Below are 115,343 nucleotides of genomic sequence, written 5' to 3'. Positions count from 1 at the left end.
GACATTTTTTGAAGCTTCAAGCATCTGCGGATAAGTCCACTTTGGAGGGAACACACCTAGCTTAGCCCGCAAACGCATTTGTTCAACGACTTGATCAAATAAAACACCGACCTTCTGAACACGAGCAATGTAATCTTTAAGCTCTTGTTCTGAATTCACCCGATGAATATTGATTAGCATACTTGGCACAACAGTATGCCAAGCCCGAAACTGCTGCATTATGTAGTTATTATGGCGAAATTTATCTCCCTTTATTGCTCGGGAAGTATTTAACTGTGCTATTTTTAGACTCAGGGCATCATTACTTGCAAGAGTATTTGCATCAAACTGTTTGAGTTCCTCCAAACGCCGTAGCCAGACCGCTAGCGTCTCATTAGCATAAGCTTCACTGATATTATCCCACTTGTCATAGCCTATTTTCTCACCTCTGTATGAGGCAAACAAAGGCGAACGCTGCATATCTTCCAAGTCCATCGCTTGTAAGTAGTCTTTCAGCTCTTGAGACTGGGCTTTTATCGATGAGGCCTCAGCCTGTTGCTGTGCAGGTACTTGTGTACTTGGTTGGGAGGCTTGATCAGACTTAGTGCAAGCAGTGAGAAGTATACAAGAGCTGAAGGCCATCACCAGTAAGCGACGGCTATAATTTAATGGGATCATATGGATAGTGTCCTCTGAATCGTCGAAATCAAAGCGTTTTGCGCTTTTACATTACAGAGGATAATGAAACCTGCCACTAAAACCAACATTTATTGGTCAAATGGTTTACTTACATCCTCGAACTCGCAACCGATTAAATAAAAATTAAGAATGACTTGTCGAATCTTTTCGCCTATTGTTGTCCTACAAGCCCCGGAGCTCTCCTTAGCATTTCAACATGTGGGATACCGTCTTCATCATAAGGCTCAGATACACTAACAAAACTAAAAGCTGCGTAAAATTGATGTAAATGAGATTGAGCAGAAATTCGTACATGCTGATGGGGATACTTTTGATCAATATATAGCAGCGCTCTTTCAAGTAGCTGTTTGCCAAGGCCTGTGCCTCTAGCCTCCTGCGTGGTGAGAACTCGTCCAATTGATGGCTCAGCATATTTGTGCCCAGGGAAAACTACACGCAGATATGCCATCAGGGTCTTCTCAGCTTTCTCCAATTCACTTTCTCGACTTTTTTTTTGCCAAGCACAAAGATGCCAAGCATATTGATCTATGCTATCCATATCTTGATAGACACAGTTTTGCTCCACAACAAAAACATCTTGTCGTGCTTTCAATATGCGATACATATCAAAAGTAGAAATTTCATCTAAATAGCTTCCGCTCCAGTCAATCATCCCATCACTCACTTTTTACATTTTCTTATCTATTAGTCTGGCAGGAATCAACTAATATTGAATTCTTAGTAATTACTTATGTGGTTAACACCTACAAAATCGACAGAATCGCTAGCACGCTCTTATTTTTAGATTTAAATAAATGGGGTTTAAAAATCACAAAGTAGCAATTCGGAAAAATTTAGTTATTTACCATAATTAATATATGCAAAAAAGGCTATGCATATAAAGTAATACGCAAACTTATCCAAACACGTATTTTTTACACTCCCACAACAGTAGAGAAGTTTGGGCTGTACATTGTTGAGCAAAAGCTTTCCGCATCAGCACCTTTATTTCGCAGAAAAACTCCAGGGTGTCTTTTTGCTAAGTCAGCAGTGTGTGCAGCAAACTTATAAGCGATTAAATCTTCTTTGATGGTAGCTTTATCACTAGAAACTAATCGTTTTTGCGGTATCGTGTAGCACAATACAGAGCAGCCATACCATGCAATCATAGCTGCTCCCATATTGTCATTAGGTTGATAGTCAGATGGAACAATGTTGGCGGCCATCGGACCATATGAATAAAAAGGGCTTTGCTGATAAAACTTTAAGTACTTATCTATATTTTGTTTTAATTTAATCATTTCTATATGATCGGGACCTTCTACCATTACTTGAACATCTTGAGCCCAAGCATTTTTTGTTAAAGCACCCAAATTTATCAGCTCATCAGTAAGCAAGTCATCGGTGCCACTGGATGTCGGGTCAAGGCGAGTACAACATCCAAGAGAAATGCTAACGTCGTACGCTTTAGCAATATTACAAATTTCGTCAAAGTGCGTATAAAGAAAATTCTCTTGTTGATGTTCAACGCACCACTTGGCGAGAATAGAGCCTCCGCGAGGTGTATCTGCAGTTTCCCTCTCTAACACAGCATGAGCCTTGGCTAAACGCATACCGGCATTAATAGAGAAATAGTCTATACCTTGTTCAGCTTGTTCAATAAGTGTCTCTTGGAAAATATCCCATGTTAAGTCTTTAATAACGCCGTTAACTTTCTCTAGCGCTTGATAGATGGGCGTCGTCCCCACAGGCACCGAAGAATTACGAATAACATAATCACGAATCGCATCAGCATCTGGCCCTACCGAAAAATCCATTACCATATCAGCCCCCCAGCGGGTTGACCAAATTAACTTTTCCAAAGTCTCTTCAATATTGCCAGATTCACATGAGCCAACGATATCTGCATTTATTTTAACTAAAAAGTTTCGACCTACTATCATTGGCTCAAGTTCGGAGTGATTAATATTTGCGGGGATAATTGCACGCCCTTGCGCAACTTCTCGACGCACAAAATCAGGGGTAATAAGTTTTAAAGGTTTAGAGACTTGCTTTTTTTCTATCCGCTCAGATGTGTCATTATCCTCTTTAGCATACTTAGCTATTTCATGGTTGAGCTTGTTACGAAGCTGATTTTCGCGAATGGCAATATACTCCATCTCAGGAGTAATTATCCCTCGCCTGGCATAGTGTAATTGAGTGATATTTCGCCCTGGCCTTGCACGCATGGGGCATCTTTGCAATCGGGAGTTGTAAAACTTCGATCTCTCACCGTGTGCATCGACTTTACTAGCAGTGTTACGATTTTTGCAAGTACGATATTGCTCAGCATCGTCACGGGTTAAAATCCAACTAGAACGAACATCATTGAGGCCTCGATGAATGTCAATCTCGACTTTGGCATCAGTATATGGCCCTGAGGCATCGTAAACAGTTAGAGAGGCGCCATCTTTTACGCTAATTTCACGCATGGGAACCTGTAGGATAAGCCCATCATGAAGGACTTCTGGGACATAGATCTTTTTACTATTTGAAAGAGGCCCAGAGGATATAACATCACAGGCTACACTTTGCAACTGGTCAGACATAAGAACTTCACCCATACCCACTACCGCAAAAGAAATAAGAATCATCGGACGCAGATAGCCAAAACCACATTTGGATTATCAACATCTCATAAGCAAAACATATTAAGGTCAACTAGCGGAATTAGCCTGCCGTGCTAATTGCACTATAATCCCGACGATCTTCGTATTGACAATAACCAAAGCCTGTTAACAGGAACATAGAGATGCTGATATCGCATCAAAAGACTCTAAAAACACGCTGGCGATCATACGACTACTTCATTAATTTCGGGGCACATCCAGGTAAGTAACCGATTATAAAAGAGGGATCTGATTAGTGTAAAGAGGGGTGAAACCAAAACATTCTATGCCGCACATATAACACCACTTGATTGATCTTTATCATCATAAACAGCGGAAGAGAAATTTTACCAACATCACTTTTAGTGCGCCAAAGAAGAGCATTTAAACGAAATTTTCAAAAAATAATATGTACATTATTTTTCTTTAATAATTAATTTTTACAATACGCTATATCTCTGTATTTCCGCGAACTTTACAGATTTTATATGTAGAAAAATAAATGTAAAAACGTGAACTACAAAAATAACTTAGCTATAACTCTGAGAATTCAATCTTAGAAGCTCAAAGCAAAACTCAAAATCAAAGCTGATCCGTTTTTACTATTAATTATCACAGCCTAATTATCACAGCCGGTAACTATCACAACCAGCGCAATAAAATCATACATAATGGCATTTACTAAAAAGTAAAGGAACAACAGCACAGTGCCGGGGCATGTTAAATTTGGCGATGTAAAAGCATACCTTATATAACAATATTGCATGTTCTTTATTACTATTAGCAATTACCAATATCTAATCAACATCTTACTTATCAGCTAGCGTCACCTATTTATTTTATCCCGTTTAAAAGTCTACAGTTTCACAATACATCCGCCCCTCTCTCATCATAAGACTCCCTCGCTCAAAACTACGAAGACTTTGCCTGTACTGAGAATAGATATTTACTCCAATGAGTTTTACATCAAACTTTCGCTAAAGTTGTGCAACTGTTCATCAAATTTGAATACATCTAACTTTTCATCAAAACCTGATAAGAAGTTAAAGCCTCTATTTAAATATAATAACGCTTCGACATTACTTTTTTGCTCTCGCTCGTTTATTTACTCCCGTTATCAATAGCATTCTCCCCAAAGAAAGCTACCCAAAAAATCGCTTTTATCGTTTACCATCTAAGGCATAAGGCAGCCAAAGCTTGAAACTCGCCTCAGCCACAATGGAGGCTTTACTCTCTTTAAACCCTTTGATTGTTATTCACAAAGTCATGCTCTTTACTTTTATAAAAATTATCACCAGAGGCTGTTGCTACTAATTCCTCCTATACTCTTGGCAATCGTTTATGTAGAATGCGACCTCCTTTCGATGTGCCACAAAACAGCACTAATAATGTACAAGTGCTGCTCTTCCTGATTTCTAGATAACGATGGGTTTCATCAAATTTAAAACAACTGAGACAAGACTATCTCAATGTCTGTATTAATGGGTTAATTATGCTCCTACATTCCACAAAACAAGACTGGCTAGGTAATATTAAAGGTGACGTACTAGCAGGACTAGTCGTCGCTCTGGCTCTTATACCAGAGGCTATAGCCTTCTCCATCATTGCTGGTGTCGATCCCAAAGTGGGCTTGTATGCCTCTTTTTGTATTGCGGTAGTCACTGCCTTCGTCGGTGGCCGCCCAGGCATGATATCTGCTGCTACTGGAGCGATGGCCCTACTAATGGTGACCCTGGTAAAAGAACATGGCCTGCAATACTTACTGGCGGCAAGCTTGCTAACAGGAATCTTGCAGATTGCGATGGGGTATTTAAAGCTGGGAAGCCTTATGAGTTTTGTTTCTCGCTCTGTGGTTACCGGCTTTGTTAATGCTCTAGCTATTTTGATCTTTATGGCACAGTTGCCAGAACTGACTAATGTTAGCTGGCAAGTCTACGCTATGACAGCAGCGGGCTTGGGCATCATCTACTTGTTCCCATATATACCTATGGTGGGAAAACTAGTGCCTTCACCACTGGTATGCATACTACTACTCACTGCAGTTGCAATTTCTCTAGGAATGGACATACGCACTGTTGGTGATATGGGAGAATTACCTGACACACTGCCAATATTTTTGTGGCCAGATGTCCCTTTAAACTTGAACACGCTGGAAATTATATTTCCCTATGCAGCTGCGATGGCTGTGGTAGGCTTATTAGAATCGTTGATGACAGCTACCATTGTCGACGATTTAACAGATACTCCCAGTGATAAAAACCGTGAATGTAAAGGTCAAGGTATCGCCAATATTGGCGCCGGACTCTTAGGTGGAATGGCTGGCTGCGCCATGATCGGTCAATCCGTCATCAATGTAAAATCCGGTGGACGCGGACGCCTCTCTACCTTTATTGCTGGCAGCGTGCTACTGATACTGGTGGTATTTCTCAACGACTGGGTAGCCCAAATACCCATGGCAGCATTAGTCGCAGTTATGATTATGGTGTCAATTGGAACCTTTGATTGGAGCTCGATACAAAACCTCAAAAAATACCCACTGTCCACTAATATTGTGATGCTATCTACTGTCGTAGTGGTGGTATGGAGCCATAACCTAGCTTACGGCGTTTTTGTCGGGGTTCTGCTGGCTTCTCTTTTCTTTGCGAACAAAATCAGTCACTTTATGTATGTAGAGAGCGATTTAGATGAAGAGAAAAGTATTCGTAGCTATCGCGTTCATGGCCAGATATTTTTCAATTCTTCAGATCGTTTCTTGCAAATGTTCGATTTCAAAGAAGCAGTCTCAAAAGTTGTTATCGATCTTCATTTGGCGCACTTTTGGGATATTTCAGCAGTACACGCTTTGGACACAGCTGTGATAAAGTTCCGTCGGGAAGGAGCCGAAGTAGCCATTATTGGACTCAATGACGCCAGTGAAACCATTGTTGACCGCTTTGGTGTACACGATAAACCAGAAGAAATAGAAAAAGTACTCGGAGGCCACTAGTGAGTAGTGACAATGTAGTTTTATCATGTATCGAGGGTTCTAAAGTTAGCGAAGCTGTATGTGATTATTCCAGTTGGATAGCGACAAGTGTTAAGGCTCCGCTCAAGCTATTACATACTATTCAACACCATACGACTCCTTCGGTTACGGATTACTCTGGCGCCATAGGCTTGGGGAGTCGAGAGGGACTTCTCAATGAATTGACTGAGGCCGAGCAAAATCGCAGCCGACTCATGGTAGAGAAAGGGCAACTGATGCTCAATAACGCGAAAGCTAGAGCAATAGAGGACGGAGTAGAAGCGCCAGAGACCTGCCAACGCCATGGTAGTCTGGTCGAAGCACTTATTGACTTAGAAGATAAAATCAGAGTGCTGGTGCTCGGTGTTCCGGCGGAACCACGGGAACAACATAGTGAAATAGGTACTCAGCTTGAGTCTGTTATTCGTGCCTTGCACAAGCCAATTCTTGTGGTCAAAGGCGAATATACGCAGCCCAAGAAAGTGATGTTAGCATACGACGGCAGCCCAGCATGTAAAAAAGCTCTGGAGATGGTTGCATCCAGTCCTTTATTCAAAGGTTTACCCTGTCATATCGTACATGTTGGCGACAACAATCAAGATCTTCTAAATGATGCCGCCGAAACACTGAAACAAGCAGGGATTGAAACTCAGACAGCGCAGCTCAACGGTAAAATAGAAGAAGTTCTAGTTAGCTACCAGAAAGATAATGATATTGACCTTATGCTAATGGGTGCATTTAGTCATAACCGTATTCGTGATTTTTTACTAGGCAGCTTTACCGCCAAAATGCTTCATCAAACAAATAAGCCGCTACTTTTGTTGCGTTAACTATTCTCGTAACGCTGGATTATTGAAGGCCAAATTAGCATTAGAAAATACTGCTCGACATTAGATTAATAGAGCTGTCCTAATGTTAAAAAGGCCTTAATTATAACAAAATGTCACAAATTTAATTTGACAAACATAATTACAGCGCATATATTTTGTATATACATTGCATTTACATCAATGTAGAGGGCTGTTGGTTTAGCCTTCAAAACGCCGTGAACATATCACAGTAAACTTGAAGATAATTCGTATGGCTGGGAAAAAACAGCGAAAAAAAGCGCCAAAAAAGGATAGTCAATTGATTATTCGTATTAATGGTGAGGAGAGAGATCAGTTCATTACATTATGCGAAGAACTGGACACAAGCGCTGCTCGGGAAATACGAAAGTTTGTTCGTGATTTCTTAGAGCAACATCAAAACGATGATTGAAGGCGGCGTGAACCGCGTAACGCGTAATTTATATCGAACGTAATTTATATCAAAATAGTTTGGAGATAACACATGTCTAAAGCATCAAAAAAAGTAGCATCCATTAAAAAAGAAATCAAAGCACGTAAAACTAAAATTGCTAAGCAAGAAGGCAAGCTAAAAAAACTGAAAAAAGCACTGAAGAAAGCAGCTTAATTTCAATAGCACTTATTTGAGCTATAGATAAAAGGGGCGTAACTTTTGAGTGTGCTAGCATTCAACGGTTACGCCTCTTTTGTTAAGTGTAGTAACCCCGATGAGATCCATCAAAGCCTATCATTGGTACTCCCCCTTATCAAAAGTACATTAGTTCCCTTCTCCACCCGAAATCTCTCTATCTAAAACCTCTCTACCTAAAAAGTATAACCGAGTTTCTGCATCGAACACACGCAAAGGCAAATATAATGTCTACTTTAGTGATAATAAAGCTTGTCCAATTTATCTAACCTGGGTTACTTTTCACTACCAAACGACTGTTTAAAAAAATATCGCTTTAACGGATATTCCTATGCATACACTTTCCTTTTATCTGATCATTGCCTTGGCATTTTTACCTCTAACTACAAAAGCGCAAAGCATCCGAGCCACCGATTCAAAATATATAAAGATTGGCAAAATGCTCGATGTACAGTCGGGGAAATGGATGCATAACCAAATCCTTGAAGTTAACAACGAAAGAATAGTATCTATCTCTGATAAGGGCTTTGTTCCACCAAAAGCTGAAGCGATAGATCTTTCTAACTACTATGTATTACCTGGTCTTATAGACCTCCATGTTCACCTCACAAGTAGCTCACAATTACACGGCTACAAGCGGCTATCACGCTCTATACCGCGAGCAGCAATTTTCGGTGTTAATAGTGCACAGCGAACACTCAAAGCCGGCTTTACAACAGTAAGGAATCTCGGTGCTGCAGGCTTTGCCGATGTAGCACTGCGCGATGCCATCAATGAAGGAGAAGTTTCCGGTCCGCGTATGCGCGTCGCTGGCAGAATGGTATGTATAACAGGCGGTCATTGCGACGGAGGGCTCTTGGCCCCTCACTATCAAAACCGCTCACCCAGCAGCGCAAACGGCCCTTGGGAAGCAAGGAAAGCCGTGCGTGAGAACATTAAATACGGTGCGGATGTTATCAAATTTGCAGCTTCAGGCGGAGTGCTTTCAAAAGGAACGAGCATCAACTCTAGCCAGTTTAGTATCGAGGAAATGAAAGCTATTGTTGAAGAAGCTCACGATCGAGGCAGGATTGTCGCAGCCCATGCACATAGCAGAAACGGCATTAAGCGAGCGATCAAAGCTGGTGTAAATTCTATTGAGCATGCGAGTTTGATTGATGACGAAGGGATTCGTTTGGCAAAAAAACACGGCACGACATTAGTCATGGATATCTATGTTAGCGACTATATCCTTTCAGAAGGCAGGAAAGCTGGGATTCTGGAAGCATCATTAGCAAAAGAACGTCAGGTAGGTAAGACCCAGCGTTTAAATTTTAACAAGGCTGTTAAAGCGGGGGTAAAACTAGCATTTGGTTCAGACGCTGGAGTTTATCCTCACGGTCTTAACGCAAGACAGTTTAAATATATGGTGGATTGGGGTATGTCAGAGCTAGAGGCGATTCAAGCTGCAACCATACATGCAGCAGAACTCTTGGCTTGGAAAAATTCAAATAATGAGTTAAATGTAGGTGAAATCCGTGTAGGGCGTTTTGCAGACCTTATTGCTGTGAAATCTGACCCTCTCAAAGAGATTCAAGTATTAGAAAGCATCGATATTGTTGTTAAAGGCGGTAAGCTGGTTGAATGAAACGAGGTTTCTATTCAAAAGATAATACATAAGAGATGATGAGTAGGAGATGATAATGATAAGAGATGATAAGGCTTTAACATCTTATCATCTCTTTCTTATCATTTTTGTGGCACGTTCTATACGGCCACTTTTATGATGATATAAGTAATTTTAGTCAGGTAAAAGTTTTAGTTAAAAACCAATTAACTTTTAACTTAAATTATATAGCAACGATATTTTCAGCTTGAGGGCCCTTCTGGCCATCAACGATAGTAAATTCAACTTGCTGACCTTCAGCCAAAGTTTTGAAACCTGTGCTTACAATCGCACTAAAGTGCGCAAAAACATCTGGGCCAGACTTTTGCTCGATAAAACCAAACCCTTTAGATTCATTGAACCACTTTACGGTTCCAGTAACTTTTTCAGACATGAGTAGATCCTATATTTTTTTATAAAAGTAAATTAGCCAATAAAGGCAAAAGTAGCAGAAAAACAGACTGGAACTTACAAACTACAAGACGAGATCAAAAACAACATTTCGAAACGGGAGAACATAAATAATAGACTTTCTTTCTTGCCGGGCCTCAGTTTATAGATATCAATAAGAATGTCAATAATACTCAAACCCTCGGATAATTGGCGATATCACCATAAAAAACCAATAAATGCGCCAAATGTCAATAAAAGACGCTATGAGCTGCAGAGGCAATAGGTTAGATCTTTATTCATTAATAAGACGCCCTATTTTAGCGCGCATGGGTATACGAATTCATAAATATTTAACATCAAGATGCCTGAATATAAGCCTCTATGGAGCATCGCTTCATAGATGTACTTAAGAGTTAAAGTAGTGCATTGTACTTGAAGAGTATGACAAACAAATATCCAGCCATAACTTTTCCCATTAATACATAATCACAAATAACTTGTGTAATGTGAGAGCTCACAGCCACGCACGAACAATACATACTTTATAAGGGTTCTCTATATTAGAGCTAATAGAATCTAGCTTTCCTAATACTAAAGTATTAGATAGAAAACATGCCAGCGGCTTTTTTGAAAAATCTAATGCGGCCTAATCGTTAACATGATAAACAAGCCGTATGTTGAAAAACCAGAAGTAATAATAAGTTACCAAAGACTTATCTATATAAGAGTACCTAGAAAATTAAATATACAAAATAGAAATATAAAAAATTATTTTTTATTTCATTTGAAAAATTAAAAGCGACTGTAGGCACTTTTCTACCTATATTCTCTATGATACTTCCTAACGAAAAAGAACTTTAGGTGCCACCCGCTTGTTCTTAGTGAGGTTCTACCGATCTTCATCGTCACAGATAAAGTGGCAGGGAATATTCAATTTTCCTTTTGATATTGAAGGTCTAACCACGCCTCTGTGCATGATGGTTACAGTAATATTACCAATATCAAAAATGCACTCAAAATAACCGACGGTATTACAGGTGTTAATGGTGATCCAACCTGTGTATCTATTAACTTGTTTGGTGGATTCGACACACTTACTCCAGAGCAAGCCGCTTACGTCAGAGTTATTGCTTTACAATAACAAAAATATGAACAAGCGATAGGAACTGTCTGAGTTACACCCCCATCGAAGCCAAAAAACTTCCAACAGTCAGTAACTCTTTATCACTCATCGCTAGTCTTCAAGTTTGAAACTCGCTCCCGGCAGCTGTAAAGGTGGGGCTGGTGGCAACCTATTACCGATATCAGGTAGCTATAACGTAGATGATTTTTTCTTCGAAGCTAATCTACCCCTTATTGAAGACGTTCCATTGGCAGAGTCCTTGATTGTGGGCTTTGCATACAGGAAAGCTGATTACAATATTCCAGGCTCGAACGATACTTGGAACGTCCCCCTGAATTGGCACCCTATTGATGATCGTTTGCGAGAACCATGTATTTCTAATGGGATGACAGACGCTCGATTAGGTGCAGTTCGAAACGGTATATCCCGCCAGGTGAATGTATTTAACGGTGCAAATGCTAGCGCACTGCCAACACTAGAAGGAGCCGATACTTTTACTGCTGGTTTTGTATGGACATCAGAATTTGGCTCAACACCACCACATTTAAATGTTGATTACTATGATATCGAAATTACTGATGTGATTAGCGAGTTCTCGGTACAAAAAATTCTTGATCGCTGTTACTAGTCAGGCATTATCTTGATTGTACCTAAATACGTTTCTACGGCATACCTTGCACATCCGATCTCAGATCTGCGCTGGGTGCAACATATAACATAGAGGAACAACACGCATAATACTCATACCTAAATTTTTTTCGTCGGCAAGTATTATAATAGACGCCAGCAGACTCACAACGAAGGATGGAATATCGCTATTTAAGATATTTTGTCTCAAAAAATATAGAAGAGAAACTACTTATAAGATGGGGCCATAGAATCTAAATTAGCGTTTTTCAATCCTGAAAATAAACGGATACTTAAATTCACTAATCTCTTAGTTACATCCGGCAAAAGCTTTCAAAGTTCTATTTTAAAAACGAAAAAAAAAAAGAAAACGATTAAACCTTGAGATTATTTTTTTAATTTTCTCACAAAAAATAATGTTGGCAGAATTAGTTCCTTTACTCTAAAGAACCGTCCAGCTAGCATCAAGCTGTTTATATAGTCACTTCACGATTAAAATTTACTTTTTATTTTAAAATTACTTACTTTCATTCGCACACTAAATGCTAGAAATACCTTAATAAAGAGGGGTAAAAATGCCCAAACTAACAAAGTTCTTTAAAAAAAAACCACTAGTTAGAAAATTAAGTCCTTATCTTATAGCTTCATGTTTTCTTGGTTATTCCTTTTTAACAGCCGCAGTGGAAATTCCAGGAAAGATACAGGCAGAAAATTATAATCGTTTTTTTGATACTACACCCGGCAATGCAGGCGGGAAATTTAAAAACCAAGATGTAGATATACAGAACACTTCAGACTCTAGTGGCGGCTATAATGTTGGCTGGACAGATTCTGGAGAGTGGCTGGAGTATGATATAACTGTACGTAAAACGACAGAATATACAGTAGATTTTCGAGTTGCATCGGCTCCAGGTGGTGGGCTGTTAACACTAGAAATAGATGGTCTCGATATTGGTAAAAACTTAACAATTGATAGAACCGGCGGCTGGCAAAAATGGAAAAATTCAAGTCTAGATCTAGGTCGACTAACCCGGGGAAATCATAAGCTTCGCATCAATATTCAAAGTGGTGATTTTAATTTAAACTGGTTTGATATACGTGAAAAAGGCAGCAATAGTACTAGTTGCAACGGCACACCTAAAATAGGAGACCCTGGATGGATTTACGATGATAGCCGTGGGGACTCTCGACACTCTCAAATAAAAAAATGGACTGAAGCCGGTGTTAGAGGTGGCATTCCATGTGAAGGAGAATTAAGAGTAGTAGAAACAATAGCTCCAGGACAGAATATTGAAAGTGCTATTAATCGAGCATCACAAAAAGGTGGCGGTGTAGTATTACTAAAAAGAGGTACGTATAAAGTCGAATCGACTATTAGAATGAAAAGTAATGTTGTGCTGCGAGGGGAAAGTAGAAAAGACACTCGACTAGAAGTTAATATGCGTAACTCCTGGAATACAAATCCTAGGAAAACATTTGCGATATCAATGGATGATGTGAAAAGTGCTGGAGTTGAAAACCTAACATTGTTTTATTCTGTCCCCGGCTATGAACCGTTAGACCATAACAATTTTGGAGAAAAAAATACTTCATCTCCTTGGCCCTGGATAAACGACGTTAAGATTAGACGAGGTGATCGAAATAAAAAAACCATTTCAGATAAAAATTTGTATGTAGGCTTTATAAAGTTTAGTGATAGTCATGATTCGTGGATTCAAAATACGGATCTGCTAGAAGCCGGAACCGATCCCATTCATGTCGATAACAAATCCAGCCACCTTACATTGCGAGGTAACAATGTTTATCGTTGTTATAACAAAGGTGGTGGTGGCAATTGTTACTACCGCATTGATGGCGATTATGTTCTAGTAAGTAACGAAAATGTTCGAAAGATACGCCATCTTTCAATACAACTGGGTGGCGAATACAATGTAGTCTTCCAGAACAAGCTTGAAGTCGATATTAACTTCCACAACGGTGATGACGGCAATAACTTGGTCGAAAAAAATAGCATACAGCTCCCTTTTGTACATCACTGGCATGTTATCGAAACGGGTGGAGCATCATATGGCCATCGTCCTCCGGGAAAAAATAATGTCATTTTTAATAATCAGGCGAAGCACGATCGCAATGAGAAACAAAATATTAGCAATAGTAATGCAGTGTATACACTAAGAGGCTATCAAGATATTAGAAGAACAGGACCGAGGCCAGCAAACGGAACATTTTATCCATTAAAGAGGAAGTAAACGCGTAATTCGTATTTAGGGCCTACCAACAGGCCCTAATATATGAAAATAATGGATTAATTAGTCAAGCCCTAACTCATTCATCATTTGCAACAGCACACCATTTGTCCAACCAAAACCGTGTTGGACAACATATTCGCCGCCTTCTGCTGAAACGCCAATTTCTTCAACGTTGTATTTTTCTGCTAGCTGTCCTGTTTTGTTATATACATACAAATTGTTATCGACCCAACGCTTCGCACCCTCTTGCGCCTGTTTATCAAAGCCGTAGTTACAAAGGCCTCGATATACTATCCACTGTAGGGGGGCCCAACCATTGGGCGCGTCCCACTGCTGGCCAGTATAATTCAAAGTGGTGACCCAACCGCCAGATTTTAAAAAGAATTTCTCAAGTTTTTCTGAGCATAGTGCCGCTTGTTCAGATGATGCAATACGGAAGAACAGAGGGAAAATAGAAGCTAATGAAAGTGCAGAACTATGTTTAAAATCCGGCAACACTATATCGCAAAAAAAGTTTATGCTGCTATCAAAAAATAGTTCCTGAATATTTTTCCTGCGAATAGTTGCTCTTTTACTTAACTTCTGACTAAGTATAAGATCCCCAGACATTTTATATGCTTGTGCCAAGGTATCTTCAACAAAATAAAGAAGAGAGTTTAAATCAACCGGCACGATATCCGAGGTTCGAATACTCTCAATATTTTTATAGTTAGAAAACCAACGAGAAGTAAAATCCCAGCCAGACTCACAAGCTGCGCGAATATCCCGATACATTTTGTCTGGATTACGAGCTGAGATATTAACAAGTTCCAAGTCTTCAAAATAACTTTCCTGTCTGGGTTTATCAGAATCATCCCAATAACGGTTTAAAAAGCCTTCGCCTACTTTTATTACACGCCGACAACTATCGCCATCTTTTTCTAAGGAATCACAACCATCCATCCAAAATGCATATTCTTTCTCTAACTGAGTAAGATACTTAATATAAACAGACGGATCATCTTTTTTGTCTGCCAGCAACTTTATCATCAAAGCAAAGAATGGTGGTTGCGAACGGCTGCAAAAATAGCTGCGATTTCCATTGGGGATAAAGCCTAACTTATCAATTAAATAGGCAAAATTTTCAACCATAGATTCAAGCATGTCAATTCGCCCAGAAGCGGCTTGGCCAAGCATGGTAAAATAACTATCCCAGTAATAAATTTCCCTAAATCGTCCACCCGGCACAATATAAGGCTTAGGTAACGGAATTAAAGATATGTCACTACTTACACTATCTGCTTGTCTAGACAAGACGTCCCAAAGGGATTCGATATGTTCCCTCACAGGCTTTTTTGCATCTTCGGAATATGAAGAACCTTCTTGTTCAGGAAAATCGAAATGTGTGACGACAAAGTTTTTTAGATCAAAATCATCACGTTGACAGCTAGCTTCATAAGAAGCCAAGATTGTCGCCGGTTCACTTTTAGGTATAGCATCAACAAATTGCTTAGAGTCTTTAAATAAGCGTTTGCCTTGCACCTCTTCAAACAGGCGGCCATATATTTTGTCAGGTGTTTCAATCTTATACATTGTTGTCCTCTGCCACAGCTATAGACAGTAGAGTGAATTTTATAACTTCTACAATTGCAAGCTATAGGGTGGCGTCTAGTAATTTATATTGTAATTTTTTTAAACATCGAGTGCTTGGAGCGCTCGATTCGACTCTAATTTATCAGTTTGCTTTTTAAATAAATGCAGAGCCACTAAAATTATCGTAATTGGAATGAGGGAGCAATAAAAAGCAACCGTGCCTCCAAAATGTTCAAACAAAGTACCGGTAATGATAGACCCTGTAGTCCCCCCTAGTGCAGAAGAGACAACAATAAGGCCAGCCATCGAAGCATGATCATGCTTCGGCAAAGCAGATAAAATAACTGAATTTATAGCCGGGTATATTGGCGCAATAAAAAATCCAATTAAAGGAAAAACGAATGCGACCAAGGGCGCACTGAACCAGCTATCTATTTGCGTGGCACCGGCTTGTGTTGCGTCAATGTTTTTTGCTAAAGGTAATGCCATCAATACTAAGCAAGTGGCAAAAATTAAACTAACAACTATTATTCGATACCAGTCAACTTTCTTAAATATAAAACCAGCCACAAAGCGACCAAGCGCAGTAGAGGCAGCAAGTATACTTGCCATTTGGATACTAAGTGTCGTAGATAAATTTAGGATTTTGCTATTAAATGTCGGTAACCATGACATAATACTTTGTTCGATTAACACATATAGAAAAGCGCAAACGATAAAAATTAACACCAACGGGCGATATGCCAGGCGCAACATACTAATAAAATCACTACTTGCAGAAATGCTATCTTCGTTTGCAACATTTTTTGTAACACTGGATTCATCCAAAGGGGCAAAAAATAGTAGTACAAATGCCAGAAAAGCAAAACCAGCTAAAACATAGTAAACATTCAGCCATACTAGCGAACCAGGATTGGCATCATCGATAAAACGACTGAAAATATAATTACCAGAGAGAACTCCTATCATAAAAAATGACTCAATGAAATTCATTAAGCTGACATGTTCTCGACTACTATTCGTTACCAGACCTATAGTGGCAAAGATAGAAACTTTAACAAGAGCAAAGCTAAAACCTATGGCTGCGAACATCAACTTGTTCATCCAAAATGCAGGCACTTGAGGCGCAAGTAAACACATAATACACACCAAGCCCAAGGCGATGAGCATAGCCCTTTTATAACCAATACGGGTAATAAATGAAGCCACTAGAAAGCATGTGCCTGCGATGCTCAAGTCTTTAAATGCTTCTAGAATACCAGCTGCAGACTCACTAATCGCAAAACTATTCTGCACCTGTAAAATAACAGTACCAACACTATTTAGTAATATTGCGAAAATCCAATAGTTGATAAATAGTGAAAGTCTGATACTCCAGAATTTCATACACACACCCCATCAATTAATATACTTATTATTGTTTTACTTTAGGTTCTCACTGCGTAATCAGCGTTAGAGTCCACTCTCTAATGACTCTCTAGAATAACTAACTTTCTTTGCCGGTGCTCGCTCAAGTACTAACCGTCGTTGTGCAAGAGGCTTAGGATATCGCGTTAGCCACACTTCAGACTTAATATTAGAGACTTCATCGTTGGCCAGTAAAATCACATCCATAGGTTTTCCCTTCCAGCTAGAGTGTAGTGGAACATAATACGTATAATTACCATCCACAGGCTTTACCTGCAACTCCCAAGTGTTTGCGGGGTAGGATGGCGCTCTATCTGATGCACCAATTAACTCAATCTTTGCCTTTCCATCTTGTTCACCATGAACACGCATAGCGGCATATACTGACTCGTTGCCGACTTTACCTGGAACAGTAATCGCTAAATAGGCTCCCTCAGTAACCTCGTCAATTACTAGACGTTTTTGCCAAGCTTTGGAAAACTTCATGTTTTTATAGTGACCAAATAAATTAGATGCTCGCCATTTTTTCCTATCGATCATTTTATTTTGATAAGCAGCACGAACTTCACTCAGCCAAGCAGGGGCCTCTAAAATTCGTAGATAGCGTACCGGAAACCCTTGATAAGGCATGCTAATGCGCATCGAGGGTTGAGCAATAAAAGTAACGCTTGTCCATGTTTTTAAGTCTGCAGAAACTTCAGCAACGATACCTTCTCCCGTTTTTAGCGGCTGTATAGATTCCTCGTCTCGGCTTTCTAATGTTATAAAATCAACTTTATTAACTTTTCCCATATCAAGCCTAAATGCTCCGCCATTAACTGTTGCATCCGGGTCTGTATTCCATTGATATTGCCAGCGCTGCATTCTAAAAAAAGCTGTCTCAGGATTATCGTCAAATAAGTTACGATCCCAGATCCCTCTATCGGTAAAAAGTGCTTGAGTAAAAAAAGCATCTCTCGCTTTATTAACCACATTGATCTTGCTATCACCGGAGCGAGCCAACGCTCTTACTTCAAGAGCATTATTATCACTGGAGAAAACAGTAGTTTCGTATAAAGCTTCGGCATCTTTGGGATAGTCACTGCGCTGTAAACGCCCTAAATAGCGGTAAGTATCATTATGTAAGGCTTTTCCAGGAAAGCTTAGAGGCAGAGTCTGGTCTTTCTTTAATAGATCGTCAGCTGAATGATTATCCAGTTTGGCAGACACAAAACCTTCGGTACCCGTCAAAAATATATCTGTTGTTTCGCCGGGTCTGCCTGTCAGTAATACTTCCACTGGTTTTCCAGGTATATCACGCAACACTTGATAAGTTATTCCATTTACCCCGATATCACTTTTGGCCAAATTACTTATATTGGCCACACGGATTAAAGCACTGCGAAAAGGCTCGACGGTAATATCTACTTTGGAACCGTAGGAAAAATTACCGTGGATGTATTCCTCTGGATGAAATCGTCTGACTTCATAAAGAGCCTTTCTATTTGATAACTTAAGACCAATTTCATCAGACAAACGAAGAGTATAAGTTACCGGCTGCCAGGATAAATTACGTAGAGTTAATAATCGAGTATTGTCGTCACCACGAGCAACAGCATGCTTACCATAGCGACGCTCAGGCAAAACCATTCCATCTACAAGAATATCTCGATATTTCCTAGCCAAATTGAAAATACGTGCAAGCTTAGGGTATTCGTCATCTCGCAGTAACCAGGGATTACAATAAATTTGCGGAGATAAAATCAACGCCCTATTGAATGCTTGTAAAACAAGTTCATCGTCCCAATAATCCAAAGGCGCTGCAAAGCATACACCATGGTCTTCGGTTAAACGAGAAAGCTTAGGCGGTAAACCTCGAGCGAGAGCGCCAGCTCGATGATGAGGTGCCGGCTTATTGTTGGCTAAGTGCACATCAATATATGTCTCTTGCCCTTCCCAGAGGAAGGTAGTGGCGTGCGGGGTTCCCACGTCACCAAGATTTAGACGATGATTTAACAAAATTAAATCGGGAACAAACTTACGGCACGCAGTCATCATCTTTGCAAACGCGTCTTGCTTTTCATCGCGCAATTGACCGGCGACCGAATCAAATTTAAATAAAGCAAAACGATAACGGTCACATAGTTCAAGCATCATATCAATGCGCGCTTGCTCTTCTGCTAAACTGTTGCCAAAACCATCCGGGCCTCCCCATACCCCCAACCTAATCCCCATCTCACTGGCACGCTGATAAATGGGATCTAAGCCGGCAGGAAACTGCTGACGGAAGCGTTCTGATTTAGTCGAGCCATACCAGCGCTTACCATCAATTGCTCCCGCATCAAATGCGTAAATATCTAACTGTAAACCATACTCTTTTTGTAACCAGTCAAAGAAATCTAAGTTAGTTAACGTTTGTTCAGCAGTTGGGCCTTCATTAGTATTATTGATCCAAGAAAAATACTCTGCACGCGCAGGCGTTCGTTGCTCGGCTCCTGGCAAAGCCTGAGCAACACCTGACACGGCAAAGTAAAGACCCAAGAGAATGGAAACAGTAAATCCAGTATTTACATTATTAAGTAACATTTTTAGCTTGCATTGAAATCATAACCAATACTAAAGCGCACTGATCGACCAAGAATCGGACGTCCGTTAGGAGAATTAGCATTACGCGGATCACCTTCTGTAATACCATCGGAGTCACTGATATTATCAGCATGCACTTGGAAAAAGATGCCGGACTGTCCGTGCAGTTGCACTCCCACGTCATATTTTTCATAAGAAGGTAAATCAACAGTATTCGCTAAGTCACCGAAGCGATCGTCAACAAAGGTGGCAGCGGCATAAAGGCTGCCACTAAAATCCCCAAGCTGGAAATCATAACTGGGCTCAAAACGGAACTGGAAATCTGGCTGCCGTAATACCGCGTTACCAACATTGGTAGCGATGGTAGATTCTGTAATTTCAGTATCCTGCACCACACCACTTAAAGATAAACGCAAAGCACCAAAAGTTGCAACGGCATCGATTTCTAACCCCGAGGCTTCGGTTTTAAAAGAGGAAGATGCCACATTGCCACCCACTACACTATCGAATGAGTCATTTGTATTAAAGAAAGCCGTGGCAAATAAATCGAGAACACCAGCACCATATTTGAAGCCCAATTCGTACTGGTCAATATCATTCACTTCTAGTTGGTTTTCACGAACATTGTCGAAGTGTGGGAATAAAAAGCCTTTAGAATAGCGAGCAAAAATTCCTGCACTATCGCTGACATCCCAATTAACACCAGCAGTATAGGCTACTTGGTCGTCGTCCAAATCCGTTGCTAAGTCACGGCTGCCATCAGGAAAACCTGGCCCAGAATCGAGCACATAACTTATATCGATACTTTCTTGACGCACACCAAGATCAATGCGCCAGTCATTATTGACCTGCCAAGAATCAGCAAGATAAAACGCCGTAGTGCGTGCATCACCGGCAGAAGCCAAACCAAAATTGAAGCCAGCGTCACCGCCTGCTGCTGCGATATTATCAGGCGTGACGCCATCGAGAATATCGCCATTAGCGGTATTGTGCACCGCGATTGGGTTACCAATGGACCAGAAGTCGTTAGCAGAAAAACTGGATTGGTAAATACCAAAAGTTACGTCATGCTGATCAGCAAAAGTTTTATTTAAACTCAAATCATTAACAAAAGAGCGCAAATCTTTGAGCACAACCCAATGACCATAAGTTTGAACAAAATCGTCTCCTGCTAAGGTTTGCCCACCCAGTGTGGTAACTGGGCCACCGATAACAGCACTCAAAGCTGAGGCCTGAACAGCGCCACCAGAAGGAACAAAGCCGAAAGTATTAGCGTCTCCAGAGGTCAAGCCAACCTTATCGCGCAGAGTCCAGCCTCCTCCCAAGTCGAATTCGATATTAGCGCCGGATACTGAACCGTCCCAACCTCGACCACGACCAAAGTCAAAGACTTCTGTATCACCATTAGCATTGATTTGAATTTCACGTAAACGTGTGGCATTGCCGAGTTGAGAAAATTCACCAGCATCATGCCCAGCGTTTAAGGCAAACGGCAGGTACCACTGTCCGTGGTCATCTGTTACCCTCGTGAAAACACTGATCTCGCCATTATCAAATTCATGAGTCAAATTGATGGTAAACTGCTCACCTTTTTCCGAAGTAAACTGCGCATCTCTAATACCAGGTGATTGTTGGAAATAGCCGCCAATCATGTAGTAGGTATTATCTGCAAGCTTACCGCTTAGAACACCATCAAAACGCTGCAAGTCATAATCAGAAGTGGTGTATTTAATTCTGCCCTCGGTTTCTTCTTTGCCGCGCTTCAAATTGAAGTTGACTGTCAGTCCAGGCTCCCCCTTGCCGAAGACCGCACCAGGACCACCTCGTAACCCTTCTACTGAACTGATGGTTTCATCGACACGGAAAATAGATGATTGCTCAAAAAACGATAGCGACTCTGTACCATATAAAGGCGCTCCATTAAGTGTAAGCGTAACAAAAGGCGCATCGCCCCCACCAGGTAAACCACGCACATCAATGTTTGCACCTGCAACACCACCAGAACTCTCTGCCCAGACACCAGGGATAGCTTTGAATAAATCTGCGGTGCTCTTAGGAGCAAAGCGCTCGATTTGGTCAGCATTTAAGGCACTGACGGCAAATGAAACATCCTGCTTATTAATTCCCGCTCCCCCTGCAGTACCGACAACAATTAGCTCCTCCTCTAATTGATCGTCATCTTGCGCTGCAGCAGAGAATGCCGTGTTTATGGTAGCGAAAAGCAATACAGATTTTAGTACTTGACGCTTATTAGCAATGACAAAGCGATTCATGAGTGTTTCCCCTTTTACCTGGATAAGGTTCATTATTTTTATGGCGTGAAAAGCATTTTTACACTTAAGGAAGAGTGTAATTCCTTATGAAATGCATTTCAATAAATTTTTGAAATGCATTTCATAAATTCTCATAATAAGTTCTCATATAAATCATATAAAATGTTAATATCCTCAATTACATGTGTCTTGCTTGGCGGCAAAGAATATATAGCCAAAGGCCTCCTGTACCGACAACACCATCGCCGGATAGTAAGAAGAAAAACCATACTCAAGACCTAAATTGGTTAAACAAGATCCGTCAATGAAATCGGAGTTACAAAGCAAGCAATAATCGTTACACTGAAAAAACATTAACTACCTAGACTTATATATAAGAAGAATTAGCCCTTGTCATTATTGAGGAGTAAAGAGTGTCACCGAAACAACCAATAACCATGGATGATATTGCGGCTTTAGCTAAAGTATCAAAACCTACCGTTTCCCGCGCTCTTAGTGATAGCCCTCTAGTTAACGCCCAAACTAAAAAACATGTCCTGTCCGTCGCTCGTAAATATGGCTATGCAGTTAATCGTAACGCGCAAAAGCTGCGCCATAAAAATACTAATACAATTGGAGTCTCGATAGATTTTAGTTCACATAGACAAAATCATATTTCTGACCCTTTTATTTTTGAATTACTGGCTGGAGTATCAGAGGCACTTGGTGATTTAAATAAAGATTTATTATTATGTGCGCCTAATCATAATGATACAGATTCCCTACACCATATTTACTCATCACGAGGTGCAGACGGGTTTATTTTTCTAGGGCAAGGTCACAGAATGGATGTGCTAGACGAATTTGCATCCACTGGCGCGCCATTTGTAGTCTGGGGCGCCCCTACTGAAAATACATCCTATTGTGTAGTCGGCAGCGATAATGTGTTAGGTGGGCAAATGGCGGGTAAATATTTTTTACAACGTCGGCGCCGAAACTTCCTTTTTTTAGGAAACTTATCCCATAGCGAAATCTATGCTCGCTACAAAGGCTTACAGCAGGTATTGGAAGAAAGTGGTGAAGATATTAAGTTAAATAATATTGAATTAGATTACTTCACTTATGAGGCGGCTTTTGAGGCGGCGAGTGAGTATCTAGACTCGATTAGTGGCCCACCAGATGCCGTACTCGCCTACAATGACACTGCTGCAATGGCATTTATTCGCCTGATGATTGACCGAGGTTTACGTGTGCCAGAAGACGTATCTGTGGTGGGCTATAACGACATCCCGGCTGCCGCTTTTTTCAGTCCTCCAATAACGACCATCCGTCAAGATACTTATCAAGCAGGAAAGTTGCTTGTTAAAAAATTAATGCAGATTTTGGACAATAAAGAAGTTACATCTGGAAAAATAAAAACAGAACTAATTGTACGCGACACATAACATAAATAATTATCATAAGATAATTATTTATGTTATGTGTATTTTTAAGCCGTAAATTTTACAAAAAGACATTTCATTTAACCTTAAAAAAATTTAATAAAATAAAATTAAAGCCAAGATCTCATCTCAGCGATCCGAAACTAAAACTTTACAATACTTTATTAAGTGAATAATTGCTAACAATAAACAATATCGAATTGCCTCTGTATTTTTATATTAAATAGCATTATGTCACTCGATAGCCCAAAGTGTCTTGTAATAACATTTCCATAAATTCAATATTTCTATATCTTTCATATCAATTCCGTTAAGTCTTAATTAACTTGATCGGAAACATCTAGAAGCTGTTTCATAACTCGCGAACGCAGGCGAGACAAGGCAAAAATAATCGAAAAAGCGGAGTTTACACGAAGTAAATGAGCATTTTGAGATTATTTTTAACGCTGTATCGGCACGTGCAGCAGTTATGAAATGGCTTCTAGTCATTGCTGCGATAACCATAAGCACTGATTTATAAAGACTCATTAAACCTCCTCATCACTATTCCAATAGTGAATGGATTCTATTTCATTTTATTTTTTGGAGCATTACATATGAATAAAATAAAAGGACTTAGTACTGCCATTTCAATGGCAGCGCTATGCGTTACCTTTGCACCTAATATACATGCCGCAAAACTTGTTAACGTCAACGCACTTACTAATAAAAATGCTATTATGGATCAAATTAATGGCGTAAAAGGGTTTTCATCAATTGCCGATTTTGTAGCGAGAAAAGAGCAAAAGAGCGACAAACACATCCGTATGGATCAGTACTACAAAGGTGTAAAAGTTTATGGTGGAGAAATTATTTCACACCTAAATAAGGCCGACATAGCTCATAATGTTTCTGGCTATATAATGCAAGATCTAAAGCTAGATACAGTTGTACCTAGCATTGATGAAAATACTGCTTTAGCCGCAGCAGGTTTTGATGAGAATAATTCACACTATAAAAACCCTAAAGTACAGCTAGTTGTAACATCTCATGGAAAATCAGGAACACTCGCCTATCATATTAATTATGTAATAGATGATGGTGTTGAGCCAAGTCGTCCATTTATTTTAATTGACGCACATTCAGGAGAGATTATTGAGCAGAGAGACGGGCTAACTCATGCAGAAGTTGGCACAGGCCCAGGAGGTAACGAAAAGACTGGTCAATATTTCTATGGTACTGATTTTGGTTTTCTCGATGTAACTCAAAATGGAACTGAGTGTTCAATGGAGAATACTAATGTTAGAACCATCAACCTTAACAATACGACAGATGGTACTGACATTCATACATTTGAATGTCCTCAAAATGAAGCAAAATTTATAAATGGTGCCTACTCCCCCTTAAACGACGCCCACTTTTTTGGCAGCATCGTATTTAATATGTACGACCAATGGTTAGATACCGCACCTCTGACTTTTCAATTAACAATGCGCGTTCACTACGGCGTCAATTATGAAAACGCATTTTGGGATGGCAGTTCAATGACATTCGGCGATGGAGCAACAACCTTCTATCCATTGGTCAGCCTCGACGTCGCCTCTCATGAAGTTAGCCATGGGTTTACAGAACAAAACTCTAACCTTATTTATGCGGAACAATCAGGTGGAATTAACGAAGCATTTTCCGACATAGCCGGTGAAGCAGCAGAATGTTTTAACAGCATGCAGGAAGATGGAACCTGCTCTAACGACTGGTTAGTAGGGGCACAAATATTTAAAGGCGACGGGTCATTACGTTATTTTGAAGACCCAACTTTAGATGGTCGCTCAATTGGCCACGCCGATGATTTTACCGCCGGAATGGATGTGCATTTTTCTTCGGGTGTGTTTAATCGAGCATTTTATTTACTGGCCAATATGGATGGATGGGATGTTAAAAAAGCTTTCACCGTATTTGCTCGCGCTAACCAAAATTATTGGACTGAAAGCACTGACTTTGACGATGGTGCCTGTGGAGTTCAAAGTGCAGCAGCAGATGCAGGTTACAGTACCGAAGACGTTACAACAGCATTTAATACCGTGGGCGTGTTAACCTGTGGGCAAGAACCACCACCACCAACAATTGACCCAATTACCATGAACTATAATGGCGCAGTCTCATTCGGTGGCTGGGTACACTTCGGCCCCTTCAATTCTACCGATGAACTAAGCGCGGTAATGACGGGTAGCGGTGATGCGAACCTCTACGTTCGCAAAGGGGCAAGGCCTAATTGGTTCAATTGGGATTGTCGTCCAAATGTCAGACGTTCATCAGATGAAAGTTGTACATCTGAGGCGGATGAAGCTATATATGTATCAGTCAATGCATTTTCATTTAGAGCCTCTAACTTCTCACTAGAAATTACATACACACCTAAGATTAAACGTGTTGTTGATAGTTTTAGTGGAGTTGTAGAAGCAAACACCTGGGATCATTTAGGGGAGTTTTCCTCTGTTGTACCATTGGTAGCAACTATGACTGGAACAGGAGACGCAGATTTGTATGTAAACTTTGGTTCTGAGCCAAGCCTCTCAGATTGGGTCTGCCGCCCTTATACATCAACATCTAATGAAACGTGCGAAGTATTTGCCAACGATAAAACTTTTATCTCTGTACGAGCATTTAGGGATGCTGAGTACAACTTAGACGTTGAAAGATGGGTACTAGAATAATTCAAAAATAATAAGCCGGGGCTTGTTAGCAAGCCCCTTTTGTACAATAAACTTTGCCTTCGGTATCGTTAATGCTCATGAGAAAGGAGTTCTGCGCCGAGCTTACGAAGGCAATGTCAATGGCTCACAGTTTGGGAATTGGCCAATTTGTTTTGTTCAAGAGCGATGTTAAAAAAGTGTTATAGGTACCAACTTTACACAGCCGCCTAAGCCGTATAGTGGATTATTTCTTATTAATTTCTTATCTGCACATCTTCATCAAATTGATTTGAGTAACCATTTCCTAAATCCGTTGTAAAAAATACACCTTTCAAGTTAGCTTCTTCAATTGCATCTTTGACGGCTTGATTACATTGTAATGTCATACAAGCGTTAAATTCTGTGCGGAATGTAGACCAGTTTTTAACTTTTTCTTCATGAAACGCTAGATTTTCTAAATCACCCCACTCATTTTTTTTACTCAACTGAGTGTCTAATCCGCCTTGTTCTTCCGCAACATGTAAAGGCGTAAACACGTAACAAGAGTTACCTTCATCATCAATTAAAGGCAAAAATTCACCATCGTCTTTAATAAGATTAAACAAAGTTTGATAGGCTTGATCATTCAAATAAAATCGACCTTCTTGAACAGTTATATCCGGCTTAAACAGTTTTTCATCACTCTCAAAATTTTTTTCGAAACTTACATTCAACGGCTTTGTAAAAATACCAGCATGACGAATAGGCGCACCGTTCATATCAATACGGTGATCCAATTGATTATTGGAAAGTTCGATAATTTGTGTGCTATCCCAAATCATCGAGAGATAGTGACGATTATCAAAAACAATTGTGTAAAGTGTCATATTATGAAAATCCTATCGGCCTGTTTGCGGCATTACGTTTGCTGGAACTGCACCACTTTGTAAGGCCACTCTAATCAAGCGTAGAGTATTTATCAATTGATCCGGCGTTTTAATCATCGTGGGGTTGATACGATTACGTAGCCAAAAATAATATTGCTCATGGTGGATGCGGCAGTGGGGAACAGCATGACGAAGATGATTTGGCATATATTTACGATCGTCCCAGTCCCGCGGCAACCAGCATCCATTATGAGGGTCATCAACTCGTATGCCTACCCACGCTAAGAGCAAACGAAGTGTTAAAGCGTCCCTATGCCCCCCTGAAATAATAGCATGAGCATCACACCGGGGCGAAGGGCGCGGGTGTCAGCTCGGCGCATATAACGTCCCATACGTGCGGAATCATGATTTTCTGATTGTAATTGTTCTTGTGTCATCTTTGCAGTGTTGGCACGGTACTTGTCCAGAAAATCACCAACCTGAGCCCGAGTCCGAAAGGCCATAAAATCAGCTAATGTTGGATGTTTAATATTTGCGAATTGGACAAGCAATTTTTCAACATGGGTAAACGCAGGCTTAATATCAGGAAACATTCGGCGATCCTTGTATGTGAGGTAAGAACAAAGATGAGCTCGATATTTTACCAGCCGTCCTACATTTCAATGACTAAGCTATCGCGCCAATAATTTTTATAGCACGACACTGCATGAGACATATATCAAGTTTTTTAACATCTCCGCTTACTATCGGCACGCGCTTGGTTCTGCTTTGCCAAGAACAGGAATAGACTCTAGTCCTAGTAAATATTTATTTTCCCTGATATTGATTAACCAACTCATAAACTGCGATAGCGCAAGCTGATGCCACATTCATCGACGAATTTTCGCCGAGCATGGGAATATGTACAACGTGATCTGAGGCATCGATAAGCCCTTGGCAAACGCCTCTATTTTCATCACCGAGTATAAGACATATTTTATCGTACAAAGATGTTGTAAATGTTCGAATATCTACACTGGCAGAGGTAATCTCTAAACTAATAATTTTATAACCGTCACTTTTAAGCTCTTTAACAATTGTTAAGGGTTCTTGAGCATAGGCAAAAGGCACAATTTTATGTGTGGATCTTGAAGTTTTATTAATCTTTCTATTAGGCGGTACAGCAGAATTACCTGATAAATAAATCTTTTCTAGCGCAAAGGCATCCGCCAATCTAAATAAGCTGCCAATATTAACTGCCAGATTGATATCATGTGCCAGTAGACAAATAGGATATCGCTTCATTTGCACAGAATGTTGGGAATGATCCAACTGGATATTCTTCATAAAAATAAAATACTAATAAAAAATAAGGGGCCATAAGTAAACCTCACGGCCTCTTATTTTATTGTGAAAGTTAATATCCAGCAGCCATACCATCTTTGCGCGATTCAGAGGCACCATAATAAACCCCCTGTTCTGAATCTCGCATTATTGCTTGGTAACCACCATAACCACCGAGACCATAACGCACTTTATGCCCCATTTGCATTAAATCACGAATCGTCTGGTAGGGAACGCCGTCTTCTACCTCAACATAGCCACCATCTTCAAGGAAGCTAGTAGAGGACTCGGTCGGCTCGGTAGAGCCAAAGTGCTGCCAACGCGGAGCGTCTCCAGCCTCTTGTAAGTTCATACCAAAATCTACGATGTTAACTAAAATTTGCACATGACCTTGCGGTTGCATTGCTCCCCCCATTAAACCGAAACTAATATAGGGCTCGCCATTTTTGGTAACAAAAGCGGGAATAATTGTATGAAAAGGTCGCTTTCCTGGCGCATAAACATTAGCATGTTTACGATCCATAGAAAAAAGCTGGCCTCTATCCTGAAAAACAAAACCGAGACCCGGAACCACAACACCTGATCCCATACCACGATAATTACTTTGAATTAGAGACACCATATTGCCCTCTTCATCGGCCGTGGTCAGATAAATGGTATCGCCTTCATATAGTGCCGGATTACCCGCATCAACACGTTTAGCTGCGCGTTCACCAATAAGCTTTGCTCTTTCTTTGCCATAATTTTGAGATATCAAACCCTGGATAGGCTGTTTTCCAAAAGCCAAATCTGCATAAAAGTGTGCTCTATCCTCAAACGCAAGTTTCTTAGCTTCGAATAAAGTATGCAGAGCCTCTACACTGTTAAATCCCATTGCATCTAGATCAAAATTTTTTAAAATTTGTAGCATTTGAAGTGCGGCAATTCCCTGTCCGTTAGGGGGTAATTCCCACAGCGTATGTCCTTTATATTCAACACCTAAGGGCTCAACCCATTCTGAGGTATGTTCAGCTAAATCTTCGTAACGCAAATAGCCGCCATTCTTCTTCATAAAGAGATCAATTGCTCGCGCTATCTTGCCTTTGTAAAAGGCGTCACGTCCATTTTGAGCAATTAACTTATAAGTATCAGCAAGCGCGGGATTACGAAACATTTCACCTTTTTTAGGGGCTTTTCCATTAATCGTAAAATGTTCGACAAAAGCGCCTGGTTGTGGTGACAGCCGTGGCACAGACAAGTTCCAGTAATGGGCAATTAGCTCGCTCACGGGAAAACCATCCTCTGCATATTTGATTGTGGGTGAGAGGATTTTTTGCATGTCGAGCTTGCCAAAACGCTTGTGCAACTCGAACCAGCCATCAACAGCACCAGGCACATTGATTGGCAGCATGCCATAAGGAGGTAGGAATTCACGATCTAATTGCTTAAGCTCTTTTTTCAGTTTGTTATAACTTAAGCCTTTAGGTGAACGACCACTAGCATTGAGGCCATAGAGTTTTTTACTTTTTGCATCCCAAACAATAGCAAATAAATCGCCACCGATACCGCTTCCTGTCGGCTCCATGAGGCCTAAGGCAGCGTTAGCGGCAATAGCCGCGTCAATTGCATTGCCTCCTGACTTCATGATATCCAAGGCAATCTGTGTAGCCAAAGGCTGACTGGTAGCTGCCATAGCATTTGGAGCTATAGTTTCTGAACGGGTGGCATCCACACGACCCGTTACGCGATCCACTGCATGAACAAATTGGCACAATGATAAAGCTAAGAGAAAAGATGTAATTTTCATGGTATCTCCGGAGTTCAGGGAGTATTTATTCAGCAAGCCAGGTAACCTGAAGTATTGGCTTATCTTGGTAAAAAATTTGTCCTTCAAACAAGCCGCCTGGTGGCACCTTGCCGACACCTTTTGGGGTGCCTGTCATAATAATATCGCCGTCTTGTAAACTCATAAAAGACGAACACTCGTTTAGAATTTTCTCAGGTTTGTTTAACATCATATCAAAACCTGCCGCCTGACGTAGTTCACCGTCAATGCTCATTTCAAATCTCAAAGCCTCGAGGGAGCTATTAGGCAATGGGATAAAATCGCTAAACACAGCTGCACCATTAAAGGCTTTGGCACGTTCCCAAGGCAGTCTCTTTTCTTTTAATATCGACTGTAAGGCTCTCTTGGTCAAATCCAACCCCAAACCTAGGCCAGCAAAAGAATTATTTTCTATGAGAAAACATAGTTCAGCTTCATAATGTAAAGGTTCATCTATGAAAGCTTTAGGCCTATTGCTAATAGCAGAATTTGGCTTAACAAAAAATACAATATCATCAGGGATATCGTTGCCCAACTCACGAGCGTGTTCTGCATAATTACGTCCCACACAAACAATCTTACTTGGTGCAATTTTTTCATCGCCAAAATTTACAGTTTGCATATTGCTGCCTTAAAATATAAAAATGTAAATAATTTCAATTTGTCTTCGGCCCGCTGACTAATTTCTATCAACAGGCCCCATACTCATCCTTTTTGTTTGGCATCAATCCAATCATTAACAAGCTTGTCTAACACATCGAGAGGCACTGGACCATTTTTTAACACGACTTCATGAAACTCACGAATATCGTATTTATCTTTAAGTTGTTGTTTCGCCTTTTGCCGCAGCTCTAAAATTTTTAACATACCAATCTTATAAGCTGTTGCCTGCGAAGGCATCACAATATAACGTTCAATAGCTTTGATTGAATCATTTTCAGGGTTAGGTGTATTGGCAATCAAGTAGTCGATAGCCTGCTGCCTTGTCCATTTTTTAGCATGTATTCCAGTATCCACAACCAGACGGCAAGCACGCCACAACTCCATAGCTAAACGGCCGAAGTCGGAATATGGGTCTTCGTAGAAGCCGTACTCTTTTGGGATAAGTTCTGAGTACAGCCCCCAGCCTTCGACATAGGCCGTGTAGCCACCAAACTTTCTAAATTTTGGCATATGTTCAATTTCTTGGGCAATACTGATTTGCATATGATGGCCAGGAATACCCTCGTGATACGCTAACGCTTCCATTTGATAAATAGGCATAGCTGACATTTCGTAAAGGTTCGCATAATAGGTACCCGGACGAGAGCCGTCAGGAGCAGGGCGTTGATAAAAAGCTTTTCCCGCAGACTTCTCTCGGAAAGGCTCAACAGCTTTCACTATTAAGTCAGCTTTTGGTTTGACAATAAATAACTTATCAAGATTGCTTTTCATAGTGTTAATAAGATCTGTCGCCTTGGTTAAGTATTCCTGTTTACCAGCCTCGGACTGAGGATAATAAAACTGCTTATCCTTACGCATGAATACAAAAAATTCTTGCAACGAACCTTTAAAGTTAACTTTTTCCATAATCGTACGCATTTCATCATGAATGCGTTTAACTTCCCTAACGCCAATATTATGAATTTCATCTGCTGAAAGTTGGGTTGTTGTAGTTGTTTCTAACGCGTGTCGATAGAAAGCTTCTCCTTCAGGAAATTTCCAAGCGCCATCATTGGTATCTGAAGATTTCTCTAACTTGGCTAAATAAGAAACAAGTTTTTTATAGGCCGGCCCAACCTTTTTCTTTAATGCGTTTTCAGCCTTACTCACTAACTCGTTCTTCTGTTTTTGATTAGCATTAAGCTTTTCGACTTTCTTTTTAAAGTCTGCCATTAAAGTACTATCTTCCCCTTTTTCAAAAGGCGACCCTTTAACTACATTATTAGAATCTCTAATAACGTGCGCGAAAACGAATTTAGGTGCGATAATTTTTTTCTTTTTACGAGTTTCTAAATTATCAATCAACTGATCGATAAGCAAAGGGATACCTTCCAAACGCGAAATATATGCCTTTGCATCTTCAACACTGCTTACTTGATGAATATTAATGAGGAATGAAGGAATGGTAGAGTGAATACCAAACATTTGATTAACAGGATAGTTGTAATGCCGCCATTTATAATCATTAATAGAATCTGTTAGCTTCTTCTCATACAACTGATAACTTAACAAAGTAGCTTTATCTAGTTTTTTAACATCAATGGTTTTCAGCGTAGTAAGCTGCTTTTTAGTAAAGTCATAACTTTCTTTTGCAAAAGCTTCGGAAATATCGTCCCACTTATCATTGTTGTCTTTTATTCCCAAATAGCCCTGAGAAATTGGGCTGCGAGCAATTTCCGCATTAAACAGTTCATCGAATAAAACATTCGCCTTATCGCTTTCTGATTGCTCAGCTGTTACACTAGTGCTAGCGATCAAAAGTGTCGCACATAGAACCAACCTATTTATTAACTTAGTCATTAATTTGCTCATGCCCACTTTAGTAAAAGTTATAATGAAAGCAAAATGACTGGATTTATTTATTGTCATCACAACGGCCTTGTAAATATTAAATTTATACCCTAAGGGAACGAACTAGCAGTTGGCATCCTCAATGATATTGGGAGAAAAGTAATTGCTAGAGTGTTTACAAAAGCGTTAGTTGCAATACCGAAAGCTGTAAATGACTAGAGAAAGAATACGAAAATAGTGCTTAAATTATATCTAACGGCTTGTTCGCACTAAGACTCTCAAATACTTTTCTCAAATAATTAGTAGTGATAGGTAAAGACAGTGGCTGAAGGTGGTTGTTAGCGGCAATAGTTATCGCCTCGCCAAACGCCCAGGTTTTCCTCAAACTGCTCCCGCAAAAAACGTCTGAACTCTCGGAATCTAAGCGTATCTCTAAGATCAGGGTGAGATAACATCCACAAGTCGAAGCGGTGCCACTTTTCATGAGGGGGGATACGAACCAAATCAATTTCTGGATCACACATAAAACAAGGCATCATCACTAGCCCCATATGTGCCTTGGCAGCATAGAGCTGCATAAAAGGATCATTAATATGGTGTTTAATTGGTAGATGTGGAAATGAGCTGGATAAAACCCAGTCTGGGTAGCGACTTTCATCGTCCCAGCCAATCCAGTTCGACTCATCGGCGTTACCTAAATCCTGGGTTTGCGCATAACGTTTGGAGCAATAAACGGCACTATAAACATCGACTAATTTTGTGCCGATAAGCTCATCCGGTGGCGAGCTTCCCTTCAGCATAATACGCAGAGCTATGTCAGCCTCTCCTTTATTTAAGTCAAACGGAGTGTAAGAAGGAATTATTTCTAAGTCGACCTGGCTATGCTCACGTGAAAATAATGATAAAGACTCCATGAGTGGCTTAACAATTATGTGGTTGGGAATGGTTAAGCGAATTGCCCCTTCCATAATGCCACTGTTAGCCAGTAGTTTGCGCTCAATCTCATAGGCATCAGCCTCCATCCTTAAAGCAACAAGTAACAATTCTTGTCCCGACTCTGTGAGTTTAAATCCGGAGGGCAACCGATTAAATAGTTTGGTATCTAGAGCATCTTCTAATTCGCTAATACGTCGGGTAACCGTAGAGGGGCTTAACAAGTGCTCATTGGCAACAGCCCGGGCTGAACCTTCGCGATGCAAAGCCAAAAACAATTTAATTGTGTCCCAATTCATATTGCGATTATTCATGTATGCGATCAACTATACCTTTTATATTAACCGGCAATGCTTGAGAACCTGCTTTACCAAACACTCTCTGCCGCTTACCACATTGTTCAATCCGCAACATTCCTCCCGCTGCAGACAACTGCCGACTACGAACATTAGTTTTAGCTAATTTCTCCTGCCAGTATGGCGCCAACATAGCATTGGCAGATCCAGTGGCTTTATCCTCATACTGACCGTATTGTGGCGTAAAGTAACGCATAACATAGTCGTGCTTCCAGTGTTCTCCAAGAGCCGTTACGATTACAGCTCGGCGGCTTAAACGGATAAGCTGCTGCGTGTTAATAATGCATTGCTTGACCGCTTTTCTGTTATAAAGTTCGAGTATGCAGTAATCTTTTTCAGAGCCCACAAGAATGACATCTTTTATAGGCTTATTAATAACATTACCCCACGCGCGCTTTTGATAAGAGGTCGACAAAGGTAAAACAGGGCTTAGATAAAATACCTCGTTATTTTTGCAGCCAATTTCAACCTTGCCCCCTGGAGTTACAAGAGAACAAAAGGCATCTCCTGGTTTATTATGTGCCCTTATTTTGAATAAGGTATGAGCTACTGCAACACTGCCAGAACCGCAGCGAAGTATTTCACGCCCGTTCTGAAAGAATCGAGCGCCAGCTCTTGTTTTACCATCATTTTTATTTTCAGATAAGCAGAGAAAAACAATAATATAGGGTGAAAGTTTAAGAGATATATCTACGTAGTAATCCCTACAGCCAGTCTGACATACATATAGCTGAGGCGAAATAGATGTTGTTTCAACGAAAACTAAATGCTGATTTCCTTGGCATTGCTCGCCAGTAAACGATGTGACCAAATGGCAGTTTACCGGCGAGAAGCTTATGTCATGCATTACTTTTTAATAAGAAAGTGCTGAACATATCATCTTGTGCCAGCCACAACTTTTCGACCTGCCAGCCAACACTTTGGGCCAGAGCTGTAAACTCTTTTGGGGAGTATTTAAAAGAACTTTCTGTATGAATACTTTCGCCTTTTTCAAATTCAACCGCAGTGTCATCGAGATACAATATATGAGGTTCAAGACAAACTAAGTGCATTTCAATACAGCCTTTGTACATATTGTAATAGGCGTAGTGCTCAAACTTTTCTTTCGCTACCACACTGTCAAAATGGCTACTGATACGATCGAGAATGTTAAGGTTAAATTTAGCAGTCACCCCATCTTTATCGTTATATGCCCGATGTAATTTTTCGGGAGACTTTTTAGTATCCACGCCTATAATCATGTAACTATTTTTACCCAATGTAGTACGCGCATTGGCAAGAAAGGCCTTAGCTTCGTCAGGCTTAAAATTGCCAATAGTTGAGCCAGGGAAAAACCCTATTTTTTCCAAGCCGCCTACATCACCAATTTCAATAGGTTGACAAAAATCTCCTTCAATAGGCGAGACAACAAGCTTGGAAAATTCTTTGCTTAAATCGAGGCATGACTCACGCAAATGATCCCCTGAAATATCAATTGGAATAAATTTTTTAATTCCTTCTACCGCTTGCAATAAAGGCTTAACTTTCAATAAGGAACCAGCACCAAATTCTATTAGTGCATATTCACCTTCAAGTAACTTGGCTACATCTGCAGCTATTTTTGGCAATAAAGCTAATTCTGTTTTGTAAGGATAATACTCATCTAAGTCGCATATTTGATCAAAGTATTCTGAGCCTTTTTTATCATAGAAATACTTTGGATGAAGGGTCTTAGTTTTTTTTGTCAGTCCATCGATTACATCTTTGTAGAATTCATCTCGCTCAACCGAATATTCAGCTTTGCGTAAAGCCGCTTCAGGCATTTAGATATCCTCCGCCAATCTCACGCCTGTAAACTGCCAGCGCTGGTGTGGGTAAAAGAAGTTGCGGTAACTTGCGCGCATCTGCCAACTTGGCGTCGCACAAGAACCACCTTTTAAGACATACTGATTTGACATAAATTTGCCATTGTATTCCCCAAGGGCACCCTGCTTTGGATCGAAGCCAGGATATGGGGAAAAAGCACTCTGCGTCCATTCCCATACATCGCCATAAATATCACTAAAGCTTTCACTATTAGGCGCTGAGGGCTGAGGGCGCCACCGATTAGCTTCTAAGAAATTACCAGTAATTTTTTTATTGTGTGCAGCCAGTTCCCATTCATGTTCACGAGGCAAACGCTTACCTTGCCAACGAGCGAAGGCTTCAGCTTCGTAATAGCTCACATGACAAACAGGTGCTGTGGAATCAAGCTCTCGCAAACCATTGAGACCATATTGGTACCACTTGCTCTCCAGTTTGCGCCAGTACAAAGGGGCTTGCCATTGCTCTTGATTTTTACGAGCCCAACCATCTGATAGCCACAACAGAGAGTCGTCATAACCGCCATCTTCAATAAAAGCTATCCACTCGGCATTATTGACTAAACGTGAAGCTAATTTAAAAGGCTGCAATAACGTCTTATGACGTGGCTGCTCACAGTCATAACTAAAGCCTTGCCAAGTGTTATCCCCTTCTGTGAGAGCACCAACTTCGATAACACCACCATCAAAACTCAACATATTCATAGTCGAAGCACTTTGGCTAAGCACTTCATTGTTATTCGAAATAATGGCCGGATGCATTGGGTTATGAGAGAGCATATGCAGCACATCCGTTAGGAATAATTCTTGATGCTGCATTTCGTGATGTAAGCCGATTGTAACTAACGCCTCCACCTCTTCTGCTCGATCAGTGAGCACTTCGCGCATATGAGCATCCACATGCTGACGATAATTAAGCACCTCATCCAAGCTTGGGCGTGTGAGTAAACCCCGTTGAGGCCTAGCATGACGCGCACCAACAGTATCGTAATAAGAATTAAACAAATAACAGTAGTCTTGATTAAACCACTGAAACTGCGACATGAATTTTTGTAGGATGAAGGTCTCAAAAAACCATGAGGTATGGGCAAGATGCCATTTACCAGGGCTTGCATCAGGCATCGATTGCACAGTTAAATCTTCTGCACTAAGACCTTTGGTAAGGGCTACTGTCTGCTGACGAACCTGGTTGTAATAATCTAACAAGCGATCATGAACCACCATATCCCCCTATTGTTAGAGTTATAAGTTAGCAAGCCAGTATTATGGTTGCCATCGAGTACTTTAAAGGTACTGCTATTTATTTGGTGGATAACATTATCGCCTGAATAAAATAATATTGTTGGGCGTGTTGCATTCATGCAACACGCCAAGCCAATTATAGGCAATATCTGTAAGAAAATTCAAAAGAATGCGCACATTTATTAAATTTTTATCGAACATATACCCTATAAAGCAACTTAGGTGACATTATAATAGTGAGCCTAAGTCAATCAGTTGAGTTTCGCCGCTATTATCGTCAACACCATCGTTATCGTTGATAATATAAACCTTACCATCGGCGGTTACTGCTGAACCCTCCACTTTTTCATAAATTAAACCACCCGGTGCGCGCAGGTCCGCCATTAGGTCTCTCACTAATGTTTTGCTAATCGTACTGTTTGCAACTGCAGCAGAAAGATCAACGCTGTAAAGACGTTTAATTGCCGCATCTGGACCACCTTGATTATCGCGCTCGATAAGAAGAAACTCCCCACTACCGATAGATGTTAGATCAGATAAGCCAACCCAACCGCCATTCTGTGATTCAACTGCATCTAGAGGATAAAACACAAAACTCCAGGTCATATTTGTTAAGTCATAAATGCCAATGCGTGGATTAGCCTCACTTCCCCAGGCACGCTGGAATGCCACATATAACTTGTTATCGTACTCAGCAACCCCTTCAAAACCGAAACGCAGCTGCATATCATTAACACCGCTTGGAAGAGAGATAACATTCTCGATAACACCATTGGCATCAGTTTTGAAGATAAAGTTTAACGAGTTAATTGGACGGTTGCTGTCATTGACTGTACCACTGCCTTCAGATGCAATCCAAAAACCACCATCCGCAGCTTTAGCAATACCTTCCGCATCAATATTGACTGTTTTGTCTTCATTAATCATCAGTTGCAAATCAGCTTCATCAAAAACATTAACACGACTGGCATCGTCATCATTCACTGAAGCGTCGACTAAGTTTGCTGCCGGATATGTAGCGAATACATCATTACTATCACTGATTCGAGTTTCTCTGGTAATACGCGCTGCAGCATGCTCATCTTTTGCTGTTTGAATAGTAAAAATACGCGTGGACTTGAAGAAACTATCTTCAATACTGTAGAGGGTATTATTAACTAACGGATCGGCAGCAAGCCCTGACATTGCCCCCCAAGGAATGGGCGAGCCGTCTTCTCTATCAGTCGAGTACAAAGTAGGATAAGAAGCTGGTGTATGATCGTAGCGGTAAATATTGATGGCAGAGCGCAGCTTATCGCCACGGTTATCTTCTTCGCTGGCAACCACCAGTAAATTTCTCGCGGGGATTGCAAGCCCGCCTTCAGGTGCAGCAGCAGCAGGTAGTACTTGTTTGTATCGTGGCTTTGAGGGATCAGCTACGTCATAGACTAAGACTAAACTCGAGCGCTCTGAATTAACAAATAGATAGCGATCGTTGCCATAAATACCTACTTCAACATTTTCAGGCTCGTTACCTTTATTTCCCGAACGCTTATCAGGATAATGACCTAGGCGTGCCGTTAAATGATCAATGCTCTCTGCGGCCGTCCACACAACATCACCCTGAGTATTAAAGATTGTAAAACCACGGCTACCTCCATTTAGATCTCCTTCATCAGCTGTTGCAAAGTATTCATTATTAATCCACGCGACACCGTCTGGTTCACGTAACACATTATCTTGGTTTTCTGATTGATCAATAAATAAAGGCGAGCCTTCTGTCAAATCAACAGCAACTAAATCTGCTGAACCTGCAGGAAAATTGTTTACGATTTCACCGTTAACAAGGTTTACTAAAATGATGTGGTTGTTTTCCTGTAATGTTACAACGGCAACATTATTCTGATTAATATCAACATATTCAGGTTCTGGATCAGCAGCATATAAGTCTGCCACACCGGTTAAATCCACCATACGAGTTGACCAATTAGCTGGATTTGCATCGGCAGTATCCACAATGACAAAACTCCCAGCGGGTAACTGAGGGGGAGCGCCATCATCCAAATCTTCGTCGCGTTCATTTTCGATAACAACCGCCGCAAATTGGCCATCAGGACTAACGGCAACCGAATCTGGTTGGCCACCTAAATCTAGACTGCGCACAATCGTCTGATTAGTAATATCAACCACATCAAGTTGGCCCGAAACATTGATAAAGTCGGTGGATGTATTCACTCCTACCAAAGCGTAAGCGCCTTTGACGGCAACAGATGTAGGTTCACCGGATAAATTGAGAGTTCCCGCAGCCAAAGGCTGAGAAATATCGCGAATATTGACAAAACCCAGCTGATTTTCCGGGCTATCGGTATATATCAAACTCATACCATCGCTACTAGCGGCAATAATTTCAGCGGCTGTCTCAGTGTCGGTATCGCAATCAGTATCAATCTGTGAGCACACTAAAAAAGACGAAACACGGTTAAAGTTTTGCCTTTCATTAAGCACCGTTGGCGCACAAATATGAGAAGTATCGTTAATTTCATCGGCATCTAAGACGCTATTATTATTAGCATCTAGCCCCGAATCTATCCTAGTTCCACCTTGAAAGCACTGGGAATCCCCTTGGTTGACAGGAGTTTGCGTGATTAAGCTTTGTCGGCCATCCATACCTGCTGGGCCTTGCACCCCCGCACTGCCATCGTCCCCATCGCAGCCAGCAAGCGTGACAAACGCAGATAACATTGCTGTAGATATTATTGTTTTACTGTAAATAAACACTGTTTTCGCCCCATATCATATAATTTAAAGCGCTATTTTGAGGAGAATAAATGACAGTTATATGAACGCCACTTGATTATAATAAGACCAACAACTAAGGCCTAAGCGATCACAACGACGGATGATTATGCAAGCGCTTAAGGTACTCGTATAAGGGTTTCTAAAAATAGTGGTTTCTAAATAGTAGGTCGCAGATAGCTAGCTGTAAGTAATTACGTTATAGAAACATTTAACACTGCTTTAGCTACTTCTTATTCACTCAAATGATCAAGAATACAGAACCATTTAATACTGCTTCGTTAAAAGGCCACACTTATGGAAAAGTAATACTTACGATGATATTTAAAAAAGTAATATTGTAAAAAACCTAAGATTATTCACAGGCCAACAACTACTAATCCGGAATATAGCAACACTAGATAAATAGTACATACCTATTCAGCATCTTAAAGTATATACATCTTGATATAATACTTTTACACGACATAGATACATAAAAGCGTGCTAAAAGCAAAAATTTTAGTAAGCACTTTTATTTAAAAAATATAAACTTTTATCTATCGTGCGCTTAAACATAGGTATAAAAATCGCCTATGAATAAAGTATTCAGCATTAATAGAATCGTTTTCTTGGAAACCCCTTTAAATGTTTTTAGCTGTCTGAACATCTAAGTAAGTCCTAAATTAACAAGAGTACTAAAAATAATAACTTTATAGGTTCAAGTTTGCTGTCTTAAACCACGTCGCTCAATCAAGTTAAACATCCCGCTTTATCTGTGTGATGTTTGTAATTCAACCTGCGAATTACGCAGGGAGGCATAATTATGAAAAAAAACTATTTGTCCCAATGCATTACTAGCGCTACTGCAAGTATGATATCCGCAACACTGATGGCTTCACCGGTGTTTGCTCAATCATCAGATAATAATGCGTCTTCAGTGGAAGAGGTTATTGTCACAATAAACCGTCGCGAACAATCTTTACAAAACTTTGCTGGAACAGCGCAAGCATTTAGTCAAGATGATTTAGCAAAAGCGGGAGTCGGGGCAGACTTTCAAAGTTTACAAGCGGTGGTTCCCGGTTTACAAATATCCTTTAATGAAGGCTTCCAAGAAATTTATATTCGTGGCATTGGCACTCAAGCAAATGGCCCGTCTTCAGACCAGCCAACTGCGGTTCACTATAATGGTGCCTACATCCCCAAAACTCGCGGTTTAGGTCCGGTGATGTTTGATCTGGAAAGAATTGAAGTGAATCAAGGACCGCAAGGAACTTTGCGTGGCCGTAATGCCACAGCAGGCTCAATTAATATTTTACCTAAGTTACCGGAGCTCGATAACCTTGGAGGAAAGTTTACTTTAGGTGTAGGTAATTACGACAGTCAAGAAATTGAAGCGGCTCTTAACATTCCATTAAACGATACTGTAGCAACACGATTTGCTTACTTTGCAAGAGAACACGATGACTACTATTCCAATGCAGGTTTGGGCGAAGGCCCTGATAATGTACAGGGAACTGGCTCAGAAGATGAAGAAGCTTTACGTTGGTCATTGCTTTGGGAAACAGAACTTTTTTCGGGTAATTTTGTTTATGATCATATGACGATGGGGGGCTCTGGCTTTCCAGGTCAGTTTGGTGGCCAACTCTTTAGCACAGGCCAAACTATTGATGACTTGGATGATCCATGGAATCAATTTTTTCAAACTCAAGGCCGTGTCGATAATGTTATCGACTCATTTGTGCTAACACTCAATTTTGATTTCGGCTTAGTCGGTGCCGAATTAATTGGTAGTTATCGTGAATTTGAAGGGTTAACAGTTAATCCAAGACGACCCTTCCAATATGGTTTTGCCACAGATCAAATTCAAAACGTTGATGATATTATTAATGTCGGTCGATGGGCTAACGATAATTACAATACCAACTGGATTTCTGACATCAACGAAACATCTACTGTTGAGTTACGGTTTTTCTCTAACGATGATGAGAGCGCTTTATACTGGACTGCCGGTATATTTATATCAGATGAGTCTGCAGATGAATTTAGATGGGATACTTCAGATAGAGCAACAGGCTTAACGAACTTAGGGGGACCGGATCTTACTAACGCCGATGCAGAATCATTTTCTGTTTATGCCGATGCGACTTACGAATTAACAGATACCTTTCGAGTTAAGGGTGGTGTACGTTATACCGATGAGGAAAAAACTTTTGATTGGTGGGAAGCACAAGTCAATATTGGTAACCTGGCCGATATTACTGACTTAGATGGCGACGGTAACATCAGCGAAGTCTACAATGATTTAGACTCGTCATTTTTACGTCTAAGTACACCAGGCTTTGACTTGGTTCGTGCAGGAGATCAAACGCTAAGCGATCCTCGCGCAGCAGGTTTAAATGCAAACGATTTTGTTAATTCCTTCGTAAGCCGCTTTGGAGGGCGCGATACCTGGGGAGATATTCTCGCTGCCCACGCGGCGGCTGGCACACCATTAGATGTTGCCAGCGGTGTTATATCCACAACTTTTACCTCACCTTCCGGTAGTGGGATTTTTAACGGCGTATACGAAGACGATTACATAAATTGGCGTCTTGGTTTTGAGTGGGACTCTGATCGCGCAGGTCTTGTCTATGGAACCGTTTCTACAGGGACAAGAGCCGGTGGCGTAAATACTCCAGTATTTAATGCAGCTGGAGAGCCATTGGCACAAACGTTTGATCCAGAAGAGCTCACCGCATTTGAATTAGGGTCAAAAAATACTTTTGATTTTAATAATATGTCGATGACACTTAATCTTGCCGCGTTCTATTACCAATATGACGATCAAGTATTTCAAGTTGGAGTCGCGGGTGATGGCGGATTTGATCCAAATGCAACGAATGTTGCGGCTAATCTTCAGCAAGTCAGTGTCAATGTAGGTAAGTCTGAAATTATAGGTCTAACAATTGATGGCTCATTGGATATGCCGGCAGGCTTTAACTTAGGCTGGAACATCCTATTAAACGAAGCGGAAATTAAAGAAGGCACAACGCTTGATGGACGTCAAACTACCCAGACAATAGATATTAATGGCGTACCAACGCAAGTTGGTGCACCTAATATCGATGTGTCGGGTAATCCTCTAATTAACGCTTCAGATGTAACGGCCGTTATTAATTTCGGTCAAGATATTAATGTAGGTTGGGGCAGCGTCGACTGGACACTTACCGCATCTTATCGCAGTAGTTTCCACGCGACTCCTTTTGCCAATCGTGGTTACAACAACTTAGGCGAAGAAATTCCACTTGAGCAAATGATCACTTGCTGTGGTTCTGCCAGCGCAGACGCTTTTGGCGATGGACGATTTTTCAATGATGAGGTGGATGCGACACTTATATGGAACGCAAGTGCAGGTACAAACTTTGGCGATAATGGTCAGTACAGACTTGAAGCATATGTACAAAATTTAACAGAAGAAGGATATGCTCAAAAACAAATCATTAATCATTTTGTAAACATCGCATTTATCAATACCCCACGAACTGCTGGTATTCGATTTAAAACTGAGTTTTAATATACATTCTCCTCCGGTCTAGAAACTGGAGTTTAACCGCGAGAGGTATTTGCGAAGCTTCTCGCGGTTTTTTTGCTCAGTAGACTTTCTTGTAGAGTCGTTTAAAACAAGCTCTTTAAAATGGGGATTTAAAACGCCCCATTTAAACACTCCATTAAAACGAAAGTTTAAGCCCTACCCTAAGGGACGAAGTGTCACCAAAATCATAGTCTCCATCAATGTAAGCAAAGTTCATTTGTATCAGTTCAGTAAATGGAATTTCGACGTTGATTCGCCAATAAAAATCTTCACCGTCAATTTCTCGGGAGTCTTCCTCACCGGGATTAAAAAGGCGTCCTTCGTCGAAATCGATAGTGTAAGAATTAAAACCCACAGCAGGCACAATACGAAAATGCTCTGATATATGCAAAGCGTAACCTGCTGTGAAACCAAACTCGCGTAAGTCGTAGTGATCAAAGGTTTCAAAGAAACTATCGTTTGACGAAAAAGAATGGCTAGCGCCAACAAAGAAATTACTATCAAACTTATAGCCTGCAACGAAGCCGACTGCTCCGCCTAAAACCTCCGTATCAAACCCTGGTAATACAACGTCTGGTTTGAACTTAATTTCAGTTCTTCCTACTTCAGGCATAATAAAGGCTTCGCCAGCCATAGTTTGCTGACACAATAAAGGCGCACTACTTACCATTAGCGGTAATAAAAATCTTTTTACAAACATGATTTAACTCTCTAAATTAAAAACAACCCTACGTACTTGGTAGCTATTAACAGCGCCACCGATAAAACGCGGATCAAATTGACCTGTTCTTACTTTTCGTACATTTAAGGTAGTAGAACAAATACCTTGAAGATTACTCTGATCCAGAGTTCCAGCGCCAATAACAAACATCCCCGTGTCATTATCGATGGTAGAAGTATATTCATAAAAACTTCCATTAGGGCAACTGAGATTAGCTGCGATTTCAACGGAAGACTCACTATCTGTATTGTCCCACTCGACCATAATATCATCACGACTGCGACTAAAACGACTATTAACCGATGGAGAAACAACACTGAAAGGCTCAGCGAGATCAACAAAAGAATCGGTCGCATTACGACTATCGTCTCTTAAAAAAGAAATACGAAATCGTGAAGAGGTATTGGGTAGCTCAGCGGAATATGAATCACCGAAATCACTAAGAATAACGCGATCAAATAAAAACAGAAACGATAGACGGTAGGACTCTCGCTCAGTTCTACGCTCTTCAAAGCGCACTTGAGTATCGCTTAGCGCTTTAACGCCGTCAAAAACATTGTCAGATAAATCTATCTGGCTGATATCTTCTCCAGTTGACAGCCAAAGCTGGTCTCCGTCTACTAAACGTACAAAGCTCTCTCGTTGATTGTTCTGTGTAGGGGGAACCCCCTTAGTCAATTGCGCTTCAACAAAAACCTCGTCATTACCATCCGAGACCACTTGAAACGTAGCATATATTTGCCCAGTGCTAACAGTGTCCGACAAAACGTTATTATCATCATCGTCATCACATCCTGCTAGCGTTAATGAGCATAGCAAAGTAAAACCTAAGACTCTTGTTGGAAAATTCATCGTCATACCCTGTTAAAAAGAAAAGCGAACACCGGCATTAACAACATTTAAATTGCCACCGGTCACATCATCAATATATTTCCAGTCTGCCTGTAAAGAGACGAGTTTGTTTATACCCAGTATCACCTTAACACCAGCAAAAGGACTCTGATCCGATTCTTCAGAAACTCTTCGCCCCATAAAGTCAGCACGAGTTTCTGAAAATAAAACACCAGTTCCAAGTTCTATTTTTACAGGCGCAAGCTCAATAACCCCAGCGACATTAAGATACACGCCACCAATGTCTATTTCTGTATCTTCAGCTGCATCCTCTGGCTCAATGCTTCCTAGGAACATGCCACCTAAGCGAAAAACAAAAATAGAATGCTCATATGCGATGGCATGATCAAGAGCATAGCCAGTTTCATAACCCGAGTTAGTCGGCGCAACACTGCCAATACCCACATCTGCATGAAAGTTCTGTGCCGCTGCAGCGGTCGATAAAACAAGACATGAATAAGAAAATAAAAAACAAATAACTAATAAAAAAGATGATTTTTTCAAAGAAAAACGGCGCTGACTCATTATGCTGTCTCATGGTTAATATCTATATCAAAAAAAGGGACAATCCGTATATGGCAGTCAATATATCGCAGGGCGAATTTTAAGGCATGACCCAAATGGACTATAGTGTTTAAAAGCAGATACAAACGGTTACAAAATCACCGTTACCATAGCCTTGTTCGAATTAAGAGATAGTTAGAAAAGCCACAGGCTTTAAATCGTGAGTGATAACTTATCAGTCTCTGAGACTGATACAGCAGGAAAGACACCCGTCTTTGATACAGAGTGATGCTGACGAATCATAGACTCGATGATGCCCTGCCAATGATAGTAGATAATAAGATGGCCGCCCCTTGGTATAGTACGAGCTTGATGACCGGGAATAGAAAATAATTTTTCGGCAAGGTTTTGCGGCACCGCTCGATCATCTTCCCCACGCCATATGTATGTCGGCACGGCAAGCTCTTGTAATTCAAAGCCCCAAGGCTTGGTTAAGACAATAGACTCATTAATCAAACCAAATGGATCAGACTTAACGGCCTGGCGGAAACAGCGCGTTATACTATCGAGCACATTTTTTTGGGTTGCCAGCTTGCGGTCATATTCGGACCAGTTTTGTACGTACATTTGAATATAATCAAGCGAGTTGGCAAATGCTGTTTTTAATACTGTATTAAAAAAAGTGCGGTAAATACGCGGAGTATTTTTAGCAAAGCCCATAAGTAAACGGGACATTGGTGGTTTAACAAACTTAATATCAGACAAATGTATGATCGGAGCCATGCTACTTACTAAGCTCAAAGCAATGCATTTCTCTTTTAAAAAATGGGCGATACCCGCAGCGTATGGGCCACCAGAGGAATGCCCCAGTAAATAAAACCTCTGTAAATCTAGATGTGTTAAAAGTTCATCCACATCCTTCGCCCAAGATTCGATTGAGACATGAGGATCTGCAGACGAGCCGCTAAAACCAGGGCGACATGGAACGATAAGCTTGATACCAAGACGTCCGATATTATCAAGACCCACAAGGTTCCACCAATCCCATACCACTATCTCATGTACATAAAGTACCGGCTTCCCCAGTGGATCACCTACTTCAAAGTAGCGTAACGCTCGCCCGTCTCTTAACTCTAAGGACTTATATTGCTCATCATCGATAGAAATACTTTTGTGAACACCCGTAGACAACAGGTTTTTATCGGCAACCACGGTGGGAGTAGACCAAATTAAACTTACCAGTTCAGGCTGGCGTTTGGTATTCGTCTTCGCAAAAATAGACTTCAGCTGGTTGCGAACCGTATTTTGGCTAACGCCATTATTATCAGCAATCTGGGTTAGTGAATCTCCACTGGTTAACATGAGTGCAACTTTAGCTTCTGCTGGGGTAAGCTGATACATATCGTAAAGTTGAGTTACTAAAGAATCGTCTAAAAGAAAGTTGGTTACCACAAATAGTGTACATAAGGTCGCCCCGTCCCCCTCAAGCTTATTTGCTGTTTCTACTGCAAAGATAGAAACACTGTTTTTACCTGTACCTAATTTGAGGGTTCGCTGTTGGCTTTGAGGCTTCTCTTTCCCTAAAGCGAAAGCAATAATATCCAGTAACTTTTTAGTATTTGCTTGGTTATCCGCGACCACAGTGTTGTTGTGAAGGCTTAGAAATTGCGATTCAGACACAACCTTTCTTGCAAGGCGGTTGAGGTTTTCCACTCGCGCGTCTTCGCTGACGGTTATCACTGCCATCGGTAGAGAATCAAGTAGGTTTTTGGTCGTACCAATCTCACTTTGCATCTGGTCAATGCGAAGATTCATTCGCAGCGCACGCTGAACATGAATATTGAGTTCCTCTTCAGTGGAGCTCATAGTCTTACCGTCATCGTAAAGCTCTAGATGCTTCTGCAAATCCTGCGAGCAGGTTTCAAGCAGCTTTGGCCACAGCTCAACATGCTCTGCCGTTTCGTAGATAAGACTGATCATTGATGCCGAATCAAGTTCGACTTCAACTTTCTCCATGAACTATCTCCATGCGTTCTGCAGTACCCTCTATTTATAAGACTCTTTGTGAAACTTCTTATGAGTCTTTCTACGTTAATTTCTATTTTTATTTCTAAATTAATTTCTATATGAGTTTATATGCGACCTGCGCCAACTCTTATCGTGCATTGTGCTACCGCGCTTCCCAAGTAAGCAAAGTAGTAGTTTTAAAGACGCCTCTTATTTAAACTGCTGGCCCATCATCATAAGCTGCATTTGCAATTCCTCCTGTTCCCGTTCTGGATCAGGAAAACCTAAGACTTTTCTGCATATGCGCAAAATATTTCGTGTCACTAATGTTAAACGTTTTATCTGTCCTAGAGATCGTGTCACTTCAGATTTTTGGTAGACTGTTATATCTAATTCACTCCACATGGTAAAGCGATTTCGGTAGATATCGATTTTCTGGTCGATAGGGCTAAAGGTATTAAAACTATCCATTAACAACGAATATTCAGGCGCTGACTCATCACTTACAAGACCAAGCTCTTCATACTGGCCTATTTTTTTTAGCTGCTGCTCAGCGTTTAGCAGCAGTTCATCAATGGCCTCAACATTTTGCGCCAGACACTCGATAGAATCCTCATTCACTGCGTTCACAGGTTCTCCTTATATATCAAACAAAAAGCCCGTTGAGCTAATATCCCAGGGGCTAGTTTACCCCACATTTTCGTACCTTGGGCCTGTTGCCGCTATCAATTTGGCAAATAAACGCTCTCTTTATCATCAACACTGTCTTGTTATTTCCACAATTGGCCATTCCAAGAAGAAAGTTGTCGTCTATATAATAGCTGTTAAAAAGCAAGCAAGTGTAAATGAATACACTGCTTGTTACGGTCTGGGGCATGCCAATCGTTTCAATATCTAGCATGACACCACCTTTGTTAGTGAGCACAAACAAACAAAAATAAAGAATTTTAGGCAAATCTAGGAATAATCAACTATGCAATGTCGTAACAATAGTCAAAGTTATCTATTTCATCATTTATTGCAGTGGCAAGGAATGCTAGGAAAGCGTATGTTTTTAGCATTTGCACTTTTGGCCCAATGTTTGTCGAGTATATCTTTTGCAGGTACTGACATGACTTATGAAGAAGCGAAAAAAAGCGCTATTGACGCCTTGAGAATACACCTGTCGCAAGATGAGAATAGACTGACAGACGATATCAAAGTTGTTAGCTTTACCGAAAAGCAATGGCCCGACGCTAGCATTGGATGTCCTAGACCGGGTATTAATTATCCTCAGGTCGTCGTGCCCGGCTACTACGCAAAATTGGAAAGTCAGGGACTTCATTACAATGTACATATAGGCGGCACACGGGCTTTTGTGTGCACTAAATCAAGAAAAGTCCATAACCAGCCTCAAGTTAAACCTCAAAAATTACAAATCGAAGTAATTTCTAATACAGTGAAGGAAGATCTAGCGAAAAGACTGTCAATGTCTGTCGAAAAGGTTAAAGTTATCTCGATAAAGTCAGTGACATGGCCTGATCAAGACTTAGGGTGCCCAGACTATCAGGACAGTAAAGGGGCAAAGAAGCAAAAAAATGTTCGTGGTTATGGCATGATACTAGAAGCAAAGGGGCGCAGATATAGTTACCATACTGACCGTCACGAGCGCTTTATGGCATGTCCTCCAATAGAGACAGAATAATGGAAAATAGACAAAATAATAGAAACACAATGACTAATAAAGAATAAGAAATAACACTTAAGGGGCGTGAATATAATTCACCCTCCTTTCATTTTTAAAGTATCAAAAATGTCTTGTTAATTAAATTTCCTTTGAAAACTCACATCGCCGTAGCCAAGCACTAGCGGCATTAAAAAGATCAGACTGTAAATCTACACGTATACCAATATCATCACGGATAGCAGGAAGATTTCTTGGATCTATAGTTGCCGGAATGTAGTCAGTGATAGGTAGGCGTATAATAATATGATGATGAACATTTTTATTGGCAATATTATTAATAAGCCATAGTTGTGCATCAGGCCCCCGTCCACTTTTATAAGCAGCCAGTGCACTAATTCCCATGTACACATCTTTTTCATGGTGCCAAGGCACCAGTTGTAAACTCATAATATGCTTCATAGATGACTCCAACTCACGAGTATAAAAGGGCCAGGCAACGCCACCTGTCATACCAGAATAAAGTATTATCTCATCACTATGTGAAGGAAAACGCCGGCCACTGGTAATTTCAACTGAGGTACCTGACTTGTAGTAAAATTTAACTGTGGCCGCTGGCATAACTTCATCTTTCACTATTTTCGTAAGCCGAGTATCACTAGGTGAACGCTGAGAGAGAGGAATATCTTCTTTGTGAACAACACGCAAAGCATCGATCACGTTTGGAAAGTCATTTAAGCCTAAGAGTTTATTACCCGTTAATGGACAATTAAATTGTTGTTTTGGTGCAGTATAATGACTCTCATCAATTTTACCCAAAACAGGCAGGCTAGTATCAAATAATACACAGCTGCTTAGAAAAAAGTAAAAGAAAATTATGATGAAGTGATAAAGAAAACTAAACTTAGCTATCTTGTGTAATAACTTCATATACCTAAAACCCACGTTTAAGTATCTTTCGAATTCTTGCTTTTACTGAAGCTGCTTCATCTTTCATCGCCATATCGAAATATTTTTTTGTTTCTTCAGTATATTCAGGAAAGCGAGCTGCTAATTCATAGAAGCCATTGTATGTCCATGCTCTAACAAATTTATTGCTGTTTGTTAAACTACTTTTTAAGAAAGCATATATAGTCAAACATTCACTTTTATTAAAATCAAGATAGGGTAAAGATTGTAAGATATGAAGCTTTGTTTCCCAGTTCTGTAATTCAAGCAACTTACCACATAAATTTTTCACGTCCTTCTCCGCTAGATTATTACCTGACTCTAGCCATTTTTTTAATAGCCAAGAAGCCCCCTTGTCGGTATCTTCCGAAGAAATCAAGTCTATTAAATCTTTTTCAAATAAAGACTTTTTAGAATATTTTTTAAAAATATACGTTATACTATCAGCAGACTTCCCATCCCACATTAGTATTTCTTTGCTAAGATTCATATTATCAAGATCCAGTTAGCACTAGTATTCTCGGCAATGTACTGCATATCGGTATTCTAAATTAGCATTAAAACTAGGACGCTCACTTTTATAATTAAAATTAAACTCTATCGTTGGTTCCCAGCCACTTTCTTGTAAGGTTTCACCACAGTTAATGGAGACCTCATACCAGCCGTTCTCTAATTCAAAAAATGGCCTACTCGATTCGATGTCCTCTAAATTTTTACTCCAGGCCTGTAACAAAGGCATAGTAAGTAAATACACTTTTCCTCTAGATACATTTAATATATAACCATTTTTTTGATGTTGTATATCACCTTTGTAAGCAGAAAAAAATAGATGGAGCAGACATATTAAAACAAACTATATAAGGGTAGTTTTCAATGCCACATATAGGCAAAATAATGCCTTCATTCACCGCCTTATCGCCACTCTGATTGGACGTAAATTCACACATAAGGTTATCGCTGAGCTCATTAGTTTCTGCGAACTCAGATAAATGATATATATCTGCCAAAATAAAATAATCCATTAAATCGTTGAGGCACTCGTTATATATCTTCATATTTTTCACTAAGCACCGTTAATATCGGAATACCGAGTATAGTATTGCAAGCCCAACTCACTGATACTTTCAGGATATTGCCAAAAACACTCATCCAACTCATCTAGGCGTTTAAAATCTTGTTCTGATATAAATTTACCTATATCAGAATAACTATTAATACTATTTTTATTTATTTCATATGTGCTATCAACGATGGCAAACTCGGCCTCTATAATAGCGCGCATCTTTTCGGCCTTTATTTTTTGTAAGCCTCGCACAGCAATTTCATAACACTCCAATCCCCAGTTACAAAAGAACTGCATAAACCCACCATTATTCATATCCGTTTCTAGTTTCCAAAGAGCGGCTAATTCCGCCTCATTAGAGGTTAAGCTCGCCCAAACATTTTCATTGGCATGAAGTTTCTCTACATATTTTTCGGTAAGGTTTAGCCAACTATCATCAATATCTTCCATAGTGAATCTCTTGTTACTCATTGACTCCAATACTCACATTACAAAGTATAAATAGTAACATATGGTAAGCTAGCAATAATATTGACTGAATTGGATAAGATAACTATATGAATGTCTTAAAGTCTGAACGTATGCTTAAAGTAGTATTACTTACATTTTCTTTGGCTTTCAATACCTTATACTGTATCGGCAGTTTCGCCAGTGATGAATATGTACCGTTACAAGGAGACATAATCTTTCAATCATTACCAAATGGGGACATTGCAAATGCAATAGAAGGTGCTACGCGATCGCCTTACTCCCATGTTGGCATAGTCATTAGTACTTCAACAGGATGGAAAGTAAGAGAAGCTATCGAGAGTGTGCACGATACTGATTTATCAGTATTTATCGAGCGAGGAAGAAATAATAGTATCGATGTCTTTAGACTGAAGTCAAAGTATCAAAAATATATTCCGAAGTTTATCCGAGCAACGCAAAAATATTTAAATCATCCATATGATATTAGGTATAGGATGGATGATGAAAGTATTTACTGTTCAGAACTTATTTATAAAGCGTTTAATGACGCGACTGGCTTGAGAATGGGGAAGTTAGTTAAACTAGGTGAGTTACATTGGGGCAAATATGAAAAGTTAATCAAATCTATTGAAGGTGGAACAGTGCCGATTAATAGAAAAATGATTACGCCTGTGGATTTATCTAAAGCACTTCAGCTTGAGCTTATCTATTCTTCTTTCTAAGGTTCATATCAAACATGGAAGTAGATAAAACTGCCCTTCTTACTTTGCAAAGCACTTCATAAAAAAGCCCGCATAATGCGGGCTTTTATCATTTCAGTATATTGATACTAAATTACTGGGTGTTAATCATCACTTCAGTGGAACCGTTAAGTGGTGTTGCACCGTCGCTGTAAGTCATAATACCTAAGTAGCGGCTACCTGGAGTTAAGTCAGACCAGGAGATATTAACATTATTAAATGTTCCACTAGTTGCACTGTTGGTAGTGGTAACTGTAGCTGCGCCACTGTCGCCACCTGTAAGATTGAAGTTATGCACAGCATAAGTCGTTGGGCCTTCAGCACTTGCGAAGTCATCGACAACGACTATATAAACGCCAGGTGCAGGATTAGCAATTTCTACAGATTCCTGTGAAGTGCCGCCAGCACTACTGCCTTGCAGAGGGAATCCGGCAGTATCTGGGCCAAATACACGAATATCCATATCATCTGATGTTGAGCCATCGCCAACTTCAGAGTCAAACATGGAGAATCTAGCAAGAGTTACACCTTCTGGAATGACAAACACATCAGACTGATTCCTACCTCCATCTTCAATTTCATTCGCGCTAACAACACTTTCAACCATACCGTTCATAGCAACATTAAAGCTGCCGTCATAACCAATTAACGCGTCAAAAGAAGCTGAGCCATCAGTACCAGTCTCATCTAAGCTTGATGGTGTGCTTAGCAGTAGAGGGCGAACAGCTGCTGGGCTGCGAACCACTCCGTCATCCCAAGACCATTGGATAGAACCAAATGCCCATTCGTTCATGACAGCATCTTCAGTCACCTGGAAAAGTACTTGGAATTCTGCACTTTCACCTTCTCTTAGCGTGATAGTGTCAGGCCAGATTAGCATCTCAATACCTTGAGGTGCATCGAAACTTGCAGTGAAAGTATTAGTTCCTTTAGCAACACTGGTTACGGTACGTCGAACGATTTGATAGCCAAGAAGATCTGCTACTGCAATCGATGGTAGGTTAAGGTTACTGGCATCTTTAGAATAACCGGCAAACTCTAGCGCGGCACAAACTTCAATGCTAGTTAACATTACATTGTTTTCGCAAGTAAAGGCTAAGTAGTCAGGTAAACCTGCATCGTATACTAAGCCAGGCTCAAACATTTTGTTAGGTACAACCGCACCAGCACCGATATCAAAAGGATCTGCAGCTCTATCTTGGAAAGTTTTTCTCAAGTTTTGGCGAGCGGTGGTCATGATTGCAGAGCGAGCCATAGCTGGAGACCAATCAGGATGGGCTTGTTTAAGTAATGCGAACAAACCGGCAACATGAGGGCTCGCCATTGAAGTACCACTTAATACAGCAAAATTTCCACTTCTAGCATGAGCATTTGGCTGGGCACTGCCTGCTGCTAAGATTTCTACACCAGGGGCAGCAATATCTGGTTTGATAATATCTGGCGCACCACCGTTTGGACCACGAGATGAGAAACCAGCGATACGGTCAACTTGTGGAATTGAAATCTCTGGAGACAATAGACCAGTCACAGCATCACCAGCAGCGTGAGCTGCAGCAATAGCATCACCATCATTGAAGCCGATCATTACACCAGGAATAGTTTCAGAACCATCGAATCCACCCATGGAAATTGGGTCGATACGTGTAGGCGAAGTACCATCGTTATAAACTACAATGGCAGAAGCACCCGCCGCCGCAGCGTTATTATACTTGTCCAAGAAACCGCATCCGCCACGAATGACAAGCGCAATTTTACCGTCAACCGCCGCAGTATTAGTGATCGCAGCGCAACCATCTGCTGGTAGCACGGGCACTACGTCTGAAGAAATAGCGCCAGTGTCTTCGATTGAAACAGCGCCACCACCTTCAAGTGCAGCGAAAGTATCAGCGACCGAAGTTGGAGCAGAAACCTCAAGACCAGTACCGAATACTTGATCATCTTGAGCCGCGCCAACAGCAGTAATCCAAGGCACACCAGAAGGCGTTCCGGTAGTACCAGCACCTGGACCACTGTTACCTTGTGACGTTGCTACCCAAACACCAGCGTCAGCTGCGCGTAGGAAAGCAAGATCATCTGGGCCACCAAAAGAAGTAGAGCTACCGCCAATTGAGAAGTTAATAACGTCAACACCATCGGCAACGGCTTGGTCAATAGCTGCCATTGAGTCAGCACTTGCGCAACCTGCATCTGGATCATCATCTTGATCTGGACCATCCACGTCACTCTGCCAACACACTTTATACACAGCAACCCGTGCGCGTGGCGCCATGCCCGTGATATCGCCTCGGAATTCGCCGTTGATATCAGCGGCAACACCATAGTTACCCGCAGCAGTAGAAGCTGTATGACTACCATGGCCATCACTGTCACGTGCTGATAAGAATTCAGTGGTGGCAAGATTGTCTTCTCCCCAACCCTGTACGAAGTAGTCCGCTTTAATCAACTTATTATTACAAGTGAAATCACCGTCGTTTTCATTAAATTCGTTGTTACCGAATTCACAACCACTGCCGGTAAAAGATGCTGGTACTGGACCGTAAGGAATTAAATCGCCAGTCGCACCATTTGCAGGAGTAGGCACATCAGCAAATGCGAGGTTTTCTGGATTAACACCAGTATCTAGAACACCGATGACAACATCTTCACCTGTGTATCCACGCAACCAAGCACCACCTTCATCAGTCAAACCGATAAATTTGTGAGAGCTATTTGATTGGGTCTTTAAAATTTCGTTTTTGTAAACGGCAACAACTTCAGAATTTGCGCGCAGCTGCTCTACTTGATCGTGAGTAAGGTTGGCAGCAAAGCCATTAGCAGCAAAGCGGTAGGTGTATACTTTATCTTTGGTATTAGAACCTACTGAAGTCAGAATTCTCTCGTGTAAGTTTTCCAAGTATTGAGAGTAGCGCTCAACGTTTTCACTCTCAGGGTCTATTTTCTTACCAGTAGCAGGCTTAGTGGCCTTCATACCACTAATACCACCGTTGTACTCCATCAAAGATTGACTGCGCAACATAACGATGTGCAAATCTTGAGTTTTACTCGGTGCAACAACACTGGAATTTAAGTCTGACAACTTAAGTGTAGATTCTGCCGCCAGTGCGGAAACAGCCGTCGCAAGAGCGGCCATTCCTAATATTGGCGTAATAAATCTTTTCATGGGTTCAGTCCTATAATTAAATAGTTAGTTATCTCAGTAGCCAAGAGCTAAACAGAAAATTACGTGATTTTTTACAATTGCAGTAAGTCACATAAACTCGCGTCGCCTTTTCTTAGCCGTCCTTTCTTCCTTCATTTTTTTTATTTTAATGTGATTACTTATATATGATGAGGCAAGCCAAACAGTAACGAACTTTAAGTAGTCTGCGACAAATTTACGCTCACCCAGATACATAACGAGGAGTTTTTTTTAACCTCAAAAAAAATTTAATTTACTTGGCCGAAACTTTTAAAAAAAAGACGACTTAGCAGACTTAAAATGACATTAAGAATGATATTTTTAATCATATTTCTTCATTAAAAAAATTTTTTCCGCTTTTTTATTAGCACACTCCATTAAGCGCAAAATTTTATTCTTTATATGCATTGCTACTAGTAAAAGCATTTATATTAAAGACTTTTTTTGAATTTCATTATGATTTTTAGGAAGCTAATCTAGGCGAATATTGATTGGAAAAGTAGGGAATATAAAATATTATTTTTAGCAAATCGGGGAATGATTCTAAAGTTGTAAAAACACCTCACGAAACGTCAAAAATCCGCATCAAACAATGACAAAAAGAACACAAAAATGACATTAAAAACTTTAAACAAAATTTTATTAAGGGATAAAATTTACGTTTTTTTCGATATGACGAGAGCGAGAGACACCCTCCGAATATAAGTAAGTGATGAAAAAGGAGATCGTTAATAAGACACACATTTCATCTAAATAGAGGTTTATAGTTGATAACTAAATACAACCAAGAACAGAGTTTATGGAAAAAAAAACAATCATTTTTTTTCTTTTATTTCTTCACTAAGGCATTAAAAGAATAAATCGACGCAAGACATCGCCACATATACGTACATTTTTTTACATTTGTCAGCAAAGATTTATTTTAGATAAAGATATATACATCATTTAGTCGTCACTTGCACTGTATTAATCTTTTGTAGATATAACGACTAAATTTCAAGCGGAAATAGTAGGAAAGAAATACTCAAGCTGTTTTATCAAGCCACTCAAAAATTGGCGCCCACTGTTCAAGGTCACGACTGACTTTACTGGGTGGTAGGTCAAAAATACTTAAACCCTCATCCATTGCACGAATATAATTTTGAGTGTCACGAAGCTCAGTTACTATCGGCAATTTGAGGCGCAGTAAAAAAGCATTTAGAATTTTGAAGTAACGCGTATTAGAACGTGTACGATTTGCGATCAGGCCCACTCTTATTCCCGACTCTAAAATCCCTGAACGATAAATCTTCATAAGGAAACGTAAACAGGCTTTAATATCATTGGGCGAGGGCAACACTGGCACTAGCACATAGTCGTGGCTGTGCAAGATGTTTTGCACGTTATCCAAACTCCAGGCGGCTGGCATATCGTGCACAACCCAATCAACACCATCACTGTCGATTAGTTCATCAACACTGGCAGCAACAGACTCAATTTTCGCAATGAAATCGGGCCGACTGGCAAGCCAATCGCTACTGCATTTCAGTGCATCATGGTCTGCAAGTAAGACACGTTGGCCATGCGTTGCAAAATATGCCGCCAGCTGTGTCGATATGGTTGTTTTTCCGCACCCACCCTTAGGGTTGGCAATAAATATTTGGCCCATAAAGAATCAACAATCGACTTAGGTCGCTATATGCACCGACCAGATCTACGCCAGTGCAAAAATATCACTCAGCTAACGAGAGTATGCCTTAATGATGATGGTGCTCATGCTCGCCTTTATTCTCCTCGTTAGCTCCCACATCACTATGATTATAGACGGAACTTGAGGATGTGGAGTGTTTTCCTCCATGATCATGACCTGCATGCTGGAAAGTAAAGAAAAGACTGGCAAGACCAAAAGCAATCAATAGCACGCCCATTAGCCAACGCAGCGCTTTGGCGCGTAACAATGATTTAAGTTTTTCTCCTGCTAAACCTCCTACCAATAGTATTGGTAGCGTTCCCAAACCAAAAGCCAACATAACCACAGACGATGAGATAACATTACCTTGGGCTAAACTGTATGCTAAAGCTGAATAAACAAGACCGCAAGGAAGCCACCCCCAGAGAGCGCCGATACAAAATGCAGCCTTCAATGTTTGTACGGGAAAAAGCCCTTCACTGAGAGGTTGCAATCTGCGCCAAAGTAGTGCTCCGAGTTTTTCTAATTGTACTAGTAGCTTCCACCAGCCGGAAATATACAAGCCCATTAGAATTAACATCACGGCAGCGAATATACGTAACACAGGCAAATCCGTAAAACCACTAAATAGCGGCTGTAAAGCCCGCCCTAAAATACCGGCTATAGCGCCTATCAAACCATAACTTATAATACGCCCTAAGTTGTAAGCAATTAAAATATACAACTTACGCACTTGCGAAGCTTCTGCAATGCCGAAGGATAAAGCTGCCGCGATTCCGCCACACATACCTAAGCAGTGGCCTGCACCTAATAAACCAATGACAAAAGCGGAAAAAAATACATCTATGGACATATAAAATAGCTCTAAGAGATAGAAATTCGCGTGTATAAAATAGAAAAATTAGAAAATTAATTGAGACATAGTCATACAACCAAGTATATATAGGGGCATTACTCCAGCTTATCTGAACGGGTATGTGCTGTTGTATCCTTATTATCTGAATTCGCCTTGCTTGTAGAGGTAGTCTTTATATCATTATCGAAAAGAATCCGTTTACCTTCTGTATCCAAGTCTTCAAACTGACCAGACCTTACCGCCCAAATAAATAAGCGCACGGCAATAAAGACTATTAACATAGCTATTGGTATGAGAATAAACAAACTTTCCACAAGTGTTTACCTACAAGAGGGTTCGAATTTACTTTTTTATTTTACCGCTATTTCCATCAGAACTGTTATCAGCACCTAAGCGCACAGCATTTAACACAACTAATAAAGAACTTAACGACATACCGATTGCCGCAGCATAAGGTGGTACCCACCCTACAGCGGCCAAGGGTAGAATACTGACATTATATATCAACGCCCAGGTAAGATTTTGCTTTATCTTAAAACGAATGCGAGTGGCTAACTCCATAGCGGTGACAATGGTGCGTAAATTACCATTCATCAATACTGCATCAGCATGAGTTTGAGCTAAGCGCGTGGCATCTCCCATTGCGATTGACATACTGGCGCCACTTAACACCGGCACATCATTAATACCATCACCAACCATTAACACCCGCGCATTATCCTTTTGCATATTTTTAATTGTTGCTAGTTTTTCTTCCGGTGAAACCTGGCCGACGGCCTCGATGTTGTAGGTCTTAGCAAATAGATCAACATTGGCTTTTCTATCGCCGCTTAAGAGAAGCGTTTTAATCTTTTTACTATTCAAAAAATTCAGTAGCTCTTGAATATATTCTCTGGGCTTATCCACTAATAATACCCAGGCAACAACTTCATCACCGCAAGCTAGCAATTGCCACATACCATCACTTGGGTAGTCTAAAGTTTTATTCGGACAAGCAAATGATTTCTTACCAAACCTATAGTAAATACCGTCGACCTCACCCGCAACCCCACCGCCAGTGATGATTTCAACATTGGAAGCAACATAGGGCAAAGCAGTTTTCTGGAATGCAGCAGCAATCGGATGGCGGCTATTGGCCTCTAAAGCTGAAATAATCTCTAAAACTTCAGCTTCACTTTTATCACTTTGTAGAAGAACTTTTGCTATCGAAAAATCACCTTCGGTTAAAGTTCCGGTTTTATCAAAAACAATATGAGAGACGTTGGCAAGCTTTTCTACTAATTGCCCAGATGATACTAACAATCCGATTTTGCGAAGCCTTAATGTGCCTGCGGTTAAAGCAGCTGGTGTAGCCAATGATAAAGCACAAGGGCAAGTAGCCACCAATAAAGATAATACAATCCACAACGCTTTATCTGGTGCGTTAAAATACCAGTAAGTGGCAACCCCAAAGGCAGTGATAAGGATAAATAAAATAAATCGACTAGCTAAACGATCGGCGCTGGCAACAATGTGAGGCTTATCCATCATCGCCCTTTCCACTAACTGCTCAACGGATGCAAGTTGTGTTTTATGACTTACCGCTGTCGCTTCCAGTAAAAAAGGCGTCTCATGATTGGTTGCTCCAGCAAAAACAAAATCGCCAATTTTTTTTGATTGCGGCAAAAACTCCCCCGTTAGCATAGATTCGTCAACAACACCGTGACCCTCAATAATTCTGCCATCACAGGGAATCACCTCTCCTGCTAACACCTCGACCGTATCACCGATGTTTAGAGCCTTAAGAGGTACTTCTTCTCGGTTTTGTTTGTTAACACGCGTAACACTTAGAGGTAGTAAGCGAGATATTTTTTCAGTAGAAAAAGCACTGCTGTGCCGAACTTTCATTTCTAAAAAGCGACCAAGTAATAGAAAGAAAGTAAACATCGAAATGGAATCAAAGTAGACGTCGCCAGTATTATGTAACGTGGCCCAAATACTAGCAACATAAGCTAAACCGATTGCCAAAGACACAGGCACATCCATATTTAAATGGAATAGTTTTAAATTGTTATAGGCACTTTTGAAAAAAGGGGCAGCACTGAAAAATACCACTGGCGTTGCTACCAGTAAGCTAAACCAGCGAAAGAACTGCTGCCAGGAGTCTTCAATTCCTTGTATAGACCCCGCATGCAAGGCGATCGCAAACATACCCACCTGCATCATACCTATACCGGCAACACCTAGACGAATAAGTGCCGTGCGCGATTGAGCTTTGCGCATAGCACCATCTTGTGATTCTAGATATGGAGTTGCGGTATAGCCTATTTTTGCCAAGGCAATAAAAATATCGCTTAATTTAGTGCGCGACTTGTCCCAAATAATACGGCAGCGATAATTCGTGGCATTAACACTAATCTTCTTAACACCATCGAGATTAATTATGTGATTCTCAATTAACCAGGCACAGGCAGCACAGGATATATCAGGGATAGAAATGAGTGCCTCACTACTACCATCCTCTAGCAAAGAAACAAATTCTTCTTGTACCTCATCAAGGTCATAGGCGAGATAGCTAGAACCAACAGGTTTAGCTTGAACATTAAGTTTATCTCGATAACTGTAAAAATCTGATAAACCGCCGGCCATAATCGCAAGCGTCACAGCTTGGCAGCCCATACAGCAAAAGGCGTGGTTTTCACCTTTTATCTCGATAGAAAACTCATCGATTGCAGGTAGTCCACAATGAAAACACGCACGGCTCACAATCGTTACTCGAGCACGACGTCTGTGGTATCTACAAAGTCGACCTCACCATTTAAACGCCAAATCTCTTCTAACACTGCGCCGCCACTTTCGCGTTCGCCAGCATTACTTGCAAGGGGATCTTCTTGTTTACTTAGTTTTTTATAAGCACTTAGGCGCAAGTACCAACGCCCTTGAAGCATTTCATCCAAATCCGCGCGAAATAAACTAGGTGCAACTCGCTGTAAAATTAAAGTCCTATCATATTTTGATTTGGCGGGATGAGAAACAAGAAGAGACAGTTGATCAGCGGTTATATTCTTATTTAGACGCAGGATAACTTCATGGGTTAACCAGTCAAACCTAATATCCCCCTGTAAACCCAAGGATTTAGCATGCTCCTCAGAGGTAAATTCCTGGGCCAGAAGACGACCTTCTTTATAATAATCATCTGACACCACATCATCAGCCGAGGTAACAGCCAAAAACACCATGGTCGCAGAGGAAAAAACAACAGCAATAAGTGGCGCTAATACCATCCAAAACCATGGCTCGCGATACCACACCTTTGCTACTTGATCATCAGGAACATTCATTTTTTCACCGGCCCAATAAAATTGGTCTCTTCTACGGCTGAAATCGAACTATCGTCTTTGGCTTCAATAACAATTTTAATTTTACTTTTCTCAGTTTCAAGAGACCGCTTGGGAATCGATACTCTAAGCGGCATCGAAAACACTTCGCCAGCTAATACCTCGAATGAACGAAAACGCTCTACTTTAAATGGATAATCCCCGTCGATACTAATATTATAACTGTGCGTGGAACGATCCATATTACTAATTTTTATGGTATAAACATTTTGCACATCATCACCGACAACACGATACATACGTGCACCGCGGTCGCGAATGACATCGAGCCCCAAAGGAGATCGTGTGAATACCACATAAAGAAAAACCGATACCATGGCAACAACAATAAAACAGTAGCCAAATAAACGCGGGCGAATAAATTTCGTCACCCCTGTATCCAACTCATCTTCAGAAGTAAAGCGAATCAGTCCGCGTTCATACTTCATTTTATCCATTACGGTATTACATGCATCAACACAAAGACCGCAGTTAATACACTCATATTGCAGACCATCGCGAATATCAATATCAACAGGACAAACTTGTACACACCAGGAACAATCAATACAGTCCCCCAAGCCTAGAGCTTCTGTGTCATCGGTATTTTTGCGGGCACCACGCTTCTCTCCACGCTTTTGATCATAATGTACTGCCAAAGTATCACTGTCGTACATAACAGACTGAAAGCGCGCATAGGGGCACATATACTTACAGACCTGTTCTCGCATCCATCCTGCATTTAGATAAGTCATACCGGTAAAAAATAGAGTCCAAAAAGCTGCAGCTGGATGGGCATCGATGCGGATCATACCTAAAGCATCGCGATAGGGGAAAAGTCCTTCTAATAAATCTCGGATGGGAACAAAATAACCAATAAAAGTGACGCCAGTGATAAAAGCAATTAATACCCAAACACTATGCTTACCTGCTTTTCGTAAAAACTTTTCTACATTCCACCTTTGTTTATCCAATTTGATACGTTTATTTCTATCTCCTTCAAAAAGATGTTCGATATAAATGAACATAAGTGTCCATACCGTTTGCGGACAAGTAAAACCGCACCACACTCGGCCGAGCAATACCGTTACTGTAAATAAGGCGAATGCCGAAATTATTAGTAGCCATGCTAGTAACATGAAATCTTGCGGCCAAAAAGTCAGCCACAAAACATGGAATTGACGAGTCGGCAAATCAAACAACACGGCCGGACGTCCGTCGATGACAAACCAAGGTAACAATAGATAAGCGGCAATTAAAGGTAGGCCGGTATAACGTCTTATTGCCTGAAAGAAACCAGAAACTTTGCGGGTATAAATTTTATCTTCTGACTCATAGAGATTTATGTAACGTATCTCTCCATCGCCGCCCGATGTTTGTTTTTCCTCTGCCACTTCACTCGAACCTATCTCAAAATTAAAGACGACTTATAAAGTCTTGAGGGCTTGAGAACTCAAGCCCTTGTATGGCAATCCTAGCCGTTAATAATCTTATAAATATAAACTTCAGACTATTCGTAATCAAAAGAGAGCGAATAGACATAGGCTGTTAAAATATGAATTTTCTCTTCTCTTAGTAAGTCTTTTTGCGCCGGCATCTCATTTGCTAAGCCGTTGCGAATAGAATGTAAAATACCTTCTCGGCTACCATCATATAGCCAAACATCGTCGGTCAAATTAGGCGCACCCAATGCCGCCATACCTTTACCATCAGCACCATGGCAGGCGCTGCAGTTTTGATCGAATAAGGTTTTTCCGATGGCCGCGACACTCTGTGTGTGTTCTTGCCCCGACAATTGCAACACATACTCAGCAATATGTGAAATTTTCTCTTCACCTAAAATCGGCCCCCATGCGGGCATATTACCTGCACGACCATTTAATAAGGTGTGTTTTATGGTGTCTGGTGTACCACCATATAACCAATCGCCATCAGTTAAGTTGGGAATGCCAAAATTACCACCACCATCAGCGCCATGGCATACAGCACAGTTATTGGCGAAAAGACGCACTCCCATTTTCATTGCGCGGTTATCATGGATAAGTTCTTCCACCGGCATCTGCGAAAACACACCATAACTTTTTACATGTTTCTTTACCGCCTTTTCTTGATGTGCTTTAAGTTCGCCAACGGAAGTCCATCCGCCAAAGCCATCCCACACACCAGGATACCAAACAAGGTAAACCAAGGCCCAAACCATACTGCCTAAAAATAGCTGGAACCACCACTTAGGTAAGGGGTTGTCATACTCTTCAATACCATCATATACATGGCCTGTGGTTTTATTTTCCGGATCTTCGTCGTCCCGTAAAGCCACTTTGCGGTTGGCCATCAATACCCAAAAGATTAATCCCAGGCATGTGGCTGTCAAAATAAAAATCCATAACTGCCAAAAGAGTGTCATAGCTAATTTGCCCTCGCATCATCATCTTGCTGACAATGAATATTTGATTTTGTGTTCTCGTCTTCTGCCGACTCATCGGCAAAGGGCAACTGTGCTGCCTCATTAAACTTTTTTCTGTGCTTTGGGCTGAAAGCCCACCAGCAAATACCAGCAAACGCTATCATTACTAAAATAACCGACATGCCGCGTAAGGTATTAATATCCATCGATTAACTCCAACGTTAGCGTTTTGCTTTTTTCAGGGTTCCCAATTGCTGTAAGTAGGCAACCAGCGCATCTATTTCCGTCACACCTTTAACGGCGGCTTTTGCTCCGGCAATATCTTCATCGGTATATGGCACTCCTACAAAACGTAAGCCTTCCATTTTCGCAGCTGTACCTTTACCGTCGAGTTTGTTATCAAATAACCAGGGAAAAGCTGGCATATTAGAATTGGGAACGACATTTCGTGGATTGTACAAATGCGCTTTATGCCAATTATCGCTGTAACGTTTGCCCACTCTGGCAAGGTCAGGACCGGTTCGCTTAGACCCCCATAGGAAGGGATGCTCATAGACAGATTCACCCGCGACCGAATAATGGCCATAACGCTCGACTTCAGCTCTGAGTGGACGCACCATTTGAGTATGGCAAACGGTGCATCCTTCACGGATGTAAATATCTCGCCCTTCCAATTGCACAGCGGTTAAAGGCTTCAAACCAGCGATAGGTTTAGACGTTTCAGGCAAATAGAAATTGGGAACAATTTCAACTAAGCCACCAAAGCTAATGGCGACAACAACAAGCACCAACATAAGCCCGAGATTTTTTTCAACAATGTCGTGATTTTTCACTTAGTATCTCCCAGCCAGGCATATTGTGTATTCATAACTATTTTTATCTCTTCCAAAATCCGATTTAAACAAGCTGCGGTTCACTGACATTGTCGGGTTCAGTCTCCTTATCGTATACGGTGCGATAAGCGTTAAAGGCCATAATCAACATGCCAAGTAAGAAGCAAGCACCACCGAGGAAGCGAACAAAATGCCCTGGATAACTGGCTTCTACCGATTCAACGAAACTATAAGTTAAGCTTCCATCCTGGTTGAATGCTCTCCACATAAGGCCTTGTAGTAAACCGTTTACCCACATGGAGGCGATGTATAACACGGTGCCTACTGTTGCCAACCAAAAATGTACATTGATTAAAGCTACGCTCCACATCTGTTTACGATTGAATAAAACCGGAATAAGGTGATAGACAGCACCGATAGAAATCATCGCAACCCAGCCCAGAGCACCGGAATGAACATGGCCAATAGTCCAGTCAGTATTGTGAGAAAGGGCATTTACAGTTTTGATTGACATCATCGGCCCTTCAAAAGTAGACATACCGTAAAAAGACAGAGACACCACCAAGAAACGTAAGGTGGGATCAGTACGCAATTTATGCCAAGCACCAGACAAAGTCATAATACCGTTGATCATACCGCCCCATGATGGCGCCAATAGAATAATGGACATTATGGCACCCAACGTTTGAGCCCAATCGGGCAACGCTGAGTAGTGCAGATGGTGGGGGCCAGCCCAGATATAAATGGAGACTAAAGCCCAAAAATGCACGATGGAGAGCTGATAAGAATAAACAGGGCGGCCTGCTTGTTTAGGTACAAAATAATACATAATACCCAAAAAGCCCGCTGTTAAGAAAAACCCAACCGCATTGTGACCATACCACCATTGCACCATCGCATCCATGGCACCGCTGTACATGGAGTATGATTTCATAGGCCCTACGGGTATTGCCATGCTATTGACTACATGCAGAACTGCAACAGTTAGAATAAAAGCACCAAAGAACCAGTTAGCCACATAAATATGCGACATTTTTCGTTTCATGACAGTACCGAAAAATACAATCGCATAAGAAACCCAGACCAAGGTAATCAATATATCAATCGGCCATTCTAGCTCGGCATACTCTTTCGATGTGGTATAACCCATAGGTAATGAGATAGCAGCCGCTACAATAACCGCTTGCCACCCCCAAAAGGTAAACCCAATAAGTGGGCCACCAAAGAGCCTAGCCTGACAGGTTCTTTGCACAACATAGTAGGATGTAGCAAATAAAGCACATCCACCAAAGGCAAAGATAACAGCATTTGTATGCAAGGGACGCAGGCGGCCAAAGTGAGAATAGGGCTGCAAGATATCGTTAAGTTCGGGCCAATACAGCTGCGCAGCCAGCATTACACCAACTGCCATACCGACAATGCCCCAAACAATTGTCATAATGGTAAATTGTTGAACCACATGATAATTATAATTTTCACTATCTTGTGATCCATGAGCCGATGCCACGTCAGCACTCATACACTTTTCCTATTAAAGATATATTGTTTTTAAACAGTCGACACCGAGATAACGCGGATTCCCAATTCTCGATTTGTCGTCATTTTTAGAAATTATAGACGGTAATGGCATCAGTACTTTGATTAGAGTCAAGTGCGCCACTACCTGAAGAGCCTATATTCAATACAACATAAGTACTTAAAAATAGGCTCTGGTTATAAACACCTGTGCTAGATAACAGTTTTTAGACCTGTTCTAAAGACTTTTGGTCACACTAAAGTAATATTTAGTGTTTAATGCTTATCTTTCATCCAAAAACGGCAAGTAATGTTGCAGTCAAAATTTCGGCGCCAATCATAGTGGACAAAATAGCGATATGCTACCTTGCTATTCGGTTTACACTCAGTTTCAAAATAACCTAGAAAGTACAACAGCGAGCAACCATACTATTGAAGAGAAAGTAAGCACCGACAAAAGCACACAGCAGAGTACTCATAAGCTGCTATAACAGTAGCATATATATACTACTGGTATGACAATATTATAAGACTTGCTATTAACCTGGATATTTAACCTGCTAATTATATGCAGCGATAATAGCTACAGATGGCAGTTACACATAACAGCTGAAATAAGCCTTACTATTTTACGCAAATAACTACACGTTCAGATGTGTCGATTCTCTATCAGCTGAGCTCAGCTAACGAATACTAAGCCAAAAGCCCTATTTAAAGTAAGAGAAATGAAAGCAATAGAATGGACTTAATAAGACTTGTTTTAAGTGCAAATCACATTATATGAGCAGGACAAATGCCCTGCCTCAAATGATCAAAACACAATTAATAAACTGCCGTTAAAAGCCGGCTTAAATAAACCATCAACCTTGAGTACGGCCCTTTTGTGCAGCGATACGCATGCGCAATGCATTGAGTTTAATAAAGCCTGCCGCATCTTTTTGATCATAGGCCCCGGCATCGTCTTCAAAAGTTGCAATGTTTTCATCAAATAAGCTGTTATCAGAACGACGCCCAACAACAGTAACAGCACCTTTATAAAGCTTAACGCGAACATCTCCATTAACTACATGCTGAGAATCATCGATAGCGGCTTGCAACATTTTACGCTCAGGGCTCCACCAGTAACCGTTATATACTTGCTCAGCATACTTAGGCATTAGCGAATCTTTCAGATGTGCAACTTCACGATCTAAGGTGATGGATTCAATAGCTCTATGGGCAGGCAGTAATATTGTCCCACCGGGAGTTTCGTAACAACCACGGGACTTCATTCCAACATAGCGATTTTCAACAATATCGAGTCGTCCAACGCCATGCTCGCCACCTTTCTTGTTGAGAAACTCAAGTAAAGTTGCCGGAGACATAGCTTCACCATTAATGGCTACGGGATCACCGCCTTTAAAGCTAATTTCTAGATATTCTGGAGTATCGGGCGCATCTTCCGGAGCTACCGACCAGCGCCACATATCAGCTTCAGCTTCTGCCCATGGATCTTCCAAAATTCCGCCTTCGTATGAGATATGAAGGAGATTGGCATCCATAGAGTAAGGAGACTTTTTCTTAGCACTTGAGAAATCAACTGGAATCTGGTGTTTTTCACAATAGGCCATCAAGGTTTCACGAGAAGTTAAATCCCATTCACGCCAGGGCGCAATTACATGAATGCCCGGCTTCAAAGCATAGGCCCCTAGTTCAAAACGCACCTGGTCATTACCTTTACCCGTCGCACCATGAGAAATAGCATCGGCACCGGTTTCATTAGCGATCTCAATTAAACGCTTAGCAATTAGCGGGCGAGCAATCGAAGTACCCAATAAGTATTCACCCTCATAAATAGCATTGGCGCGAAACATAGGGAAGACAAAATCACGGGCAAACTCTTCTCTCAAGTCGTCGATATAAATTTCTTTGACGCCAAGCGCTTCAGCTTTAGCTCGAGCTGGCTCTACCTCTTCCCCTTGACCGATATCCGCTGTAAAAGTCACCACTTCACAGCCATAAGTCTCTTGCAGCCAAAGCACTATGACCGAGGTATCTAAACCTCCAGAATAGGCAAGAACAACTTTTTTGATATCGGCTGACATTGAGAACCCTCACATTTCATACTTGGTAATTTAGATTTAGCCCTACTCAGTAGGGAGCGGAATTTTATCCTTAACCTGCCTAAAGAAACAATCACTAAAGGCGATTAAACTGAACGAATGTTCGAAATATTAACATTTTTAGTGGTTTTTATAGAATATTATTTTAAAAATACAATTTTAGACAAAATAATGTTTAATATTAGCCAAAGATCTTAGGGTCTATTGACACCAGTTGGGCCGCTCCTATCGCCTCTAATAATACGAAAAGCATACACATCAGCAGGTGTGACGAGTGTCGGCAGGCCCTTGCTAGCGTTCAAACTTTGTTGACAGAACTACACTGGTGACAGTGTCTTTGATACCCTCGATTTCGCGAATATCATCAAGCACCTTATCTAGTTCACCGGTTGATTCTGCTTCCACCAAGACAATCAAATCGTAGATACCACTGACAGCATAAGCGATAGTAATTTGTTCAATGTCTTTAAGGTTTCGCATAGTTTGCGCAGAAGACCCTGATGCTAAACTTACCATCACATGGGCCGACACATGACCTTTGGTATATTCATCACTGAGCACCAGAGAATATCCTTTAATCACGCCCTTCTTTTCCAGACGACTAATACGGTCTTTGACTGTGGAGCGAGACAGGCTTAGTTCTCGTGCCAGTTCTGCAATGGAAGCGCGGCTATTACAGCGTAAAAGATGTAACAAGCTTTTATCAGTAGTATCAGTAATCATTTCGACGGATATTCCGTAATATTGACAAGGATGAAGTATAGCAAGACGACAACGCAGAGTTACATATAACAGATAAAAGTGGACTGAAGAGGATTCAGCTAAGGCTTAGGTGGCTAAGCCTTAGGATGGTGAAATGGTAAATCTATTTAGTCGTCGCTAAAGGATACCGTGGCCTGGCGTTTGCGATTGACAGACAAGTGCGTTACATCCGGGCGAGAGTAATGCCCAGACGGATCGAAATTCTGGCGCTCCTCCAAAACTCGGTTGTGATCAATAGTAGCGACCATAACCGCTTCTTCACCGTTCAAAGGCTCTATTATCCAGGAGCCATCAGGAGCTGCGATACATGAACCTCCTGAAGCATAGAAGTCTTGCGGCTTTTCCAAGATTAGCTCTAGATTAGGCGTATCTTCCGGAAAATCTTCTTTACGCATTAAACCACTTACCGACATAACATAGGAACGCGCTTCTTTTGCAATAAAACGGGTAATATCTTGAGTATTACGCTCACTGCCAGGCCATATGGCTACGTGCAGGTCTTCTCCTTGACCATATAAGGCAGCGCGTGGCAAGGGCATCCAATTTTCCCAGCAGTTAAGCCCTCCCACGGTAAACGCTCCCAGAGGATGAACCCGAAGGCCATTGCCATCGCCAGGCGACCAGGTTAAACGCTCTTCATAAGTAGGCATAAGCTTGCGGTGCACAGACCCGATAATGCCCTTGGCATCAATGTAGACCATCGAGCAATATAGACTTTTTCCACCTCGATTGGAGGCTTTTTCGATAGTGCCAATATAAGCGGCAATGTTATTTTGCTTGCAGGTTTCGCAGATAGTGGCTAAGTCCCCGCCTTCGACAGATATAGCATTGCGCACATAATGAGCATGAATCTCTTTTTGCACTTTTGACTCAAATTCGGAACCATTAGTGACGGAGAGCCAAAATGGGTAACCTGGTAATAACGACTCACCGAATGCCACAAGGTGTGCGTCCAGCTTTGCAGCCGACTCAATTGCGGCGATAACTTTATCAATGGTTGCCAGTTTATTTAGCCATACTGGAGCAATTTGTGCGAATGCAATATTGAGTAGGGAATCTGCTTGCATAAGGGGATCCTATGAAATGAGGTTTGAAAGTATTCGTCAGGCCTGATAGCAAAAACGATTGGTACTAACTATTCATCATATGCTTATTCCAGATACTTTAAAATTAGTGGCCAGACCAGTATAAGAATGTATACAGCGAAACAGAATGACTATTAGTCGAGGTACTCTAATGTATTCGTCGCCACTCTCCCACCTAACCTCCCACCTCACCCCCCACCTAACAACGAGCTGGAAGGTAATTTAGCCAAAGAAGCTTTATTTTGCTCTTGACACTATAAGTGTATTAATTAGGATGTAGGGTTGAGAAGAAGTAACACCTGAAACTACTGAAGTTTAAAATAAAGTACGAAACAGAAAGATAACCAGCAGCAAAAATAGTGATAATAATAATCCCAGGTTACGCACTTTACTATTAATTAAGCAATGTAGCAGTTGTCATTTCATGATTGTTCATACACCTTGTGTTTTTAGGCATTGCGCTTAGGCTTAGCATCATTGCATGAAATAACTAGAGAATGACATGAATACGAAATGGCTGATACAGATACACAGGCCAATACATCAATAGCTTCACGTGCTCCTTCGTTTACTGTTCGCTCATTGTTCGTTCATTGATAGTCACTATTGATTATCTTGACACTACATCCTAGGAATTAAACATGGCAATTATCAGCGCTACCGGCCTATATACCCCGGAGCATTCTGTTTCCAATACCGAACTAGTAGAAGCTTTTAATCAATATGTCGATGACTTCAATAAAAGCAACGCCGCTAAAATAGAAGCTGGGGAAGTGAGCGCGTTGCTTCACTCCTCCGATGCTTTTATTGAAAAAGCTTCTGGTATTAAAAGTCGCTACTTTGTCAGTAAAGAAGGCGTGCTAGACCCTAAGATAATGACGCCGCTGCTACCTGAACGCGGCAACGACGAGCCTAGCATCTTGGCCGAAATGGCCGTGCTTGCTGCCAAACAAGCACTGCAAACCGCTGGTCGAGAAGCTCATGATGTTGACTTCATTATCGTTGCTTGCTCAAACCTGCAAAGACCCTATCCAGCCATATCTATCGAGGTGCAACAACTGCTTGGGGCAGGCGGCTTTGCCTTTGACATGAATGTCGCATGCTCCTCTGCCACGTTCGGCTTAAAAACGGCTACCGATGCTATTAACGCAGGTACTGCTAAGAGTGTCTTGGTTATCAGCCCGGAAATCTGCTCAGGCCATTTAAATTTCCGCGATAGGGACTCCCACTTTATTTTTGGTGACGCCGCTACTGCGATTTTAGTAGAACATGAATCTGTTGCCCAAGGAGGCGACTACCGCGTCATAGACTCCAAGTGCATTACTCAATTCTCCAATAATATTCGCAATAACTTTGGTTTCTTAAACAGAACAGCACCTGAGACAAAAGATAACGCCGATAAACTCTTTATCCAAAAGGGTAGAAGTGTTTTTAAAGAGGTCTGTCCAATGGTAGCCGAATTAATTAACACCCACGTTGGCGCCAACAATATAGACAGACAAAGTATTAAACGGCTATGGTTACACCAAGCCAACCTCAGCATGAATCAACTCATCGCCAAAAATGTCTTAGGTAAGGAGTTTAATGTCGAGGACGCACCAGTAATTTTGGATACCTATGCCAACACCAGCTCAGCAGGCTCTATTATCTCTTTCCATAAAAACTCCCAAGGGTTAAATACTGGGGACTATGGCATTATCTCGTCGTTCGGAGCAGGATATTCAGCAGGTTCTGTAATCTTACAAAAACTGTAATCTAGCGTTGGAGCAAACTAATTCCACGAAGAATTTGGTTGTTAAATAAAGCCCAGAAATGGGCTTTATATTTTAAAGACGCTTTACTCGTTTTTGTTCAATGGTTTCCTTCCCCCACTGTTTATCTACAAATTCTTCCTCAATAGTAAAATCATAACGATCATATAAATAACTAGAGGCATCCAAACCTTTTACTGTCCATAAGTGAATCTCTCGAAAACTTCGATCCTGACAAAAATCAACTGCTCTTTCCAATAGCTGCTTGCCAAGACCACGTCCCGCCAGCTGAGGCGCCATAATAAACCAACGTAAATGAGCAACATCAGCATCAGGTAAATCGTCACCATCGATTGCGAGTGAACCCAGTACCTGATCATTATTCATTACCAACCATAGGGCGTTATTTGTTGCTGACAAACGCTGAGTAAATTCGGCCAACTCGGTCGCTACTTTTTGTTCAAAGTACTGATCGAAGTTATAATACTGTGCAAAATAACGGGAAAATAATGCAGCTATAGTGCCTATAGCTCCTGGACGATACCCTGAAATAATTTCAAACCTAGAGACTGGCGTTGTTGTCCCATTAATACGCTTAGCTTCTAGCGCTTCGGCATAAGTAGATAGGCCATCCACAATCCTAGCAATTTCATCATAGGATAGATCAGCTAAAGCGTTGTTTACTTGCTGTTGAGCAAACTCATGAGCAACGTTAACCGTAGCTTTACCTTTAGCCGTTAATGTCAGTACTTTACTACGAGCGTCCGCTGGCAAAATGCTCTCTTTAACTTCTCCCGCGCGAACCAGTTTTTTTAGCAAGCGGCTAATACTGGACTTTTCAAGATTGAGCTTTACACACAGTTCTGCGGCCGTTTGCGGGCCCTTTAAATCAATTTCTAATAAAGCATGCACAGCAGAGGGAGGAAGGGAGGTCGCAGCTAGATTACGACCCATAAAGCCAAACTCTCGAACTAAGGTTCTAGAAGCTTCACGAATATCATCTATCACTAAGGCAGATACGGTGTTCATTAATATCCTCCATTAATATATAGTTGTACCATACAACTATATATTAATACTGTAAACCTTTAATGCCATATAAAGGTATGCTCTCTATCAAAATAAAATAGAGTGAGGTTAGCTAGGATAGATATACTTAAGCGCTTTAAAGGGGAGAATGGTTTTATCGGGTCAAACCTGACGGCTTGGGAAGTAAATTTACGCTACACTACATCTTTGATTGTTGCCAAGGCCTGTTGACACTGAGAGTGGCTAAAAAGCAAACTGAGTTAGCAAATGGAATAGCGGTAGTAACTTCGCACTTTGGTTTTCAATATTCGAGCTTCATCACAAAATATACAGTTACCTTAAAGTATCACATCCTTGTGAGGCTTAATCCTACTTCACCTTCCACTTACAAAACACACATAAGAAGCTTCTTATAATTCAGAAGCCGCTACGTTTTTAATTTTCTTCCAGTTTTTATCTGCTTTTTTGATATTACCCGGAATATCTTTTACCCAGATAGCTTTTATACTGTTATCAAGGTTGAAGTAAAGCTTACCATCTACAACTTCCCAGACATTAGGGTCGCCGATAAACTTTTTATTGACTGAAGTACCATAGGCACAGTAGCCACCATATTGTGGCAAGTATTTATTTTGATTCTTATTAAATTTTTTAAGATTTTCCTTACTGGAGAAAATGTAGTTAACCCCATCTACAGTTGCAACAAAATTACCATTACCAGGTAGAGGCTTTTTACCATCCTGATAGGATACTAGATCATAACCACCAGCACCTACCGTACTATTACTAATAGAATCAGCGGATGTATGAATTGAAAATATCGTAATCACAGCGGTTATCAGTGCAAATAATGAAGTTTTCATTTTTTTCATATGTTTATCTCTTATGTTAAGTTTAATATTTAAAGTTAATCAATTGAATTATTTTTTACTCTTTGCAAGAACAATCTTCAGTAGCTATAGGAACCCTTTTTTAAATTTAAGACTTGTCTTTTGTTGTGCTTAAATTTTATCTTTCGCGACATTACTTAAGCTGAGTGAAATTATAAGCATCGGCCAAAATCTCACTATGATCGGCAATCCAGCAATTTTGTTTATTCGTCCAGACAGGTAGTTTTATTAGAATAGATGGGCTAGTATTGACTCAAATATTTATATTAAACATAAAATAAAACTGAATAAGGTGAAGCCTTGGATACGCTCAGTAAAATTTTAGATTTATTGCGTTTTAACGGAACTTTTTATTTCGCGACAAACTTTAATGGCGCATGGAGTATTGAAGTACCTTCGTATAAAAGTGTGGCAAGATTTCATTATGTTACACAGGGACACTGTTGGGTTAGAGTTCCTGGAATGGAAGAACCACAGATGCTATCGGTAGGCGACCTTATAATTATACCTCACGGTGCTAAGCATATACTTAGTGACACTCCAGACTCACCGCCTATTACACTAGACGAAGCCTTTACACATACAGGTTATAACGGGCAAGGAATTTTTCATTTTGGTGAAGATTCGATATTGCACGGCACACAATTGGTCTGTGGACACTTTGAGTTTAATGAAGAGTACAAGCACTCATTTATTGATTATTTACCGCAACTGATTATTTGCAATGAAAATGAAGGCACGGAGTTTTCTTGGTTAAAAGACTCATTACATTTTTTAGCAAATGTAGCGAAATCAAATCAAGTAGGCAGTTCAGCAATTATCAAAAGGCTATCTGAAATCATATTTATTCAATCTGTACGTTTTTGGAATGAAAGGCAGGGTAGTAATGAAGGCTTTTTAGCAGCATTGAATGACCCTAGAATATCGAAAGGTTTAATGGCATTTCACAACAATTATGCCGCTGATTGGACGGTGGAGCGACTAGCAGAGGAGGCACATATGTCACGCTCACTATTTTCTGATCGTTTCAAACAATATTTAAACCTATCGCCTATGCAATATGTGACACATTGGCGAATGCAGAATGCTAAAAGGATGCTGGTTGAAAGCCAACTATCTATTGAACAAATTGCATCAGATATCGGATATGACTCGTTAGCATCTTTTAGCAAAGCGTTTAAAAGGATTGTTAATAAAAACCCAGGGGAGTATAGAAAAGAAAGAACCCGTAGTAATGCTGAAGTGAATTAGACAAAAAAAACGGACGATCAGGCATACGCTATTACTTCGAACATATCTATCATACTCTTGGTATGCTCGCGATAGCTATTTAACAGCTATGAGATAGTTATTAAATAGGTATTGGGTAAAATAGGAGAAACCATGATCGATTACGTTAGTGTTTACATTACTGATATTGAGGAAGCAGCAGGCTTTTATAACGCTGTACTGGCGACACTTTCATATAAACAATATGCTAAATATTCAGATATCATTGCGTACGGCAAAGGTAATATTAATTTTATACTAACACTTTCCAATACACATTACTGCCCACAGAATAGCAACCCTATTCATATCGCCTTCTCAGCAGCAAACATGCAACAAGTAGATGATTTTCATAATACCGCGTTAATTCATGGCGGTAAGACTGAACGGAAGCCTGCTTTTCGTGAACATCCTTGCGGCGAGGTATATACAACAGGTGTACAAGATATCTTTGGATATAAATTAGAAGCGGTATATAAGTATCCCAAAGGCTAAAGACTATTTATTAGTTTATTTTTAATTTCGGGCGACTCTAATTAATCCTAAAAACACAATAAATCTGTACGAATGAACAATTTACCGCGACTATCGAACATAGAGTAAAAACACCTAGGTACTCATAATGTCATCATTGAAATTAACAACTGGAGATTAATATGATGAGCGATAGTACAATACTAAATGATATTTATTTTTACTTAACTCTTAGCGGAATGTTGACCTTATTGCTATGGACACCTTACATTCTTGCTCGTGTATTTGTTTGGGGGCTCCCCACATTTCTTAACAACTATCCAAAAAATTTTCCCATCGAAAAGCCTCAGCAGCCTTTATGGGCAGAGCGAGCACAACGGGCGCATTTAAATACAGTCGAAACAATGCCCGCATTTATTGCAACTGTATTGGGGGCAAGTTATTTTTCTGCAAGCGTGGAAAGCACCCTAGCACTAATAGCGTCCTGGACAGCTATATTTTTCTGGGCAAGAGTAAGCTATGCTGTGGTTTATATTCTTGGTATACCTTTTTTACGTACGCCTGTTTACCTCGTGTCATGGCTAGCAATACTTGCTATAGGCAGCACAGTTATTTTATAAATTTTGAAATGGGTTCTCATTATATTGTTAACGGACAAGGGCAACAGACTTAATTTGAACCCAAACCTCTTTATTTTTTTCAAGATTAAGAGAAACGAATGAGCGTTTAGTAATTTTGGCTACTAAAGTGGTTCTCCCTAGGGATAGTTCCACAAGTGTTGAGCAAGAATCACTAGCATCGTAAATATTAATAATTTTTGCAGGTAAGATATTTAAGATACTCGTATCGTGATGCTGCGATAGTGTAATACTAATATCTTTAGCTTTAATATGTAGTCGCAAAACTTGGCCCAGAGTGTAAGCATAGTTTGTAATAAATAATTTACCAGTATCGAATTGAACATAAGCTAAGTTCCACTTATTATCATGCTCGATAACTGTACCTTCTATAATAACTCCTAGCTCAGCGTCTAACTTATGTTGTTGTCGATTAAGTATTTCGGTAGCATCACCTTGAGAATCTACAGCGCCTTCATGTAACACGATAACATTATCAGCAAGCCGCGCCACTTCTGTCACTGAATGGCTAACATAAATAATAGGGATATTAAATTCATAACGTAACTGTTCAAGGAAAGGAATAATTTCTTGTTTCCGCTTATCATCAAGTGACGCTAGAGGTTCATCCATTAAAAGTAGTTCAGGATTAACAAGCAAAGCTCTAGCAATAGCAACACGTTGTTTTTCACCACCGGATAGATTTTCAGGATAGCGTTTTAATAATGATAAAATATCGAACATGGCAATGATTTTATCTAGAGATTTTTTACCTAGCGGCCCGTTACCTGACGACTTTATATCTAATAAAAAGGGGGCCGAGCGCTTACGTGCACGTTTTAATGCAAAATTAAGATTCTCCTCCACATTCAGATGAGGAAACAAACGCGCATCCTGGAAAACATAAGCAATAGGACGAAGATGGGGCAATAAAAAGCGAGTATTATCTTGCCATATTTGATTGTTAACAATGAGTTTTCCCGATTCCGATTTTTGCAGCCCTGCGATACAGCGCAATAAAGTAGTTTTACCAGATCCAGAGTGGCCAAAAATTGCAGTGACACCTTGAGAAGGAATCGTGATATCCACGTCAAGTTTGAACTGGTCAAATCCAACTTCAAATTGAGCAAAAATTTTATCGTTATGATATAGATTCGATGACGGCACAAGATTATCCTTTATAGCGCAGACCCACGTTTTTTCTATTGAACGAATACACCACAACCAATACAAAAAAAGCGAAAGCAACCATCACTGCGGACAACCAATGGGCTTGCGTGTACTGTAAGCTTTCTACATGATCATAGATTTGCACTGACACCACCTTGGTTTCACCGGGAATGTTGCCACCAATCATAAGCACCACACCGAACTCTCCTACCGTATGAGCAAACCCCAGAATAGCTCCAGTGATAAAGCCGGGCTTCGCTAAAGGTAATACAATAGTAAAAAAGCGATCGATGGGGCCAGCTCCCATTGTTGCTGCTGCTTCCAGAGGCTCTTCACCAATCGCCTCCATCGCATTTTGGATAGGCTGAACAACAAAGGGCAGTGAATAAAAAATGGAAGCCACAACCAGCCCCCAGAAAGTAAAAGGCAAAGAACCTATGCCTAAAAATTGTGTCAGTTGCCCTATCGGGCCCTGTGGTCCCATAGCTAATAAAAAATAAAAGCCTAGCACTGTCGGTGGTAGCACAAGAGGCAATGCTACCAATGCACTAATAGGTACTTTCCAAAAAGTTTTAGTTTTTGTGAGCCACCAAGCGATTGGCGTGCTCACAAGTAAAAGAATACAGGTGACGGTCAGCGCTAAGCGCAGTGTTAAAAATATTGTCTGTAGATCAGCATCGGAAAGAGGCACGGCTATACTATTGTACTTATATTATGACTCTTATCTTGTAAACTAATGAGAGTGAGTGTGGTTTTCACGATGATTACTAGCTTGGCCATCATGATGATAATGGCTTCCTTTCGCTGTATTTTTCATACTCTTATATACTTGGCGTGTCATTCTCTCAGTAGTAATAAAGCCCCAGTTATATTCATCATGATATTTAGCGAGTGGATTCATTTTAACTACTTCCTCTTCGCTTTTACCGCGCTTAACTAACCTAGCAATTATCTCTCTGCAATCTTTTAATACAGCTAAATCTTTTGCCAAGTCTTTTTTACTTGCAAGTGGACCATGACCAGGAATAATCTTTGTTTTTTCATTAACAATGCTTAGAATTCTTTCTTGGGCAGCAATATACCCATCCACGTCACCGCCGGAATTTAAATCGATAAATGGGAACAAATTATTAAAGAAAGTATCACCTGTGTGTACAACATTAGCATTTTTAAAATGCACCACGGCATCACCATCTGTATGCGCCTCTGCAACATGGAATGTTTGCACATCTTCGCCATTTAAATGGAAGCTCAATTCTTCAGAGAAAGTAATCACGGGCAAAACACTTTTAGGGGCTTTTTCCATTCCCTTAGCTGTTCTCATTCCTTTTTCAAGTAAATGCTTGCGCAGGTTTTTGTGAGCAACAATACGTGCCCCTTCATTACTAAAAGTTTCATTATTGCCCATATGATCGCCGTGTACATGAGTTGTAATTAGGAAATCGATAGGTTTTTTCGTTACACTTTTTATAGCATCTTGTAGTATCCCTAAAAATCGAGGCATGGAATCATCGATCATAACGACACCATCGTCACCGATAGAAAGACCTATATTACCTCCTGTCGGGCCACCATCACCGGATAACATATACAGACCCGGCGCCAATTCATTTACTGCAAAGGTGACTTCTGGCTTTTTATCCTGCGCGAATACTAAATGAGAGCTTAAAAATAACGCAGAGAAAAGTGCAAATTTACTCAATATTTTCATACCTAATGATCTCTTATTATGACAATCGCTAATAAATGATTTGAAGCGGAGGCCCAAATTCAATGAATAGAGATGCCTTTATTCTATAACGAGGAAGTTTCACAGCTTCGCAAACTTCTATTATTTAGGCCAGCACAATGCACGCTGAAGCTAAGCTCTCGAAGCTGATAACAAGCTCTAATCCTGTTGTGATACGGAAAGCTTGATAACCTCATCATCATCTTTGTGCTCATACAGGTCTGTACCAGCCCCCAAAATCACACCAAACCAACGGGTATCTTCAAAGCTTTCTAAGGCTATCTTCACCGTCATTGTCAGTGGAATGGAAAGCAACATACCAATTGGCCCCAGCACCCATCCCCAAAAGACTAAGGATAGAAATACCACCAAAGCTGATAGATTTAAGCCCTTTCCCATAACTCGAGGCTCTAATATATTGCCAACGCCAAAATTCACAGCGAGAAAGCCGATACCAGCCAAAACCGCATCACCAACACCTAGCTGAACTAATGCCAGCAACACCGCAGGCACTGCCGCAATAATAGACCCTAAAGTCGGTACAAAGTTGAGCAGAAAAGCTAACATTCCCCAGAGAACAAAATAATCGACTTTAAGTATCCACAACCATACTAAAATAAGAAAGCCTGTAAGTAGGCTCATCATAGTTTTGATAGCGACATATTGATTAACGCCACTTGAGAAGGTCTTAATCGCTTCCAGTGTTTTATCGGTGTTCCCTAATGCCTTGAGCTTTTCGGTAAAGCCCACCTCCTCTGCCAGAATAAACACAACCGTCAGTAAAATTAAAATAGCGTTGGTCATCATATTGCCAAACTGGGCAAGGGTATTACCAGCCATTGACAAAGCGGCAGATGGATTAAAACTTTCTCGCAGTTGCGCGATATCAATAGATAAACCCAATGACTCCAGCTTACTAAAAAGATCACTGGTGAGCTGGGCTAGGCGTACCTGATATTCAGGTAAGTCACCACGGAAGGCATTGATAGAAGAACCGACAATTGCCCCGATTAGTACACCAAAGATGACAATAAATGAAATAACAATCAGCATGGCAAAAGCGTTAGGGATACCTTTGCGCTGCAACCACATTAAAGGCGGTGTACAAATCACTGCGATAAAAAGGGATAACAAGAAAGGCACCAGTAAAGACTCTGCTGCACGCATACCTGCCACCACTACCACAAACGACGCGGTGACAAATAAAAAGCGGGCAATGGGTGAATTAAGCTCCATATACACATCCTTTAAACGAATTAATATATTCTATGCCGTGAACCCACAATTTGGGGCCGCTTAATAATCCTTAAGATTTATCTACGAAGCGTGCCTGTACATAATCCCGGATCATTTCTGCATCGGCAACATGGTCACCTGTAGGTTGCCACATCTTATCCAAGTATAAAATTTTTTTAGAATAATCCCAGGAAACAAGTTTCACTGGCGCACCTACATCATAGGCAATTCTCAAAAAGCCCGTTTTCCATTTATCCACCTTGGAACGTGTTCCTTCTGGCGTGATGGCAAGCCAGACCTTGTCATGAGAACGATACCAGCGAATAATTTGCTCTACCACGTCGGTGGTAGAACTTCTATCCAGTGGAATCCCTCCTAGTTTGAGAAACAAACCCTTCATCGGCCAAAAAAAAGCTTCCTTCTTCATCACATAGGAAAATCGTAACCCTAAAGCCAAAACGGTAAATATAGAAAGAATAAAGTCCCAATTAGATGTATGTGGTGCGCCGCACAGCACTAGTTGGCGGTAATCTGGCAATGTACCTTCTATACGCCATCCAAGTAGTCGCAGTGAAGTCCGGCCTAGCCAACGAGTAAACCCATTGCCGCCAGTAGGTGCATTATCTGGCACCGAAGGTAAGGTAAAGCCCATTAAAATTCCTGTTTATCCATTAATTAATACTAGAGCAGATAATTATTGATAAATAATCGATCAATGCTCCCGTGTTGACCAAAATTCAACATCGGGATAACGCTCTTCACTCAGTGATAAGTTAACTCGAGTTGGCGCTAAATATGTTAAATGATCACCACCATCAATAGCTAAATTATCGCCACATTTTTTCTTAAATTCGGCAAATTTCTTTTCATCGTCACAGTGCACCCAGCGCGCTGTTGCCACATTTACCGGCTCGTAAATTGCTTCTACCTTGTATTCGTCTTTTAGACGATAGGCCACCACTTCAAATTGCAGCACCCCCACCGCCCCAACAACGATATCGTTGTTATTCAAAGGAAAAAATACCTGGGTTGATCCTTCTTCCGAAAGTTGTTGTAAACCTTTCTTAAGCTGCTTAGTTTTAAGTGGGTCTTTCAAACGGATACGTCGAAATAGTTCTGGAGCAAAGTGGGGAATACCGGTAAATTTAAGGCTTTCACTTTCCGTAAAAGTATCGCCAATCTGGATGGTGCCATGATTGTGTAAACCAATAATATCGCCAGAAATTGCCTCCTCTACATGGCTTCTATCACCAGCAAGGAAGGTCACAGCATCGGCAATTTTCACGTCTTTGGCAATGCGCACATGTCGCATCTTCATACCTTTTGTATATTTTCCAGAGCAAACACGCATGAATGCGATTCTATCTCGGTGTTTAGGGTCCATATTTGCTTGAATTTTAAAGACAAAACCGGAAAATTTTTCCTCTTCTGCATCCACTTCACGTGCATCCGCTACACGATTTTGCGGCTTTGGCGCCCACTCCACAAAGCCATCAAGCATTTCACGCACACCAAAGTTGCCCAAGGCGGTACCAAAGAATACTGGAGTTAACTTGCCAGCTAAATAATCTTCTAAATTAAATTCGTGAGTCGCACCACGCACCAACTCGATCTCTTCACGCACATCATCGGCATAGGGCCCCATAAGTTCGTCGAACTCGGCACTATCGAGACCTTTAATCTGGATATCATCCATCATGGTGTGGCCTTGGCCTTGTTGATAGACATGCACTGTATCTGTGTATAAGTTATAGACGCCTTTGAACTCCTTGCCCATGCCTAGAGGCCAATTGATAGGCGCTGCAGCAATTTTTAATACTTCTTCTACCTCATCCATCACTTCAATAGGGTCGCGAATATCGCGATCCATTTTGTTAATAAAAGAGAGAATGGGGGTATCGCGCAAACGACAAACTTCCATCAGCTTGATGGTTCTATCTTCCACACCCTTGGCGCCATCAATAACCATCAGCACCGAATCAACAGCAGTGAGTGTTCTATAGGTATCTTCAGAGAAATCTTCGTGCCCTGGTGTATCAAGTAGGTTCACTACACGCTCTTTATAAGGAAACTGCATGACAGAGGACGTCACCGAAATCCCCCTCTCCTGCTCCATTGTCATCCAGTCTGATTTGGCATGGGGACCTTTCTTACCTTTTACTGAGCCCGCTAATTGGATCGCATTACCCAACAGCAGCAACTTTTCAGTAATAGTGGTCTTACCAGCATCCGGGTGAGAAATAATCGCAAATGTTCTACGTCTTTGAATTTGTTGAATAAATTCCGATGTCATTACGTTTTAACCTGGTTTGTGTACGCCCTCGCGCACACATTGTGATGATACCCCAAGGCGGAGTCGAAAAAGTAAAAGCGCCGGATTATATCAATACCACTTGATAATGCCATCGGCTTAATATTAGACAGGGTGTAAAATCGATTTTATCGCTTACAAAAAGAGAAAAGATGTTTGAAGAAATTTTATGCAAACCTGTGAAGTCGTAAAGACTTAGGAGTCCACGAACTATTGGAGCTCTACTTTATATCTATCTTCACTAACCGCCTTCACACACTGAAAAATGTCTGCAACACACAGCTGCCAAGGCGGTAAACAAGACTAGGGCTTTACAAAGCATTAATATAAAAACAGCTTAAACTCCTGTTAAGCAAGTGGGTTACCATAAGTAACCTGACGTTTTATTATACCCAGTTCATTTCTTTGATAGGCCCCTTTTGACCCCAATGGAGGAGGGCCAAAATTTACCGACATGGCTGGAGCATCCTCTGGTATTCCATTGAACCTTAGATATTCTGCTCTTTTACCAGCTGTTAAGTAATCTGTGTTCGGCGGATTTTTAATTCTATCTTTTATTTCTGCTAAACTAAGATTTTCATGTTGTGGTATCTTAATACCAAACATTCTGTCGTAATAGGTATGTGCTACCTTTTTCATCATATCATCAGTAATGGCTAATGGACCACCATCTTCGGGCCATCCAATATCTGCAAGCAAATAATTTTTTAAATCGTTTGGTAAATAGCTGGTGACTCTCGGTTCGAATTTGCTGTTTTTCATAATACCGCGGATCATACCAAAAGTAGCAGGACATTGGCGTATGTTATCGTATTTTAAATCTGGCCGCTCGACAGGCCCTTCACGAGTTATAGTCACCTGTTGGCCGTTGGGAAGTTTAAATGGAAATTTAGGGAGCAAGCTTGCTCTGTGTTGTTGTTCTTCCATCAAAGTTCTTTGCGGACGGTTCTGCTGCAATGATGGACTAGTATAGACCGGCTGAGACGGAGGTTGACTCACAAAAGCATTATGAAGCGGCTGATTACCATAAGGCGCTTGGGGCGGATATTGAACCGCAAAAGCACTATGAGGTGGCGGACTACCATAAGGCGCTTGGGGCGGATGTTGACCCACAAAAGCATTATGAAGTGGCAGATTACCATAAGGCGCTTGGGGTGGATATTGAACCGCAAAAGCACTATGAGGTGGCGGGCTACCATAGGGCTGTTGGGGCGGACGTTGATCCCCATAAGACGACGGACTGGCATAATATGGAGGGGGCGCACTACTATAAGCTTGCTGTGACTGGTCAATATATGCATTTGGTCGCTCATACATCATATGAGACTGAGTACTGGGAAAATATGGGGCTGAGGGTTCAGCATCAGAAAGCCGATCAGCTAGCCGTTCTACGGCCTCAGCACCTTTAACTGCCAACTTTACAAACTTGTTTACTGCATTTTCTAAACGCATATTAATCTGCTAATCCAGGTAAATTTTATATATCTAATCTCGTCTTATAATAGTGTTTCCCAGTATTAAACAGTTCAACCAAATTAACCGCCATTGAGAAAATAAATTCTCTCTTACAGGAAAAGTGCCTAACTATATTAGTTAAGCATTTTTCTAAGCGGCCAATATTGAGACTTTAGTTATTTTCCTTTAAGTGCTTTATTAACGTGTTTTTTAAGCTTTTTATCGAGTAGAGGATAAGCCGACACTTTTTCTAGCAGATCACGGTGATCATCTAGTGCTTCTCTGCCAATAAAACGAATATACCAAGCAATGGCGTCTAATTGATTACCCTCTCCTGGTTTAGTAAAGTTTTCATCAATTAATTCTGCCATACGAGAAACTAAAACTTTATCCGTGTTATTCTGACGCCTCATAGATTCAGCGGCGTAACGACCATAAGTTCGGTCTTGTGCGTTAAGTAAATTGGTATAACGTATTTGATAAAGTGACTTTCCAGGCTCATAAGAAGAAAAGTCATTCATAATTTCATTTCTATCAATATACCAGCCGGTTCGCGTCATCAGTGTTTTAGATAAATTACGTAAGCCACGAGATTTACTTTCTCGCATAAAAATATCTAACGTAGTAAAGTAATCCGTATTGCCACTGCCAGCTAAAAAGCGGGCAAGGCTGGCAGCCGCTCGGTAAGCGTTGTTAGCTTTTTCTTTGTCACCCTTTTTTTTCTTTGTTTTTTTATTTTTTATATGATTAAAAAATTCATGCTGCGCAAGAGCAACTTTTTCAGCAGTATCAAGCACTTCTTTATCAGTAATACCCGAATCTTGAAGCTTGAGAGCAAGCTCGATGAGTTCTTCACCTTCAGTTGTTTTTAAAGCTTGAATATAATGGGCGCTTTCTTTATCGAGCAGCGTCTGAACCTCTTTACTAACAGATGTATTACTCCATGATGATTGCGAAAACACAACAACTAAACTCAAAATAACACTAAACCAATACTTCATAACCTCTCCTTTATAATTTGAGTATTTCTAGGGCTTGCTGACACTAACGGAATCGCTCCTGCTGGTGTAATTCCACTAGTGTCAGCAAGCCCTAGTGTAGTGAGTATGTTTTGCTTGCACAAGCGAGCTAAAGGGATACGCAATCGAGCCAAAGGAATAGGCTATATCCTTAATTAGCTTTCTTAACGTCTAGAATTGATAACCCAATCGCATTCCCCACTGCCTTGGTGGATTATAGGTAACGAGTTCAGGACCGCCGCCGCCTGCAATATCAACAAATCCTGGGCCTCGAAGAATATTACCCTCTTGTTCTTCATCCGTTAAGTTGGTAACGAAGGTTTCAACTGTCCATCTATCATCACTACTAAACCAAAATAGTCGTATGTTGACATTGTCATAATCGTCGGCCAAATCAGAGCCACCCGCTTCGGCAAATCCAGCGTTGCGATTAAGCGCTGTATAGTAAATTTCATCAGTGAACGCGTATTCAAGACGCAACTTCAAACTTCCCTTTTCTCCCACTTCCCAGTCATTACTGATACCCAAACTGTAGGTCAAATCGGGAGTACGCTGAACTTGATTGCCACCTATTTGAACACCATTAATAATCTGATCGTCAAACTCCGAATCAGTAATGCCGACACTTGCATCTACCGTCAACGAATCTATTAATACAGCGCGGAGTTCTGCTTCTGCCCCTTGAACAACAGCGCCTTGGGCGTTGAACGCTTCGGGGCCGCTTTGGCCGAAAACCTGAAACTGTAAGTTATCATATTCATTTCGATATAATGAAGAATTAAGCTGCATACGACCATTTAGCAATGTTGCCTTGATACCGGCTTCATAAGCATCAACAGTTTCAGGCTGGTATATTGCGTTTTCCGCGCCTCGCGACACTGCAGCGGTTTGATTTATACCACCAGATTTATAGCCTGTGGCATAGCTGCTAAATAACATAAGATCGTCATTCAAATTCCAATCCACAGCTAAACGATAAGTGACTTCATCCCAGCTGTCCTCTAACGGGTCTGCATAGGGCTCGCCTGCGAATAGAAAACCTGTATTAACACCTTCTTTCTCATCTTCGGTATAACGCAGTCCTCCTGTGAGTCTCAGATTCTCAGTCAATTCATAGGTTGCCTGAGCAAAACCGGCGAAAGAAGTAGAATCCACATCGCCACCAAATTCATACCCTGCGCGCACACCGAACTGGTTGGCAAATACATCGTATCTCCCTCCTAAAAAAAGTGCTTCTCTACTAGCTTTCTCACTAAAGTAATAAAAGCCAACAATCCATTGCAACGGCCCATCATCTGCAGATAAAAGCTGCAGTTCTTGAGAGAATTGTTCAGAGTCCTCAATCAGAAGAAGTTCAAGTAAGTTCAGCTCTGACTGATCATCATCAGAACGGGATTCATAGCTAGTTTGTGCGTAGCCTGTAATCGATTTAAAACTTAAGTCGTCAAAATCCCATTCAAAGGTAGCAGAAAACATGGTGAACTCGTTATCTTGCGACTCCTTAGTATCTTTGCTTACTTGAAAAGGGGTTAGATCATTAACAACAACTTGCCCGGTTTGAGGATTAATAAAATTGTTGAGCGCGGGAATGCCACTAGCAGGCCCTAGAGGATCAAATGCAAATGCTGGCGGACCAGAGATATTCTGGCCAGTGGTTGAGCCGGGAAATGGCTCACGCAATTCTGCCTTGGTTCCGACACCGCCCGACGTTATATAAGAACCAGATAACAAAAGTGATGCCTGATCAGCAAGCTCGATACTAATATGGCCACGCACCCCTGCGTCATCAGCATCGTTAGCCTCATTGCCGCCAGGAAAACTATTCTCTGTATAGCCATCACGATCTTCACTAAAAGCAACTAAACGCAGTTTGATCACATCACTTACAGGCAAATTAATCGCTCCACGTACGCGCAACCAATCATAATCACCATAGGTAATATCAACTTCGCCACCAAACTCATCGCCAGGCTTTGCCGTAATCAGATTAATAGACCCACCTGTGGCATTACGGCCATATAAGGTTCCCTGAGGGCCGCGCAATATCTCTACGCGCTCGGTATCGAAGGCGCTGAAAAGGCTAGCGACAGGACGCCCCATGTAAACACCATCCAGGTGCATAGCAACACCCGGATCTCCACCGGCAGTAGTATTCTCATTACCGATACCACGCATAGTGACAAAGGTAACAGGCCCGAAATTACCAAATTGAAGTGAAGGTGACATTTGCGTTAAATCAGAAATACTGTCAAAACCCGCTTCTTGAAGCTGGCTCTGACCAAAGGCAGTAATGGTAACCGGCACATCCTGCAGGCTTTCCTCTCGCTTCTGTGCAGTTACCACCATTTCTTCCAATGTTGCAGCTGCCATCGCTATACACGGAACCACAGACACTATCATCATAGATGATGTTAGCAAACTTAATTTCAAACTTTTATTAAATTGCAACACTTTATTAATCCTACTTAACTTAATTTGTGTTTTTTATGAGGTTTCTACTATCAGCAGTTTACGATCTAAATATGAGATTTTCTTGGCACGATAGCGTGCAATAATTTGGTTGGCGGACAACCAGATATGACCTAATAAGGCGCTAGATAAAGGAGGGGTAAATGTCAACAAACCGTTCGGATGGAAAATCAGTTTTGAGCCACAGCATCGCCTCTAGCTTATCATTGCATATCACAATAGACTTTATATAAAAGCCACAGTCTTCTAGGTACAGACACTTCGGATAACATATTATTTATATTTAAACTACATTAGTTTCGATAATTTAAACCTCACTTTAATATCCTAAAAAATATTATCCATTTACTAGTTTACGAAGTTTCCCGCAATGTAAAGTTATTTTTGTAGTGAACTAACAGTAGAGAAATAAGCTATCGAGCTACATGCATCATCAGACTCGGGTATACCAGGTAAAATCTACTCACGCACTACCTCAAAAAATATTTTTCATCAATCAAATTAAAGCATTAAAAAATAATGTCTTTGCCAGACCAAACTTACTCTACAAAAAAACCCCCAGGGATGCATTTTTTAACTACAACAATACCTAGACGATATATGAGAAGTGTATTTATATTTTTTCGTAGTTAAATCAATCTTACATGCGAACTTTTTTGGTGCGCACCATAGAGCACATCAAGAGATGTCGCCAAAAATAACGGAAAATATTTGGAAGAATAAAAGAAGGGTTCAAAAAAATATCATCAAACCTATTGGCACCTAAAAAACTCCTTTAATGAAGAAAAAGAAACCAACTCCATATTTTTATTTTAATATAATATTTTTCAAAATCTTAATTAGTTGCATTAAAAAATATTTAAAAATTCGAGTATCAATAAAAATCTCATGACTATCATTTTCTTGAGTTACAATAGCTAGATTTTTTTGACACTCCGTGAATGAGCCATATCCCTATGGCCACTCCCCTAATATAAACTTCTATAATTGGTTATTATAAAACAAGGTTGCTAATTTCAATTTAAAAGACAAATAGTATTTTTACTTTTCCAATAGAAATAAAAATCGCTTAATTAGATTCTTCTCTTACTAAAATTAGATTATTGAGAAAAGTTATAATATCATTTTGCCTCGAACGAGATAGTGCCAAAAAGCTTCTCTGACTAGCCGCTGCTTCACCCCCATGAGCGATGATAGCTTCCGTCAACGTTGATGCACGACCGTCATGCAGGTAGGGACCATTACTACCGACGCCCCACAATTCTTTTGTTATCCAAGTAGAATTACCAACTCCAAAATCGGGTATCGCTTCAGCTAATTCTGGCCCCATTTCATGACGCTTTAGATCTCCGAATAGATTTAATACCCCTTGTCCACTACTATTTCGTTGTAGATTACCAAGTGCTACCGTTTGATTGCCTACACGTATACGATTCTCAATAACATCTCTAGTCACATCAAATGAAACTGGGATATTAGGGTTAACACCAACGGATAAAGGATTCAAACCAGATGGAAAAGTTTCGTCTCTATGGGTTACTGTTTGGCTAGGCTCAGAGTAAATAGTATTATCAATGGTCATGCTCGCGCGATGACAACTTTCACAGCCAACAGATCTAAAATCAGCTGCGCCACGACGGATAGATGCGCGCTCACCATTACGCAGAGGCTCTTGACCAAATCTTTGTAATAACCCAAGATCAGCGAGCTCTAATCGCGTTACAGGACGAGGCTGTCCTGCAAGGTAAATAGCAAGACCAGTCATATCGCCGATAAATAATTCATTAGTGACACCGTCAAAATCGCCATCAACACCAACGCCAACTAATTCAGCAGCCTGAACACCAATATCATTATGTCCAGCTCCGCGATTAAATGAACGCAGGCTCATTTGGTTACCTTTCCAACCAAAAGGCCTGATAATTAAATCATCGTTAACCCCAGCGACTCTTCGCGTGTCATCATTCCTTGGATTGCAGGCGACGCGGACAAAGCCAAACTCAACGCCCTTAGTTTGCAAGTCTGCTCGCACTACTCGATTGTTATTACACGCAGTGCGTCTTGCTCTTTCACGAATAGCTATAAGCTCGGAAGTCATCTCCTCTGCTAATAATTGCAAAGGGCCAGCCCCTAGCATACTGGTAGTATTACGTTGAATAAAATCGCTTAAATTACCACTATTTAATGGGTCGGAAACGATATCTAAGCCAGATGCACCGGCACCTGCTAAAGGCTCTTCATGACAATCAGAACACGCTTCTCCGTCTGGGCCTGAGCGTCGTTGGGGAAAATGGTTGGCCCACTGATCAGAACCATTTAAATCTGCTCTTGGAACACCAGAATAACGTTTACCATTCCCTACATTACCACCACCGCCATCAAGAATGTTAAAACGCGTATCAAACAAACGTCGGCCACACTCGAAGGTAAAAGTAAAACGTCTTCGAACATTACTAATAGCGTTAATTTCTTGCTGGGTGCAATGTTCTGCTAATGGTTCTTCTAGTCTATCAATAACATCTAGATCTGGAACTGCGAAAGATGATGCTGCCCCAAAGAGTGCAGCACTGGCTATATACATAGAAATATATTTCATTCGAATCTCCTGCTAAGTTAGATCGAAAGTTTTGACTTGTAAAATATTTACATTGAGGGATAGTGATTCTATTCCGTAGTATTTTTTAAATGCACTTCCATGACAACCCCAGACTAAACCAAACGTTCTAAATTGTTAAGACCAATTCCACAAAAATTTTAAATACGGCTTTTGTCTAAAAATTAGTGGCACAAAAAATTAAATAACATGTGAACTTTTTGATTTCAAAAAATCTGAAAATAGAAAATTCAATACTATTGTTTTTAGGAGAATAAAAATTATTTCTTCATAAGAATAGTGAAGAGGCAATGATAACGTTATCATTAAAACAGTAATTGTTAAGTAATGTAAAAAACAATTAAGTTTTTCTTAACAATTTTTTTAATTAAAATATTTTAGCTAATAGAATATTTACATTAAAACCATTCATATACATTTAAAAATGCAAACCCAATAAAATTTATTTGAAGCGTTTAAAAGCAACTAATTTCAGTAGGCAGCTATTAGTATTTTTAAGCCATGTATTTTAATAAAGGAAACCGCTTGCAGTACAAACTTTGGAGCTTGGCAGATTTATTCAAAAATAGAATATTTGATAGAAGCTATGAAATTTAAATAAAACAGGAAAATTCTAATACTGAATACTATTAAAGTAACTTACGTATAAAAATTTTCCCTACTCAGGACTCAAGGACAATAATAACCGTAAATATATGTCTATAGCTTCATGTTTTCTGTTTGAGCTATATTACATCCTTGCTTATTCATTTTAATTCGATATTTTTCTGCTAAGTTATTTTGTGCTCTTCTCGACATGGTCTTCCCATCTTGAACCAATGCTTTGGATTCAATAACTCTGCCACGACGTTTTGCAGTTGTCAGTTCTGTATACTCTTCCTGCGCGGCTTTGCACTGTTCTGGGGAAAGCTGGTTTTGTTTGTTATGATTCTGCGTATTCTTACGAGATAACTCGCGTCTATAGTAAGTCTGAGATTTCTTAGTTTCAAAAGAGTTGGGGTCTTTTATTTCTACTTTTTCAGACTTCTGCTCATCATCGGGATGAGGTTGGTCACTATAGTGCACCTTGCCATTTTCATCTACCCATTTGAATATCTCGCTATAGCTATTTTGGTGGACGCACACTAAGGTAACGATCAATGCAGCTTTAGATAGCAACGCAGTTTTAGGCACCAATGTCGACATAGGTAAATTCCAAATCCTCATACACTTCCCCTTTTTGGGTGTTATAACCGGTCAGTTGCAACCAATATCAGTTCATTATACTTGCCGAACACTAGGCGTCCAATTGAATGCTTGCGACCATATGAAACTAATTTTAAAGTAATGACTTAATTACTGCTTTGACCAATAGCAACGCGAGGTAGTTTCAATTTTAACTGCATCATCACAACATACAAAACGGGAATAAGAATAAGCGTTAATATTAAAGTAGTAAACATCCCGCCAATCATTGGCAAAGCGATACGCCGCATCACATCTGCACCCGGGCCCTGGGTTAAAAATATTGGTATCAGACCTAAAATAATAGTGCTGACCGTCATAAGTTTTGGGCGCAAGCGAGTAGCAGCGCCATGACGGACGTTATCTAGTAAATGCTCGAAGGTCAGTGGCCAATTATCCTGCATTTGCTGATCGATATACATAAGCATTATCACCACCGTTTCAACGGCAATACCCGCCAGAGCAATAAAGCCCACAGCGACAGCGACGGAAACATTGTAATCGGCAAACCAAAGCCACCATATCCCACCTGAGACTCCGAAAGGGATACATAACATAATTAAAGCGACACGGCTCCAATGCCCAAAATGGCAATATAATAGTGTGGCAATAATCAGAAGTGTCGCGGGAATTGCGATTTTTAATCGTTCATTAGCCTCTTCGATTTGCTCGTATTGGCCTGCTACCGTCAGAGCATATCCAGTAGGTAGGGTAATGCTTTTCAATTTCTCTTTCAGATCAGAAATATAAGACCCCATGTCACGATCTTCAATGTCAACTAAGACCCAACCGTTGAGACGGGCATCTTCTGATCGAATCATGGCAGGGCCTGCCGCTATACTGATTTCAGCGAGGTCGGCCAGGGGAACATGGGTGTGGGCACGTAGGCCTGACCCAGAGTTAGCAATAGGAGCAGGCACTAGAATATTATCGAGCTGACTAATATGCTCGCGGTAAGGTCGATCATAGCGCAACATAATAGGGTAACGTTCTCGCCCCACCACCGCTTCGTCTAACTGCACTCCACCCAAAGCCGTTTGAATAATTAATTGAAACCTATCTAGCGAAATACCATAGCGCGCAAGCTCTCGACGCCTAGGCTTTATTTCTATGTATTTGCCGCCAACCACACGATCTGCAATAGCGCTGCGAGTACCTTGGAGACTTGCGGCAATGCTTTCAATTTTTTTGGCCAAGCGATCGACAGTGACAAGATCAGATCCTGAAACCTTTATTCCTATAGGTGTTCGAATACCTGTGGTCAACATATCAAGGCGTGTTTTGATGGGATAGCCCCAACTATTTACCATACCTGGTAAGCGCACACGCTGATCTAACTCTGCAATTAATTTTTTTTGTGTCATTCCCTTACGCCATTGCGAACGAGGCTTTAATTCGATCCAGGTTTCGATCATTGACAGCGGCGCAGGATCTGTTGCAGTATCGGCGCGACCAGCTTTAGCAAAAGCATGTTGTACTTCTGGCATAGTCATAATTTGACGATTAGTTATTTGCAGTATCTCTCGAGCTTTAGTTACCGAAACACCAGGTAAAGTCATAGGCATGTAAAGTAAACTGCCCTCATATAAGGGCGGCATAAATTCACTTCCCGTTTTAAAGATAGGAAATATACTACTCACTAAAATGAGCAAACTAACAGCTAGGGTAGTTTTTCGCCATTTAAGAGCCATATTTAAACAGGGCTTATAAAGAGCAATGAAAAAGCGGTTAATAGGATTATCTCTCTCTGGCTTTATTTTTCCTCTTATAAAAAATAACATAAGCACGGGTATGAGCGTGACTGATAGTAATGCTGCCACTGCCATCGCATAAGTTTTTGTATAAGCAAGTGGTGTAAATAACAAAGCGGACTGCCCTGTCAAAGCAAACACAGGAAGAAAAGAAACCGTAATAATTAATAGAGAAAAAAATAATCCTGGCCCTACCTCTTTGGCAGCAGCAATTAATATTTTTTTCCTATCTTCTTTACTTTGTATAGAATTTGATGAAGATAATTTTCGATGCGCGTTCTCGACCATAACAATAGAGGCATCTACCATGGCGCCAATGGCGATAGCAATGCCACCTAAAGACATAATATTTACACTAATGCCTTGTGCAGCCATAATAATAAAAGCTGCAAGAATCCCCAGGGGGATGGTAATTATGGCCACTAAAACACTGCGTACATGTAATAGGAAAATAAATGTTATTAAAGCAACGACAATGCTTTCTTCTAATAATTTATCTTTTAAATACTTAACAGCTCCTAGGATTAAGGTGCTACGATCATAAATAACTTTGACTTCAACACCATCAGGAAGCCCTTGTTCGATTAATTCAAAACGCTCTTTAAGCGCAGTAATAACTTCCAAGGCGTTGGCACTTGGGCGCATGACCACTATGCCACCGACTGCTTCACCGACACCATTAAGCTCGGTAATTCCACGCCTGATGGCTGGGCCTTCAACAATACGAGCAATATCACCTAAGGTTACGGTAATGCCACTGTCGGTATTTTTCAGAGCCACCTGTTGTAAATCTTCTATCCCACCGACATAGCCAAATGAACGAATTAAATATTCTGTTTCCGCCATTTCTAAGGTTCGCCCACCTGTTTCCTGGTTAGCGGTGCGTACAGCGTCGATAACGCTAGGTAAGGAAATATCAAAGGCTCGCAATTTATTGGGATCAACTAATATTTGAAACTCTTTAACAAAACCACCAACACTCGCCACTTCAGCAACACCATCGACAGTGCTTAGTTCAAAACGTATAAACCAGTCCTGCATACTTCTCAATTGAGATAAGTCATGCTGTTTACTGCGATCAAATAAAGCATATTGAAAAATCCAGCCCACGCCTGTGGCATCCGGGCCAAGCCCAGGATCGACACCTACTGGTAAATTACTTCTCACTTGAGATAGGGACTCTAGAACACGGCTACGTGCCCAATACATATCCACCCCCTGCTCAAATACAATGTAAACAAAGCTGGTGCCAAACATAGAAAAACCTCGTACAACTTTGGTTTTTGGTAAGCTGAGCATTTGGCTTGAAAGAGGGTAAGTGACTTGATCTTCAATTACTTGTGGCGCTTGACCGGGCCAATCAGTGCGAATAATAACTTGTGTATCCGATAAGTCCGGAATAGCGTCGAGGGGTATTTTTTGAATAGCGATAATACCGGCGGCGAGCAGAGTGAACGCAGCTAGTATTATTAGAAATTGATTCGCTACAGAAAAATCAATAATCCTCGCTATTATCCCATCAGCTTGTTGATGATTATCTCTCAGGAATCGATCACTTTTAGGTTGATCCTTAGTGGACATGATCAGACATCTCCTTATGCTGCTTATGACTAGCCTCAGCGTTATCATGATGTTCCATCAAGGTCATACCACTGCGAAGGTTACTTTCAGCGTCTAGCATAAATTGTCCGGATCTCACGACAGATTGATCTGCAAGCAGTCCTCTTTTTATTTCCGTCATTCCTGAAGATGTTATTCCTGTTTCAACTTCAACAGGGCGGTAACGCCCTTCCCCAAGATCCTCTATTACATAAGCTCCGCGCTGGCTATACAACACCGCTTCAGCAGCAACAGCTAAACGCCGTTCCACGTCGGCATCAAAAATAATGTCAACATAGGTTTCAGGCCTCAATCTTCTTATGGGATTATCTATAACAAGCCTAACTGTGGCCGTGCGACTTTGAGGATTATTTATAGGATGAATGTGATCGACGATTGCAGAATATCGCTCGCCACTTTCCGGTAATATGATGCTAGCTGAACCGCCAGCGTTTAAAAATTTAGCGTCGCGCAGTGGCACATCCGCGTTTACCCATACCTTGGAAAAATTTTGAATCGTCATGGCCACACTTCCCTTTGCTAAAAATGACCCACGCCTCACATTAAGTTGTGTCACGACACCATTTATTGGTGAATGAAAAGGGATATGCTCCTGGATAAGTCGCTGTTTTTTAAACAACGCAATAGCTTTTTTATCCATACCAGCCAAGTGCAGAATTTGTTCTGGATTTGCTTTTCCTTGTCCAATCAAATAATCCGACTGGGCTTCAATAATCGCTGGGCTGTACAGACTAAAGAGTACCTCTCCTTTATTAACAACGTCACCAATAGCACTAGCAAAAAGATCTTCCACCCAGCCTTCTTCTTTAATTGCGAAGGTGTATTCGAGGCGAGTGCTTGGCGAGATCAGTCCAAAAGCACGAATATTGCGGCCAAATTCATGATAGCCAACCTTATCCACCTTAACTCCCAATACATGAACATAAGATGGATCAATACGAAAGCTGATCTCCTTACCCTCTGAAGCAGCCATTGCATCTGCATCATTGCTCAAATCGTTCACTTTCGGCACTAGAGTCATACCACAAACGGGACAAGTGTCACCTTGCTCACCACTGATGTGAGGATGCATTGGGCATAGATAAATATCTTCAGCCGACCAGACTGAAGAAGTAAGAACCATAATCAAAAATAATAAAACACGCATAAGCCATCTTCTTTTCTAAAAAGTAAAAAATACACAATAGAAAAAAGATCGCTTAAATTCGGAAGCGTTGGGTAGATAAAAGAATAGAAAACTGTAGGCTTGAGGCATCAGTTACAAGCGGAGGCCCACGTATATCATGCCGATTACGCCGTTGAAAGGCATAGGTAGATTCAGCGATATCCCAATCGAAATCTTGTAGATCTGAGTTTTTTGAAAGTTGGCTTTTTTGCTCTACACCATTTTGAAAAAGGTCTAAATCGATGCAATCTATCACTAAACCAATATCGGCAGTATCAGACATGCCATGACAAGGTTGTTTCTGTGTTTCTTTTGGCGCCAGCTTAGAAATATCCCCCATCATCGGGCACGAGTCTATAGTGCACACCATAGATGTGGTGAACACCAAACACATGATCATTACCAAAGATATTTTAGCCATGTTTTAATGGTAAACGATAATTAGCGAAAACTCTAACAACTTACAAGTCTATCGGAAAAAACCTATCGGAGTTTAGGCAGCAGCCATTTCTTTAGTATTCATATCATCCTGATCAGAATCATTCTTTGCCATTCTTTTATGTTTGTCATTCCATTCCATAGTGCCGATTGTTCTATGCACACCAATATATGCTACAAACCCGACAATAATGTTAGAAATAGCAATCGCCGCTAGAATACCCCAAACTCCCATATAGTGATTACCTATCCATGCTAGAGGCAGGAGAATCACCAAAACTCTAATCGAAGATAGAAGCACTGCAGGTATCGGACGCCCTAAACCATTGAATGAAGCATTGACTACCATCACAATGCCATAGGCACAATAGCTGACAGGAACGATAAGAAGATAATGATAGGTTGCCTCGATAACTAATAACTCATCGCTAAAAAGTACAGCGACTTCACGACCAAAAAAGGCAAAGAACATACTGATCGCAAGTCCTGTATAGATGCAAAAACGCGCAGTTATCTTCTGTGCATCGTGCAAGCGTTGAAATTCTTTGGCTCCGCGGTTGTGACCACAAAAAGGCCCAATAACGGCAGAAAGAGCATAAAACCCCAAGAGGGCGAACGACTCCACGCGAGATGCTACACCGAAGCCCGCTACTACATCCGCCCCATGAGAGGCAACAAGTATCAGTAATACAGAATTTGATAAAGGCACAATGACATTGGTCGTCATTGCTGGTACACCAATATTGAGAATTTTTCGCCAGGAAGCGAATGCACGCTTAAATTTAAAAGGGTTAACAAACAAATGCATACTGTAATGTAGGTAATATATAAGTACAAAAAAAGACAGCATTCGAACTACTAAGGACGCCATCGCAGCACCTTTAATTCCCATAGCCGGGAATATCCACCAACCATAAATGAAAATGGGATCCAAAATGGCATTCGCAATCGCCATAGCAATCATCAAAACGCCTTGCAATTTTGTATTACCAATCGCTCTTAATGCTGACAGGCCAACCATTGGCGCAACAAAAAATAAAATACTAATATACCAAAGCACCATATATTCACTGATTAAAGCAATCAAAGGCTCGCTTGCACCAATGGATCGAAATAGTTGCTCAATAGAAAGAATCCCAACAATAGCGATAAAGATCGTAACAACAATAGTCAGCGTAATACTATCGGTAATATAGGTTCTAACACCACGTTCATCACCTATGCCTGCGCAAATAGCTACTACAGATGATGTGCCTGCCCCTAAGCCCACAGATAAAGAAACTGCAAACAGTACGATTGGGAAGGTAAAACTCAGGGCAGCCAAGGCATCGTCCCCTAGGCCTGCGACAAAATAAGTATCGACAATATTAAATGACATGGTGGCCAAAATACCCCACCCCATGGGCATAGCCATATTAAAAAGAATGTTGGAGATGGACCCTTCGGCCAGAGAGGATTTTGGTAGGATGGACTTCTTACTCATATTTACTCAAAATTATTTTATAGGCATACACCCATTCAATAATTAAGAACTTAGGTGTTTGCCATAGATCAGGGCATCCTCCCGTTTTTTGTTATTGCCTTGCGGTGGATAGTAACCACGGCGCTCGCCAACACAGTTAAAACCGAGAGATTCATACAAATAAATAGCATTGCTATTAGTCAATCGAACCTCCAGAAAAAGTTCATTGGCGTGATCACTTAACACCGATTCCATAAAAGTGAGTAATTTTTTAGCTATGCCGCGCTTTTGATAATCTGGATCAACGGCAATAATCAATAACTCCGCTTCATCAGCGGCAATTGAAAAAACAGCATGGGCAATCCATGACTGCTGATACAGAACGCCCACACAAATATGTGATGAGCAGACCGAGTCACGATAGTTTTCTAGAGTCCACGGTGTTTTGGACGCTTTGCGATCTAACTGCACTATCGTATCTAAGTCTTCGTTATTAAAATTACGAATTTCGAATGGCCCATCGTCAGACAGGCGAAAAGAAAAACATATATCTTTTAATTCAAACATATAAATTCTTCACCACCGGTATGCAGATAACCTAACGACCAGCAGCAAAGTTATAGCTTTTTAAAGATTGCCAAACTTTCACTTTAGAAAGTGGCAAATATAAAATATCTGCCAGGCTTGGCAGTATTATTGCGTCGGCAGAGAATGTCTCAATCGAAACTTGCCTATACAAATTTTCTTCGAAGTTGATTTCTTCTCCCAATACAGCCGAACAAGTATCCTTACCAAATAATAAAAATACAGGTGTAGGTTTATCGAATATACGGGCCTCAATAAAACCTTGTACCATTTGCCGTGCAGCTGACCAACTCGTATCGTGTTTACCTTCCATTAAGCCCATTGGCCAATTTAGGATCTCGGCATTTATTAGATTTGCAGGTAGCTGACCGATTGCACGTAATATATTTATCAATAGTCCCTGTGTTGGCAATGCATCCCCTGAACCTCGCGAGTCTATAACAAAAATATCGTCACCAATATTCCATAGCGAGAGAGAAAATTTTGCGGCCTCAACTCTAGCAGATAATACAAGGTCTTCAATAATTTCTGCGCTACTAACTTCACTATTGATAGAATTGTGAGAAATCTCGTTTGAGATTTTATCGATATTTTTTAAAACATCGTTTCTTAACAGGTTATCTTTAAGCTCGTTAACTTTAGACACATCTGCAAAATCAGAGCTATCTGAGGAATTGTCTAGTATTCCAGATAAATTATGTGGCTCTGAAATTCCAGAAAAAGCCAACGCACTCGACTTTTCTATCCCACCTATAGCAATAGTTTCTGTAACGACAGGTAACGGACATAACACCGCTGTTTTTGCAGCAGGCAATATATACTTTGGCACGAAACTGTCAATGCCAATCGACTCTAAATACTGCATGCGATTTAATTCATTCATATCTAATACCTGTCAGATGATGAGTTCTAAACATTTTCATACTGACAAAAACTTTTTTCAAACACCACTGCGTTGAGGATGCACGCCGGTATGTGGCGCTTCCAGCATATTCAACGCACTTAAGTAAGCCCTTACTGAGGCAGCAACAATATCGGTATCAGAACCGATACCATTAACGATTTGACCATCTCGCTCCAGGCGGACAGTCACTTCACCTTGAGAGTCTGTACCCTGAGTAATTGCATTGACAGAGTATAACTGTAAATCAGTGCCACTTTGTACGACTTGCTCAATGGCTTTGTAGGAAGCATCTACAGGACCACTACCGTCAGACTCGGCCACTACATCTTCCCCTCGCACCTGCAAAGTCAACTTGGCATGTGGTTTATGTCCAGTTTTACAGACGATATCCATATCGACGAGTAAAAATGTTTCTTGCTTGCGCCCACTAGAAGCCGAAGACACCAGAGCATGTAAATCTTCATCGAAAACTTCGTGCTTTTTATCTGCTAACTCTTTAAATCTCGAAAATGCTAAGTTAATCGCGTCTTGCGACTCAAAACTTATACCCAGCGCTTCAAATCGCGCTTTAACGGCAGCTCTCCCTGAATGCTTGCCAAGCACTATTTTATTAGTATTCCAACCAACGTCTTCAGCACGCATAATTTCATAAGTCTCTCGGTGCTTAAGAATACCATCTTGGTGAATCCCGGACTCATGAGCAAAAGAATTGGCACCAACAATGGCCTTATTAGGTTGTACAGGAAAGCCCGTTACCGAAGAAACTAAACGTGAGGTAGGCAAAATATTTGTGGTATCAATATTAGTTTCAACAGGGAAAATATCCTTGCGGGTACGAATTGCCATTACCACTTCCTCCAAAGAAGCATTGCCGGCCCTTTCACCTAAACCATTAATAGTACATTCAATTTGGCGCACTCCATTCATGACCGCGGCGAGGGAATTCGCCACAGCTAGCCCTAGGTCGTTATGGCAGTGAGTGGAAAAGATAGCCTTATCGGCATTCGGCACTGCTTCAATTAATTGCCTGAACATATTGCCGTATTCAATAGGCTCTCCGTAGCCCACAGTATCAGGGACATTTATAGTGGTGGCACCAGCATTGATTGCAGCTTCAGTGATACGACACATAAAGTCGAAGTCTGATCGACTTCCATCCTCAAGAGAAAACTCCACATCATTGGTGTAATTTCTAGCGCGCTTTACCGCATGCACTGCCTGAGCCAGCACTTCGTCAGGACTCATATTCAACTTGTGTTTCATATGAATAGGAGAGGTGGCTATAAATGTATGAATACGAGATTGATTAGCACCTTTTAATGCCTCTGCCGCACGATCAATATCAGCATCCACGGCCCTAGCCAAGCTGCAAACGGTAGAGTCTTTAATCACATCCGCCACCGCTTTGACTGATTTAAAGTCTCCGGGGCTGGCAATAGCAAAGCCAGCTTCAATAACATCAATACGCATTTTTTCCAGCATCTTAGCAATACGCACTTTCTCATCCTTGGTCATTGATGCTCCAGGACTCTGTTCCCCGTCCCTTAGGGTGGTATCGAATATGACCAGTTTCTCTTTACTCATTGTATTCTCCAAATAAGCACCACGAGCAGATACTCGTATTACATTTTATCAATTTAATCATTCGCGTGGCGCTACATATATGATATATGTAGACATCGCTTGGTATTAGCAGTGTGACAGGAACAAACTCTAGTGGCCGCAGCGCGGCAAGGGTAATAATGAGTCGTCGTGTAGGATACGCAACCTCGCCGGATAGTCATTAGCATGACCATCCAGTATCTGGGAATTAGAAGCTGAGGAATAAGGTTGCATTAAATATTTACTCTCTTTAACTTGCTAAAAGCTTAATAAGAGCAGAAGCGAGAGTCAACAATATCCTACAAAAATAAGCATTGATAGGATGAAAAAACAAAAATTTTATCTTTTATCAGCACGCAAAGCAAAAACATCCTAAAACCAAACCCATTTTAGAAAACAGCTATCAGGCTTGATTCGATCATATCAAAACAAATGTTAAGATGTTTTGAAATCCAGCATACGCTGCAAAGGACGCATGGCTCTAGGAATAAGCTCAGGATCGATAAAAACCTCATTATTGCTGTTATCGAAAACCTGAGACAAACTTTGCAGTTCGTTCATCGCCATCCAAGGGCAGTTAGCGCAGCTTCGGCAACTTGCACCAGAACCAGCAGTGGGAGCAATAATTAGCTCTTTGTCTGGACAAGCCTGTTGCATCTTATAAAAAATCCCTTGATCTGTTGCCACAATAAAAGCTTTCGCATCTAATTCTTTTGTAGCATTAATTAACTGCGAGGTTGAGCCAACCGCGTCAGCTAGATTAACAACAGACTCTGGCGACTCCGGGTGAACCAAAACAGCGGCTTCGGGATATTGGGCTTTCATATCCAAAATGCCCTTTGCTTTAAACTCTTCGTGCACGATACAGGCACCATCCCAAAGCAGTATATCAGCGCCTGTTTTACTCGCTACATAACTACCAAGATGCTTGTCTGGCGCCCAAATTATCTTTTCACCTTGACGGTCTAGGTAATCCACAACATCAAGGGCGATACTAGAGGTAACAACCCAGTCAGCACGTGCTTTGACTGCTGCTGAAGTATTAGCGTAAACAACGACTGTCCGCTCCGGATGTTGATCGCAAAAAGCTGAGAATGTATCGATGGGGCAGCCGAGGTCTAAAGAGCATGTTGCCTCTAAGGTCGGCATCAGTATGCGCTTTTGAGGAGAGAGTATTTTGGAGGTTTCACCCATGAACTTAACTCCTGCAACAATGAGAGTCTCTGCAGGATGTTCCTTACCAAACCTTGCCATTTCTAGAGAATCGGCTACACAGCCACCTGTTTCTTCAGCAAGCGCCTGTATTTCTGGCGAAGTATAATAATGAGCCACCAGTACAGCGTTATGCTCTTTTAACTGCTGTTTTATTCTGCTGCGAAGGATTTCAGTATTGACAGGCTCATGGTGCTTTATCGCCAAAGCACTATCGAGGTGGCTTTTCACCATATCAGTAGCGGAAGCCATCACTTGTTGAACATCGTCAGAAACCGCAGTCATTTATATTTACCTACATAATCATTACGCGATGTGTGAATTTACTACAAATGGCACATACAAAAAAGGGGAACACCGCTGCCTTCATTTACGCAAGGTCAGTCACTGCAGATTGCTCATACAGCTGATAGCTCAACTGGTCTAATGGCCAATCTCAGTCTTGCAAAGTATCTTCATGTATTGAAAATACATCTGTAGCCGATAGTAAAAAGGCCCATCCTTTCGGATGAGCCTTTTTATATGGTGGGTCGTACTGGATTCGAACCAGTGACCAATTGGTTAAAAGCCAACTGCTCTACCAGCTGAGCTAACGACCCGTAAAACTTACAATATCTTAAAGACAACTAAAGTAACAATCTCAGCTATCGATACTTTATCTATCTGTTATTAACTTTAATAAAGCACCTCACATTAAAAATGAGAAACTTTAAATATGGTGGGTCGTACTGGATTCGAACCAGTGACCAATTGGTTAAAAGCCAACTGCTCTACCAGCTGAGCTAACGACCCGGGAACCTTTAAGAGCAATGCATATTTGAATTAACTGACTGCGCTCAAAGAGGCGCATATAGTAATGATTTCGAGATAAAACTCAAGAAGTTTTTATCAATTCATTTATAAAAATTAGCTAACGTAGCGAGTTGGGTCTTCCACTTGTGCATCTGCAAAGCCTTTTGCGCGTAAAACACAGCTGTCACACTTTCCACAAGCCTCACCAAGTTCATTAGCTCGGTAACAGGAAACAGTTGCACTGTAGTCTACACCAAGTGCTAAACCACGCTTGATTATGTCGGCTTTTGTCAACTCAAGCAAAGGGGCATGGATCTTAACACCTGCACCCTCAACACCCGCCTTTGTAGCAAGATTAGCCATGTTTTGGTAGGCCTCCAAGTATTCTGGTCTGCAATCTGGATAGCCTGAATAGTCGACGGCATTGACGCCAATAAAAATAGCACTTGCGTTAAGAACTTCTGCCCAGCCCAAGGCGATAGAAAGAAAAACCGTATTTCTCGCAGGAACATAAGTTATCGGAATTCCTGTGCTCTCTATATCCGCATCTGGCACGCCAATGTCATCGTCTGTAAGTGCTGAACCACCAATGGTACGTAAATCTAAACCAACCACTTTGTGCGCCTTTACGTTCATTTTTTTAGCAACCCTTGCTGCAGCATTTAGCTCTGTGCGATGACGCTGCTGATAATCAAAGCTAAGGGAATATACTTGGTAACCCTCACTTTGCGCTATCGCGATGACCGTTGTGGAATCCAAGCCACCAGAAGTCAACACAACAGCGTTTTTCCTGTCTTGTGTTTCTGACATACATCTATCTCAAATTTAGTATTACACTCCGGGCTTATCGCCCCAAAGCTGTTTATGAAGTTGCATTTGGAAGCGTACATTTAAGCCATCTTCCAATATCCATTGTGCTAACTCAGACGGAGGTACCTGCTCATAGCTAGGCGAGAAAAGCACATCACTGACTTTTTCGACAAGTTTGTATTCGTCTAATTTAAAACGCGCCCACTCGTAGTCTTGCCGATCGCAAATCACAAATTTCACTTGGTCACTGCGTTTTAAATGATCGATGTTACTGTATAAATTACGTCCTTGCTCACCAGAAGCTGGCGTTTTAATGTCCATAACCGTTGAGACACGCTGGTCTACCTGGGATATATCCATCGCACCACTGGTCTCCAGAGACACGGCATATTCCTGATCGCAAAGCTTGGTAAGTAAATTCTGACACGCAGGTTGCGCCAGTGGCTCACCTCCAGTGACACAAACGTAACCAGCTTTGTAAGAGGCCACCTCAGCCAGAATGGTGTCAAGAGGCATTTTATCGCCACCGTGGAACGCATACTCAGAATCACAGTAAACACAACGCAAAGGACATCCGGTCAAACGGACAAAAACCGTGGGCAAGCCCACTGTGCGAGACTCTCCCTGCAGAGAAAAAAATATTTCTGTTATACGCAAATTAATGTCGGACATAGCAATACTGGCCAAAAAGCGGCCGATTGTACATAAATTGATGGCATTGATCGAGTAGAGTTTTACTTAAACTCTACTGAGATAGATTTTTTTCTAGATAGTCACGGGCAAGGCGAGCCACGTTAGTATTAGATTTTGCCACTTCTTCAAGTAGGTTTTTCGCCGTACTTTTATCACCAAGCAAATCGTAGACTGTGCCTAGCTTATATTGCGCATCGGTTGCTTTAGAGTGGCTGGGAAACTCACTGATAACGCGAGAAAACCAAGACTGGGCTTTTTCTAAATCTTTTTTCTGCAAGAAAATCTCGCCCAACCAGTACTGAGCATTAGCCGAGTAGCGCCCCTGGGGAAAATCTTCAAGATGCTTGTTTAACGATACTATGGCATCGTCATATTTCTGTTGCTTTAGAACTAAGTTCATTGCAGCACGGTAGCTTTTCAGCTCATCTGCAGAAGAACCCGAACGCCGGGGAGTAGAACTCGTGACGGTATTGTTTTGACCCGCAACACTTTGGGTAGGCTTTGTTACTCCACCTTGACTTAATTCACTGACACGGCGATCCAGGTCAATATAGTCATCCAGGCGCTGCTGTTTCAGTTTTTTAATTTCGAAAGCTTGCTGCTCTACTAATCCCCTTAGCTGCAGGATTTCTTGCTGTAGGGTCTGAAGCTGATAGAAAAGTTCAGCAGAGTTATTGGCCGGCTGTGCCACAGGCACAGGGGTTGCGCCAGAAGGGATTCGGCGATCTTCAACTTCTACTTGGGCAGAAACAAAACAGGCCGCCATTGAAGCAATAGCGGCCGTAACAAAGCGGTACATCATAAAATTTAAATTTTATTTAAGTTCAACTCGACGGTTTTTAGCCCACGCAGAATCGTAACTTCCAACTTCTGCAGGCTGCTCTTCGCCATAGCTTACCGTTTCTATTAGGCTTCCATCAACCCCTTGAAGTACAAGATAGTCACGAACAGCATTCGCACGACGCTCACCGAGAGCCATATTGTATTCGCGGCTGCCACGCTCATCACCATGACCTTCAAGACGGATAGACTTAGGACTATCACGAAGAACTTCAGCGTGAACAGTTAATGCAGCACGCGCTTCAGAAGTTAAAATAGATTGGTCAAATTCAAAGTAGAAAACACTATCAACACCTTCAAGTGGGTCTTGAACAGGTTCTGGAAGATCGTAATCGGTGTTATCAACTGAAGTATCATCTTCAACTGGTGCTGTATCTTCAACGGGTTCTTCTACTTGAGTATTGGAAGAACAAGCAGCCAATACACCTGTTAATGCAAATATTGTTAAAAATAGTTTAATCGTTTTAGTCACTGTTTTACTCCCAAGTTTTAAAAAAATCACTTAACCCACCTAATTTACTAACTAACGAAAGCTAATTAACGAACGGAGACCACGCTGGCTCACGCACATCACCTTGTTTTGAGGGCAGCCTGAACTTAACCCCCGCATCCATCGAAACCGCCGCCAGCACTCCTTTATTTTGATGCTTAGTAGCATACAAAAGCATGGCGCCATTAGGCGCTATGCTCGGCGATTCGTCAAGCCGTGTTTCTGTGAGAATGCGCAAATCTCCAGATACAATATCTTGCCATGCGATGTGATAGATACCATTTTCCCTATGCACCATCACAAGACTCTTGCCGTCAGGTGATACTCTAGAACGGGCGTTGTAATCACCCTCGAAGGTTAAGCGTTCTACACGCCTGCTGGCAAGCCCAACTTGATAGATTTGTGGGCTACCTCCTCGATTTGACGTAAAAATAATACCTTTTCCGTCTGCGGTCCAATTCGGTTCGGTATCAATCGCGAAGTGGCGTGTCACTCGTGTTAACTTTTTACTTGCAATATCTAAAGTATATATTTCGGGGTTTCCATCTTTAGAAAGCACTAAAGCTAGTTTGGAATCATCTGGCGACCAACTTGGAGCTCCGTTGAGTCCTTGAAAATTGGTGAGCTGTTCACGCTGACCGGTCACTAAGTTTTGTCTGAATATAGCAGGACGCGATGTTTCAAAGGAAACATAAGCTACCTGTTTGAGGTCGTGGGACCAAGCCGGAGAAACCAGTGGTTGGCTGGAACTAAAAATTACTTTAGCGCGAGCACCATCTGCATCAGCTTTTACCAAACGATAACGCTTAGGCCCTCGGCGTAGATCTTCAATATAGAGAATTTTAGTGGAAAAAGCACCACGAATGCCGGTTACTGCTTCGTATACAGCATCACTAACAGCATGGGCAATATCCCTCAGTGCCGATGTACCACCACTAGAAGATTTACGAAAAACTTTTCGTTGAGAAACCACATCATACAGTTCGTAAATCAGCTCAAAACCATTGGGCGTTTGCTGCAAACCACCAATTAATACATAACTGGCTCCTAAGATTCTCCAGTCTCGGTAGTGAATTTGAGACTCCTGAGTTGGCAGAGATAACATATCACCGCGAGGAATTGGTCTAAATAAACCGCTGCGCTGCAGGTCTGCTGAAACAATATTAGAAATATTTTCAGGTACTTTGACACCGCCCATAGGCACTACAGCAATGGGAGTAGGGTCGTTAACACCCTGAGTAATTTCTATCGTAAGTTCTGCATGCAATACGGATGATAAGCTAAGTATCATCGTAACGAGCAATATTTTTATCTTCACAGTCTTAAGTCCTGAGGATTAAATGAGAAATTAAAGGTGCGATAGTAACGCTCAAATACATCCGGCGACATTTCTTTTGCTTCTGGGAAAACTTCTACTTTTTTTACCGCCTGGACTGCAGAGCGGTCAAAAGCCGAATCACCACTACTCTCCGTAATATTCACACTGACGATTCTACCTGTTGGCACCAATTGAATTTTCAACACGCAACGCATACCTGTTCTAGCTGAAGGTGGTCGGCTCCATTTCGACTCAACACGCTGACGAAACTTCGAAGTATAGGATTGCGCTTCGTCAGCAAATTCTTCTTCTTGCAACAACCCTTGTTCTTCTAATAAGGCCTGTTCAAATTCTTGTTGCAACCTTTGCTGCTGTTCTTTTTCTTTGCGCTGCTTTTCTTCTCGCGCCTTTTTCGCTAGCTCTTCTTCTCGCTTCTTTTTCTCGGCTGCTTTTTTTGCCTGCGCCTCTTTTCTCTGTTTTTCTATTCTTGCCTTGCGCTTTCGCTCTTGTTCTTGTTTTAAGCGAGCTTGTTCTTTACGTTTAGCTGTAAGATCTATTTTTCTCGGTTGCTTTTTTGCTGACGCTTTTTTTTTCGAAGTATCCTTTAACTTTACCAGCTTAGCTTCAACATATTTGGGAGGAATAACTCTCTTAACTTCCGTTTTACCTTCCCAGCTAACAGTCAACGCTAAAAAAATACCAGCGTGAATCACTAGACTTACTGTTGCAGGAATAACGAACTTAGTTAAAAATTCCATAGTACACCACTTAACGTGGAGGGTCTGTCACGAGACCCACGCTTGGTGCACCTGCATTTTGCAACTCAGTCATCAAGCTTACAACGACGCCATAGGGTACCTTTGTATCCCCCCACACAAGAACAGTAGTTTCAGGCTTTTGCCGTAAAACTTTGCTCACCGTATTAGCAATATCTTTAAGCGGCTTTGCATCTTCTTGCTTATCGCCAAGATTAATATAGTAAGTGCCGTCAGTTTTTACCGAAACAATTATTGGCTCTTCGTCTTTTTTGTCGACCGGTGCAGAGGGCGCTTGGGGCAGATCAACCTTGACCCCCTGCATTAAGAGGGGGGCTGTGACCATAAAGATGACCAACAGAACGAGCATAACGTCAATATAAGGAACGACGTTAATTTCAGCCATTGGTTTACGTTTTTTACCAGCCATAATTACTTCGCGTGTACTTGCCTATGTAAAATTGACGAGAATTCTTCAGCAAAAGTTTCGTAGTTACCCGTTAAAAATTCTGCTTTGGCTGCAAAACGGTTGTACGCAAGTACTGCGGGTATTGCTGCAAACAAACCCATGGCCGTTGCTACTAGAGCCTCTGATATACCCGGTGCAACTGTCGCCAATGTTGCCTGGGTTTGATTAGCGAGTCCACGGAAAGAATTCATAATCCCCCAGACAGTTCCAAACAAGCCTATGTAGGGGCTTACAGATGCCACACTCGCCAAGAAAGGTAGGTTACTTTCAAGCTTTTCCTGTTCTCGCGACAAAGCCACACGCATCGCTCTTTGTGTGCCTTCCATAATCGCATCAGGCTCTGTGCCGCTCTGTTGACGCAGACTGGAAAACTCTTTAAACCCAGAGCGAAAAATATTTTCTATTCCCTCGATACTATTCTTGCCAGACTTGGCATTACCTTGTCGATATAGCTGAGTTAAATCAACACCGGACCAAAAAGTATTTTCAAACGCTCGTAAATGACGATGGGCATTACGCTGATAAATTGCTTTTTGCACAATCATTAACCAGGAAATCATGGATGCAAGAACCAAAACCATCATTACTAGTTGGACAAGTAAGCTCGCATTCGATATCAAATGGATAATCGACAGTGGCTCATCGTTCATGAAATAAATCCCCTTCCTGTATGCTTTGTTACGACAAAGGTATGTATTTTACACATGACATTTCTTTGTTTAACTGAGTAGTTCAACTAATCGTTTAGGAAATGCACAGGCACGCATTGTATCGCGATTTACACATGCGACCTTAATTTCAGCTTCAGTTAAGCAAAATCCGTCACAAAATATTTTTTGTTCAAACACCATATAAGTGCGAGCAAGCTTTATAATTTTTGCTGTGACAGCAAGATTATCATCAAGTTTAGCTGGTTTTCTATAATCGACTTTCGCCGATACTACCACCATTAATTTTCCATCGTCTAATACAGCAGGTTTTGGAAAACCCTTATTACGTAAAAGTTCTGTGCGAGCTCGCTCCATAAACTTTAGGTAATTCACATAAAAAACTATACCGCCTGCGTCTGTGTCTTCGATATAGACACGTATTGGAAAAAAAAATTCGTTGTCCAAAGTCATGGAGTCCTGCACTTATATCCCAGGTAGTGAATCTTGTTTCACCGTATTAGGTGCGTGCAAACCGAAGTGCTGATAAGCAAGCTGCGTTGCCATTCTTCCTCTTGGCGTTCGCATCATAAACCCCTGTTGTATCAAATAGGGTTCAAGCACATCTTCGATTGTATCACGCTCTTCACTAATCGCAGCAGCTAGACTGTCAACCCCGACTGGCCCGCCAGCAAATTTTTCTATCATGGTCAGCAATAAACGGCGATCCATATGATCAAAACCGTTTTCATCAACATTAAGCATATTCAGTGCGAGATCGGCTATTTCCGCGATCACCTTGCCGTCTGATTTAACTTCTGCGTAATCGCGAACACGACGCAAAAGACGATTGGCTATACGAGGAGTTCCGCGGGCACGCTTAGCAATTTCTGCAGCGCCACTTTCGTCAATTTCTACTCCAATCAGGTTGGCCGCACGAACAATAATTTTGGTGAGATCTTGCTTATTGTAAAATTCGAGTCGCTGCACAATACCAAAGCGGTCTCTGAGAGGCGAGGTTAGTAAACCCGCTCTTGTTGTCGCCCCTACCAGTGTAAACGGGGGTAAATCTAATTTAATCGAGCGCGCAGCAGGCCCTTCTCCAATCATGATATCTAACTGAAAATCTTCCATTGCCGGATACAAGACTTCTTCTACAACGGGGCTTAGGCGATGGATTTCGTCAATAAATAGTACATCTCCTGCATCTAAGTTCGTCATCAAAGCGGCCAAATCCCCAGCTTTTTCAAGAACGGGGCCAGAGGTAGTTTTTAAATCTACCTCCATTTCAGTGGCAATAATATTTGCCAGGGTAGTTTTACCGAGCCCAGGCGGTCCAAAAACTAAGGTATGGTCGAGGGCTTCGTTACGCTTTTTGGCCGCACCGATAAATATTTCCATTTGCTCTCGAACAGCTGGCTGGCCGATATAGTCTTGTAAGCGTTTAGGCCTGACTGCACGGTCGAGATGTTCTTCTTTTGGTTGAGCACTTGGCCCAATAATACGATCTTCTTCGATCATTATGTCACTACTCTACCAATGAAAACTTGGCGTTTAAAAATACAATAACAGTTTTCTATGCCAAAAACTGGCAATTCAACACAATGTTATGTGCTAGCTTACTTTTTAAGAAAAAATGCTAAGCAGGCAACATTCCGCGCAATGCCAGACGAATCAAATCTTCACTGCGTTGAACATCACCATTTTTTACTTTTGAGACAGCCTTAGTAGCTTCTGTTGGCTTATAGCCCAGGGCAATCAAGGCACTCTCAGCTTCTGCAATCATGTCATTAACGTTTGAGGCAGGCTCGTCGAGCTTAATAATCCCACTCTCATTACTATCTGGAGTTTTTTCTATACTCCAATCTTTTAGTTTGTCACGCATCTCGACGATCAAGCGTTCAGCTGTTTTTTTGCCTACACCCGGAACTTTTACTAGAGCAGAGACATTGTCATCCATAACACACCGAGCAAAGTCATTTGCCTCCATAGACATGATGCCAATAGCCATTTTAGGTCCAACACCGCTAACTTTTATAAGTAAGCGAAAAAGTTCTCGGTCTTGAGTACCAATAAAGCCAAACAGCTGCTGAGAATTTTCACTGACGGAGAAATGTGTGTGCAATACTACCTGCTTGCCGGCTGCAGGTAACTGGTAGAAAGTCGTCATGGGTGACTGTAATTCATAGCCGACACCTTGGACATCGATAAGTAAATGGGGAGCTTGTTTTTCCAAGAGGGTGCCAGTCAGTCGACCAATCATAATTTTTCTCTTTATTACATTCTCTGGCACATAGCCGAAATTAAAATTTAAACTCTTAGACTAAGCATTAAGCTTAATATGATTTAGGAAAAGTTGTTATGTATACAAAGCACTCAATAAGAACTCTATGCACTATATTCTTTAGTCACCTTAGCCTGATTGTAACGACAAGCCATGCCTTTTGCTAAATTATACGACCACGGCGATATTGTTTAGAACCTGCCATTCTGATCATATGCTGCTGTGTATTAGCGTGGCATAACGCAATAGCAAGCGCATCGGCGGCATCTTCCTGCGGTGTTTTCGGAAGCTTCAATAATGTCTTTACCATATGTTGCACTTGTGTTTTATCCGCAGCGCCTGTTCCGACGACCGACTGTTTTACCTTTCTCGCTTCATATTCATATACCGGCACATCATTATCCATTGCTGCGACTATTGCAGCGCCTCTAGCCTGTCCTAATTTCAGCGCTGAGCCAGCGTTCTTTGCCATAAAAACCTGTTCTATAGCAAACTCTTGAGGAATATGGAGTTCAATAAGTTCGGATACGCCATCGAAGATCACTTTAAGTCTTTCAGGCAGTGATAATGTATCAGGGATACGAATCAGGCCACTCGCGATATAGCTTACCTTGCCTGCGGTAAAGTTGATAACACCGTAGCCGGTTTTACGTGACCCTGGGTCGATTCCAAGGAGAATAGACATATATGTTTTTTTATTCAGTGGTAGTAGACACTACAAGTTTTTCAGCCAGCTCAACAATAGTCAAGCAAGAATCTCTTACTTGGAAGTGACAACTTTATCTTTCAGAACCACCGTGACGACAGACTCTATCTTCTGTTTACGCTCAACCATTTCAACAAAGAGGGCAATTTTTGCACTTATAGCTGTATTATAGGCTTCAAAATAACGAACTAGCTCATAAAAACGCCTAATAACTAAACGCTCATAGTCCGCGCCATTCAGCTGCTCAAGTTGTAGCTTATTTGCATTTATATCAACAGTAATATGTGGTTCCAATAGAGAAGAAGGAAAGTGAGCAATTACACTCTCCGTTTTCTCAACGGTTTTTAAAATCATTCGAGTCAATCTAGAAATAGTCTTCTGGTGAAAAGTATCTCCTTGTTCTCGCCTTTCAATTAGTTGTTCTAAGGTACCACACTTTATTTTACTATCCGCCACCGTATTTTGAAGCTCGCTTAGCTTAGCTAACATTTTTAGCAACATAAGTGCGCGCGAATGAGCCTGGTGATTTCTACCTAGAGCAATACCTGCAACAACTCTAATACCGTAGAACTTTCGGTAGGTAGGGATACTATCTTTATATTTTGTATTGAACCCATCTATAGTGCTTTTTAGATTCTCGATAACTTCAATCTGTGGTCGCTTACCACTGCCATCTTTTATAAGCCAATGATAGAAATGGTATTGCGACATGTTTTTCTGATGATCACTGAGCAGTTCAATACAACGATTAAACTCCGGAAGGCTATGTCGAATACTCACAACAACCTTATTCAAAAAGGGTGTTATTTTACTTTCATCAAGTTTTGAGAATTTATCAACTTCAGCTGTGTCCCAAACAATATCTCTGCGATAAAGACCACTAGAAAATTTACGTAAAATCTCTTCATTTTTTGCCATGACAACAGGTTGCTGCTCATGTTTTTTTCTACTGTCGCCTTTATTTTCATTTTCGACTTTCCCTTGAATACCGTGTTGCTTGTAAAATAGTGTTGTTACAGCTGTAGAAATATCTTCAATATTTTCAAATAGAAAGGATATTGGCTGAGAAAACGTGATATTACTGTCAATCGCAAGCTTAGTTATCTCTCTTGTTCTCGAACTCGGAGGCGGCAGCATGTGCCAGCTGCTGAAAAACTCAGAGAGCGTCATTTCAATGAACTGCTCTTTTTGAATTGTTGTTTGATCGTAAACAGACGATATCAAACTAGACATATTTGCCGGCGCGTTACCCTCTGATAAGATTTTCTCAAGTGCAGAGTGATAGGCTTGATCGATCCTTACTAACTTTTTTAAAAGCTGATTCAGCTCATCACTTCCTAAGAGATGTGCCTGATAACTATCTGCCTTATAATTCATTTTATCTAACACAGATCCAGATAAGGCTTTAACTATATTTAGAAATAACTGAAATACTTTATTTGTGAATGATGATGCGAAGTAAACAGGAATAAATAAAAAGCGTAATAGAGTAAGCTTTTCTCCTATAGCCTCTATTTTTAGTAACCAAGGATCTTCGTTATAAGCGATCCTATAGCACCAACTTCTGATACTTCTCAATATAAGATAGTATTGGCTATTTTTACTCTCCGAGTAGAAACTGCACTCTCTGCTAATAAAGGATAAAAGTTCAAGGGACGATACATTTGTCAGTAGAGGCAGCCCGACTTCCAAACTTAGGACTTTATTTTTATAGTCTTTAATAGATTTGTAATAAACATCCACTACGACATCGGTAGAGACATACACTTTCTTGATAGGATCAATATGAAGAGTTGAAGACAGTTTGTCGATAACAGAAAAAAAATCGTGATAATTCTTCTCGCTTAGTTCTAAAAAGGGTTTATTGTAAGCCTTTTGTATAAAGGGTCTTAATAAAAATATTAAAAATGGCGCGGCCAAAATAAGTCCTATTCCCTGTAACAAAGCGGACAAAATAGATGAAGGGTTTATCAGGATAATAAAGAAGGATAATAGCTGGTAAAGATAGGTTAAGCTCAATAAGACAGTAAAAAGAGCATAAACCAAAAGTGGAATAGCAGATGCAAATGTAAGGATATTAAGTCTTTTTGAAATATCTTCGTTATCAGACACAGTATCTTGATAGTGCTCAAATGCTTTATCAATACTATTTTCTAGCGACACTAATGACGGATTACTCACAATAAATTCACCTTAAAATACTCACTTAAGACTTTTACTTCACTCAACTCCTTTTGTTTTCTCATATTAGATTAGCTTTACACGCTATTGATGATACCAAAAAATAGTGATTTGCCACAGATGAGTATTTAAGCGTGGATAATACTGGGCTGTAATAAGATAGAAGGGTTAGTCAAACGCTATTAGATATGTTGATCTGGTGATGTAGTTATTCTTATTAGACAATAAAAAACCCCATCAGCCTGAGCGGATGGGGTTTTCATAATAAAAGCCTGACGATGACCTACTCTCACATGGGGAAGCCCCACACTACCATCGGCGATGCACCGTTTCACGTCTGAGTTCGGGATGGGATCAGGTGGTTCCAGTGCTCTATAGTCGTCAGGCATAACCGGTGGACGAAGCAGCTAAAGGTTATTAGCAACAACATCGAATCTGTTATGCATGCCTGTTACACAGGCTTTAACAAGCGAAAGAAGAAGACAGCATAGTGTTCTTATACACACATAATCCAGTGTCACTCATGAACTAAAGTGCTCTACGCTATAACTTGATTAGTACCAAGCCTAGCCAGCAATACATTCATTGTATAATCAACACAATCAAAGCCTTTACACAACTTATATCGTTTATCATCGATTATCGTTGCCATAAAGATCTTTCAATCATTTCCGTTATATGGTCAAGCCTCACGGGCAATTAGTACGGGTTAGCTCAACGCCTCACAACGCTTCCACACCCCGCCTATCAACGTCTTAGTCTTAAACGGCCCTTCAGGGGGTCAAGCCCCAGGGAAATCTCATCTTGAAGGAGGCTTCCCGCTTAGATGCTTTCAGCGGTTATCCCGTCCGAACATAGCTACCGGGCAATGCCACTGGCGTGACAACCCGAACACCAGAGGTTCGTTCACTCCGGTCCTCTCGTACTAGGAGCAACTCTTCTCAAATTTCCAACGCCCACGGCAGATAGGGACCGAACTGTCTCACGACGTTCTAAACCCAGCTCGCGTACCACTTTAAATGGCGAACAGCCATACCCTTGGGACCGGCTTCAGCCCCAGGATGTGATGAGCCGACATCGAGGTGCCAAACTCCGCCGTCGATGTGAACTCTTGGGCGGAATCAGCCTGTTATCCCCGGAGTACCTTTTATCCGTTGAGCGACGGCCCTTCCATACAGAACCGCCGGATCACTAAGACCTACTTTCGTACCTGCTCGACGTGTCAGTCTCGCAGTCAAGCGCGCTTTTGCCTTTATACTCATTGCATGATTTCCGACCATGCTGAGCGCACCTTCGTACTCCTCCGTTACTCTTTGGGAGGAGACCGCCCCAGTCAAACTACCCACCATACACTGTCCCTAATCCCGCTAAGGGACCGAGGTTAGAACCTCAAACATACCAGGCTGGTATTTCAAGATTGGCTCCACCTAGGCTAGCGCCTAAGTTTCAAAGCCTCCCAGCTATCCTACACAAGTAGGCTCAAAGTTCAGTGCAAAGCTATAGTAAAGGTTCACGGGGTCTTTCCGTCTAGCCGCGGGTATACGGCATCTTAACCGCAATTTCAATTTCACTGAGTCTCGGGTGGAGACAGCGCCGCCATCGTTACGCCATTCGTGCAGGTCGGAACTTACCCGACAAGGAATTTCGCTACCTTAGGACCGTTATAGTTACGGCCG

The 115,343-nt window shown here is 41.1% G+C and carries 96 protein-coding genes, 2 tRNA genes and 2 rRNA genes (2 of these 100 running past the window's edge); 17 read left to right on the top strand and 83 right to left on the bottom strand.

The features are described 5' to 3' along the window. The 3 genes from BVC89_RS04800 to BVC89_RS04790 form a co-directional block, all read right to left on the bottom strand. Positions 1-657, bottom strand: partial view of a DUF885 domain-containing protein gene (locus BVC89_RS04800; RefSeq protein ID WP_216825088.1) — the beginning only. The gene continues 1,212 nt to the left of window position 1, outside the view; 657 of the gene's 1,869 nt are visible here — the first part of the coding sequence; it begins with the start codon at positions 655-657; its stop codon lies off the left edge, out of view. Between the two features lie 172 nt (positions 658-829). Beyond that, positions 830-1,342 carry a GNAT family N-acetyltransferase gene (locus BVC89_RS04795; RefSeq protein ID WP_245929343.1) on the bottom strand — a complete coding sequence of 171 codons (513 nt, stop codon included), beginning with the start codon at positions 1,340-1,342 and terminating at the stop codon, positions 830-832. 250 nt (positions 1,343-1,592) lie between these two features. Then, the gene (locus BVC89_RS04790; protein WP_158657784.1) at positions 1,593-3,260 is read right to left on the bottom strand and encodes a phosphomethylpyrimidine synthase ThiC; all 1,668 of its coding nucleotides are present in this window, start codon (positions 3,258-3,260) and stop codon (positions 1,593-1,595) included. A gap of 1,537 nt (positions 3,261-4,797) precedes the next feature. On the opposite strand from BVC89_RS04790, the gene BVC89_RS04785 reads away from it, so the two are divergent. The 5 genes from BVC89_RS04785 (at position 4,798) to BVC89_RS04770 (ending at position 9,412) form a co-directional block, all read left to right on the top strand. After that, positions 4,798-6,291: a SulP family inorganic anion transporter gene (locus BVC89_RS04785; protein ID WP_086930101.1), complete on the top strand. Its 1,494-nt coding sequence runs from the start codon at positions 4,798-4,800 to the stop codon at positions 6,289-6,291. After that, positions 6,291-7,139, top strand: coding sequence for a universal stress protein (locus BVC89_RS04780; protein WP_086930100.1), 849 nt, complete (start codon positions 6,291-6,293; stop codon positions 7,137-7,139). The genes BVC89_RS04785 and BVC89_RS04780 overlap by 1 nt, the downstream gene beginning before the upstream one ends. Before the next feature lie 250 nt (positions 7,140-7,389). Continuing rightward, positions 7,390-7,569, top strand: coding sequence for a hypothetical protein (locus BVC89_RS04775; RefSeq protein ID WP_086930099.1), 180 nt, complete (start codon positions 7,390-7,392; stop codon positions 7,567-7,569). A gap of 72 nt (positions 7,570-7,641) precedes the next feature. Further along, positions 7,642-7,764, top strand: coding sequence for a hypothetical protein (locus BVC89_RS30500; protein WP_281260985.1), 123 nt, complete (start codon positions 7,642-7,644; stop codon positions 7,762-7,764). Between the two features lie 352 nt (positions 7,765-8,116). Beyond that, positions 8,117-9,412, top strand: a complete 1,296-nt coding sequence (locus tag BVC89_RS04770) for a Xaa-Pro dipeptidase (RefSeq protein ID WP_086930098.1) — start codon at positions 8,117-8,119, stop codon at positions 9,410-9,412. A 202-nt stretch (positions 9,413-9,614) separates the two neighbouring features. Here BVC89_RS04770 and BVC89_RS04765 read toward each other — a convergent pair whose 3' ends face one another. Further along, the gene (locus BVC89_RS04765; RefSeq protein ID WP_086930097.1) at positions 9,615-9,824 is read right to left on the bottom strand and encodes a cold-shock protein; all 210 of its coding nucleotides are present in this window, start codon (positions 9,822-9,824) and stop codon (positions 9,615-9,617) included. A 969-nt stretch (positions 9,825-10,793) separates the two neighbouring features. Between BVC89_RS04765 and BVC89_RS29545 the strand changes: the two genes are divergently transcribed. The 3 genes from BVC89_RS29545 (at position 10,794) to BVC89_RS04755 (ending at position 13,822) form a co-directional block, all read left to right on the top strand. Next, a complete protein-coding gene (locus BVC89_RS29545) occupies positions 10,794-10,964 on the top strand; it encodes a hypothetical protein (RefSeq protein ID WP_158657783.1) in 171 nt (56 codons plus the stop codon). Positions 10,965-11,070: 106 nt separating this feature from the next. Next, entirely contained in the window at positions 11,071-11,574 is a 504-nt protein-coding gene (locus BVC89_RS04760) for a porin family protein (RefSeq protein WP_086930096.1), read from the top strand. Between the two features lie 574 nt (positions 11,575-12,148). After that, positions 12,149-13,822, top strand: coding sequence for a carbohydrate-binding protein (locus BVC89_RS04755; protein ID WP_086930095.1), 1,674 nt, complete (start codon positions 12,149-12,151; stop codon positions 13,820-13,822). A gap of 60 nt (positions 13,823-13,882) precedes the next feature. Here BVC89_RS04755 and treF read toward each other — a convergent pair whose 3' ends face one another. The 4 genes from treF to BVC89_RS04735 form a co-directional block, all read right to left on the bottom strand. After that, a complete protein-coding gene (gene treF, locus BVC89_RS04750) occupies positions 13,883-15,394 on the bottom strand; it encodes an alpha,alpha-trehalase TreF (RefSeq protein ID WP_086930094.1) in 1,512 nt (503 codons plus the stop codon). 99 nt (positions 15,395-15,493) lie between these two features. Then, on the bottom strand, positions 15,494-16,780 hold the full coding sequence (locus BVC89_RS04745; RefSeq protein ID WP_086930093.1) for an MFS transporter: 1,287 nt from the start codon (positions 16,778-16,780) through the stop codon (positions 15,494-15,496). Between the two features lie 66 nt (positions 16,781-16,846). Continuing rightward, positions 16,847-19,366, bottom strand: a complete 2,520-nt coding sequence (locus BVC89_RS04740; protein ID WP_086930092.1) for a hypothetical protein — start codon at positions 19,364-19,366, stop codon at positions 16,847-16,849. A 2-nt stretch (positions 19,367-19,368) separates the two neighbouring features. Then, the gene (locus BVC89_RS04735; RefSeq protein ID WP_086930091.1) at positions 19,369-21,639 is read right to left on the bottom strand and encodes a TonB-dependent receptor; all 2,271 of its coding nucleotides are present in this window, start codon (positions 21,637-21,639) and stop codon (positions 19,369-19,371) included. Positions 21,640-22,052: 413 nt separating this feature from the next. On the opposite strand from BVC89_RS04735, the gene BVC89_RS04730 reads away from it, so the two are divergent. Further along, positions 22,053-23,063 carry a LacI family DNA-binding transcriptional regulator gene (locus tag BVC89_RS04730; RefSeq protein ID WP_216825087.1) on the top strand — a complete coding sequence of 337 codons (1,011 nt, stop codon included), beginning with the start codon at positions 22,053-22,055 and terminating at the stop codon, positions 23,061-23,063. Positions 23,064-23,656: 593 nt separating this feature from the next. After that, positions 23,657-25,753: a M4 family metallopeptidase gene (locus tag BVC89_RS04725; RefSeq protein WP_158657782.1), complete on the top strand. Its 2,097-nt coding sequence runs from the start codon at positions 23,657-23,659 to the stop codon at positions 25,751-25,753. Between the two features lie 233 nt (positions 25,754-25,986). On the opposite strand, the gene BVC89_RS04720 is transcribed toward BVC89_RS04725, so the two are convergent. From BVC89_RS04720 to BVC89_RS04665, 12 genes are all read right to left on the bottom strand, one after another. Continuing rightward, on the bottom strand, positions 25,987-26,598 hold the full coding sequence (locus BVC89_RS04720; RefSeq protein ID WP_086930089.1) for a hypothetical protein: 612 nt from the start codon (positions 26,596-26,598) through the stop codon (positions 25,987-25,989). 12 nt (positions 26,599-26,610) lie between these two features. Further along, on the bottom strand, positions 26,611-26,925 hold the full coding sequence (locus BVC89_RS04715) for an AHH domain-containing protein (protein ID WP_245929408.1): 315 nt from the start codon (positions 26,923-26,925) through the stop codon (positions 26,611-26,613). Beyond that, the gene (locus BVC89_RS04710) at positions 26,898-27,191 is read right to left on the bottom strand and encodes a hypothetical protein (protein WP_086930087.1); all 294 of its coding nucleotides are present in this window, start codon (positions 27,189-27,191) and stop codon (positions 26,898-26,900) included. Before BVC89_RS04710 ends, BVC89_RS04715 begins: the two co-directional genes overlap by 28 nt. A 214-nt stretch (positions 27,192-27,405) precedes the next feature. Continuing rightward, positions 27,406-27,924 carry a TrmH family RNA methyltransferase gene (locus BVC89_RS04705; RefSeq protein ID WP_086930086.1) on the bottom strand — a complete coding sequence of 173 codons (519 nt, stop codon included), beginning with the start codon at positions 27,922-27,924 and terminating at the stop codon, positions 27,406-27,408. 70 nt (positions 27,925-27,994) lie between these two features. Then, complete coding sequence (gene ggt, locus BVC89_RS04700; protein WP_086930085.1) at positions 27,995-29,707, bottom strand: gamma-glutamyltransferase; 1,713 nt, start codon at positions 29,705-29,707, stop codon at positions 27,995-27,997. A gap of 25 nt (positions 29,708-29,732) precedes the next feature. After that, the gene (locus BVC89_RS04695) at positions 29,733-30,347 is read right to left on the bottom strand and encodes a fumarylacetoacetate hydrolase family protein (RefSeq protein ID WP_086930084.1); all 615 of its coding nucleotides are present in this window, start codon (positions 30,345-30,347) and stop codon (positions 29,733-29,735) included. 83 nt (positions 30,348-30,430) lie between these two features. Continuing rightward, positions 30,431-32,227, bottom strand: a complete 1,797-nt coding sequence (locus BVC89_RS04690; protein WP_086934509.1) for a DUF885 domain-containing protein — start codon at positions 32,225-32,227, stop codon at positions 30,431-30,433. 329 nt (positions 32,228-32,556) lie between these two features. Beyond that, positions 32,557-33,465, bottom strand: a complete 909-nt coding sequence (locus tag BVC89_RS04685) for a LysR family transcriptional regulator (RefSeq protein ID WP_086930083.1) — start codon at positions 33,463-33,465, stop codon at positions 32,557-32,559. After that, positions 33,458-34,354: a PhzF family phenazine biosynthesis protein gene (locus BVC89_RS04680; protein WP_086930082.1), complete on the bottom strand. Its 897-nt coding sequence runs from the start codon at positions 34,352-34,354 to the stop codon at positions 33,458-33,460. Before BVC89_RS04680 ends, BVC89_RS04685 begins: the two co-directional genes overlap by 8 nt. After that, on the bottom strand, positions 34,347-35,309 hold the full coding sequence (gene egtD / locus BVC89_RS04675) for an L-histidine N(alpha)-methyltransferase (RefSeq protein ID WP_086930081.1): 963 nt from the start codon (positions 35,307-35,309) through the stop codon (positions 34,347-34,349). The genes BVC89_RS04680 and egtD overlap by 8 nt, the downstream gene beginning before the upstream one ends. Then, a complete protein-coding gene (egtB, locus tag BVC89_RS04670) occupies positions 35,310-36,572 on the bottom strand; it encodes an ergothioneine biosynthesis protein EgtB (protein ID WP_086930080.1) in 1,263 nt (420 codons plus the stop codon). It lies immediately after the preceding gene. Positions 36,573-36,818: 246 nt separating this feature from the next. Further along, positions 36,819-39,347: an esterase-like activity of phytase family protein gene (locus tag BVC89_RS04665; RefSeq protein ID WP_245929342.1), complete on the bottom strand. Its 2,529-nt coding sequence runs from the start codon at positions 39,345-39,347 to the stop codon at positions 36,819-36,821. 823 nt (positions 39,348-40,170) lie between these two features. Here BVC89_RS04665 and BVC89_RS04660 point away from each other — a divergent pair. Continuing rightward, a complete protein-coding gene (locus BVC89_RS04660) occupies positions 40,171-42,900 on the top strand; it encodes a TonB-dependent receptor (RefSeq protein WP_086930079.1) in 2,730 nt (909 codons plus the stop codon). Between the two features lie 154 nt (positions 42,901-43,054). Here BVC89_RS04660 and BVC89_RS04655 read toward each other — a convergent pair whose 3' ends face one another. The 5 genes from BVC89_RS04655 to BVC89_RS04635 form a co-directional block, all read right to left on the bottom strand. After that, positions 43,055-43,618, bottom strand: coding sequence for an outer membrane beta-barrel protein (locus BVC89_RS04655; RefSeq protein WP_086930078.1), 564 nt, complete (start codon positions 43,616-43,618; stop codon positions 43,055-43,057). Between the two features lie 3 nt (positions 43,619-43,621). Then, positions 43,622-44,491, bottom strand: a complete 870-nt coding sequence (locus BVC89_RS04650; RefSeq protein WP_086930077.1) for a hypothetical protein — start codon at positions 44,489-44,491, stop codon at positions 43,622-43,624. A 12-nt stretch (positions 44,492-44,503) separates the two neighbouring features. Next, on the bottom strand, positions 44,504-45,055 hold the full coding sequence (locus BVC89_RS04645; protein ID WP_086930076.1) for a hypothetical protein: 552 nt from the start codon (positions 45,053-45,055) through the stop codon (positions 44,504-44,506). Positions 45,056-45,247: 192 nt separating this feature from the next. Next, positions 45,248-47,050 carry a bifunctional helix-turn-helix transcriptional regulator/alpha/beta hydrolase gene (locus tag BVC89_RS04640; protein ID WP_086930075.1) on the bottom strand — a complete coding sequence of 601 codons (1,803 nt, stop codon included), beginning with the start codon at positions 47,048-47,050 and terminating at the stop codon, positions 45,248-45,250. Between the two features lie 201 nt (positions 47,051-47,251). After that, entirely contained in the window at positions 47,252-47,671 is a 420-nt protein-coding gene (locus BVC89_RS04635; protein ID WP_086930074.1) for a hypothetical protein, read from the bottom strand. A gap of 343 nt (positions 47,672-48,014) precedes the next feature. Here BVC89_RS04635 and BVC89_RS04625 point away from each other — a divergent pair, with 343 nt between their 5' ends. After that, the gene (locus BVC89_RS04625) at positions 48,015-48,725 is read left to right on the top strand and encodes a hypothetical protein (RefSeq protein WP_086930072.1); all 711 of its coding nucleotides are present in this window, start codon (positions 48,015-48,017) and stop codon (positions 48,723-48,725) included. A 120-nt stretch (positions 48,726-48,845) separates the two neighbouring features. Here BVC89_RS04625 and BVC89_RS04620 read toward each other — a convergent pair whose 3' ends face one another. From BVC89_RS04620 to BVC89_RS04600, 5 genes are read right to left on the bottom strand one after another with little or no spacing between them, the layout of a single operon-like run. Continuing rightward, entirely contained in the window at positions 48,846-49,634 is a 789-nt protein-coding gene (locus BVC89_RS04620; protein WP_086930071.1) for a hypothetical protein, read from the bottom strand. 4 nt (positions 49,635-49,638) lie between these two features. Then, positions 49,639-50,142 carry a hypothetical protein gene (locus BVC89_RS04615; RefSeq protein WP_086930070.1) on the bottom strand — a complete coding sequence of 168 codons (504 nt, stop codon included), beginning with the start codon at positions 50,140-50,142 and terminating at the stop codon, positions 49,639-49,641. A 21-nt stretch (positions 50,143-50,163) separates the two neighbouring features. Continuing rightward, positions 50,164-50,406 (bottom strand): hypothetical protein, encoded by a 243-nt coding sequence (locus BVC89_RS04610; RefSeq protein WP_158657781.1) that lies wholly within the window; start codon positions 50,404-50,406, stop codon positions 50,164-50,166. A gap of 49 nt (positions 50,407-50,455) precedes the next feature. After that, positions 50,456-50,707, bottom strand: a complete 252-nt coding sequence (locus BVC89_RS04605; RefSeq protein WP_086930068.1) for a hypothetical protein — start codon at positions 50,705-50,707, stop codon at positions 50,456-50,458. An 8-nt stretch (positions 50,708-50,715) separates the two neighbouring features. Beyond that, positions 50,716-51,186, bottom strand: a complete 471-nt coding sequence (locus BVC89_RS04600) for a DMP19 family protein (protein WP_086930067.1) — start codon at positions 51,184-51,186, stop codon at positions 50,716-50,718. An 86-nt stretch (positions 51,187-51,272) separates the two neighbouring features. On the opposite strand from BVC89_RS04600, the gene BVC89_RS04595 reads away from it, so the two are divergent. Beyond that, positions 51,273-51,908, top strand: coding sequence for a YiiX/YebB-like N1pC/P60 family cysteine hydrolase (locus BVC89_RS04595; RefSeq protein ID WP_086930066.1), 636 nt, complete (start codon positions 51,273-51,275; stop codon positions 51,906-51,908). 112 nt (positions 51,909-52,020) lie between these two features. Here the strand turns inward: BVC89_RS04595 and BVC89_RS04590 are convergent, their stop codons facing one another. The 14 genes from BVC89_RS04590 to BVC89_RS04525 all read right to left on the bottom strand — a co-directional run bounded on the left by BVC89_RS04590 (position 52,021) and on the right by BVC89_RS04525 (position 69,668). Beyond that, positions 52,021-55,086, bottom strand: a complete 3,066-nt coding sequence (locus BVC89_RS04590; RefSeq protein ID WP_245929341.1) for a S8 family serine peptidase — start codon at positions 55,084-55,086, stop codon at positions 52,021-52,023. A gap of 1,042 nt (positions 55,087-56,128) precedes the next feature. Next, positions 56,129-56,752 carry a ParA family protein gene (locus BVC89_RS04585; protein WP_086930065.1) on the bottom strand — a complete coding sequence of 208 codons (624 nt, stop codon included), beginning with the start codon at positions 56,750-56,752 and terminating at the stop codon, positions 56,129-56,131. An 88-nt stretch (positions 56,753-56,840) separates the two neighbouring features. After that, positions 56,841-57,626: a sulfite exporter TauE/SafE family protein gene (locus BVC89_RS04580; RefSeq protein ID WP_086930064.1), complete on the bottom strand. Its 786-nt coding sequence runs from the start codon at positions 57,624-57,626 to the stop codon at positions 56,841-56,843. Positions 57,627-57,724: 98 nt separating this feature from the next. After that, positions 57,725-57,943, bottom strand: coding sequence for a cbb3-type cytochrome oxidase assembly protein CcoS (gene ccoS, locus BVC89_RS04575; protein WP_086930063.1), 219 nt, complete (start codon positions 57,941-57,943; stop codon positions 57,725-57,727). A 28-nt stretch (positions 57,944-57,971) separates the two neighbouring features. After that, a complete protein-coding gene (locus BVC89_RS04570; RefSeq protein WP_245929339.1) occupies positions 57,972-60,374 on the bottom strand; it encodes a heavy metal translocating P-type ATPase in 2,403 nt (800 codons plus the stop codon). 5 nt (positions 60,375-60,379) lie between these two features. Then, on the bottom strand, positions 60,380-60,949 hold the full coding sequence (locus BVC89_RS04565; protein WP_086930062.1) for a FixH family protein: 570 nt from the start codon (positions 60,947-60,949) through the stop codon (positions 60,380-60,382). Beyond that, complete coding sequence (gene ccoG, locus BVC89_RS04560; RefSeq protein ID WP_086930061.1) at positions 60,946-62,379, bottom strand: cytochrome c oxidase accessory protein CcoG; 1,434 nt, start codon at positions 62,377-62,379, stop codon at positions 60,946-60,948. The genes BVC89_RS04565 and ccoG overlap by 4 nt, the downstream gene beginning before the upstream one ends. 116 nt (positions 62,380-62,495) lie before the next feature. Then, the gene (gene ccoP, locus BVC89_RS04555) at positions 62,496-63,389 is read right to left on the bottom strand and encodes a cytochrome-c oxidase, cbb3-type subunit III (RefSeq protein ID WP_086930060.1); all 894 of its coding nucleotides are present in this window, start codon (positions 63,387-63,389) and stop codon (positions 62,496-62,498) included. 2 nt (positions 63,390-63,391) lie between these two features. Further along, complete coding sequence (locus BVC89_RS04550; RefSeq protein ID WP_086930059.1) at positions 63,392-63,595, bottom strand: cbb3-type cytochrome oxidase subunit 3; 204 nt, start codon at positions 63,593-63,595, stop codon at positions 63,392-63,394. A 15-nt stretch (positions 63,596-63,610) separates the two neighbouring features. Next, positions 63,611-64,222 (bottom strand): cytochrome-c oxidase, cbb3-type subunit II, encoded by a 612-nt coding sequence (gene ccoO / locus BVC89_RS04545; RefSeq protein ID WP_086930058.1) that lies wholly within the window; start codon positions 64,220-64,222, stop codon positions 63,611-63,613. Between the two features lie 64 nt (positions 64,223-64,286). Then, entirely contained in the window at positions 64,287-65,741 is a 1,455-nt protein-coding gene (gene ccoN / locus BVC89_RS04540) for a cytochrome-c oxidase, cbb3-type subunit I (RefSeq protein WP_086930057.1), read from the bottom strand. An 856-nt stretch (positions 65,742-66,597) separates the two neighbouring features. Continuing rightward, complete coding sequence (locus tag BVC89_RS04535) at positions 66,598-67,821, bottom strand: argininosuccinate synthase (RefSeq protein ID WP_086930056.1); 1,224 nt, start codon at positions 67,819-67,821, stop codon at positions 66,598-66,600. 309 nt (positions 67,822-68,130) lie between these two features. Continuing rightward, positions 68,131-68,562 carry an Lrp/AsnC family transcriptional regulator gene (locus tag BVC89_RS04530; RefSeq protein WP_086930055.1) on the bottom strand — a complete coding sequence of 144 codons (432 nt, stop codon included), beginning with the start codon at positions 68,560-68,562 and terminating at the stop codon, positions 68,131-68,133. 146 nt (positions 68,563-68,708) lie between these two features. Next, positions 68,709-69,668, bottom strand: coding sequence for a carbon-nitrogen hydrolase family protein (locus BVC89_RS04525; RefSeq protein WP_086930054.1), 960 nt, complete (start codon positions 69,666-69,668; stop codon positions 68,709-68,711). Positions 69,669-70,327: 659 nt separating this feature from the next. On the opposite strand from BVC89_RS04525, the gene BVC89_RS04520 reads away from it, so the two are divergent. After that, positions 70,328-71,440: a beta-ketoacyl-ACP synthase III gene (locus BVC89_RS04520; protein WP_086930053.1), complete on the top strand. Its 1,113-nt coding sequence runs from the start codon at positions 70,328-70,330 to the stop codon at positions 71,438-71,440. A 72-nt stretch (positions 71,441-71,512) separates the two neighbouring features. Here BVC89_RS04520 and BVC89_RS04515 read toward each other — a convergent pair whose 3' ends face one another. Continuing rightward, positions 71,513-72,466: a bifunctional helix-turn-helix transcriptional regulator/GNAT family N-acetyltransferase gene (locus tag BVC89_RS04515; RefSeq protein WP_086930052.1), complete on the bottom strand. Its 954-nt coding sequence runs from the start codon at positions 72,464-72,466 to the stop codon at positions 71,513-71,515. A gap of 410 nt (positions 72,467-72,876) precedes the next feature. After that, positions 72,877-73,329 (bottom strand): YHS domain-containing (seleno)protein, encoded by a 453-nt coding sequence (locus BVC89_RS04510; protein WP_158657780.1) that lies wholly within the window; start codon positions 73,327-73,329, stop codon positions 72,877-72,879. Between the two features lie 327 nt (positions 73,330-73,656). Here BVC89_RS04510 and BVC89_RS04505 point away from each other — a divergent pair, with 327 nt between their 5' ends. The 3 genes from BVC89_RS04505 (at position 73,657) to BVC89_RS04495 (ending at position 75,719) form a co-directional block, all read left to right on the top strand. Further along, complete coding sequence (locus BVC89_RS04505) at positions 73,657-74,607, top strand: AraC family transcriptional regulator (RefSeq protein WP_086930050.1); 951 nt, start codon at positions 73,657-73,659, stop codon at positions 74,605-74,607. Positions 74,608-74,739: 132 nt separating this feature from the next. Beyond that, positions 74,740-75,120, top strand: coding sequence for a VOC family protein (locus tag BVC89_RS04500; RefSeq protein ID WP_086930049.1), 381 nt, complete (start codon positions 74,740-74,742; stop codon positions 75,118-75,120). A 161-nt stretch (positions 75,121-75,281) separates the two neighbouring features. Continuing rightward, entirely contained in the window at positions 75,282-75,719 is a 438-nt protein-coding gene (locus BVC89_RS04495; protein WP_216825086.1) for an MAPEG family protein, read from the top strand. A 27-nt stretch (positions 75,720-75,746) separates the two neighbouring features. Here BVC89_RS04495 and modC read toward each other — a convergent pair whose 3' ends face one another. The 37 genes from modC to BVC89_RS04315 all read right to left on the bottom strand — a co-directional run. Then, a complete protein-coding gene (modC, locus tag BVC89_RS04490; protein WP_245929338.1) occupies positions 75,747-76,883 on the bottom strand; it encodes a molybdenum ABC transporter ATP-binding protein in 1,137 nt (378 codons plus the stop codon). 4 nt (positions 76,884-76,887) lie between these two features. After that, entirely contained in the window at positions 76,888-77,577 is a 690-nt protein-coding gene (gene modB / locus BVC89_RS04485; protein ID WP_086930048.1) for a molybdate ABC transporter permease subunit, read from the bottom strand. A 42-nt stretch (positions 77,578-77,619) separates the two neighbouring features. After that, on the bottom strand, positions 77,620-78,597 hold the full coding sequence (locus BVC89_RS04480) for an MBL fold metallo-hydrolase (protein WP_086930047.1): 978 nt from the start codon (positions 78,595-78,597) through the stop codon (positions 77,620-77,622). A 177-nt stretch (positions 78,598-78,774) separates the two neighbouring features. Beyond that, positions 78,775-79,851, bottom strand: a complete 1,077-nt coding sequence (locus BVC89_RS04475; protein ID WP_086930046.1) for an AI-2E family transporter — start codon at positions 79,849-79,851, stop codon at positions 78,775-78,777. 70 nt (positions 79,852-79,921) lie between these two features. Beyond that, a complete protein-coding gene (locus tag BVC89_RS04470) occupies positions 79,922-80,503 on the bottom strand; it encodes a 1-acyl-sn-glycerol-3-phosphate acyltransferase (protein ID WP_086930045.1) in 582 nt (193 codons plus the stop codon). Positions 80,504-80,563: 60 nt separating this feature from the next. Then, on the bottom strand, positions 80,564-82,144 hold the full coding sequence (gene prfC, locus BVC89_RS04465) for a peptide chain release factor 3 (protein WP_086930044.1): 1,581 nt from the start codon (positions 82,142-82,144) through the stop codon (positions 80,564-80,566). Positions 82,145-82,510: 366 nt separating this feature from the next. Then, entirely contained in the window at positions 82,511-83,614 is a 1,104-nt protein-coding gene (locus tag BVC89_RS04460; protein ID WP_086930043.1) for a hypothetical protein, read from the bottom strand. A gap of 179 nt (positions 83,615-83,793) precedes the next feature. Further along, entirely contained in the window at positions 83,794-84,618 is an 825-nt protein-coding gene (locus BVC89_RS04455; RefSeq protein WP_086930042.1) for a hypothetical protein, read from the bottom strand. Between the two features lie 189 nt (positions 84,619-84,807). Then, the gene (locus BVC89_RS04450) at positions 84,808-87,087 is read right to left on the bottom strand and encodes a TonB-dependent receptor (RefSeq protein ID WP_086930041.1); all 2,280 of its coding nucleotides are present in this window, start codon (positions 87,085-87,087) and stop codon (positions 84,808-84,810) included. Between the two features lie 1,087 nt (positions 87,088-88,174). Continuing rightward, positions 88,175-89,701, bottom strand: a complete 1,527-nt coding sequence (locus BVC89_RS04445; RefSeq protein ID WP_086930040.1) for a di-heme oxidoredictase family protein — start codon at positions 89,699-89,701, stop codon at positions 88,175-88,177. A gap of 717 nt (positions 89,702-90,418) precedes the next feature. Next, positions 90,419-90,925, bottom strand: coding sequence for a DUF4124 domain-containing protein (locus BVC89_RS04440; RefSeq protein ID WP_086930039.1), 507 nt, complete (start codon positions 90,923-90,925; stop codon positions 90,419-90,421). 125 nt (positions 90,926-91,050) lie between these two features. Then, positions 91,051-94,275, bottom strand: coding sequence for an efflux RND transporter permease subunit (locus BVC89_RS04435; protein WP_086930038.1), 3,225 nt, complete (start codon positions 94,273-94,275; stop codon positions 91,051-91,053). After that, positions 94,265-95,461: a heavy metal-binding domain-containing protein gene (locus BVC89_RS04430; RefSeq protein WP_086930037.1), complete on the bottom strand. Its 1,197-nt coding sequence runs from the start codon at positions 95,459-95,461 to the stop codon at positions 94,265-94,267. Before BVC89_RS04430 ends, BVC89_RS04435 begins: the two co-directional genes overlap by 11 nt. A 52-nt stretch (positions 95,462-95,513) precedes the next feature. Continuing rightward, positions 95,514-95,900 (bottom strand): hypothetical protein, encoded by a 387-nt coding sequence (locus tag BVC89_RS04425; protein WP_158657779.1) that lies wholly within the window; start codon positions 95,898-95,900, stop codon positions 95,514-95,516. A gap of 72 nt (positions 95,901-95,972) precedes the next feature. Continuing rightward, a complete protein-coding gene (locus BVC89_RS04420; protein WP_086930035.1) occupies positions 95,973-97,400 on the bottom strand; it encodes an MATE family efflux transporter in 1,428 nt (475 codons plus the stop codon). 42 nt (positions 97,401-97,442) lie between these two features. Beyond that, entirely contained in the window at positions 97,443-97,946 is a 504-nt protein-coding gene (gene rimI / locus BVC89_RS04415; protein ID WP_086930034.1) for a ribosomal protein S18-alanine N-acetyltransferase, read from the bottom strand. 31 nt (positions 97,947-97,977) lie between these two features. Next, positions 97,978-98,847 (bottom strand): hypothetical protein, encoded by an 870-nt coding sequence (locus BVC89_RS04410; RefSeq protein ID WP_086930033.1) that lies wholly within the window; start codon positions 98,845-98,847, stop codon positions 97,978-97,980. 57 nt (positions 98,848-98,904) lie between these two features. Then, entirely contained in the window at positions 98,905-100,452 is a 1,548-nt protein-coding gene (locus tag BVC89_RS04405; RefSeq protein WP_086930032.1) for a 2-isopropylmalate synthase, read from the bottom strand. 129 nt (positions 100,453-100,581) lie between these two features. Beyond that, a complete protein-coding gene (locus BVC89_RS30495) occupies positions 100,582-100,704 on the bottom strand; it encodes a hypothetical protein (protein WP_281260984.1) in 123 nt (40 codons plus the stop codon). A 201-nt stretch (positions 100,705-100,905) separates the two neighbouring features. After that, positions 100,906-101,967 carry a quinolinate synthase NadA gene (gene nadA / locus BVC89_RS04400; protein ID WP_086930031.1) on the bottom strand — a complete coding sequence of 354 codons (1,062 nt, stop codon included), beginning with the start codon at positions 101,965-101,967 and terminating at the stop codon, positions 100,906-100,908. Positions 101,968-102,205: 238 nt separating this feature from the next. Continuing rightward, positions 102,206-102,281, bottom strand: a tRNA-Lys gene (locus tag BVC89_RS04395). Positions 102,282-102,398: 117 nt separating this feature from the next. Beyond that, positions 102,399-102,474, bottom strand: a tRNA-Lys gene (locus tag BVC89_RS04390). Between the two features lie 114 nt (positions 102,475-102,588). Beyond that, positions 102,589-103,284 (bottom strand): 7-cyano-7-deazaguanine synthase QueC, encoded by a 696-nt coding sequence (gene queC, locus BVC89_RS04385; RefSeq protein WP_086930030.1) that lies wholly within the window; start codon positions 103,282-103,284, stop codon positions 102,589-102,591. A gap of 21 nt (positions 103,285-103,305) precedes the next feature. Next, positions 103,306-103,956 carry a 7-carboxy-7-deazaguanine synthase QueE gene (gene queE / locus BVC89_RS04380; RefSeq protein WP_086930029.1) on the bottom strand — a complete coding sequence of 217 codons (651 nt, stop codon included), beginning with the start codon at positions 103,954-103,956 and terminating at the stop codon, positions 103,306-103,308. 73 nt (positions 103,957-104,029) lie between these two features. Next, positions 104,030-104,779, bottom strand: coding sequence for a tol-pal system protein YbgF (gene ybgF / locus BVC89_RS04375; protein ID WP_245929337.1), 750 nt, complete (start codon positions 104,777-104,779; stop codon positions 104,030-104,032). Positions 104,780-104,791: 12 nt separating this feature from the next. Next, positions 104,792-105,289: a peptidoglycan-associated lipoprotein Pal gene (gene pal, locus BVC89_RS04370; protein ID WP_086934504.1), complete on the bottom strand. Its 498-nt coding sequence runs from the start codon at positions 105,287-105,289 to the stop codon at positions 104,792-104,794. 61 nt (positions 105,290-105,350) lie between these two features. Then, positions 105,351-106,598, bottom strand: coding sequence for a Tol-Pal system beta propeller repeat protein TolB (gene tolB, locus BVC89_RS04365; RefSeq protein ID WP_425428386.1), 1,248 nt, complete (start codon positions 106,596-106,598; stop codon positions 105,351-105,353). 23 nt (positions 106,599-106,621) lie between these two features. Further along, a complete protein-coding gene (tolA, locus tag BVC89_RS04360) occupies positions 106,622-107,383 on the bottom strand; it encodes a cell envelope integrity protein TolA (RefSeq protein ID WP_086930026.1) in 762 nt (253 codons plus the stop codon). Between the two features lie 10 nt (positions 107,384-107,393). Then, positions 107,394-107,810 carry a protein TolR gene (tolR, locus tag BVC89_RS04355; protein ID WP_086930025.1) on the bottom strand — a complete coding sequence of 139 codons (417 nt, stop codon included), beginning with the start codon at positions 107,808-107,810 and terminating at the stop codon, positions 107,394-107,396. A gap of 2 nt (positions 107,811-107,812) precedes the next feature. Beyond that, the gene (gene tolQ / locus BVC89_RS04350; RefSeq protein ID WP_086930024.1) at positions 107,813-108,499 is read right to left on the bottom strand and encodes a protein TolQ; all 687 of its coding nucleotides are present in this window, start codon (positions 108,497-108,499) and stop codon (positions 107,813-107,815) included. Between the two features lie 69 nt (positions 108,500-108,568). Next, the gene (locus BVC89_RS04345; protein ID WP_086930023.1) at positions 108,569-108,970 is read right to left on the bottom strand and encodes a YbgC/FadM family acyl-CoA thioesterase; all 402 of its coding nucleotides are present in this window, start codon (positions 108,968-108,970) and stop codon (positions 108,569-108,571) included. Positions 108,971-108,982: 12 nt separating this feature from the next. Next, positions 108,983-110,017 (bottom strand): Holliday junction branch migration DNA helicase RuvB, encoded by a 1,035-nt coding sequence (gene ruvB / locus BVC89_RS04340; protein WP_086930022.1) that lies wholly within the window; start codon positions 110,015-110,017, stop codon positions 108,983-108,985. 118 nt (positions 110,018-110,135) lie between these two features. Continuing rightward, positions 110,136-110,759: a Holliday junction branch migration protein RuvA gene (gene ruvA / locus BVC89_RS04335; RefSeq protein ID WP_086930021.1), complete on the bottom strand. Its 624-nt coding sequence runs from the start codon at positions 110,757-110,759 to the stop codon at positions 110,136-110,138. 184 nt (positions 110,760-110,943) lie between these two features. After that, positions 110,944-111,465 carry a crossover junction endodeoxyribonuclease RuvC gene (gene ruvC / locus BVC89_RS04330; protein WP_086930020.1) on the bottom strand — a complete coding sequence of 174 codons (522 nt, stop codon included), beginning with the start codon at positions 111,463-111,465 and terminating at the stop codon, positions 110,944-110,946. Between the two features lie 75 nt (positions 111,466-111,540). Further along, entirely contained in the window at positions 111,541-113,667 is a 2,127-nt protein-coding gene (locus tag BVC89_RS04325; protein ID WP_086930019.1) for a hypothetical protein, read from the bottom strand. A 270-nt stretch (positions 113,668-113,937) separates the two neighbouring features. Continuing rightward, a 5S ribosomal RNA gene (rrf, locus tag BVC89_RS04320) occupies positions 113,938-114,053 on the bottom strand. A gap of 292 nt (positions 114,054-114,345) precedes the next feature. Then, positions 114,346-115,343: ribosomal RNA gene (locus tag BVC89_RS04315) — 23S ribosomal RNA — on the bottom strand; it runs 1,872 nt beyond the window's last position.

The organism is Agarilytica rhodophyticola, assembly GCF_002157225.2.
Lineage (GTDB): Bacteria > Pseudomonadota > Gammaproteobacteria > Pseudomonadales > Cellvibrionaceae > Agarilytica > Agarilytica rhodophyticola.
Note: the sequence above shows the minus strand (reverse complement) of the source record. Positions and strands in the feature narration are given on the sequence as shown.

What these genes read in the sequence shown, in the direction of transcription:
- BVC89_RS04790 (WP_158657784.1), bottom strand. Translation starts at nt 3,260, where the DNA reads ATGGGTGAAGTTCTTATGTCTGACCAGTTGCAAAGTGTAGCCTGTGAT.
- BVC89_RS04785 (WP_086930101.1), top strand. Translation starts at nt 4,798, where the DNA reads ATGCTCCTACATTCCACAAAACAAGACTGGCTAGGTAATATTAAAGGT.
- BVC89_RS04775 (WP_086930099.1), top strand. Translation starts at nt 7,390, where the DNA reads ATGGCTGGGAAAAAACAGCGAAAAAAAGCGCCAAAAAAGGATAGTCAA.
- BVC89_RS30500 (WP_281260985.1), top strand. Translation starts at nt 7,642, where the DNA reads ATGTCTAAAGCATCAAAAAAAGTAGCATCCATTAAAAAAGAAATCAAA.
- BVC89_RS04770 (WP_086930098.1), top strand. Translation starts at nt 8,117, where the DNA reads ATGCATACACTTTCCTTTTATCTGATCATTGCCTTGGCATTTTTACCT.
- BVC89_RS04765 (WP_086930097.1), bottom strand. Translation starts at nt 9,824, where the DNA reads ATGTCTGAAAAAGTTACTGGAACCGTAAAGTGGTTCAATGAATCTAAA.
- BVC89_RS04755 (WP_086930095.1), top strand. Translation starts at nt 12,149, where the DNA reads ATGCCCAAACTAACAAAGTTCTTTAAAAAAAAACCACTAGTTAGAAAA.
- treF (WP_086930094.1), bottom strand. Translation starts at nt 15,394, where the DNA reads ATGTATAAGATTGAAACACCTGACAAAATATATGGCCGCCTGTTTGAA.
- BVC89_RS04745 (WP_086930093.1), bottom strand. Translation starts at nt 16,780, where the DNA reads ATGAAATTCTGGAGTATCAGACTTTCACTATTTATCAACTATTGGATT.
- BVC89_RS04740 (WP_086930092.1), bottom strand. Translation starts at nt 19,366, where the DNA reads ATGTTACTTAATAATGTAAATACTGGATTTACTGTTTCCATTCTCTTG.
- BVC89_RS04735 (WP_086930091.1), bottom strand. Translation starts at nt 21,639, where the DNA reads ATGAATCGCTTTGTCATTGCTAATAAGCGTCAAGTACTAAAATCTGTA.
- BVC89_RS04725 (WP_158657782.1), top strand. Translation starts at nt 23,657, where the DNA reads ATGAATAAAATAAAAGGACTTAGTACTGCCATTTCAATGGCAGCGCTA.
- BVC89_RS04720 (WP_086930089.1), bottom strand. Translation starts at nt 26,598, where the DNA reads ATGACACTTTACACAATTGTTTTTGATAATCGTCACTATCTCTCGATG.
- BVC89_RS04710 (WP_086930087.1), bottom strand. Translation starts at nt 27,191, where the DNA reads ATGTTTCCTGATATTAAGCCTGCGTTTACCCATGTTGAAAAATTGCTT.
- BVC89_RS04705 (WP_086930086.1), bottom strand. Translation starts at nt 27,924, where the DNA reads ATGAAGAATATCCAGTTGGATCATTCCCAACATTCTGTGCAAATGAAG.
- ggt (WP_086930085.1), bottom strand. Translation starts at nt 29,707, where the DNA reads ATGAAAATTACATCTTTTCTCTTAGCTTTATCATTGTGCCAATTTGTT.
- BVC89_RS04695 (WP_086930084.1), bottom strand. Translation starts at nt 30,347, where the DNA reads ATGCAAACTGTAAATTTTGGCGATGAAAAAATTGCACCAAGTAAGATT.
- BVC89_RS04690 (WP_086934509.1), bottom strand. Translation starts at nt 32,227, where the DNA reads ATGACTAAGTTAATAAATAGGTTGGTTCTATGTGCGACACTTTTGATC.
- BVC89_RS04685 (WP_086930083.1), bottom strand. Translation starts at nt 33,465, where the DNA reads ATGAATAATCGCAATATGAATTGGGACACAATTAAATTGTTTTTGGCT.
- BVC89_RS04680 (WP_086930082.1), bottom strand. Translation starts at nt 34,354, where the DNA reads ATGCATGACATAAGCTTCTCGCCGGTAAACTGCCATTTGGTCACATCG.
- egtD (WP_086930081.1), bottom strand. Translation starts at nt 35,309, where the DNA reads ATGCCTGAAGCGGCTTTACGCAAAGCTGAATATTCGGTTGAGCGAGAT.
- egtB (WP_086930080.1), bottom strand. Translation starts at nt 36,572, where the DNA reads ATGGTGGTTCATGATCGCTTGTTAGATTATTACAACCAGGTTCGTCAG.
- BVC89_RS04660 (WP_086930079.1), top strand. Translation starts at nt 40,171, where the DNA reads ATGAAAAAAAACTATTTGTCCCAATGCATTACTAGCGCTACTGCAAGT.
- BVC89_RS04655 (WP_086930078.1), bottom strand. Translation starts at nt 43,618, where the DNA reads ATGTTTGTAAAAAGATTTTTATTACCGCTAATGGTAAGTAGTGCGCCT.
- BVC89_RS04650 (WP_086930077.1), bottom strand. Translation starts at nt 44,491, where the DNA reads ATGAATTTTCCAACAAGAGTCTTAGGTTTTACTTTGCTATGCTCATTA.
- BVC89_RS04645 (WP_086930076.1), bottom strand. Translation starts at nt 45,055, where the DNA reads ATGAGTCAGCGCCGTTTTTCTTTGAAAAAATCATCTTTTTTATTAGTT.
- BVC89_RS04640 (WP_086930075.1), bottom strand. Translation starts at nt 47,050, where the DNA reads ATGGAGAAAGTTGAAGTCGAACTTGATTCGGCATCAATGATCAGTCTT.
- BVC89_RS04625 (WP_086930072.1), top strand. Translation starts at nt 48,015, where the DNA reads ATGCAATGTCGTAACAATAGTCAAAGTTATCTATTTCATCATTTATTG.
- BVC89_RS04620 (WP_086930071.1), bottom strand. Translation starts at nt 49,634, where the DNA reads ATGAAGTTATTACACAAGATAGCTAAGTTTAGTTTTCTTTATCACTTC.
- BVC89_RS04615 (WP_086930070.1), bottom strand. Translation starts at nt 50,142, where the DNA reads ATGAATCTTAGCAAAGAAATACTAATGTGGGATGGGAAGTCTGCTGAT.
- BVC89_RS04605 (WP_086930068.1), bottom strand. Translation starts at nt 50,707, where the DNA reads ATGAAGATATATAACGAGTGCCTCAACGATTTAATGGATTATTTTATT.
- BVC89_RS04600 (WP_086930067.1), bottom strand. Translation starts at nt 51,186, where the DNA reads ATGAGTAACAAGAGATTCACTATGGAAGATATTGATGATAGTTGGCTA.
- BVC89_RS04595 (WP_086930066.1), top strand. Translation starts at nt 51,273, where the DNA reads ATGAATGTCTTAAAGTCTGAACGTATGCTTAAAGTAGTATTACTTACA.
- BVC89_RS04590 (WP_245929341.1), bottom strand. Translation starts at nt 55,086, where the DNA reads ATGAAAAGATTTATTACGCCAATATTAGGAATGGCCGCTCTTGCGACG.
- BVC89_RS04585 (WP_086930065.1), bottom strand. Translation starts at nt 56,752, where the DNA reads ATGGGCCAAATATTTATTGCCAACCCTAAGGGTGGGTGCGGAAAAACA.
- BVC89_RS04580 (WP_086930064.1), bottom strand. Translation starts at nt 57,626, where the DNA reads ATGTCCATAGATGTATTTTTTTCCGCTTTTGTCATTGGTTTATTAGGT.
- BVC89_RS04565 (WP_086930062.1), bottom strand. Translation starts at nt 60,949, where the DNA reads ATGAATGTTCCTGATGATCAAGTAGCAAAGGTGTGGTATCGCGAGCCA.
- ccoP (WP_086930060.1), bottom strand. Translation starts at nt 63,389, where the DNA reads ATGACACTCTTTTGGCAGTTATGGATTTTTATTTTGACAGCCACATGC.
- BVC89_RS04550 (WP_086930059.1), bottom strand. Translation starts at nt 63,595, where the DNA reads ATGGATATTAATACCTTACGCGGCATGTCGGTTATTTTAGTAATGATA.
- ccoN (WP_086930057.1), bottom strand. Translation starts at nt 65,741, where the DNA reads ATGAGTGCTGACGTGGCATCGGCTCATGGATCACAAGATAGTGAAAAT.
- BVC89_RS04535 (WP_086930056.1), bottom strand. Translation starts at nt 67,821, where the DNA reads ATGTCAGCCGATATCAAAAAAGTTGTTCTTGCCTATTCTGGAGGTTTA.
- BVC89_RS04530 (WP_086930055.1), bottom strand. Translation starts at nt 68,562, where the DNA reads ATGATTACTGATACTACTGATAAAAGCTTGTTACATCTTTTACGCTGT.
- BVC89_RS04525 (WP_086930054.1), bottom strand. Translation starts at nt 69,668, where the DNA reads ATGCAAGCAGATTCCCTACTCAATATTGCATTCGCACAAATTGCTCCA.
- BVC89_RS04520 (WP_086930053.1), top strand. Translation starts at nt 70,328, where the DNA reads ATGGCAATTATCAGCGCTACCGGCCTATATACCCCGGAGCATTCTGTT.
- BVC89_RS04515 (WP_086930052.1), bottom strand. Translation starts at nt 72,466, where the DNA reads ATGAACACCGTATCTGCCTTAGTGATAGATGATATTCGTGAAGCTTCT.
- BVC89_RS04510 (WP_158657780.1), bottom strand. Translation starts at nt 73,329, where the DNA reads ATGAAAACTTCATTATTTGCACTGATAACCGCTGTGATTACGATATTT.
- BVC89_RS04500 (WP_086930049.1), top strand. Translation starts at nt 74,740, where the DNA reads ATGATCGATTACGTTAGTGTTTACATTACTGATATTGAGGAAGCAGCA.
- BVC89_RS04495 (WP_216825086.1), top strand. Translation starts at nt 75,282, where the DNA reads ATGATGAGCGATAGTACAATACTAAATGATATTTATTTTTACTTAACT.
- BVC89_RS04480 (WP_086930047.1), bottom strand. Translation starts at nt 78,597, where the DNA reads ATGAAAATATTGAGTAAATTTGCACTTTTCTCTGCGTTATTTTTAAGC.
- BVC89_RS04475 (WP_086930046.1), bottom strand. Translation starts at nt 79,851, where the DNA reads ATGGAGCTTAATTCACCCATTGCCCGCTTTTTATTTGTCACCGCGTCG.
- BVC89_RS04470 (WP_086930045.1), bottom strand. Translation starts at nt 80,503, where the DNA reads ATGGGCTTTACCTTACCTTCGGTGCCAGATAATGCACCTACTGGCGGC.
- prfC (WP_086930044.1), bottom strand. Translation starts at nt 82,144, where the DNA reads ATGACATCGGAATTTATTCAACAAATTCAAAGACGTAGAACATTTGCG.
- BVC89_RS04460 (WP_086930043.1), bottom strand. Translation starts at nt 83,614, where the DNA reads ATGCGTTTAGAAAATGCAGTAAACAAGTTTGTAAAGTTGGCAGTTAAA.
- BVC89_RS04455 (WP_086930042.1), bottom strand. Translation starts at nt 84,618, where the DNA reads ATGAAGTATTGGTTTAGTGTTATTTTGAGTTTAGTTGTTGTGTTTTCG.
- BVC89_RS04445 (WP_086930040.1), bottom strand. Translation starts at nt 89,701, where the DNA reads ATGAAATATATTTCTATGTATATAGCCAGTGCTGCACTCTTTGGGGCA.
- BVC89_RS04440 (WP_086930039.1), bottom strand. Translation starts at nt 90,925, where the DNA reads ATGAGGATTTGGAATTTACCTATGTCGACATTGGTGCCTAAAACTGCG.
- BVC89_RS04435 (WP_086930038.1), bottom strand. Translation starts at nt 94,275, where the DNA reads ATGTCCACTAAGGATCAACCTAAAAGTGATCGATTCCTGAGAGATAAT.
- BVC89_RS04430 (WP_086930037.1), bottom strand. Translation starts at nt 95,461, where the DNA reads ATGCGTGTTTTATTATTTTTGATTATGGTTCTTACTTCTTCAGTCTGG.
- BVC89_RS04425 (WP_158657779.1), bottom strand. Translation starts at nt 95,900, where the DNA reads ATGGCTAAAATATCTTTGGTAATGATCATGTGTTTGGTGTTCACCACA.
- BVC89_RS04420 (WP_086930035.1), bottom strand. Translation starts at nt 97,400, where the DNA reads ATGAGTAAGAAGTCCATCCTACCAAAATCCTCTCTGGCCGAAGGGTCC.
- rimI (WP_086930034.1), bottom strand. Translation starts at nt 97,946, where the DNA reads ATGTTTGAATTAAAAGATATATGTTTTTCTTTTCGCCTGTCTGACGAT.
- BVC89_RS04410 (WP_086930033.1), bottom strand. Translation starts at nt 98,847, where the DNA reads ATGAATGAATTAAATCGCATGCAGTATTTAGAGTCGATTGGCATTGAC.
- BVC89_RS04405 (WP_086930032.1), bottom strand. Translation starts at nt 100,452, where the DNA reads ATGAGTAAAGAGAAACTGGTCATATTCGATACCACCCTAAGGGACGGG.
- BVC89_RS30495 (WP_281260984.1), bottom strand. Translation starts at nt 100,704, where the DNA reads ATGCAACCTTATTCCTCAGCTTCTAATTCCCAGATACTGGATGGTCAT.
- nadA (WP_086930031.1), bottom strand. Translation starts at nt 101,967, where the DNA reads ATGACTGCGGTTTCTGACGATGTTCAACAAGTGATGGCTTCCGCTACT.
- queC (WP_086930030.1), bottom strand. Translation starts at nt 103,284, where the DNA reads ATGTCAGAAACACAAGACAGGAAAAACGCTGTTGTGTTGACTTCTGGT.
- queE (WP_086930029.1), bottom strand. Translation starts at nt 103,956, where the DNA reads ATGTCCGACATTAATTTGCGTATAACAGAAATATTTTTTTCTCTGCAG.
- ybgF (WP_245929337.1), bottom strand. Translation starts at nt 104,779, where the DNA reads ATGATGTACCGCTTTGTTACGGCCGCTATTGCTTCAATGGCGGCCTGT.
- tolB (WP_425428386.1), bottom strand. Translation starts at nt 106,598, where the DNA reads ATGATACTTAGCTTATCATCCGTATTGCATGCAGAACTTACGATAGAA.
- tolA (WP_086930026.1), bottom strand. Translation starts at nt 107,383, where the DNA reads ATGGAATTTTTAACTAAGTTCGTTATTCCTGCAACAGTAAGTCTAGTG.
- tolR (WP_086930025.1), bottom strand. Translation starts at nt 107,810, where the DNA reads ATGGCTGGTAAAAAACGTAAACCAATGGCTGAAATTAACGTCGTTCCT.
- tolQ (WP_086930024.1), bottom strand. Translation starts at nt 108,499, where the DNA reads ATGAACGATGAGCCACTGTCGATTATCCATTTGATATCGAATGCGAGC.
- BVC89_RS04345 (WP_086930023.1), bottom strand. Translation starts at nt 108,970, where the DNA reads ATGACTTTGGACAACGAATTTTTTTTTCCAATACGTGTCTATATCGAA.
- ruvB (WP_086930022.1), bottom strand. Translation starts at nt 110,017, where the DNA reads ATGATCGAAGAAGATCGTATTATTGGGCCAAGTGCTCAACCAAAAGAA.
- ruvA (WP_086930021.1), bottom strand. Translation starts at nt 110,759, where the DNA reads ATGATTGGTCGACTGACTGGCACCCTCTTGGAAAAACAAGCTCCCCAT.
- ruvC (WP_086930020.1), bottom strand. Translation starts at nt 111,465, where the DNA reads ATGTCTATTCTCCTTGGAATCGACCCAGGGTCACGTAAAACCGGCTAC.